At 43.8% G+C, this 115,343-nt stretch carries 110 protein-coding genes, 1 tRNA gene and 1 pseudogene (2 of these 112 running past the window's edge); 34 read left to right on the top strand and 78 right to left on the bottom strand.

Features of this window, described 5'->3' with window-relative positions; genetic code table 11:
• The 6 genes and pseudogenes from ACFP56_RS13115 to ACFP56_RS13090 all read right to left on the bottom strand — a co-directional run.
• Positions 1–636: pseudogene (locus tag ACFP56_RS13115) on the bottom strand (Na/Pi cotransporter family protein); it reaches 974 nt to the left of the window's first position.
• Between the two features lie 249 nt (positions 637–885).
• On the bottom strand, positions 886–1,227 hold the full coding sequence (locus ACFP56_RS13110) for a DUF1801 domain-containing protein (protein WP_379235162.1): 342 nt from the start codon (positions 1,225–1,227) through the stop codon (positions 886–888).
• Positions 1,227–1,664, bottom strand: a complete 438-nt coding sequence (locus tag ACFP56_RS13105) for a YciI family protein (protein ID WP_379235160.1) — start codon at positions 1,662–1,664, stop codon at positions 1,227–1,229. The genes ACFP56_RS13110 and ACFP56_RS13105 overlap by 1 nt, the downstream gene beginning before the upstream one ends.
• Positions 1,633–2,940, bottom strand: a complete 1,308-nt coding sequence (locus ACFP56_RS13100; protein WP_379235158.1) for an RNA polymerase sigma factor — start codon at positions 2,938–2,940, stop codon at positions 1,633–1,635. The genes ACFP56_RS13105 and ACFP56_RS13100 overlap by 32 nt, the downstream gene beginning before the upstream one ends.
• On the bottom strand, positions 2,937–3,371 hold the full coding sequence (locus tag ACFP56_RS13095) for a YciI family protein (RefSeq protein WP_379235156.1): 435 nt from the start codon (positions 3,369–3,371) through the stop codon (positions 2,937–2,939). The genes ACFP56_RS13100 and ACFP56_RS13095 overlap by 4 nt, the downstream gene beginning before the upstream one ends.
• Before the next feature lie 113 nt (positions 3,372–3,484).
• Complete coding sequence (locus ACFP56_RS13090) at positions 3,485–4,291, bottom strand: alpha/beta fold hydrolase (RefSeq protein WP_379235153.1); 807 nt, start codon at positions 4,289–4,291, stop codon at positions 3,485–3,487.
• A 215-nt stretch (positions 4,292–4,506) separates the two neighbouring features.
• On the opposite strand from ACFP56_RS13090, the gene ACFP56_RS13085 reads away from it, so the two are divergent.
• Complete coding sequence (locus ACFP56_RS13085; protein ID WP_379235151.1) at positions 4,507–4,770, top strand: hypothetical protein; 264 nt, start codon at positions 4,507–4,509, stop codon at positions 4,768–4,770.
• Between the two features lie 90 nt (positions 4,771–4,860).
• Here ACFP56_RS13085 and ACFP56_RS13080 read toward each other — a convergent pair whose 3' ends face one another.
• The 5 genes from ACFP56_RS13080 to ACFP56_RS13060 form a co-directional block, all read right to left on the bottom strand.
• Complete coding sequence (locus ACFP56_RS13080) at positions 4,861–5,325, bottom strand: small multi-drug export protein (RefSeq protein ID WP_379235149.1); 465 nt, start codon at positions 5,323–5,325, stop codon at positions 4,861–4,863.
• Positions 5,326–5,453: 128 nt separating this feature from the next.
• A complete protein-coding gene (locus ACFP56_RS13075) occupies positions 5,454–6,755 on the bottom strand; it encodes a sensor histidine kinase (RefSeq protein ID WP_379235147.1) in 1,302 nt (433 codons plus the stop codon).
• On the bottom strand, positions 6,748–7,422 hold the full coding sequence (locus ACFP56_RS13070) for a response regulator transcription factor (protein WP_379235145.1): 675 nt from the start codon (positions 7,420–7,422) through the stop codon (positions 6,748–6,750). The genes ACFP56_RS13075 and ACFP56_RS13070 overlap by 8 nt, the downstream gene beginning before the upstream one ends.
• 145 nt (positions 7,423–7,567) lie before the next feature.
• Complete coding sequence (locus ACFP56_RS13065) at positions 7,568–8,965, bottom strand: alpha/beta hydrolase family protein (protein WP_379235143.1); 1,398 nt, start codon at positions 8,963–8,965, stop codon at positions 7,568–7,570.
• 121 nt (positions 8,966–9,086) lie between these two features.
• Positions 9,087–9,869 (bottom strand): helix-turn-helix transcriptional regulator, encoded by a 783-nt coding sequence (locus tag ACFP56_RS13060; RefSeq protein WP_379235141.1) that lies wholly within the window; start codon positions 9,867–9,869, stop codon positions 9,087–9,089.
• A gap of 111 nt (positions 9,870–9,980) precedes the next feature.
• On the opposite strand from ACFP56_RS13060, the gene ACFP56_RS13055 reads away from it, so the two are divergent.
• On the top strand, positions 9,981–10,454 hold the full coding sequence (locus tag ACFP56_RS13055; RefSeq protein ID WP_379235139.1) for an SRPBCC domain-containing protein: 474 nt from the start codon (positions 9,981–9,983) through the stop codon (positions 10,452–10,454).
• 13 nt (positions 10,455–10,467) lie between these two features.
• Positions 10,468–10,896: an SRPBCC family protein gene (locus ACFP56_RS13050; RefSeq protein WP_379235137.1), complete on the top strand. Its 429-nt coding sequence runs from the start codon at positions 10,468–10,470 to the stop codon at positions 10,894–10,896.
• Between the two features lie 93 nt (positions 10,897–10,989).
• Here the strand turns inward: ACFP56_RS13050 and ACFP56_RS13045 are convergent, their stop codons facing one another.
• The 13 genes from ACFP56_RS13045 to ACFP56_RS12985 all read right to left on the bottom strand — a co-directional run bounded on the left by ACFP56_RS13045 (position 10,990) and on the right by ACFP56_RS12985 (position 21,432).
• Positions 10,990–11,187 (bottom strand): hypothetical protein, encoded by a 198-nt coding sequence (locus ACFP56_RS13045; RefSeq protein WP_379235135.1) that lies wholly within the window; start codon positions 11,185–11,187, stop codon positions 10,990–10,992.
• Positions 11,188–11,367: 180 nt separating this feature from the next.
• A complete protein-coding gene (locus ACFP56_RS13040; protein WP_379235133.1) occupies positions 11,368–11,715 on the bottom strand; it encodes a DUF1048 domain-containing protein in 348 nt (115 codons plus the stop codon).
• An 11-nt stretch (positions 11,716–11,726) separates the two neighbouring features.
• The gene (locus tag ACFP56_RS13035) at positions 11,727–12,074 is read right to left on the bottom strand and encodes a DUF1048 domain-containing protein (RefSeq protein WP_379235131.1); all 348 of its coding nucleotides are present in this window, start codon (positions 12,072–12,074) and stop codon (positions 11,727–11,729) included.
• A 1-nt stretch (position 12,075) separates the two neighbouring features.
• Positions 12,076–12,399: a PadR family transcriptional regulator gene (locus ACFP56_RS13030; protein ID WP_379235129.1), complete on the bottom strand. Its 324-nt coding sequence runs from the start codon at positions 12,397–12,399 to the stop codon at positions 12,076–12,078.
• A 256-nt stretch (positions 12,400–12,655) separates the two neighbouring features.
• On the bottom strand, positions 12,656–13,192 hold the full coding sequence (locus tag ACFP56_RS13025) for a GyrI-like domain-containing protein (RefSeq protein WP_379235126.1): 537 nt from the start codon (positions 13,190–13,192) through the stop codon (positions 12,656–12,658).
• A gap of 65 nt (positions 13,193–13,257) precedes the next feature.
• Positions 13,258–14,205 (bottom strand): helix-turn-helix transcriptional regulator, encoded by a 948-nt coding sequence (locus tag ACFP56_RS13020; protein ID WP_379235124.1) that lies wholly within the window; start codon positions 14,203–14,205, stop codon positions 13,258–13,260.
• Positions 14,206–14,395: 190 nt separating this feature from the next.
• A complete protein-coding gene (locus ACFP56_RS13015; protein WP_379235122.1) occupies positions 14,396–15,133 on the bottom strand; it encodes a MerR family transcriptional regulator in 738 nt (245 codons plus the stop codon).
• Positions 15,134–15,147: 14 nt separating this feature from the next.
• Positions 15,148–16,131, bottom strand: a complete 984-nt coding sequence (locus tag ACFP56_RS13010) for an alpha/beta fold hydrolase (protein WP_379235120.1) — start codon at positions 16,129–16,131, stop codon at positions 15,148–15,150.
• A gap of 458 nt (positions 16,132–16,589) precedes the next feature.
• Positions 16,590–17,021 (bottom strand): hypothetical protein, encoded by a 432-nt coding sequence (locus ACFP56_RS13005; RefSeq protein WP_379235118.1) that lies wholly within the window; start codon positions 17,019–17,021, stop codon positions 16,590–16,592.
• Between the two features lie 5 nt (positions 17,022–17,026).
• Positions 17,027–18,478, bottom strand: a complete 1,452-nt coding sequence (locus ACFP56_RS13000; RefSeq protein WP_379235115.1) for an MDR family MFS transporter — start codon at positions 18,476–18,478, stop codon at positions 17,027–17,029.
• Between the two features lie 112 nt (positions 18,479–18,590).
• The gene (locus ACFP56_RS12995; RefSeq protein ID WP_379235113.1) at positions 18,591–19,034 is read right to left on the bottom strand and encodes an RrF2 family transcriptional regulator; all 444 of its coding nucleotides are present in this window, start codon (positions 19,032–19,034) and stop codon (positions 18,591–18,593) included.
• Positions 19,035–19,137: 103 nt separating this feature from the next.
• Positions 19,138–19,213 (bottom strand) — tRNA-Ala (locus ACFP56_RS12990).
• A 149-nt stretch (positions 19,214–19,362) separates the two neighbouring features.
• The gene (locus ACFP56_RS12985) at positions 19,363–21,432 is read right to left on the bottom strand and encodes a LuxR C-terminal-related transcriptional regulator (protein ID WP_379235111.1); all 2,070 of its coding nucleotides are present in this window, start codon (positions 21,430–21,432) and stop codon (positions 19,363–19,365) included.
• A 199-nt stretch (positions 21,433–21,631) separates the two neighbouring features.
• Here ACFP56_RS12985 and ACFP56_RS12980 point away from each other — a divergent pair, with 199 nt between their 5' ends.
• Together ACFP56_RS12980 and ACFP56_RS12975 are read left to right on the top strand one after the other, a co-directional pair.
• Complete coding sequence (locus ACFP56_RS12980; protein ID WP_379235109.1) at positions 21,632–22,564, top strand: HD-GYP domain-containing protein; 933 nt, start codon at positions 21,632–21,634, stop codon at positions 22,562–22,564.
• An 87-nt stretch (positions 22,565–22,651) separates the two neighbouring features.
• Complete coding sequence (locus ACFP56_RS12975) at positions 22,652–23,239, top strand: HD-GYP domain-containing protein (RefSeq protein ID WP_379235107.1); 588 nt, start codon at positions 22,652–22,654, stop codon at positions 23,237–23,239.
• A gap of 66 nt (positions 23,240–23,305) precedes the next feature.
• Here ACFP56_RS12975 and ACFP56_RS12970 read toward each other — a convergent pair whose 3' ends face one another.
• From ACFP56_RS12970 to ACFP56_RS12955, 4 genes are all read right to left on the bottom strand, one after another.
• Positions 23,306–24,415 carry a nitric oxide synthase oxygenase gene (locus tag ACFP56_RS12970; RefSeq protein WP_379235105.1) on the bottom strand — a complete coding sequence of 370 codons (1,110 nt, stop codon included), beginning with the start codon at positions 24,413–24,415 and terminating at the stop codon, positions 23,306–23,308.
• A 205-nt stretch (positions 24,416–24,620) separates the two neighbouring features.
• A complete protein-coding gene (locus ACFP56_RS12965; protein WP_379235103.1) occupies positions 24,621–25,379 on the bottom strand; it encodes an ABC transporter ATP-binding protein in 759 nt (252 codons plus the stop codon).
• Between the two features lie 3 nt (positions 25,380–25,382).
• Positions 25,383–27,701 carry an ABC transporter permease gene (locus ACFP56_RS12960; RefSeq protein WP_379235101.1) on the bottom strand — a complete coding sequence of 773 codons (2,319 nt, stop codon included), beginning with the start codon at positions 27,699–27,701 and terminating at the stop codon, positions 25,383–25,385.
• A 30-nt stretch (positions 27,702–27,731) separates the two neighbouring features.
• Entirely contained in the window at positions 27,732–28,373 is a 642-nt protein-coding gene (locus ACFP56_RS12955; protein ID WP_379235099.1) for a TetR/AcrR family transcriptional regulator, read from the bottom strand.
• 277 nt (positions 28,374–28,650) lie between these two features.
• Between ACFP56_RS12955 and ACFP56_RS12950 the strand changes: the two genes are divergently transcribed.
• Positions 28,651–29,325 carry an HAD family hydrolase gene (locus ACFP56_RS12950; RefSeq protein ID WP_379235097.1) on the top strand — a complete coding sequence of 225 codons (675 nt, stop codon included), beginning with the start codon at positions 28,651–28,653 and terminating at the stop codon, positions 29,323–29,325.
• Between the two features lie 149 nt (positions 29,326–29,474).
• On the opposite strand, the gene ACFP56_RS12945 is transcribed toward ACFP56_RS12950, so the two are convergent.
• The 8 genes from ACFP56_RS12945 to ACFP56_RS12910 form a co-directional block, all read right to left on the bottom strand.
• Positions 29,475–30,227, bottom strand: a complete 753-nt coding sequence (locus ACFP56_RS12945) for an ABC transporter permease (RefSeq protein WP_379235095.1) — start codon at positions 30,225–30,227, stop codon at positions 29,475–29,477.
• A gap of 12 nt (positions 30,228–30,239) precedes the next feature.
• On the bottom strand, positions 30,240–31,169 hold the full coding sequence (locus tag ACFP56_RS12940) for an ABC transporter ATP-binding protein (RefSeq protein WP_379235093.1): 930 nt from the start codon (positions 31,167–31,169) through the stop codon (positions 30,240–30,242).
• Positions 31,170–31,192: 23 nt separating this feature from the next.
• Positions 31,193–31,609 (bottom strand): DUF3021 domain-containing protein, encoded by a 417-nt coding sequence (locus ACFP56_RS12935; protein WP_379235091.1) that lies wholly within the window; start codon positions 31,607–31,609, stop codon positions 31,193–31,195.
• Positions 31,599–32,063: a LytTR family DNA-binding domain-containing protein gene (locus ACFP56_RS12930; protein WP_379235088.1), complete on the bottom strand. Its 465-nt coding sequence runs from the start codon at positions 32,061–32,063 to the stop codon at positions 31,599–31,601. Before ACFP56_RS12930 ends, ACFP56_RS12935 begins: the two co-directional genes overlap by 11 nt.
• A 244-nt stretch (positions 32,064–32,307) precedes the next feature.
• Positions 32,308–32,979, bottom strand: coding sequence for a histidine phosphatase family protein (locus ACFP56_RS12925; RefSeq protein ID WP_379235086.1), 672 nt, complete (start codon positions 32,977–32,979; stop codon positions 32,308–32,310).
• Between the two features lie 80 nt (positions 32,980–33,059).
• Positions 33,060–33,917 carry a putative RNA methyltransferase gene (locus tag ACFP56_RS12920; RefSeq protein ID WP_379235084.1) on the bottom strand — a complete coding sequence of 286 codons (858 nt, stop codon included), beginning with the start codon at positions 33,915–33,917 and terminating at the stop codon, positions 33,060–33,062.
• 380 nt (positions 33,918–34,297) lie between these two features.
• Positions 34,298–34,642: an ArsR/SmtB family transcription factor gene (locus tag ACFP56_RS12915; RefSeq protein WP_379235082.1), complete on the bottom strand. Its 345-nt coding sequence runs from the start codon at positions 34,640–34,642 to the stop codon at positions 34,298–34,300.
• A gap of 1 nt (position 34,643) precedes the next feature.
• Positions 34,644–35,063 carry an SRPBCC family protein gene (locus tag ACFP56_RS12910; RefSeq protein WP_379235080.1) on the bottom strand — a complete coding sequence of 140 codons (420 nt, stop codon included), beginning with the start codon at positions 35,061–35,063 and terminating at the stop codon, positions 34,644–34,646.
• 275 nt (positions 35,064–35,338) lie between these two features.
• Between ACFP56_RS12910 and ACFP56_RS12905 the strand changes: the two genes are divergently transcribed.
• On the top strand, positions 35,339–36,493 hold the full coding sequence (locus tag ACFP56_RS12905) for a glycoside hydrolase family 27 protein (protein ID WP_379235078.1): 1,155 nt from the start codon (positions 35,339–35,341) through the stop codon (positions 36,491–36,493).
• A 192-nt stretch (positions 36,494–36,685) separates the two neighbouring features.
• On the opposite strand, the gene ACFP56_RS12900 is transcribed toward ACFP56_RS12905, so the two are convergent.
• From ACFP56_RS12900 to ACFP56_RS12860, 9 genes are all read right to left on the bottom strand, one after another.
• Positions 36,686–37,513 (bottom strand): AraC family transcriptional regulator, encoded by an 828-nt coding sequence (locus tag ACFP56_RS12900; protein WP_379235897.1) that lies wholly within the window; start codon positions 37,511–37,513, stop codon positions 36,686–36,688.
• 221 nt (positions 37,514–37,734) lie between these two features.
• On the bottom strand, positions 37,735–38,034 hold the full coding sequence (locus tag ACFP56_RS12895) for a hypothetical protein (RefSeq protein ID WP_379235076.1): 300 nt from the start codon (positions 38,032–38,034) through the stop codon (positions 37,735–37,737).
• A 153-nt stretch (positions 38,035–38,187) separates the two neighbouring features.
• Positions 38,188–39,048: a formylglycine-generating enzyme family protein gene (locus tag ACFP56_RS12890; RefSeq protein ID WP_379235073.1), complete on the bottom strand. Its 861-nt coding sequence runs from the start codon at positions 39,046–39,048 to the stop codon at positions 38,188–38,190.
• A gap of 240 nt (positions 39,049–39,288) precedes the next feature.
• Positions 39,289–39,921, bottom strand: coding sequence for a glycoside hydrolase family 11 protein (locus ACFP56_RS12885; RefSeq protein WP_379235071.1), 633 nt, complete (start codon positions 39,919–39,921; stop codon positions 39,289–39,291).
• 334 nt (positions 39,922–40,255) lie between these two features.
• Entirely contained in the window at positions 40,256–41,398 is a 1,143-nt protein-coding gene (locus ACFP56_RS12880; protein WP_379235069.1) for a DUF2974 domain-containing protein, read from the bottom strand.
• A gap of 310 nt (positions 41,399–41,708) precedes the next feature.
• On the bottom strand, positions 41,709–43,121 hold the full coding sequence (locus tag ACFP56_RS12875; RefSeq protein WP_379235067.1) for a SulP family inorganic anion transporter: 1,413 nt from the start codon (positions 43,119–43,121) through the stop codon (positions 41,709–41,711).
• A gap of 141 nt (positions 43,122–43,262) precedes the next feature.
• Entirely contained in the window at positions 43,263–43,970 is a 708-nt protein-coding gene (locus ACFP56_RS12870; protein ID WP_379235065.1) for a DNA alkylation repair protein, read from the bottom strand.
• 203 nt (positions 43,971–44,173) lie between these two features.
• On the bottom strand, positions 44,174–47,179 hold the full coding sequence (locus ACFP56_RS12865; protein WP_379235063.1) for an S-layer homology domain-containing protein: 3,006 nt from the start codon (positions 47,177–47,179) through the stop codon (positions 44,174–44,176).
• Between the two features lie 52 nt (positions 47,180–47,231).
• Complete coding sequence (locus tag ACFP56_RS12860) at positions 47,232–48,098, bottom strand: hypothetical protein (RefSeq protein WP_379235061.1); 867 nt, start codon at positions 48,096–48,098, stop codon at positions 47,232–47,234.
• Between the two features lie 355 nt (positions 48,099–48,453).
• Here ACFP56_RS12860 and ACFP56_RS12855 point away from each other — a divergent pair, with 355 nt between their 5' ends.
• Positions 48,454–49,812, top strand: coding sequence for a dicarboxylate/amino acid:cation symporter (locus ACFP56_RS12855; protein WP_379235895.1), 1,359 nt, complete (start codon positions 48,454–48,456; stop codon positions 49,810–49,812).
• A gap of 94 nt (positions 49,813–49,906) precedes the next feature.
• Here ACFP56_RS12855 and ACFP56_RS12850 read toward each other — a convergent pair whose 3' ends face one another.
• The 6 genes from ACFP56_RS12850 to ACFP56_RS12825 form a co-directional block, all read right to left on the bottom strand.
• The gene (locus ACFP56_RS12850) at positions 49,907–50,380 is read right to left on the bottom strand and encodes a hypothetical protein (RefSeq protein ID WP_379235059.1); all 474 of its coding nucleotides are present in this window, start codon (positions 50,378–50,380) and stop codon (positions 49,907–49,909) included.
• A 2-nt stretch (positions 50,381–50,382) separates the two neighbouring features.
• The gene (locus ACFP56_RS12845) at positions 50,383–50,562 is read right to left on the bottom strand and encodes a helix-turn-helix transcriptional regulator (protein ID WP_449290045.1); all 180 of its coding nucleotides are present in this window, start codon (positions 50,560–50,562) and stop codon (positions 50,383–50,385) included.
• Between the two features lie 246 nt (positions 50,563–50,808).
• Complete coding sequence (locus ACFP56_RS12840; protein ID WP_379235055.1) at positions 50,809–51,375, bottom strand: SF0329 family protein; 567 nt, start codon at positions 51,373–51,375, stop codon at positions 50,809–50,811.
• A 363-nt stretch (positions 51,376–51,738) separates the two neighbouring features.
• On the bottom strand, positions 51,739–55,377 hold the full coding sequence (locus ACFP56_RS12835) for an S-layer homology domain-containing protein (RefSeq protein ID WP_379235053.1): 3,639 nt from the start codon (positions 55,375–55,377) through the stop codon (positions 51,739–51,741).
• A 556-nt stretch (positions 55,378–55,933) separates the two neighbouring features.
• Positions 55,934–57,664, bottom strand: coding sequence for a carbohydrate-binding module family 20 domain-containing protein (locus ACFP56_RS12830; RefSeq protein ID WP_379235051.1), 1,731 nt, complete (start codon positions 57,662–57,664; stop codon positions 55,934–55,936).
• A gap of 310 nt (positions 57,665–57,974) precedes the next feature.
• Entirely contained in the window at positions 57,975–61,724 is a 3,750-nt protein-coding gene (locus ACFP56_RS12825) for an S-layer homology domain-containing protein (RefSeq protein ID WP_379235048.1), read from the bottom strand.
• 167 nt (positions 61,725–61,891) lie between these two features.
• On the opposite strand from ACFP56_RS12825, the gene ACFP56_RS12820 reads away from it, so the two are divergent.
• Together ACFP56_RS12820 and ACFP56_RS12815 are read left to right on the top strand one after the other, a co-directional pair.
• A complete protein-coding gene (locus ACFP56_RS12820) occupies positions 61,892–62,755 on the top strand; it encodes a LysR family transcriptional regulator (RefSeq protein WP_379235046.1) in 864 nt (287 codons plus the stop codon).
• A 178-nt stretch (positions 62,756–62,933) separates the two neighbouring features.
• The gene (locus ACFP56_RS12815) at positions 62,934–63,686 is read left to right on the top strand and encodes a class I SAM-dependent methyltransferase (protein ID WP_379235044.1); all 753 of its coding nucleotides are present in this window, start codon (positions 62,934–62,936) and stop codon (positions 63,684–63,686) included.
• Positions 63,687–63,902: 216 nt separating this feature from the next.
• On the opposite strand, the gene ACFP56_RS12810 is transcribed toward ACFP56_RS12815, so the two are convergent.
• On the bottom strand, positions 63,903–64,472 hold the full coding sequence (locus ACFP56_RS12810; RefSeq protein ID WP_379235042.1) for a TetR/AcrR family transcriptional regulator: 570 nt from the start codon (positions 64,470–64,472) through the stop codon (positions 63,903–63,905).
• A 149-nt stretch (positions 64,473–64,621) separates the two neighbouring features.
• On the opposite strand from ACFP56_RS12810, the gene ACFP56_RS12805 reads away from it, so the two are divergent.
• A complete protein-coding gene (locus ACFP56_RS12805) occupies positions 64,622–65,566 on the top strand; it encodes a ketopantoate reductase family protein (protein ID WP_379235040.1) in 945 nt (314 codons plus the stop codon).
• A 221-nt stretch (positions 65,567–65,787) separates the two neighbouring features.
• Here ACFP56_RS12805 and ACFP56_RS12800 read toward each other — a convergent pair whose 3' ends face one another.
• A complete protein-coding gene (locus tag ACFP56_RS12800) occupies positions 65,788–66,702 on the bottom strand; it encodes an ornithine carbamoyltransferase (protein ID WP_379235038.1) in 915 nt (304 codons plus the stop codon).
• Between the two features lie 290 nt (positions 66,703–66,992).
• Here ACFP56_RS12800 and ACFP56_RS12795 point away from each other — a divergent pair, with 290 nt between their 5' ends.
• The gene (locus ACFP56_RS12795) at positions 66,993–67,772 is read left to right on the top strand and encodes a class I SAM-dependent methyltransferase (protein WP_379235036.1); all 780 of its coding nucleotides are present in this window, start codon (positions 66,993–66,995) and stop codon (positions 67,770–67,772) included.
• 222 nt (positions 67,773–67,994) lie between these two features.
• Complete coding sequence (locus tag ACFP56_RS12790) at positions 67,995–68,972, top strand: phosphotransferase enzyme family protein (protein WP_379235034.1); 978 nt, start codon at positions 67,995–67,997, stop codon at positions 68,970–68,972.
• 201 nt (positions 68,973–69,173) lie between these two features.
• Here ACFP56_RS12790 and ACFP56_RS12785 read toward each other — a convergent pair whose 3' ends face one another.
• Entirely contained in the window at positions 69,174–69,362 is a 189-nt protein-coding gene (locus ACFP56_RS12785) for a hypothetical protein (RefSeq protein ID WP_379235893.1), read from the bottom strand.
• A gap of 82 nt (positions 69,363–69,444) precedes the next feature.
• The gene (locus ACFP56_RS12780) at positions 69,445–69,945 is read right to left on the bottom strand and encodes an alpha-L-fucosidase (RefSeq protein WP_379235032.1); all 501 of its coding nucleotides are present in this window, start codon (positions 69,943–69,945) and stop codon (positions 69,445–69,447) included.
• Positions 69,946–70,182: 237 nt separating this feature from the next.
• Here ACFP56_RS12780 and ACFP56_RS12775 point away from each other — a divergent pair, with 237 nt between their 5' ends.
• On the top strand, positions 70,183–70,968 hold the full coding sequence (locus ACFP56_RS12775; RefSeq protein WP_379235030.1) for a class I SAM-dependent methyltransferase: 786 nt from the start codon (positions 70,183–70,185) through the stop codon (positions 70,966–70,968).
• Between the two features lie 135 nt (positions 70,969–71,103).
• On the opposite strand, the gene ACFP56_RS12770 is transcribed toward ACFP56_RS12775, so the two are convergent.
• Positions 71,104–71,847 carry a class I SAM-dependent methyltransferase gene (locus tag ACFP56_RS12770; protein ID WP_379235028.1) on the bottom strand — a complete coding sequence of 248 codons (744 nt, stop codon included), beginning with the start codon at positions 71,845–71,847 and terminating at the stop codon, positions 71,104–71,106.
• Between the two features lie 708 nt (positions 71,848–72,555).
• Complete coding sequence (locus ACFP56_RS12765) at positions 72,556–73,134, bottom strand: NAD(P)H oxidoreductase (protein WP_379235026.1); 579 nt, start codon at positions 73,132–73,134, stop codon at positions 72,556–72,558.
• A 352-nt stretch (positions 73,135–73,486) separates the two neighbouring features.
• Between ACFP56_RS12765 and ACFP56_RS12760 the strand changes: the two genes are divergently transcribed.
• The gene (locus ACFP56_RS12760) at positions 73,487–73,810 is read left to right on the top strand and encodes a winged helix-turn-helix transcriptional regulator (RefSeq protein WP_379235891.1); all 324 of its coding nucleotides are present in this window, start codon (positions 73,487–73,489) and stop codon (positions 73,808–73,810) included.
• Positions 73,811–74,055: 245 nt separating this feature from the next.
• Here ACFP56_RS12760 and ACFP56_RS12755 read toward each other — a convergent pair whose 3' ends face one another.
• The 8 genes from ACFP56_RS12755 to pepV all read right to left on the bottom strand — a co-directional run bounded on the left by ACFP56_RS12755 (position 74,056) and on the right by pepV (position 84,789).
• Positions 74,056–75,033 (bottom strand): tRNA dihydrouridine synthase, encoded by a 978-nt coding sequence (locus ACFP56_RS12755; RefSeq protein WP_379235024.1) that lies wholly within the window; start codon positions 75,031–75,033, stop codon positions 74,056–74,058.
• A 140-nt stretch (positions 75,034–75,173) separates the two neighbouring features.
• A complete protein-coding gene (locus ACFP56_RS12750) occupies positions 75,174–76,358 on the bottom strand; it encodes a copper amine oxidase N-terminal domain-containing protein (protein WP_379235022.1) in 1,185 nt (394 codons plus the stop codon).
• Positions 76,359–76,528: 170 nt separating this feature from the next.
• On the bottom strand, positions 76,529–77,329 hold the full coding sequence (locus ACFP56_RS12745; RefSeq protein ID WP_379235020.1) for a rhodanese-like domain-containing protein: 801 nt from the start codon (positions 77,327–77,329) through the stop codon (positions 76,529–76,531).
• A gap of 33 nt (positions 77,330–77,362) precedes the next feature.
• Positions 77,363–79,207, bottom strand: coding sequence for an alpha-galactosidase (locus ACFP56_RS12740; protein ID WP_379235018.1), 1,845 nt, complete (start codon positions 79,205–79,207; stop codon positions 77,363–77,365).
• Between the two features lie 432 nt (positions 79,208–79,639).
• On the bottom strand, positions 79,640–81,265 hold the full coding sequence (rlmD, locus tag ACFP56_RS12735; RefSeq protein WP_379235016.1) for a 23S rRNA (uracil(1939)-C(5))-methyltransferase RlmD: 1,626 nt from the start codon (positions 81,263–81,265) through the stop codon (positions 79,640–79,642).
• Between the two features lie 64 nt (positions 81,266–81,329).
• A complete protein-coding gene (locus ACFP56_RS12730) occupies positions 81,330–82,688 on the bottom strand; it encodes an MFS transporter (protein WP_379235014.1) in 1,359 nt (452 codons plus the stop codon).
• A gap of 52 nt (positions 82,689–82,740) precedes the next feature.
• The gene (locus tag ACFP56_RS12725; protein WP_379235012.1) at positions 82,741–83,184 is read right to left on the bottom strand and encodes a MarR family winged helix-turn-helix transcriptional regulator; all 444 of its coding nucleotides are present in this window, start codon (positions 83,182–83,184) and stop codon (positions 82,741–82,743) included.
• A 192-nt stretch (positions 83,185–83,376) separates the two neighbouring features.
• Entirely contained in the window at positions 83,377–84,789 is a 1,413-nt protein-coding gene (gene pepV, locus ACFP56_RS12720; RefSeq protein ID WP_379235010.1) for a dipeptidase PepV, read from the bottom strand.
• Between the two features lie 125 nt (positions 84,790–84,914).
• Between pepV and ACFP56_RS12715 the strand changes: the two genes are divergently transcribed.
• The gene (locus tag ACFP56_RS12715) at positions 84,915–85,208 is read left to right on the top strand and encodes a hypothetical protein (RefSeq protein ID WP_379235008.1); all 294 of its coding nucleotides are present in this window, start codon (positions 84,915–84,917) and stop codon (positions 85,206–85,208) included.
• Positions 85,209–85,430: 222 nt separating this feature from the next.
• On the opposite strand, the gene ACFP56_RS12710 is transcribed toward ACFP56_RS12715, so the two are convergent.
• The 7 genes from ACFP56_RS12710 to ACFP56_RS12680 form a co-directional block, all read right to left on the bottom strand.
• Positions 85,431–85,649, bottom strand: a complete 219-nt coding sequence (locus ACFP56_RS12710) for a hypothetical protein (protein WP_379235007.1) — start codon at positions 85,647–85,649, stop codon at positions 85,431–85,433.
• 36 nt (positions 85,650–85,685) lie between these two features.
• Entirely contained in the window at positions 85,686–88,334 is a 2,649-nt protein-coding gene (locus ACFP56_RS12705; protein WP_379235005.1) for an ABC transporter permease, read from the bottom strand.
• Positions 88,331–89,014 (bottom strand): ABC transporter ATP-binding protein, encoded by a 684-nt coding sequence (locus ACFP56_RS12700; protein ID WP_379235003.1) that lies wholly within the window; start codon positions 89,012–89,014, stop codon positions 88,331–88,333. Before ACFP56_RS12700 ends, ACFP56_RS12705 begins: the two co-directional genes overlap by 4 nt.
• An 82-nt stretch (positions 89,015–89,096) precedes the next feature.
• Positions 89,097–90,101 carry a sensor histidine kinase gene (locus ACFP56_RS12695; RefSeq protein WP_379235001.1) on the bottom strand — a complete coding sequence of 335 codons (1,005 nt, stop codon included), beginning with the start codon at positions 90,099–90,101 and terminating at the stop codon, positions 89,097–89,099.
• A gap of 4 nt (positions 90,102–90,105) precedes the next feature.
• On the bottom strand, positions 90,106–90,789 hold the full coding sequence (locus ACFP56_RS12690) for a response regulator transcription factor (protein ID WP_379234999.1): 684 nt from the start codon (positions 90,787–90,789) through the stop codon (positions 90,106–90,108).
• 428 nt (positions 90,790–91,217) lie between these two features.
• Entirely contained in the window at positions 91,218–92,468 is a 1,251-nt protein-coding gene (locus tag ACFP56_RS12685) for an ABC transporter permease (protein WP_379234996.1), read from the bottom strand.
• A 10-nt stretch (positions 92,469–92,478) separates the two neighbouring features.
• A complete protein-coding gene (locus ACFP56_RS12680) occupies positions 92,479–92,721 on the bottom strand; it encodes a hypothetical protein (RefSeq protein WP_379234994.1) in 243 nt (80 codons plus the stop codon).
• A 142-nt stretch (positions 92,722–92,863) separates the two neighbouring features.
• Here ACFP56_RS12680 and ACFP56_RS12675 point away from each other — a divergent pair, with 142 nt between their 5' ends.
• Entirely contained in the window at positions 92,864–93,610 is a 747-nt protein-coding gene (locus ACFP56_RS12675) for a MerR family transcriptional regulator (protein ID WP_379234992.1), read from the top strand.
• A gap of 319 nt (positions 93,611–93,929) precedes the next feature.
• On the opposite strand, the gene ACFP56_RS12670 is transcribed toward ACFP56_RS12675, so the two are convergent.
• Positions 93,930–94,349 carry an Rrf2 family transcriptional regulator gene (locus tag ACFP56_RS12670; protein WP_379234990.1) on the bottom strand — a complete coding sequence of 140 codons (420 nt, stop codon included), beginning with the start codon at positions 94,347–94,349 and terminating at the stop codon, positions 93,930–93,932.
• A 1,051-nt stretch (positions 94,350–95,400) separates the two neighbouring features.
• On the opposite strand from ACFP56_RS12670, the gene ACFP56_RS12665 reads away from it, so the two are divergent.
• The 5 genes from ACFP56_RS12665 (at position 95,401) to map (ending at position 98,112) form a co-directional block, all read left to right on the top strand.
• Positions 95,401–95,748: a hypothetical protein gene (locus tag ACFP56_RS12665; protein ID WP_379234988.1), complete on the top strand. Its 348-nt coding sequence runs from the start codon at positions 95,401–95,403 to the stop codon at positions 95,746–95,748.
• Positions 95,749–95,926: 178 nt separating this feature from the next.
• Positions 95,927–96,229 carry an N-acetylmuramoyl-L-alanine amidase gene (locus tag ACFP56_RS12660; RefSeq protein ID WP_379234986.1) on the top strand — a complete coding sequence of 101 codons (303 nt, stop codon included), beginning with the start codon at positions 95,927–95,929 and terminating at the stop codon, positions 96,227–96,229.
• A 35-nt stretch (positions 96,230–96,264) separates the two neighbouring features.
• A complete protein-coding gene (locus tag ACFP56_RS12655) occupies positions 96,265–96,966 on the top strand; it encodes an AzlC family ABC transporter permease (protein ID WP_379234984.1) in 702 nt (233 codons plus the stop codon).
• The gene (locus tag ACFP56_RS12650) at positions 96,963–97,289 is read left to right on the top strand and encodes an AzlD domain-containing protein (RefSeq protein ID WP_379234982.1); all 327 of its coding nucleotides are present in this window, start codon (positions 96,963–96,965) and stop codon (positions 97,287–97,289) included. The genes ACFP56_RS12655 and ACFP56_RS12650 overlap by 4 nt, the downstream gene beginning before the upstream one ends.
• Positions 97,290–97,365: 76 nt before the next feature.
• Entirely contained in the window at positions 97,366–98,112 is a 747-nt protein-coding gene (map, locus tag ACFP56_RS12645; protein WP_379234980.1) for a type I methionyl aminopeptidase, read from the top strand.
• Between the two features lie 101 nt (positions 98,113–98,213).
• Here the strand turns inward: map and ACFP56_RS12640 are convergent, their stop codons facing one another.
• From ACFP56_RS12640 to ACFP56_RS12630, 3 genes are all read right to left on the bottom strand, one after another.
• Positions 98,214–99,128 (bottom strand): HAD family hydrolase, encoded by a 915-nt coding sequence (locus ACFP56_RS12640; protein WP_379234978.1) that lies wholly within the window; start codon positions 99,126–99,128, stop codon positions 98,214–98,216.
• A 365-nt stretch (positions 99,129–99,493) separates the two neighbouring features.
• Complete coding sequence (gene def, locus ACFP56_RS12635) at positions 99,494–100,009, bottom strand: peptide deformylase (protein ID WP_379234976.1); 516 nt, start codon at positions 100,007–100,009, stop codon at positions 99,494–99,496.
• A gap of 17 nt (positions 100,010–100,026) precedes the next feature.
• Complete coding sequence (locus ACFP56_RS12630) at positions 100,027–100,932, bottom strand: LysR family transcriptional regulator (protein ID WP_379234974.1); 906 nt, start codon at positions 100,930–100,932, stop codon at positions 100,027–100,029.
• A gap of 171 nt (positions 100,933–101,103) precedes the next feature.
• Here ACFP56_RS12630 and ACFP56_RS12625 point away from each other — a divergent pair, with 171 nt between their 5' ends.
• The 8 genes from ACFP56_RS12625 to ACFP56_RS12590 all read left to right on the top strand — a co-directional run bounded on the left by ACFP56_RS12625 (position 101,104) and on the right by ACFP56_RS12590 (position 110,174).
• The gene (locus tag ACFP56_RS12625; protein WP_379234972.1) at positions 101,104–102,219 is read left to right on the top strand and encodes an extracellular solute-binding protein; all 1,116 of its coding nucleotides are present in this window, start codon (positions 101,104–101,106) and stop codon (positions 102,217–102,219) included.
• A gap of 13 nt (positions 102,220–102,232) precedes the next feature.
• The gene (locus tag ACFP56_RS12620; protein WP_379234970.1) at positions 102,233–103,960 is read left to right on the top strand and encodes an ABC transporter permease; all 1,728 of its coding nucleotides are present in this window, start codon (positions 102,233–102,235) and stop codon (positions 103,958–103,960) included.
• Positions 103,957–105,123: an ABC transporter ATP-binding protein gene (locus tag ACFP56_RS12615; RefSeq protein WP_379234968.1), complete on the top strand. Its 1,167-nt coding sequence runs from the start codon at positions 103,957–103,959 to the stop codon at positions 105,121–105,123. The genes ACFP56_RS12620 and ACFP56_RS12615 overlap by 4 nt, the downstream gene beginning before the upstream one ends.
• A gap of 17 nt (positions 105,124–105,140) precedes the next feature.
• Positions 105,141–105,767 carry a metallophosphoesterase family protein gene (locus ACFP56_RS12610; protein WP_379234966.1) on the top strand — a complete coding sequence of 209 codons (627 nt, stop codon included), beginning with the start codon at positions 105,141–105,143 and terminating at the stop codon, positions 105,765–105,767.
• A gap of 714 nt (positions 105,768–106,481) precedes the next feature.
• Positions 106,482–106,904, top strand: coding sequence for a DUF1641 domain-containing protein (locus ACFP56_RS12605; protein WP_379234964.1), 423 nt, complete (start codon positions 106,482–106,484; stop codon positions 106,902–106,904).
• A gap of 35 nt (positions 106,905–106,939) precedes the next feature.
• Positions 106,940–108,130 (top strand): NAD(P)/FAD-dependent oxidoreductase, encoded by a 1,191-nt coding sequence (locus ACFP56_RS12600; RefSeq protein WP_379234962.1) that lies wholly within the window; start codon positions 106,940–106,942, stop codon positions 108,128–108,130.
• Between the two features lie 95 nt (positions 108,131–108,225).
• Positions 108,226–109,389, top strand: coding sequence for a benzoate/H(+) symporter BenE family transporter (locus ACFP56_RS12595; RefSeq protein ID WP_379234960.1), 1,164 nt, complete (start codon positions 108,226–108,228; stop codon positions 109,387–109,389).
• 44 nt (positions 109,390–109,433) lie between these two features.
• Positions 109,434–110,174 (top strand): NAD-dependent protein deacylase, encoded by a 741-nt coding sequence (locus tag ACFP56_RS12590; RefSeq protein ID WP_379234958.1) that lies wholly within the window; start codon positions 109,434–109,436, stop codon positions 110,172–110,174.
• Between the two features lie 130 nt (positions 110,175–110,304).
• On the opposite strand, the gene ACFP56_RS12585 is transcribed toward ACFP56_RS12590, so the two are convergent.
• The gene (locus ACFP56_RS12585; RefSeq protein ID WP_379234956.1) at positions 110,305–110,922 is read right to left on the bottom strand and encodes a hypothetical protein; all 618 of its coding nucleotides are present in this window, start codon (positions 110,920–110,922) and stop codon (positions 110,305–110,307) included.
• A 247-nt stretch (positions 110,923–111,169) separates the two neighbouring features.
• Here ACFP56_RS12585 and ACFP56_RS12580 point away from each other — a divergent pair, with 247 nt between their 5' ends.
• The 4 genes from ACFP56_RS12580 (at position 111,170) to ACFP56_RS12565 (ending at position 114,341) form a co-directional block, all read left to right on the top strand.
• A complete protein-coding gene (locus ACFP56_RS12580) occupies positions 111,170–111,391 on the top strand; it encodes a PspC domain-containing protein (RefSeq protein ID WP_379234954.1) in 222 nt (73 codons plus the stop codon).
• A gap of 26 nt (positions 111,392–111,417) precedes the next feature.
• Positions 111,418–112,104 carry a PspA/IM30 family protein gene (locus ACFP56_RS12575; RefSeq protein WP_379234952.1) on the top strand — a complete coding sequence of 229 codons (687 nt, stop codon included), beginning with the start codon at positions 111,418–111,420 and terminating at the stop codon, positions 112,102–112,104.
• A gap of 242 nt (positions 112,105–112,346) precedes the next feature.
• Positions 112,347–113,336 carry a biotin synthase BioB gene (gene bioB / locus ACFP56_RS12570; protein ID WP_379234950.1) on the top strand — a complete coding sequence of 330 codons (990 nt, stop codon included), beginning with the start codon at positions 112,347–112,349 and terminating at the stop codon, positions 113,334–113,336.
• Between the two features lie 81 nt (positions 113,337–113,417).
• Positions 113,418–114,341 (top strand): MBL fold metallo-hydrolase, encoded by a 924-nt coding sequence (locus ACFP56_RS12565; RefSeq protein WP_379234948.1) that lies wholly within the window; start codon positions 113,418–113,420, stop codon positions 114,339–114,341.
• Positions 114,342–114,848: 507 nt separating this feature from the next.
• Here ACFP56_RS12565 and ACFP56_RS12560 read toward each other — a convergent pair.
• Positions 114,849–115,343 carry the end of a beta-galactosidase gene (locus ACFP56_RS12560; protein WP_379234946.1) on the bottom strand. Its footprint extends 1,521 nt past the window's final position, so the window shows 495 of its 2,016 coding nt (coding positions 1,522–2,016); its start codon lies off the right edge, out of view; the stop codon is at positions 114,849–114,851.

Here is a 115,343-nt window from a genome sequence, read left to right as displayed (position 1 = left end):
GTGCCCCCAATAGACTGACCATGCCCTCATCGGCAATCGTCTGCAAAATCCCGATCGTCGCACTGGAGCTCTGCACGATCATCGTAAATACGGTACCAACGATTAGTCCAAGAACAGGCTGGTGCGAAAGATCTACCATAAAGTCGGTAAACGCCTGAAGCTCACGCAGCGGCTTCAAGCCGCCGCCCATCGTACCTAGGCCGAGGAATAACGTACCGAAGCCGAATATGATTTGCCCAATGTACTGATAGCGTTTTTTACTTAGGAAGAACAAGAAGAATGCACCTACTGCAATAATAGGCAGCGCATAATCTTCAATTTTAATCCCGACGATAAAAGCAGTCATGGTTGTCCCGATGTTGGCACCCATCACGACTCCTATCGCTTGTCTTAGTGTCATAAGACCCGCGTTAACAAGCCCTATCGCCATTACAGTCGTACCTGTTGATGATTGAATCAAAACGGTGACAACAATACCGACAAGCACACCTAGTATCGGGTTAGACGTATATTTTCCAATATACCTCTCATTTTGTCTCCGGCTGTTTTTTGAAGCCCGTCCGACATGTACTTAATACCGAACAGGAAGATCCCGAGACCCCCTACAAATTTGAATAACAAATCCTGCCAGTCCAATATATAAATCCCCCTCTAGTTGTATGTAATCACACCTTAATTAATTTAGCACATTCGGCGAGGAAGATAAATTCATTTAAAAAAATTTTCTATCATGAAGCGACAAAGTTTTTATGCAATGCCTAAACAATCCGCTATTCTGGAAAAAATTAAACAATCATCCCTCATGAAATCAGCATTTCCCTTTCCTACATGACCTTATACTTCAATCGTTTTAAGTAAGCAGCTATTCTTAGTTAGACAGCAGGTTTAAAGTGTACTTGAAGCTTGTTTCACCCAAGCTTCAAGTACTCCAGCATCCAACGTGCTTCCCTTTTTAAATTTCGCTGTTTTACGTTCAGGCGGCCCGTCGAACATTTCTTCGGGAAGCTCCAAACCAGCGGTATGGAAGATCGTAAAACTAACAGCCTCTTTAGATATCGAGATGACAGCGGCATACTTTCCATGTTTCAAAAAATGGGGCTTTTTGTACTGAATACGCTCCTGCACATCCGGAATGGCACGATGAACAGCCTCACGCAGTTGAACAGCCAGTTCCTTTTGCCATAGCTCGTTAATTTCATCCATGTAATTCGTTACATCTTGATTCATCATCTACTCTCCCTTAGCATCGTTAATTGATCAGCCAAATCCGCTTCCATAGCCCTTAGCCTAGAACTCTTTTTTGAATTGAACATTTCTTCTATCCTCCGCATTTCAATTGTCACTTCGCCAAATTCTTTCTGAATTGGCATCCGTAACGCCCAATTGAGCGCCTCCGTCTCCGACTCAGCTTCAATTAAGAAGTACTTCGAGATAAGCGCTTGCTCCACTGGGAAAGGACCTGCTCGTAGCTCCGGTTCCTTACCACAAGATAAATGCGTAATTTTAATTCCGGTAGAGCTTGGTTGAATCTCTTCAGCAGCGAGGAGCACCCCAGCTTCAGTTAGCACCTTCTTGTAAGCAATCATTTCTCTTATAAAATCGTTACTGTGATATACGCCGGCCTCTGAATATTCAGTCGCGTTGACCATCAAAATAAAGCGCACGGTCGTCCCCTCCCTTCACGATGTAAGCTTTGCATTCAGTCGCACGATGCTTTAGCAGCGCTCGCTCCTGCTCATTGCGGGTAAGAGACGCTGCTCGTTCAAATTCTTCACAGGCCTCTTCATACCGTTTGAGCTTTACCAAAAGATCCCCGCGCACACTGGGCAACAAGTGATAGCTTTGCAATGAAGGCTGTGAAACTAACGCATCGACGATGATTAGTCCGAGAGCTGGACCGAATGCCATCGATACTGCCACAGCACGATTTAGTTCAACGATAGGCGACGGAGATATCCGCGACAACGCTTCATACAGCGCTGCAATTCTCGGCCATTCCGTCTCTTCCGCAGTCGGGGCTTGTGCATGACAAGCCGCTATCGCAGCCTGAAGGGCATATGGCCCTAACGTTCTTCCCAGCTTACGGCTCCGTTCCAATGCCGCTAATCCGCGTCGAATCAGCAGCTGATCCCATTGCGCACGGTTCTGATTCATAAGCAAAACAGGTTCATGCTTAGCGTTCATTCGAGCTTTCAGCCGTGATGATTGAATTTCCATGAGCGCAACCAGTCCATGCACCTCAGGTTCACTCGGAGCTATTTCTGCTAGCATTCGCCCGAGTCTCAGCGCTTCTTGACATAACAGCGGACGTATCCAATGCTTGCCAGAGGTCGGAGAATATCCTTCATTGAACATCAAATAGATCACTTCAAGTACGCTGGACATTCGTTCCTGGAGCTCCACTCCAGCAGGCACTTCAAATGGAATCTTCTTCGCGCTGAGCGTTTTCTTGGCTCTAACAATCCTCTGAGCAATCGTAGACTCTGCACTAACAAACGATCGCGCAATCTCATCTGTTGTAAGTCCGCATAACAGGCGAAGCGTTAAAGCTACTCTCGCTTCCTGTGACAACACCGGGTGGCAGGTCATAAAGATCAAGCGAAGCAAGTCGTCTTCAATCTCTCCGTCTACAGCGGATTCGATCTCCTTCTCTGTATATACATGATCGCTGCGGGCTACCTCCGCATACTTCTGATCACGAACCTTATTCCGACGCAGGAGATCAATTGCACGTCGTTTCGCAGTTGTCATCAGCCATGCGCCTGGGTTGTCCGGAATGCCGTTCTCTTGCCATTTTTCCAGCGCAATCACCAGAGCGTCTTGAGCTAGGTCCTCTGCTAGACTGACATCTCTCACCATTCTTGTTAATGCTGCGATCAGCTTCGCCGATTCCAATCTCCAGATCGCATCAATGGCTCGATGTGCTTGAGATCTATTCACGCCTTTTGCTGCTCCATGATTTGATTGCGCAGCGCTTCTTCTTTTGCCAGTGTTTCTGGATTGTCCATTAAGTCCGCTATATCCCATACCTGTCGAAGCTCAATTTCTCCTTGTCCATTTCCGTGCGGATCGGGCATACGCATCGCCCATTCCAATGCTTCTTCCCTCGACTTCACCTCAATCAAGGTATAGCCCGCTATAATTTCTTTCGCTTCAGTGAACGGGCCATCCGTGATTTTAGGCTTGCCACCAGGCTCTGGATACGAAATGCGAATCCCGTTTGCGCTTGGCATTAATCCATCAGCTGCGAGCAGCACTCCAGCTTTCACCAGTTCCTCATTATACTTTTGCATGGCCTCAATTAACTCAGCACTTGGAGCAGCCCCTGCCTCTGAATCAGCTGTAGCTTTCACAATCAACATAAATCTCATCATAATCCCTCCTAATTATGGTAACTATGCTACTTATTTCGAGTTACGTTCATATCGTTCCTGCTGATCTGCAATGTCCATCATCATGCCTATCCACACTATCATTATGAATGTCAGTCACCAAAGAACGAAGTCAGCTCAGCTGCAATCATTTTCGTATTTAGCTGTTTTGTATGCCCGAGTCCTTTCTTGCTTATCAACTGTGCATTGGGCAGCACATTTGTTAACGCCTGAGCCCCTCTGCGAAGCGAGATCGGACTTTCAGAGCCTTCGATGACAATGGTAGGGATTATCACCTTACTCCACTCGTTTTTAGGGAGCGGTTTGCCATCCATATAACCATCAAGCAACGTTGCATCATAAGGTAATGTATGAGCAACGGACATCAGATTTTTCCAAACTCCCGGCATGAAACGCATCATCCTCACCACAAAGGAAGGAGCCCCCATCCCCTTTGTCATAAAGAAATGAATCGTTTCTGCTCGTTGGCCCTTGGCAATGAGCTCATTTACATGGTTAAGGAAATTCCTTGGAGGCTTGCGATCCCCAGCGTCCACCACAAACGGCGGCTCATGAAGCGCCATTTTCGTAATGTTCAAACCGCTTGCAGCTGCCAGCAGAGCAAGGACTGCACCTGATGACAAGCCCCATACATATGCCGAGCCTCCTGCTTCATCTATGATAGCTTGAACGTCTTCAATTTCTCTTTCAATCGCATAGGTCTTGGCATCTCCGCTATCCCCTCGACCACGCCGATCATAGTTGTATACCGTGTAATGATCCGATAAAAGACTTGCCAATTGAACTTGTCCGGGAAACTTCCTATAACTGAATGCCCCTCCTATTAAAATAAGCGCCGGACCTTGCCCGGATTTGTCATATGCAAGCTTCGTACCATCTTTCGAAATTACTGAATGCATAACATGACGTCCTTCCCTATTGTTTTAATTTACGATTCTATATGTACAACGAACAAACTTCCACTAAATCGACAGTACTTATCATTTTTTTTTAGAATTTGAAAAATGAACCTTTAAACGTGATTAAAGCAAGTGTCACAGCTGTCCACACCTCTTCCTGTTCAACGCATAACATACATGGAGAGCTCTTTAATTTGGCATTGAGGGGTAGATAGATGAGTAGAAAACTGGGAAGAGTTGAAAATCAAGTATATTCCAATCGGGTGCTGCGGTCTGAGTTTGATAAAAAGTGGCGGACATCACTTTCCCGAAGCGGCTATGTCATTTATACTGCTACTGCAAATCACGCAAAGGTTGAGGTGTTGCTTGCTGACAATTCGAGAAAGCTCCTCGTCTTTAACAAGGGTGGAAAGGTGCTTGTTGGCGGGGGAGGAACAAGTCACTACAGCAAGCCGCACCGGGCAATCACGCTCCGTTAGGTTAACAAAAAAGTCCCGAATGCTTTAAAATTAAAGCTTCGGGACTTTTTTACTTTCTTGACGACTAAGATAGGTTCACCGTGCGTTCTACTAACCTCTAAGCTGAACAAGAAAATCAATACCGTAGTACGACAGAATTGTAATAACCAACGTCCATAAGACTAGGCTGATTGTCATCCAAAAAAGTGTCGTTTGTTTTTTTGCTCCAAATAGCAGTCCGATGAATACCGCGACATGCGAGCCAATTAACAGCGGACCTAGCAGAGACAGGCCTGGCAAGCCGTATTTGTTCCAAATCCCTACCGCTCTAGCTTGTCGCTTGGACTTGGGCTGATCTTCACCCTTTTTACGCTTGCGCCATTCTCTAAATTTTTCAAAAAAGATTATAAGCAAATAAACTGTAGATAAATTCCCGAGAAAAGCGATTAGACCTACCAATATAGGATTCAACCCTGCGATAATGCTTAAAGGAATAACGGCAGCAATTTCCACCCACGGTGTCGCACCTAATAGAAATACTAATATATACTCCCATATTTCCAATAGAATGTTCATGATGATTCCTCCTCTATGTCAGCTTTTTGACTTCCATTGATTGTATAATTAAGGCAAGAGGATGTAAAGGCTAGAAAAAAAGAGTGTCCTTGTCACTACCCTATGACCGGTTGCGCCCTAATACTTAATTATCCGATGCTTTGCCGGGATTGCGGCAGCGAAACGATAAACGCCTTGCCATCCTTCTTCTCCTCAATATCAATCGTTCCTTTGTGGATCGCAACTATTTTTTGCACAATAAATAATCCCAAGCCATTCCCGTCTATGCTGCGATCTCTAGCGCGGTCTACTTTAAAGAAGCGTTCAAATATTTTTTCTCGGTCCTCCGTAGAGATCGATGTGCCATTATCAAAAAACTGCACGTTAATCCTGCCTGCTTCTATCAGCACATCAATGATGATCCTTCCACCATTCGGAGTAAACTTGATCGCATTAGACATAAGATTGTACCAGACCTGATTCAGCAGCTCTCGATCTGCGCATATCGTAATCGGCTTTGCATTCATCTCCACGTCCAGCTGCTTACCTGACCACAGCGGCTCAAAAGAAAGGACGGTGCGCCTAATTTGTTCTGATAGATCGTAGCTGCTTGGTGATAAGACTACGCTATCTGATTCAAGCGATGCAAGACGCAGCAGATTATCGCTTAGCTTAGATAAGCGTTCGCTTTCTTTCATAATAATCTGTGCAGAGCGCTTCCGCTGTGATTCATCAAGCTCCCCTTCAAGCAATACAGCGGAAAAGCCTTTTATGACGGTTAGCGGCGACTGAAACTCATGTGACACATTCGCAACAAATTCCTGTCTCTCACGCTCCAGCTTAGCTAAATCATCAGCCATTTCATTCAAGGTTTTGGATAATACACCGATCTCGTCCGGCCCATTTTCCGGTATCTTTACGTTAAAATCTCCACCAGCCCACTGTTTCGCTGCACTAGTCACCTGATGAATCGGCTTAACCAGCAATCTTGCAAAAAGCAGTACAATAAGACTGCCAATAGCTAGAACGATTAGCAGTACCAGCGCAATTTCATATCGTCCACTGGACGCATCTGTCCTCGATTCTATTAATTCAATGGTGTACGTCTCTCCGTTGAATTCCCATTGCTGCTGGATCGTTATATCGCAGTTACATCTTTCTTCATCATCAGGCCAATTCATGTACAGCGTTTCCTGTGAGCTCTCTTTTTTCAATTGGATTCCGACAGAAGCCAGCCGCGCTGCATGCTCTAAGAGCATATTCGCATTCTCCGGATTCGCCTGCCGATATAGCTGGAGCATATGATCGGCTTTAGCGGTAAGCTCAGCGGACACTGCTTGTTCAGCAGATTCCTTGAAGATATAAAGGGCAGATAGCCAAGCAACGACGACACCGATCAGAACGGCAGCCATGTAATAAACGATAATTCGAATATAAAGAGTTTTAATCATGCTTAACCTGCAATCTGTAACCTAATCCTCTGACGGTTACAATTTCGATTTGGTCTGTCAAAACGGAGAAGCGCTCCCGCAGACGCTTCACATGAACATCTATCGTTCGTTCATCTCCCTCAAATTCGTCTCCCCATACATGTTCGATAATCTGGTCACGCGTATAGGTTCTGTTGGGCTGTGAGGCAAGCAGATACAGAAGCTCAAATTCCTTTGGCGGCAATGGGATGAGCTTCCCGCTAACATAAGCTTGTCGCTCGGCATTCATATATAGATCTCCCGCTTGTATAGCAAACCCAGCATCATAGCGATATCTGCGCAGCAGAGCCTTGACACGGTAGGTCAGTTCAGCTAGATCGAACGGCTTCACCAAATAATCGTCGGTTCCGGCTTGGAAGCCTGCAACTTTATCTACACTCGCTCCTTTGGCCGTCAGCAGCAGCACGGGGATGTCGTAGTATCGCTTGATTTCTCGGCACACTTCAAATCCGTCCTTACCCGGCATCATAATGTCCAGAATAGCCAGATCTATCCGCTCAGCATGAATCTGGGCTATCGCATCGCTTCCATTCTCTGCTTCTACCGTTGCATAATTATCCGTTCGCAATGCATGTCTGATAAGCTCACGAATATAAGGATCATCGTCAGCTATTAGTATTTTTATCAATCGAATTCACCTCTCCGACCCTATATGATCTCCTTCTATTGTAAGAGAAGTTTATTAGACGAATATGAACGTTAGATGAATAAAACGGAGTTGAGGCCGACATGTTTGGCATGCAGGCCTCAATCTCATTTAAATGTAAACGATATTACTTTCTTACGTGCTCATTAAAAAACGTAAGCAGCTTTTCTGTTATTTCTCTGTGCAGCTTGACATCGAAGCTGCCGAGCAGCGGAGAATACATCCCAACATCTGAAAAGCTCATATGATCAGTCCCTTGCACGACCCATTCAGAGCCGCCATTACGCAGCATCCCATGTTTTCGCAGCATAAATTCTCCAGCGAGCTGCTCGTAAGCTTCTCTAGAGTCAAGGTCATATTCCCTCCACTCCTTTTCCTCGAGCTCTGAGCGAGCAAATTTGTCTGTGTCGGGGGAGAGTATGAACAAGAAAGGATTAATGAGCCCTTGATCAAGCTTTTCTCCATAAGGAAATCCATCCATATTGATTCCTGCCAGCACACGCGGGTCGTAATGCATGACCTGTGCAGCAGTGGCCCCGCCAAAGGAGTGACCAAGCATCCCGATCTGATTTGTATCCAGTTTGCCCGTCAATATGTGGTGAGGATCGTCCTGATTGATATGCTCTAAACGATCCAGCACAAATCGTACATCATCCTTCCATAGCTGTGTATGCTCATTCATTGACTCCCAATCGTTTGCTTCTGCGTGAAATTCTACTTTCCCTTCTGTTATCCGTCCATCTGGAAATAATGTTGGAATTTCTGTGTAGTACGAATGCTCAATTACTGCAACGACATAGCCATGGCTAGCCAATTGCTCTGTGAAGCTCGTATACATGAAGTTACTCGCACCTAATCCCGGAGAAAGGACAAGAACAGGGTATTCGTCTTGAGCCTGTGATATTGGCAGCAATGAATAGGAATGGGTTTCTACTCGTTTGATAGCAGCCAAGATCGCTTTAATATAAAGTGGCTGCCCTTTAATCAATGTATGGATATGCTCCGCATCATACGCATAAGAAGCAGGCGTCATCTTAGAGCTCAGTTCCCCTGGATACCATACACGCACGATAACCTCTCTATGATCATCTGTTTCCAAAGTAAAAGGCTCCATTCTCGTTTCGTCCACCCAGTGGTACATCGTAGTACCAATAGCATAAGGACCAGTAGGAGATGGAAGTACGACCTTCGGCAAAACATAAGCTGGAACCGCCAACGCGATCAGAAGCAATAAGCCCCATATCGTGCCAATCACCAATCGTTTTTGAATAGAAGCTTTCGTTGTCTGGTGTAGTTTTTTTCTTCGATATGCTGTTAAAATTGTACCGAATGTACTGATGATTAACATGAAATAGAGCAATAGCATCGGCATCCGATAGCCTTCGAAAACAAGATGCAAGCCTAGCAATATCAAGCCCGCACAATGCCATAATACCCTTCGTTTACCAATCATGTTTGCTCCGACAATATATCCAACTAACGTTATAAGTAAATATAAAGCCAGACCTATCTCTAACCAACTCACTTCATCCACTCCTTTCAGATGTAAGAAGCGTAACAAACTATTATGAACATGAAATGAATGAGCTGGCAATTGTTTTGAGATTGGTGCATCGAAGCATCGCAACGACATACGACCTTGCTCATCACTGCTGCATGCGAGATAAGAACTGCTTCATCAGTATTTGCAGCGATATAAGGATTGGAGGATCATCTATACGAGGTGGATAAAGATGCACCTGCTCTGTTATGACACTGCCTGCTTCGACCTTGATCGGTTTCCTAGAACGCGTACGCAAAGTCTGAGCCGGTAGTAAGAGATCGGTAGCTTGCATTCCCCAAGTTACCGTTGTCGCCATTAGGTAATAAATTCCAGGTTTAACGTTAGGTAAACAGTAATATGCTTGTCCTGTAAGTAATGTACCGTATAGAGGAATCCCTTCGGGGATCGGCTTAGGGAAAAGCCCAATAAAGACCACTCCTTCAAAAGGAATTACCGAGTTAACTCTTCCTTTAACTCTTGCTTGATTTCTATGTAGGAATGAGGGGTTAGAGTTCCTTTCATTTGCATTTCTTAAAGCTTCTAGGTGACTATATGCTTGTGGAGTAGAATGTCTAAAGGCAGAAGGGGCTATTCCTACTTTTTCGCTGAAACGTGTTGTAAAAGTTCCAAGACTTTGCTGTCCAATCTCCTCACAAATATCTCGCACGCTTAAATTCGTATGCAACAGTAAATGCTTGGCCTTTTGGAGTTTAACTGAGGAGACATAATACAACGGCGAAATCCCCATTCTCTCTTTAAATATTCTCGAAAAATGATACGGACTATAAGAAACATGCTTGGCTAATGCCTCGAGAGATAACGGGTCATAGATATGGTTATGAATATATGTAATTGCTTTGTCAATTTCAGGATAATGAACGTTCAACGTATAGCCTCCTTGTGATCACTTATCAAAAAGGTTAGCAATCTATAAGAAATATCACGATGAAAACATGCTATGATAAAATTATCCAATTGCATACGAGGAGGATATGAAATGAACAGCAAAAGGATAGATTCTGCTTCAAGAGTTATTGAGGCGCCACCCACAAACATTTATCATGCTTTTATAGACCCAAAGGCATTTGTTTCGTGGCTCCCCCCTCAAGGGATGGTAGGCGAGCTAGAACAATTTCAACCTTTCGAGGGTGGCCAATATCGGATGACGCTATACTACGTCGATACTGATAACTCCTCTGGAAAAACAACTCAAAACTCAGACGTGGTTCAAGCAACATTTTTGGAATTAATCAAGGACGAAAAAATCGTCCATCAGATTGAATTTGAATCCGATGACCCTGCATACGCTGGCAAGATGAACATGAGTTGGTCGTTTCACATTGTCCCGGAAGGTACCAAGGTTACCATTATATGTGAAGATGTGCCTCAAGGAATTTCGCAGAAGGATCATGAAGAAGGACTAAATTCCACCTTAGCCAATTTAGCTAATTATCTCAAAAAACTGTCCTAATAAGGAGAATATTATGGCGAATATCGAGCAGCTGCAAACAGTCCGTGCGCCTACGGCACAGGTGTACAAAGCCCTAACGACAGCAGAAGGTCTCTCCGAGGTCTGGACTCGTGAACTAACGGTATATAATCAAGTTGGAGAAACAAATGAATTTAACTTTGGTGAAAATGATTTGACCAAGATGAAAATTATTGATCTAAGCTCTCCTAGTAAAATTGAATGGTTATGTACCGAATCTGATCCCGAATGGGTAGGCACCACAATCTCCTTCGAATTGAGCGAGAAAAATGGCAAAACGGATATTATCCTCAAACATATGAACTGGAAGGAAGTAACGAACTTTTATCGTTTCTGCAACTATAACTGGGCTATGTTCTTATACAGTCTAAAAAGTTATTGCGAGGATGACACTGGACACCCTTACCAAGACCGAACGTTCTAACTTGCGCACTTCGCATGCAATCATGAAACGAAAAACTCGCTTTCACTTATGTGTCAGGTGAGTTTTTCGTTAAGAAGTTTATATCAAGGACATTTAAATCGTTGACTTTACAAAGTCAACGGTCATCTCAGCCATCCGCTTATTTCCTGCCTCTGAATATCCACGTCCTTCTCCTGGAAACACTTCAAAGGTTGCGTTTAAATATAGCTCTGAAGCCTTCTTCGCATAATGAATGGACACGATATCATCTTGATCCCCGTGAAAGATAAACTTGTTTATCGAATTTTCCAATATGACCAAACACTTCATACCCATGAATGCTCTCGAAAAACGTTTTTCCTAAGGTCATCCCCCACAGCTCGTGCGTATCTGGAATACTCTCTAATGTAGGATATCGTGTAGTCCAATTTTCTGGAATGCCTAATGCTGGCAAGACTTGAATGGATGCTTCCCTCCCGATCCCTCCTTTCCTTATTTGTCGTCCGTAACTTTTTTCATTACCTTGTGCATTGCTTGTTGGGTAGATTCCTGATAGAGATCAGCGTACGTATTGGAATCCTTAATTAGATCTTCGCAGAAAGCAGCTACGTCACTACCTGTCACTTCAAGCACGCCTTTCCCCATCGCTGCACCCTCTTCAAAAAGATCGACGATCCCCGAGAACAACCCAGTCCCTTCGCTTAGTTCAACAGGCCCGACCTTAAAGAGATATTTTTGAAGCTCTTTGTACACAATCTGATAATCCTTTGGAAGCGCTTTGACACGTGAAACGTGTGCGCGCCACTCTTTTTTGCCATTAATAATATCTTGTAAGCTCATTGGTTCCCCTCCTATTTATCAAGTTTTTTTGCAATCGTATGGTTAAGCTGCTTTCGCCACTTATCGCGATAATTCTTCGCGCCTTCTTCGCCAGCCAGGGCTGAGCAGAAGGCTTTAATATCATCACCTAAAGCTTCTTGGACACTTAATCCATCCGCTGCCGTTTCTTCAAGCAAGCCAAGCACACCATCAAGTATTGGCATGAGGTCGCGGCCGGTAAAATCAGAGTGCGGCCAAAGATAGCCCTTAATTGTTTCCCATGCCGCCTGATAATCAGACGGCAGCTCTTTGGCTCGCGCTTCGAATTTCTTCATTTCCTTCGTCATATCACTGCCGGTGATCTTTTCCCAAAAATTCATCTTAATTCTCCTTTAACTCGTTTATTTTTGATGATACGAATTGCCATTTCTCCCAGAACCTCTGCAGCTCCTCACGGCCTGCCTCATTAAGCTCGAAAAATTTTCGAGGAGGCCCCATATCGGAAGGTTTTTTGGTGACATTGACCAGCTTGTTTTTTTCAATACGGATCAGAATCGTGTAGACCGTTCCCTCCACTACATCTGTAAAACCAAGGGCGTTCAGTTCCCTTGTAATTTCGTAACCATAGGTTTCTTTTCGACTTATAATTTCAAGTACACAGCCTTCGAGCACGCCTTTGAGCATTTCTGTTAGGTTCTCCAGCATAATCACCTCTTAATATTTTGCTTCGACCAGTAGTTAGTATGACTTACTACCGCTACATAGTAATACAAAGTAGCGAGAGTGTCAATAGCGATTGCATGAATTAGGTTCTGAGAATTTGCAACAAGCAGATTAAGATGTCTTTTCACAGGTTTGTCCTTATTGGGCCTACCTTCGCAAACAAAAACGCAGCCGAATCGGCTGCGTTTTTGTTTGCGAAGGCGGTAATCTACCAAAATAATTTCATAAAGAGTCTCAACTAGCGTATCGCAATATATATGATGGCTTGACCATTATTCGGGTCGATATTCGGAGCATAATATTCAAAATCACCCGTATACGCCCGTTCAACCCCCGATTGCTTCGACCATGCCCATATTCGTGTCCATGCTTGCTGGACTACTTCTATTATCGGTCCGCTTTCTGTTACAAAAACCGCATATTGGGCAGCAGGAACGATAAACATATTTATTTCTTCTGGGAGCTTATGTTGCGAGGTTGTTTCCTTAACCTTTATCCCAACCATTATCTCATACTGTCCAGCATCGTTACTTTCATAGTTATAGTAACAGCTATAAAGGCCAGATTGTTGTTCATATTCTTTCAGTTGATCCCCAACTCTATGTGAGTAAAACTGTTCATATAGTGCTCCAATTTTCCCATTACCGCTTAACTCAGCAGCATTTGTCGTGACGGTGCTAACGCCAGCTAACAAGAAAGCGGGAAGTTCTTCGATACGCGTGGGCTCGATGCGTGTACTCTCTTCATTGGCAGTGGTTTCGTTTTGTTTCATCATAAATCACTCTCCTCGTTTGAATGAATTCAGTATAAAACAAATAACCTGACAGCTATCTGTCAGGTTCAACGATTATTTCTATATAATTTCATAACTTGCTCAGCCCTAGCCGCGAGGATTTCCCGCAAATGAGGAGGCTCAAGCACCTCTACATGGTGACCTAAACCAAGAAGAAAACGATACAACCACTCATCTTCCGGATAAGCCTTCTTCACTAACCAGCTGCCGTCACCCATTGGCCAAAGCGCCTCAATGCCAAACCAATCCTCTGCCAAATGACGTGTATGATCCTGAAAGCGCAGGACAATCTCTGTTACTTGAGACATTTCCGATAGATTCCGCTCTGAGCTTTGCGCTTGTGTCGGAATGTCACGTCGAATAAACGTCTTCCCAGATACAGCTTCCAATTCCTTCATTCGCGTTAGCTTGAATAAACGGAATTGTTCTTTATTCAAGCAGTAAGCTTGAAGGTACCATTGCCTACCTTTCAAAATAAGCCTATGCGGTTCGACGATGCGATGTGACATATCTCCCTCAGCGTTAGAATAGTCGAATTCCATACATAGGCAGTCATCAACCGCTTTCTCCAGCAGTTGCACCTTAGAGCGAAGCTGCTCATGGCCATCCCAAGGTGAGTAGTCGATCAATACTTGACTAGACTTGTGCTGGAACACTTCGATTTCTGCTGGCGAAACAACGCTATGAAGTTTCTCCATAAGCTCCTGATGCTTCTTATTTTCGTATGAGGTAGAAATACTACGAAGTGCAGTGACGATTGATGCAAGCTCATCACTTGTCAGCACATTGCGATCCAAGCGGTAACCTTCCACCAGTCCAATTCCGCCATTGGTACCCTGATAGGTGATGATTGGAATTCCTGCCGCATTAATCGTTTCAATATCTCGATAAATTGTTCGTACGGAAACCTCAAACCGCTCCGCAAGTTCCTTGGCCTGTACCATTCGCCTATTCAGTAGCACGATAATGATGGACAAAAGCCTTTCTAACTTCATCGTCTCTCCTCCAGCGTGAATCAAATCATAATTCTTCCAAAATAGTAGAGGAGTATTGACCTATTTGTCAATTTGATACGAAATACTTTTAATCCAGCTATTCGAGTACCTTAGCGGAGTTGTACCCCTGACCTCTACAGACTAAGCGCTCCGCAATCATGCATCAAAGAAGAGGCATTGAATGGAATATTCACGACAAGTACCTATCGACGATCTTGGCCAAATAAGGCTCTCCTTCGTCAATCAAGTTCCTCTCCCCTTCGCTCCATTTCTTGCGATTGTTGTCTACCCTTAAGAAGGCGTCCATCACCCGAGGGTTCTTCGATGTTACACCGCTTACCATCGCATTCCACTCCTGACCAAGCTCTTTGGCCAACTCTGATTCCACGGGCACTTGTGCAGCATGATACGCCGCAGCGTACAACACCAGTCGTCTGAATTCGTTATAGAAATCGAGCAGCTCTTCTTTTGTTCTGAATACATCCTGGAATATACTTAAATCCTCTTGCGGGAAATCATAGTCGCTCCAGTGATCAATTTGAACCGTATCTAGTGCGTTCATTAAATAAGCCAGAAGTTCCCAAGGTATCTCAAAGCCCGCTGACTTCAGCTTATTGGACACCTCTATACCGTGTATTTTCGCTTTGATCCCTTCAAGCTGCCGGTGAAGATGAATGCTTTGTGCTTCCAGCAGCTCTCCGATATCGTCCGATGCTTGCTTCATCTTATGGCGAATTTGTTCTAAAGAGAACCCGACACTCTTGTAGAAGTTAATTTGCATGAGCTGTCTCAGATGGTGCTCATCATACATTCGATGTCCATTCGCATTTTTGTCAGCTATCAAAATTCCTTCATTATCATAATATTGAAGGGTTCTTCTAGAAACCCCGCTTAAGTTTGCGAGCTCTTTAACGGAATAAGTTTTCATGCATATGCTCCTAACTAGTCCATAGGCGTAATGAATTGTCGGATGGCGTCCGCGAGTTCCTCCGGGTATTCCCCATTAATCGCATGCGAGGCTTCTTCAAAAACAACTACTTTACTGTTTTCATGCGACAGCGATTCTTCTGCAACGGCAGTAGCCTTTTCAGGATGATGCATCGTCGATTTGCCTGCTATAATGGCAAGCACGGGAATATTGATTTCATCCAGCTGGCTCTCCTTGATTTGCTGCGGCATTGGAAGCTTGCTTTTAAACGACCTCATGCCTGTTTCAATCAATTTGGCTGTAGGCTCATTCTCGTCAATTTCTGCCTCACCCGAGATATAACTCAGCATTCGATCTCTTATGGATTTCGGAACGATCGGAACCGAAGCAGGAATGGAAAGCAAAACCATCTTTAACGGAATGGCGTCAAAAACATAAACCGGATCGACCAGTATGAGTGATGCAATCTGCGGCACTTCCTCATGAACTACCAGATTCACGGCACTCCATCCCCCAAAAGACAACCCTAACACATGAATTTGAGGCTCGTCCAATGCCACGATCAATTCCTTGAGCCAAACCGCCTGATCCTGCACATTTTCAATTCTTGCCGTCTCCACACTCATACCTGGTTCTCCAAGCAGATCAATGGTGTACACGGGACGGTCGTTAATCAGGCTATCCAGATTCGATTCCCACATTGGCGTGGAAGCTGATTTCCCTGGTAAAAGTAATAGAGGCGCACGCCCCGCCATCGATTCACCCTCAAATTTGTAAACCTTAACCTCACCGAATGTTGTGGAAATCTGTCTTTCTTCCGTAGGCTCAGGCAAGTGTGACATTGCTTCGTTATAAGCTTCGATAAATTCCGCCTTACTCTTCTGATTCACGAATGAAGAAACAGATCCGTCATCATAAAATAAAGCAAAGCCTGCCGCACCAACAAGTATGATAAATACGAACAGCCACCATCTTTTCTTTTTCAGCATCTTCTTCATCATATCGTCCTCCCCAGCTCAAAGTAAACTCAGTCTAATCTATTACGTAACGTAATACGCAAGGGGGATTGTTAGAGACAACAACAAAACGCCCTGACTCTCTACGCTGTGCTGGAGGCTCTCACTCACTGAAAACGACGAAAAGAGGAGCCAGTAAATACGGCCCCTACAAGATGATTGGCTTATGATTCCATGAAAATTGTTGTGGGTAAAATAAAAAAGGCATCTCTGCTGCTTTATCTTAGTGATGTTGTCAAAACGATTTCGGCAAGAAACCGCACGTTTCTCATCGGAACAGACAGGACACAAAAGACGCGCAACCTCTATGAGTTTGCGCGTCTTTAACCTTGTGAGGGAGTCAAAACTAACCCGCTCGTGCTGATCTTTACCGTCCAATGGACAAGTATCAAGAGTTGTTCTGAATGAGGTTTTTTTTCGGTCTTCGCACGGCCCGGCTGTTAACCTTTTTTCGACGCGGCCGCAGCAGCACGCTGCATGAATTTCGGGATTAACACTAACGATAATAACGCGACTGCAAAATGAAGTGGATTCGCCACAGCTCCAATATGAGGCTCCATCGGATTTGAGACCGTGTTGAAGGTCATCAATACAGCCATTACCAAACTCAAGATTGCATAGTATATCACTGCCCGGGACGATCTTTTTTGCAAAACACGATAAATGAATGCCCCTATTACATTAGCAAAAAATGCGGAAAGTGTAATCGAAAACCCGTTTAACATTTCGAATGCAAAGTCATTGGCCGCGATTATTCCCCAGGCCAGCAGATTAGATACAATAGCTGAAATAACGCCTGCCGCAGAACCCGCTATTAATGTTCTGCCTATCGTAACGGACCTGGCTATCTGTTGTTGTGTCATTGTTTGCATGACAATCAACTCCTCTCTTTTGTCCACTTATAGGTATCATCTACTTGCGTCGGAACTGCTGAATCAAGAAGCTGTGGCTTACGTAATGTAAGACTGAGAATGATACCTGCGGCTGCCAATATAGCAGTCAATAAAAACGTATCACTGTAAGCTGCGGCAATATTTTGCGACTCCACATTCATCGTCGTCTCATTCATTCGATAGGCAAGAAATCCCGTAAGAGCCGCTACAGCGAAAGATGTTACTACATGCTGCGCTGCGGTAGTGAGTGCAGTGACTCTTCCGACGAGAGAGCGTGGAGCGGAATTGAGAACGTGAGTATTTAGCGCCATCATAATAAGACCCATACCTGAGCCAATCATAAACAAGGGCAGCAAGAGCATCGACAGACCGGCCTCCGGTGAAACTTGCGATAGCCAAAAAAGCGCAGCCGATACGGCGGTTAAACCAATCAGCGCCAGCGGACGGGCACCCACCTTGTCAAACATACGTCCCCCAACAGGCGTGAAAAGGATCGAACCAACCGCTTGAGCGAGCATTATTAATCCCGTATCAAGCGACGAATAGCCCCGAACAGTCTGGAGATATACCGGAAACAAGACCATAACGCCAAACAATGCGATTTGTACAAGCCATAAAAGCAGAATACCACGTGTAAAATCAGAAGATTTGAACACACGCAATTCAAGCAAAGGCTGCCTGTGCCGCAGTTCTGTTACAATTAATCCGAACAATGCCGCCGCTCCGACAGTAAGAGCAATCATAGTACGGGCGGACGTCCAGTCTGTTGTCCCTTCAGCTACTCCAAAGGCTAGCATGGAGAAAGCAACAGGAGCCAGTATCATCCCAAGCGTATCCAGCTTTGGCACTTCAACCTGCGGAAAGACTGGCAAGTATTTCATCCCTACCGCAATGGCTATCATGCCAATCGGCAGATTAATGAGAAAGATCCATTGCCAAGATACATAATCTAGAAGCCAACCCGATAATACAGGACCGAACGCAGGAGCAATCAGGATAGGAATGCCTAGCACACCCATGACTGTCCCTATCTTATGAGACGGTGTCAACCGGTAAATCACTGCCATGCCAATCGGAGCTACCATGCCTCCGCCAAGTCCTTGCACAATTCGGAAAATAATCAATTGCTCAATGGTTTGTGCCATACCACATAGTACGGATCCCACGGTAAAGAGCGCAACGGTTGTCACAAAAATTCGCTTAGCTCCAAATTTGTCCGTCATCCAGCCTGCAAGGGGAATGACAGCAGACAATGCCAGGGTATAGCCGGTGAACGTCCACTGAACGACAGCCAACGTACTCCCAAACTCCTGTTGAAACTTAGGAAAAGCAACATTAACAATGGTGCTATCCAGTATGACCATCACCATGCCAACGACAACGGCAATTAATGGAGCGATGATCGTTCGTATGGAAAATGGTTGAATGTCGGTCAAACGAATCCTCCCTTCATTTACTGTGATTTTCAAAATCATAGTTAAAACCAAAAAAACATGAGATATCTCGAGCTAAATTATACTCTTGAACTATGATTTTGTCAATCACAGTTTATTCCTCATTGATTTTCTTGATCAAGTCCGCAATCGTATGTCGCTCTAAAACCTCAATTAACTGTTTTTCCGACTCATTAATCACGATAGTGAACATTTCCCGTGTTTCTTGGGCAAAAGGCCCGTTGGTGGTTGTATCAAGCAAACCCGCATAAAGCGGCTCGACCATCTGAATCGCCCGGTATACATCAGCAAAAGAGATATCCTCCGGTTTTCTGCGAAGGGCATATCCACCCTCTCGTCCTTCTCTTGCCTCAACGATTCCCGCCTTGACCAATCGGGATAGGACGCGGCGTGTTAACGTAGCTTCACTGCAAACATGTTCAGCAATTTCATTGCTGGCACAATGCGACTTTTGCTGGCCGGACATGAACACGAGTGACTGAAGGGCATAGCCCAACCATTTTGGCGTTGCTGTTGGTGTAAATTTTTCAGTTGGCATTATACGTCACCTCATTACATTCTATTGCTTGTCCATATGGTTAATTATATAATTCTGCTTGCTTTTATATAAAACGGCATCTCTTCCGTTTCGTGTTAGGTGTTGGTGGACCTTAGGGGGCTCGAACCCCTGACCTCTACACTGCCAGTGTAGCGCTCTCCCAGCTGAGCTAAAGGCCCTCGTTACATATACGATTACATAATACCATCTTCTGACGTAATATTGTTGGTTTTTTTGAATTTTATTTTGGCTGCCCGATTCAGCAAACTCGATGGTTCGAAATACGATTAGACCGAGAACGAACATACAATCTCGGTCTGTAGGCCCATTACTGTTTCATTAGCTTCTTCAGCAGCTGCGTACGATTGGCAGCACCCGTCTTTTGAAGCATCGACTTCATATGTTTTTTCACTGTTGCCTCACTTACAAAAAGCCTTGAAGCAATCTCAAGATTGGTAAGACCTTCTTCAAGCAGGCTGGCCACCTCTTTCTCTCGTGCGGTAAGGAGCGCATGCAGGCTCTCGCCTTGCATGGTCTGTTTTACCTCTTGAGCTAAGTGTGGAGGAGAAGAAGCTTGATATATCTCCGCATTTACTAGATCGGCCAGCTGCTGATTCGTCTGAAGCATCTTCTGGGCTTTACGCAGCAGCCTATTTTTATCCAAGCTTTGGACAAAGGTCGGCGTTGAAGTAACACCGTCGTAATTCGTATGCGTGCCATGAGGTACGATTTCAAACCCCAAACTAAGATGTGTATCGATATAATATTGCAAAGGCGCAGGGGATTCGACGACGAGTTCTCCTGACAACAATACCGAATAGAGCAGGTTACCGACAGCCGTTTGCTGCGACTTGTCCGTGTAATCCAATGTATCGATCGTCTCGATAAACCAGCCTGCTCGCTCATTTTCCGGAACCGCTAAGCGACATAATTGTTCTTCAGACAGCCCAGTGAAGTAGGCCTTCCCTCTTGGAGATTCGCTCAAGTACGGCAATGTTTTCCGGTTGATCGGAATAACTGTTGCAAGTCCGATGATACTGCCGTCCGAATCCCTCATCACACGGATGACATCATAGCCAAGCGCAAAAAGTGTACGGAAATCAAGCCACTTTAATGTATAGCACGCCTGTTCCTTCGTAATGCGATAGTGAAAAGACTGATTCGAGTTCAGATCGTAAAGCTCTATCTGTGAATCCTTCACCTCTCTGTAGCGACGCTGCACATAATGCTCGAGCTCTTCCAAACTATGCTCTCCAATAGGCTCGAATCGTCGTGGCTCCACCTCAAACCAGCTCAAAAAAGCTCTGATCAGCGCATCACCAATAAAGCTTTGCAGCTCATACATTTCCTTGGTATCATCTGAACCGAGTGAATGACTCTCTAGCAAACGCTGATATAAGTACCGCAGCGCATGGTTCCTAATTTGCTCATAATGCTTTGGTGCTCTAGCGCAAAGCTCCTTTTTGATGCTATCTCTCATCAGGGGATGAATGGTCCAGCCGCGATCCACTTTTTTCACAAATGAGAAGCGAATGAGACGATGAAAATCCTCGATCTTCATTTCTTCGTTCATCACGAAAGACAAGCTCTCCTGGTTGAAATAACTTAATACAGAAGCCGCTTCGATAATCGGCCTCATTTCTATCCCTGATACCTCTCGAAGCCATCGCTCGATAATGTAGTGCAATGGTTCGTGGTCACTGAATTTCATAACAGCTCCAGCCTTGCCGCTTTCCTGCAAAAAGAACGCATACAGCGACATCGTTAAAGGATGTCCCTGCGAATAACGCCACAACCTTCGAATGTCGTCTTTGTTGATTCCGTTACTGGCTGCATAGCGTTCTACTGCTTCGTATGACAGCTCGGATAGTTGTCTACGCAGAATAATCGGTCTCCATACAGGAGAAAAAAGCCATGGCTCCGATAACGGGCTTCTCCCTGCAATTACGATTAGAATGTTCGGGTGAATCTGCTTAAGAAAATAGTCTCGAAGCCAATGATCCACTCCCTCCATTCCCTCATAGGCATCCAAAAATAGTACAATACGCTGCTTCTCCGCTATTTTAGACAATTCCATCAGGCTTCTATCAAACCACGATATCGATTCATCCTCTTCAACAGCGATGTTGCCCATTTGTGTCCATAATTGCTGACAAAATGTTGTTGGACTTACCGCAAAGCTTTCACCTTGCAGCAATAAAACGAACGAGCCCCTAAAACGTGCTTGACGGATTAATTCTTCTACAAGAAAGCTTTTTCCAATCCCCGCTGTTCCATAAAAGTTGATTAATCTTTTACCGCTTGACTTCGTTAATTCGTTGACGAATTCCCTGACTTCATCCTCTCTCCCAAATAGTAAAGAATGATCGGCGTGACCTGTATCTATTTTTTCATCCATTTCGGATCACCTGCTTGCTATAAACTGGAAACATTCATATTTTACACCATCCTGATTAATTCGACAATTTCAAGAAGAGTATCCTTCTGGATACCTATTTGTATCCGATGTGAGAATATATAATCTACGCTCGCGATGATATTCTGTGAACAGTGAATCGTACGATGCATATGAGGCGCAGGAAAAGGGAGGATATCGAATGAACAAAGCTAGCGTTCATAGCCTAAAGGAAGGCGACAAGCTCGCTAAATCGGTTATCACACAAAATGGAACTGTCATACTGAGCAGCGGAACAGTACTGACAAAACACTATATAAAGCGTCTGATCGAACGGGGAATTGCCGATGTATATATCGATCGCGAGCCGGAAATTAAAGCAATCAAGAAGGAAACACCTGTAAAACCGTCACGCCATTCAAAAGAAAATATCACCAATATTTTGTTTCATAAGCTTGATCAACCATCGATTCCTATTTTCCAGTTTAACGCTCGAAAGGAATCCGCATTCAAACGTATGTACCGCAAAACTGTGCTAGATATTACACATGAACCAATGATTGTTGAATTGCTCAATCAACTGCACGAAAGCGAGCCGTCGCTGCTGGAGCATTGCGTAAATGTATCGATATTGTCCGGGATGATCGGGACAGAATACGGCTACGACAATGCTGGGATGCTGGAGCTGATCATCGGTTCACTGCTGTACGACATCGGCATGCTCAAGCTTCCCGCTTCTATCATGCGAAGCAACAGAAGTTTGACAGGCAAGCAGCGTGATCTGCTAAAGAATCACACAGTCGACGGTTACCAGCTGCTGCGGAGCATCAACGGCATGCCTGAACGTTCTGCATTATGCGCTCTGCTTCATCATGAAAAATTCGATGGCTCAGGGTATCCTTATCAGTTGACTGGTAAGGTCATCCCTAGTTACGCCCAGATTGTCGGCATGGCTGATTTATATGACGCACTTATTTCGCCTAAACCATATCGAAGTCCTTACAAAGCGGTCGATGCTATTGAGCTGTTTTATGCTGCAGGAAACCATTATTTTCGTGCCGATCTCGTCAATATTTTTCTTAAGCTGATCCATGTTAGTCCTATAACGAGCGAGCTTAGGCTAAGCAACGGGTAAATGAACTAAATTGCTGAAAGATGAGATTAGATGTGAATAGGAAGGAAACAAAACTGATTTGTAATGAACATTAGGAGATGATCGACCATGCTGACTGCAAAAGAAGAGAAGCATAAACAAAGCTCGGCAACCCAAGCCAGTGTATATATGGAGAAACTACAAAGAAAGAGCAGCTGCACGTTCAAGCACTGTACTCGATTGGCACAGCTCGCGGATACATTCGCAGCAGCATTAGGTTTAAGCGCCAAAGAACGTGACCAGCTGATCCAAGGATGCTACCTGCATGATATAGGCAAGCTGTCCACGCCAAGTTCAGTGCTGAATAAGGAACAAGCATTAAGCGATCAGGAATGGAACTCGATGAAGAAGCACCCTGTTCAAGGTGCTCGCCTCGCCATGTCCTTCTATGAAGAGATAGACAACCGTGTTCTTGAAACGATCTTATTCCATCATGAGCGCTGGGATGGGCAAGGATATCCTAATGGCTTATCCGGAGAAAACATCCCCTATTTTGCGAGAATATGTGCAGTGCTCGATGCGTACGACAGTATGGTCTCCGATCGATGCTACCGAAAGGGATTATCTAGTAGTCACGCTATTGATGAGCTTATGCGTAATAGCGGTACGCAATTCGATCCAATTCTCGTACGTTGCTTTATTAAATCCTGCATCTAGATATGGAGCAGTCTCTCCTGCTACTCTCTCCCTTCGAGGGGCGTGTGAATCCCAACGATTAGGGCATCACACTTCATATCGCCTTGGCTGAGCAAAAAAATTTGGCAGCAGCACTTGGTCCTCGTAGCTGCTGTGAAAAATATGAGTCGTTGCAGGCGACATCGGCGGTATAAGCCAAGACCAGCGTCCTGTCAGCTCGCGCCCTTCCTTATGCTCATTGCGTTGAAAGGCAGCAAATTGCTGTGCTGCGGTATGATGATCGACCATGCTTACCTTATGCTCGCGAAACGAATGCAGAACGGCAACGTTAAGCTCCACTAGCGCCCGATCCTTCCACAGCGAGGCTTGAGACGATGTATTCAGACCTAGACTCTCCGCTACAATAGGCAGCAAATTATATCGAAATGTATCCGCCAGATTACGCGCTCCGATCTCTGTACCCATATACCAGCCATTAAATGGAGCCGCAGAATACGTAATGCCGCCTATCTCCAGCTTCATATCTGAAATAATCGGGACAGCGTACCACTTCACATCCATTCCAGAAAACAGATCATACTCAGGATGTTGAATCGAAACCTCCAGCACAAGCTCTTTCGGCAGCTCGAACAGCTTCGGCTTATGATCTCCGCACTGAATAACAAGCGGCAACAGATCGAATGGCGTCCCTTCTCCCTTCCAGCCAAGTGCTTCACAAGCCTTCGTAAAGGTTACAGAAGCCGGATCACCGATCACTTCACCGTTCTCTTGCTCATATCCAGCATAACGAAGCAGCTGATGATTCCAAATGAGTACAGCGTTGCCCTGCTGCCGAGCCTGTTCAAACATCGTAATCGTTGGACGAATCTCCCCTTGATTGGTAGCGTATTGGATATGATGAAGCAGTGCTTCGAACACTTCTTCCTCCGTATGAAGCTGACGCGCATCTATAACATGCAGTCGATTCCAGAACAAACGCCCGATGCACCGATTGGAATTGCGCCAGGCCATTCGTGCGCCATGCTCCAGCTCTTCAAAGGTATGCGCGTAGCTTCCATGCTGCTCGATATCCAGTTGAATATCCTCTAGACGCTTTTCGATCTCATCGTTTGATTTTCCAAGCTCCGCATAGCATTGGCGGATAAACTGTGCTGCCTCCTGCATAAGATTTGCCTGCATGGCCCGATTACTGCTCATCGTGTTTGCCCCATTTCAAGTCGTGTTTTTATCAGCCTAACGAAACCTGATTCTAGCGTCAATGGTAGGCACAAAGCTGTAACATTTTAGCAGGAAGACCTCTCTTATTGTTTATTTTTTCACAATTGAGAAGCGAACTAGTTGATAGAATTGCTGATGACGATACACTCCTCCTTGCCGCAAGTATCACTTCTTTAAACAGTGTCTATATACCGCTCTCTCTCATTTTCATCGTTACCTTTTCAACTCTCTTCTCCATATCTGAATGGTCTTCGTTCGAAAGGTTTAACTCGCTTACGATCTTCCCGTCTCGCATAAACATAATGCGCTGTGATCGAGCAGCTACCTTCGCATCGTGGGTAACGAGCATAATTGAAGTTCCCGCTGCATGTATCTCAGCAAAAACCTCCAAAACCTCTTCCGCCGACTTAGAGTTTAGCGCCCCAGTAGGCTCATCACCGAATATGATTTTAGGGTTGTTCATTAACGCACGACAGATGCCTGCACGTTGGAGCTGTCCTCCCGACACCTGGGTGATCGATCGCTGCTCAAGCTCTGCTATACCCATTCTTTTCATCAGCGATCTAGCCTTCTCCGTAATGCGAGCGACATTTTTTCTGTTGTCACGCATAGACGGAAGTATAATATTGTCCAGTATATTCAAATGCTTCAACATAGTCGGCTGCTGAAAAACAAATCCCATTTTCGTTCTGCGAATATCTGAAAGCTCATTCTCCTTGATCAACGATAAGTCCTTTCCGTTAAAGTAGACCTTTCCAGCATCAACGGAATCCATTCCGCTCAATACATACATCAGCGTTGATTTTCCCGAGCCAGATGGGCCCATTACGGTAACGAATTCTCCTTCATCTACTTCGACAGAAACGGTATCTAGCACGTTGCGTTGTTCTTTTCCTTCATTAAAAGACTTGATCAACTGGTCCGCTTTCAATATTTTTGTCATGAGCTACTCCTTTATATGTTCGGATATTTGGATATGCCGTACGCCCGATATGCCGATCACCGTTGCAATCAGTACTGACAGCACCATCATCAATGGATTTAGTAGAAATGCCCATAGCCCATTTATCGAGAAATGAAAGGTCGATGCGCCGAATGAAGCAATAACTGCACCTGCCAGCTTTTCTCCGAGTGTGTTTGCCAGAAGCGTACCGAGCAGCAAGCCTAGCAATAGCACGATGAATGACCGCGAAACGAACTGAGCTTTAATATCCTTGTTCGTAAAGCCGAGCACTTTCAGTAATGCTATGGAATACCGATCCTTAGCTACAAGCATCTTCATAAACAATATCGTGATCATAAAGGTAATGAGCAACGCAACACCAAGCGCGGTATGAAATACCTGTTTAATGGAATGAATCGTTGAGCCGAATAACTGTGATACAAACTGTTCGACCCTTGATACTTTAGCAAATTCAAATCTTTCGGCATATGCTGATACCGTTGTATCAATTAGAGAAGGATCGAATAATGCAACACTGACTATACTCCACATCGTGTCTGTAGATTGGTCTGCGAAGGCAGCCTTTGCTGTTTTTCCACCATTGGTAATGTCGGAATATATTCCGCTAACCGTTAGATGCTTTACCTCCTCCGAAATCACAAGCGTCAACGCATCTCCGATCTTTTTGCCCATCTCTTCTGCGTGAATCGCTGATAGCGCAATCTCGTTCTCTTCTATTGGAGCACTGCCTTTAGAATATATAATTGGAAAAATAGTATGATCTCCAAGTTCTACCTTAATATTTTCCTCCGTTCCTTCTTCCGTTATCGTCTTGAACGTTTTAGTCGTAAAGACAGCCGCTTTTTCAATGACAGTGTCCTGCTTCAAGGCCGATAGGATCTCTTCAGTTTTTGTTGCAATATGATCCGTTTGCTGGATATCCATTCGAATATCATACATGCCTACTCCCATGTATTGAATGAAGCTTCTTGAGGAAATCGTGTTGTATAGGTTATGTGGCACAATGACTATAAACGATGAGATCACCAATACGATAAGCATGGTGGCGTAAAGTCTTTTTCTTGAGAAAACATCTTTGAGCCCAAGAAATATATTTGTGTGGAGCACTCTGTTTGTTCTTAAATGAAAACGATTAGCACTGGCCCCTTTTTCTTGCGTGGTTCCAAAGCGAATCGCTTCAGCAGCTGAAATTTTCCTGAAGCGTCTTAGCGTGCCATGTACAAATGCGATAATAACGATAAAAATTAGCAATATCCCTACAAGTCCAAAAAGAAATGCATAGATTGACGTTTCGCTTTCTCCCATGTAAAGCCGAATATTTTCGAGCAGCCTCCCCTTAAATAAACTAGAAAGCGCAAATCCAATAAGGCTTCCTGCAGCAGCTATTGCCGCATATTTCATCAGATAAATCTTTTTGACATCGGAAACACGCATGCCCAATGCTCTCATCACACCTATTTCTCGGTAATCGTCCTCGATTCTAGCAAGTAATGTAAACCGTATGCACATCAGTGAGACTGCAACGACTAGTGCACTTACAAGTAGAATCACAGCGATCATCATTCCGTCGGATATGGAATTGATCAGCTTGAAAAGCGGATAGGTAACCGTAGGTCCATTAGCTTCCAGGCCAGCAGCGACATATGCAGATTCAAATTCGCCTAGTGCTGAACCATCCTTCAATCGAAATTCAATTAAGTATTCAATTGTCCCTAAGCTTCTGATTGCTGCAAAATCCTGTTCACTAACAAGAAACCGCTTGGATGCGGACAGCGTCGAATTCATTTGCGAATCTCGTAGAGCTCCCGCGATCGTAAACTCTTTCCCGCTAATAATCGCTTTTTCGCCGATTTTTATCGCGTTGTTCTTCATGTAGCTTATAGGAACATAAAGCTCGCCATTGGAGACGGTTATGACCTCTCCGTCCAGATTCAATAAAAAATCAAACTGCTTACTCTGGACGGCAAATCCATTGTCCTGAACGCTATCGCTAAGTGAGCGGTCACCGATTACAATCTGAGTACCATCCATATTCAGAAACTCAATGATCTGATAATTCTCTACATTATGGTGCTGCTCCGCGAAAGCGGCAAGTCTCTGCACATCAATATCTCCAGCATGCATTTGCATAAAATGGGGAGTTTTTGCTTTCGTCATTAAGGTGTCTATCGCACCCGTAAGATGTACTGCGAGTATGGCTGCAAGCGAAACAAGCATAGCTGCAGCAGCGACAAAAACCGTCGTGATCAGTGTAATTACCTTGCTTTGACCTATATCGTTACGAATGAACCTCACATACATATGCTCTCTGCTCCCATGCTTGTTTCTTTATTAATCATTGACACCATCCGGTTGATGGCCAAACATCTGTATAATGTGCATAAGGCTGCCGCTTTTTACACCAAGCATTCTTTCTGCATTAAAGATAAACGCTTGCATTCTAACGTCGCGTTCCTCATTCGTCATGTCTACCAAATCATCATCAAAGACGATATTGGCATACGTTACAAGCATTTCTGTACATTGATAGGGGTAAGGGGTCTCAAAAAGCCCCTGTTCTACGCCCTCTATAATGATTCCAGCCATTATTGGCGTGAGGCCGTTAATGATAAGCTTTTGTATTTTTTGATGCATGAGCGCATTTTGCGGTTTATGAATATGCTCCATAATTTCTTGGCTGCTTCCCCCGCTTATTTTCATCGACATAACGGTTCGGATGATGCGTTCATCAACAGGCAGCCTCTTATCTGCAGCAATCGCTTTTGCTGCGCCTAATAAGCGCAAACCATACCGTTCAATTAACGCGTCCATAATGTTTTCCTTCGACTTGAAGTGATGATACAGCGTGCCCCTTGCAATACCGACCTTCTCCAGTATGTCGCTAGTACTTGTGCCATCATAGCCTTTTATACTGAAGAGCTCATCTGCTGCATCAAGGATTTCATTTCTGCGTTCCACTGGATCTTTTCTCATATTTCTTATCCTTCCTGATTTACTGTTGTCTTTACTGGAATGTGCTTAAAGAGTAATCTTCTCCAAGAATACAGACCGACTGTCTGTCTGTATAATACTGCCATATATTACAAGCAATTGTCAATAGCTTCACTTTGCTCTATCGTACATTCAATGCAGCCATTTCTGTAAGGCATTACTAAATCCTGCTATTGCTGATGTTAAAAAGCTATGTTACGGTTGAGTCATCACTTCTTTCTGTACATTCAAAAAAACCGTAAGATCGGAGGAAAACATCATGTTGAAAGCAATCATTTTTGATTTGGACGGTACGATTATTGATACGGAATCATCCTGGTTTAACGCTTTTTGCGACATTTATAAGCAATACGATGTAGACTTCACACTGGAGCTATATTCCACTTGTATCGGTACCGGGCTAGATGCCTTTAACCCTTATGACTACCTCATCCAAAACAGTACTCAACCTATAGAGCTTGCCGAGCTAAAACAAGCAGTTGCAAAACGCTTTAATGAGCTTATGCTGCAGGAAGCAGTCCGCCCGGGCGTAACCGACTACTTAGATCAGGCAAAAGCGGCTGGATTAAAGCTCGCTGTGGCATCCAGCTCCTCTAGGGACTGGGTAGAGCGTTATCTGAACCAGCTTGGTTTGCTTCATTACTTTGATGCAATCTGTACAGCAAGTGAGGTCAAACAAGTAAAACCAGACCCTGAGCTTTATGAGCTTGCACTACAAAAATTGCAGGTACAAGCAAGCGAGGCTGTTGCAATCGAGGATTCGCCTAACGGTGCACGAGGCGCTGTTGCAGCTGGCATTCACTGCATCGTCGTGCCTAATCCCATTACAAAAACGTTGAATTTTGATATTCCTCATCAACGGTTAAGCAGCTTAAGCGAACTAGAATTTCAAGAGCTTCTAACGAAGCCGCTTCAACCAACGCATAATGGCTAACTAAATGTGAAGCTGTCTATACGCCAACAAGCCGACAAGGATTGCCCTGTCGGCTTGTTCGCTCGTATGCATCTGCAAGTACCCGCCTTCATATAGCTGCAGCACCAGCGTCTCTTGCTAGTGAAACCCTCTTAATCCTTAACCCTCCGTTATGCATGTTTTCCTGTTCGTGAATAGCGGCCATAAAGCACAATCGAAGCAGCAATCGCAATCGCGCCAATACCTAACAAAAGCAGTACAGCCTTCCATACCGCATCCACCAACAACCCAGAACCGTCCAGCATCGCAGACTGCAAGCCTTGCAGCGCCCAATATTGCGGTGTAAACTTTCCAATCGCTTGTACACCTGTCGGCAAGTTTTCAAATGGAAACCACAGTCCCCCTAGCACTGCCCCGCCCATCGCAATAATTTGAACAATCGCAATCGCAGCATTCAAGCTGCCGATGATCATCGACAATGCCAAACCGATCCCAGTCGCACATATAGCTAGTGATAGAACAATAACAAGTACAGCGGCTGCATTGCCAAGCTCTAGACCATAGACAAAGTAACCAAAGCCCAGCAGCGTAGCAGATTGAATAAGCAGGACCAGTACATGCGGCATCCACATTCCAAACAAGAAATGAAGCGGCGGCATCAGAGTTGCCTGAAGCCTTGCCAGCATGCCAGAATCACGGTCACGCAAAAAGCATTGCACCATTGAAATCATAATGAAAAAGACGAACATCACCGTATAGCCAGGTACAATTTGAGCAATCGCTGCCCCTCTATCCGTTGACGCATTACTGAAAATAGCCGCAAAGATAACGATAAACAATATAGGAAGTGCAAACAGCCAGAAAAAAGTACTTTTATCTTTCAGAATCAGTCGGATTTCTTTAGTGAAGATTGATCCTATCATTATTCATTCCCCCTATCCATCTCGTAATGCCGTTCCCGTTAATTTCATAAATACGCTATCCAGCGTCGGCTGCTGGAGCTGCAGGGCTCTAACTCGATGACCCTGTTGGATAAGCGAGCTGGACACATCATGAATGAGCTGCAACGCATTCGCTCCTTCAATAAGCCAGCCCTTGCCTTGCGGTTGTATGCGATGTGCTGAAGTGAGCTGGTCTGCCGCCGCGCTCCACCCCTCTGCTTCAACATAGACAGCGGGCATAGCATGACTTTCCAGCAACTGGCTCAGCTCTCCTGCGGCAATAATTTTGCCATGATCGATAATAGCCAGCTCATCACACAGCGCTTCGGCTTCTTCAAGATAGTGAGTGGAGTATATAATCGTTTTACCGTCCCGCTTCATATCATGAATCAATTCAAAAATATGATTGCGCGACTGAGGATCGATCCCCACCGTTGGTTCATCCAGCACAACGAGCTTCGGTTCATGAAGCAATGCAGCGGCTATGTTGATTCTTCGCTTCATCCCGCCCGAATACTTGGAAACAGCTTCATCTGCTCGATCGGAAAGTCCGACCTGGTCAAGTACAATGGAAGTTCGCTCCTTTAGCTTGCTGCCGCGTAAACCGTACATTTTCCCGAAGAAATATAGGTTCTGCCGGCCACTTAACTCACCATACAGTGTAATCTCTTGTGGTACGTATCCAACATGCTTGCCGATTATTGCTCTGTCAGTCCCGAGCTTCTGATTCAACAACGTGATGCTGCCTTGATCCGCTTGAATAATGCCTGCCATCATTTTCATTAGTGTGGATTTACCCGCTCCATTTGGTCCCAACAAGCCGAAACAGATGCCTTCCTTCACCTGAAATTGAATACCGTCCACCGCTTTCCTTTCTGCTCCATATGCCTTCACGACATGATCAACCGTAAGCACTGCACTCATCTCAATCAACTCCTTTACATTACCTATTTTTTATGAATAGAATCGTTCATTTCCTTCGTTAAACGCCAATAGTAGTACGAATAGGCGCACCAAAACAGACTATACATGACCGCAAATAGGACAAGACCAATCAACAGCGGCTTCCATTCAAACGGCAACCATCCTGTCCACAGCCCAATTGGCAAAAACAGAAGCACTGATAAGCTGAAATGAATCACAACCTGCTTAAGCGGGCTCCAGCTTACAATCTGAAACAGATACGAGGCTGCACCGTAAAAAGCGCCCATTATCATACTCCCCAGCATACTTTTCCATATTTCGTTCAACGGCGGATCAACTTTATTGACCAGCAGAATCGTTAACGCGATCAACGTAAATATAGCGGCAAAGCCGAAGCCGTTCATGATGCGAGCAATTACATCTCTTGCTTTAATCTCCATCCTTGTCACCTCCCAGCACCAGACGTTTCTTCAATTCCGCAACATAAGCACGGGAAACATATTCCTTATTGCCCGACTTAAAGTGAACACACAAGTTGCCATTAAACATCAGCTCGAATCGTTCAATTCGATCAATATTGCCAATGACAGACTTGGAAAACCGCATAAAGCCGTGCGGCGCCAGCAGCGTCTCCACCTCATACAGCTTCATGCGCACTTCTACTCTATTGCTGCCAAGTGCAGCAAGCACTCTCCGTTTTTCCGCATATACATAATCAATTTCCATAGGATCAAGCAGTACTGTTCGATCTTGCTCCACTCCCATAAGGCGACCAGTCGAGATCGGCTGCTGCAGCTTGCTGACCAGTGCAGCCAATTCCTCCGTCCATTCCTTCGCCTGGATCGTGATGATCGTTTCTTCGTGCTTAGCATCTATATCGATACGTACTTTCAACGTCTTCATCCCTCCCGCTATAGATTAATTATGCAGCAACCTTTATACCTACGCTACATGTTTGGCTTAACTAGTCGAATTTATGGTATAACCTGCAGGAAATGCTGCATGAAGGCATCTAAAAAGAAATAGACCACACATGGAGGTCTATGCTCTATTGCTATTCGTACGTCTATACACCGTGAATCTTTCTCACTAGATAAGCATTAAGTAGCTTATACGAATCTTCGAGACTACTTACCTGCTAGTCCAGAGCCTCTGACAAGCTATTAAACATGACAACACTTGCCTCTCCGTCCTTAAACTCAAGCACACTTACGCTTGCATTTTTCACTTCACCCTGATGGTCGGGATGATCGGAATAGGTATCGATAATATGACGGATTACAATGCCATGCGTAACGAGCAGCACGACAGCATCCTGATCAATCAGATCAGACATCATCTGCTTCATTCCCAGTTCGATTCGAGCCTGCAGCTCATCCGCATCCTCGGCATCTGACAACGGATCAGCCTGCTTAATGAAGGAGAGGATTTCACTCATCGAATGATTGGCAAACACCTCTTGTCCTGTTTCGTAGTGGAAGCCTTGTTCAGCAGCAATCTGAAGCACTACTCGATCTATGCGTTCCCCTTCATAGCTGCCGAAAAACACCTCTCTGAATTCCTTCAATCGGCGCAATTCAATGGACTGAGCGTGCTTGTTCTGCTTCAGAATCAGCTCCGCTGTCTCAATCGTTCTCCCCAAGTCACTTGTGTAAACACGATCAAATGCGATATCCGATAAGCGCTCGCCTGTCCGTATCGCCACCTCTTTTCCTTCTTCCGTTAACGGGCTATCCGCCCAGCCCTGCAATTTATGATATCGATTCAAGTACGTCTCGCCATGTCTGACCACATACAGCTTTTTATTCATGCAATCCTCTCTTTCCCATCACGTTGTGTACTTTAAACTTCGTCATGATATGCTAGCAAACCTGCTTCGCACCTTCAGCTTTATGATTTATTCAATCCAATTAATATGTCCAAATCTACCGTTATCTCCGCATCATCTTGATTCATATAATCTGCCAGTCGCTCGCTGCTTGAGTTCCACGCCAGCGGAGTCATCTGCTTCAGATGAATTAGTTCAGCATGACTGAGCTTCTTCGAAACATGAAACCTAACTGTACCTAGCATATGAAAATGCTCGCTAAAAAGAGACACCGTGTCCGCATTGTTATCGTTTCTCTTGCCGCTGTTCCCATGTACAGCTGCGCGCAGCTCTTTCAAATAATGAGGCCGTGGAACAACCTTCACGACCAGTCCACCTGGTGTTAACATTCGTTTGAATTCCTCATAATTGGCTGGTGATAACATATTCAATATCACGTGACACGATTGATCCGCTAATGGGGAGCTTGCCAGATCAGCCACTAACCAGGCTGACTGCTTGTATCGTTTAGCCGCCATCATTATACCATCTTTGGATATATCCAGCCCTATGCCTAATATAGCATCATGACCGCATTTTTCTTTCAATAGCTGTAAATGGGAGCCCTCGCCACAGCCTGCATCCAGCATGACGATCGAGGATTCGACGGTATCCACATGCTTGGTGATCTTTTCAGCAATGATGTCATGCAATCCTTCATATAATCGACTTTCGTTAATTACGCTGTGTCTCGCTTCAAATAAAGACTTATCGTAACGGCTCTTGGATGGTCTGGGCATCATATTGACATATCCTTGCTTGGCAATATCAAATGTGTGGTTTCGTAAGCAGGTTAAGCTTTTCGTTGGCACAGCCTGCATTGGACCTTTGCATAACGGACATCTTAAAAGCTCACTTATCGTTTCTACGTTGTTTGTCATCCATTCTCTTCCTTTCTTCAATAAAAAAATCACAAGCAGCCGCCTGTGATTTTAGAGCAAAGGGAAAGAGACCTATCCTTATTCATTTAAAAAATGAAACAAAAAAGAAAGGCAGAGCAAGCCGCCTTTCTACGCATGACACATTAACAATAGACCATTCTCGCATGACCTATCGTTACATATGAAATGAAGATTATTAAAAAAGGACAGACTAATCCCGTTACTCTGTTTTTCACAAAACAGAGACTTTGACCATATTCAATTACTGGTTCAAAGTAGGGAAGCGTAGTCTAATCCACTGTACCATTTTCATAATCTCCTTTTGTTAAGTAGTCGTTCATTAATCATGATAAGCCGTTTTTAAGGAGCTGTCAAACGACTCACTCGCCTTCGCCGCCGCTATTGTGATCAGCTTCTACAAGCTCTTTTAGAGCAAATAGTCTTTCGTCCCAATATTGCTCAAAAAACGCGAGCCATCGCTTCAATTCTATTAGCGGCTCTGCCTGAAGTGTGTAGCGTGTTTCTCTGCCTACTTTGCGCCTGCTTACAAGACCGGCATCAGACAGCACATGAAGATGCTTGTTTACAGCAGTACGCGTAATAGGGAAGCAGGAAGATATTTCAGTGATCGGCATTTCCTTGTCAGCAAGCAAGGTTAATAGCTTTCTGCGAGTCGGATCTGCAATAGCCTGGTACACATCATGTTTCAAAGCAGGGGCAGCCATCTTAACTCTCGATTGAAGCAGGAAGCTTTTCGTTAACAATTTTCTCCCAGCCGCCATCCATAATCCCACGAATAACAGTGTGGGGCTGACCGAACTCTGTAACTTTTGCAGGGTCCCAACCCGAATGAACAAGTGTAAATTCTGTTTTTCCTTCTTCAAGCTCTTTCAGCTCAAAAGTGATATGCCAATCCTTTCCCCAGTCAAAGCCTAAACGATAAGGCGGCTCTAATTCTGTAACTTTACAAGGCGAATCTCCGAATTGACCCGCATGCAGAACAAACTCGCGACCTAGTGCAGGCTCAAATGTGCTTGGCATCCACCATGCTGCAATGCCTTCTGCGGTTGCGACAAACTTCCATACTTTTTCAATCGACGCGTTAAGAACAATTACTTTACGAATTTCTGTTAGCTGTGATTCCATAAACGTTGCTATCCTCCCTATCTTCATATAACACCAAAAGGTGTCATTATTATAACACCTTTTGGTGTTATGTCAACATCTGCTTCTACTCATGATGTCCGAAACGATCAAAAACGATTCGGGGACATTGAGCCAATCGACAGATTGTCAACCCGATCATTATGAATTGCGAACAACATTTATCCATAAAAAAGCAACTTCACGCTATAGTCATAAAACCGTTACCCTGCTTTAATTTGATTAGCAAGTCTAGAATGAATGAGAGGATGAATAACATGGCGAAACAACTTGGACTGACTCCCCCATTGGGATGGAATTCATGGAATACGTTTACGTGGGACATTAATGAACAGCTCGTGAAAGACGTTGCAGATGTGTTTGTTTCGGAAGGTTATAAGGATGCAGGTTACGAATACATCGTAATTGATGATTGCTGGAGCTTGAAGGAACGCGATCAGGACGGCAATTTAGTGGCAGATCCTGAAAAATTCCCGAGCGGAATGAAAGCGCTCGCAGATTATGTGCACGACAAAGGCTTGAAGTTTGGCATTTATTCCTGTGTAGGAACCCACACATGTGCGGGCTATCCTGGCAGCTTTGAGCATGAATTTCAAGACGCTAAGCTTTTCGCTGAGTGGGGCGTTGATTTCCTAAAATACGACTACTGCTTCAAGCCTCGTCATATATCCGGAGAATTGTTGTATAAACGGATGAGCCTCGCCTTAAAAAACTGTGGGCGTGACATCTTGTTTTCTGCTTGCAACTGGGGAGAAGACAATGTATATCATTGGATTCGCGAATCGGGCGCTCATATGTATCGTTCTACGCATGATATACGTGACAACTGGGATTCCATTAAGGGGCTAGCACTCTCACAGCTGGATAAAGCAAGCTTCACTGGCTCCTTCTGTCATAACGATATGGATATGCTCGTTGTGGGGATGTACGGCGGCAGCAATAATGATTTTATCGGAAGAATCGGCGGCTGCACGGATACGCAGTACAAAACTCATTTTGCCCTATGGAGCATTATGGGCTCTCCGCTCATGATTGGCTGTGATATTCGCAGTGCTAATGAGTTCACGAAAAAGACGTTGCTAAACCGTGATCTCATCGCCATCAATCAGGATACGGAGGGACGCGGCGCCTATCGCATTAAGCCTGAACCGCAATGGTTCCATAACGATGATGTATTTATGCTGGTGAAGGTGCTGTCCGACGGCGATCTAGCGATAGGCTTTTTTAATCTTAGTGATGGCCAGCGAGAAATTTCATTGCAGTTCTGGGATCTTGGACTGCCTTATGCATCCGGTTTCTCCTTGTCACTGTATGATTGCTGGGAGCATAAGGAGCTGGGCGTATTTAGAGAACGATTCGCTCCTACGGTCCCTGCGCATGACTGTTTAGTTGTACGGGCAAAACTGGTGTAATCCATGAGCAGCAATCGCACGTGCACCACTTGTCGAGTTCCTCTTGTGACCGACGATGTAGCCATCTACTTAAAGCTTGTATCTCGAACAGCCCAGCAGTTTTTATGTATTGATTGTCTAGGCATAAAGCTGAATTGCGGCCGCGAGCCTATTGAAAAGCTCATTAAATATTACCGAGACTCGGGGAAGTGTTCATTGTTTCGTTAACATTTCTGTGGCATGCAGCATCATATATTCCGTAGGGGTATATGATGTTGCCTTTTTAAATACTTTTGCAAAATACATTTGGTCTTTATAGCCGACTGAAAAGGCAATCGTTTTAATAGACAGCTGTGTTGTCTTTAACAGCTCACATCCACGCTCTACCCGATAGGCGGTCAAATAGCTTAAAACAGACATCCCCATCTCTTCCTTAAACAAGCGAAACAAATAGCTTCTTTCGATCTTCACGATGCTCACAATATCTGACACGGTTAAAGAAGCTTTCCAGTAGTTATTGTGAATGGTCTCCTTTGCTATGCGAACATAAGGAATAGGCTCAACCACCATTTCCTTAGGATAATGCTCCATATAATAGGAAAGAAGCAGACGCAGCTTAGCTTCCGTCCGTATATGTTCATAGGGTTTAGATGCCATGTTCTGACTAATGTGAAATAACGGCTCCATATTAACCGGAGCATCGGTTACGATTGGATGTTGCAGATTCAGCTCAGTCATCGATAACAATAAGGATGCTTCTTCTCCCTTGAATTCGGTCCATACATATTCCCAGGGGTCCTGATGGTCAGGGTAATAAAACACTTCTGTTTGCGGAAAGATTATGAAGCTGTCGCCAGCCTTCAGCGTATAGGTAGCATTCCTCGTCTCTAGTATGCCTTTCCCACTTACGATATAATGAAGCGCATATATATCTCGAACACCTGGTCCCCATTTATGCAAATTAGGAGGCTTGTAGCCGCTGCAAATCCAAGTTAAACGATCGCCGTTAGCTGAGTGATAGGTAGGCCTCATCGCTTGCATCACAATCCTTTCCCCTGCTCAAAATTAGAAACGCTGCTTCTAGCTTATCGAATGATCACGATATAACATATTGTAGCAGATAATGCGCCTCTTCTGAGTATGTTACAGCATATGTTCCCTTCCCATTAGGAATACAAAGCGGCGTGCCGGGAATGGGATTGACGTACAGAAAATGTTAAAAAAATGGCGCTGTATACGTAGACTCGTATACAACGCCACTTTTATTCAACGCCATCGGAATAGTTCCTTGTATAATTTTTATCGCCTTTATGCTCTAAGTCACTTAATGTTTTTTCAAGCGTTACGACAATCAGCTCTTTCGCTTCAGAAATTGTATTGTAAAATAACTGCTCTTCGCTTCCTACAATTTTCACCCCACTAATCGCCTGTATGGAAGTGAATTTTCGATGCTGTTCAATCAAATCATCCAGCGCCTTCAGCGTGTGCTTCGTTTGTAAGAACAGATCCTTGTGATGCTGCTCAATCAATCTCTGCTCTAGTTGGTTCATTCTCTCATTCATGGTTCACCGTCTCCTTTTCGTTCTCAGGTGGAGTATTCCTAAAATTAGTATACTCCCCCATTGTATGCCTGATACATGAAAACAAGCTTAAACGGTGATCTCTTGGTTAACTTCACCTATGTTCAATCATGACGATCTTACAGTATGTTGTTGTCAGTTACTGCTCCGACTTATACGAAAGCCCTGGTCGGGACCAAAGCCGCTTGCCTCGAATTTCCCACGGAAAGCAACCTCATTATTGCTAATATCGCCGATCCAGCCACCACCCTTAACGATGCGATAGATGCCGCTCTCAATATCTACGTCCTCATACCAATCCCATACCCATTCCCTTACATTACCAGACATATCATAGAGCCCCAATTCATTTGGCAGCTTGCTTCCAACTTCATGCGTTCGATTTTTGTTAGTTTCTATAAGTGGCCAGTTCCAATCACCGGATAAAAATTGATCTCCTGCGTTTCTCCAAAACCATGCAACCTCGTCCCCATTGTTGCTTCCACTGTACTTGTAGCTTTTACTCATTTGGCCGCCACTAGCAGCGTACTCCCACTCTGCTTCAGTTGGCAGTCGATAACCATTTGCTCCCTCGTTTATCGTTACAATCCATTTGACAGGATCATATTCGCTTTTATTGTTAGGATCAGGTTTCGTTGTATCTATATTGTAATAAGGGGTTAACCCCTCTAGTTTGCTCAGCTTATTACAAAACTCGATGACGTCATACCAGCTCACCATTTCTACTGGCAGATTTTCTCCTTGAAATGCGGATGGATTGCTGCCCATTACATCGAACCACTCTTTTTGAGTAACTTCATGCTTACCAATATAAAAATCCGAAATCGTTACATCCTCACCATAATAATTAGACGTTGTATTGACAAATGTACCGCCAGTTACGAGTACAAGACTATCACTAACAGCAGACTTTCCATTTTCTACAGGCTTTTCTTGTGAACAAGCGCTAGTAACAACTATAATGGCTGTAAGAAGGAATAGGAATAGTTTTCTCATTAATTTCTCTCCTTTATAGTGATGGATAAGTTATGAGTCCTGACGGCCTGCGCCTATTGCTCGGTACAACACGACTGTCTGACCGCGCTCTTCACTTTACTACTTCACGATATATCATGCTTGATACTAAAATGCTTGAAACACATAAGGCCGCCGGCTATGATGCCGGCAGGCCTTAGCAATCATTTTTCAATCAAAAACGAGTTAATGGATCTTGTTACCCTGCAAGCAGGTAACCGCTTACCATACTGTTACGTTCGAACTTCCGCTGCTTTGATATCCTTCTGTAGCTAGCACCTGATAAGACCAGCTGCTACCCAGATTCATACCTGCATTTCTCCAAGCATTAACATGGTTGCTGAACGTAATTGAAACGTTGTTTCCAGTCGGTCTTTTGGATTGACGCACACTCCAGAACTGTTGGAACGTCTGTGTGCCATCAATGGACGGTGCATTGTAGCGCATCGTCGTATATATATCATATGTGCCACCATCACTGTTTACCGAGCCTCTATACGTTCCAGTCGGTCTGTAAGTACCCCAGCTGTCCACGACATAATATTCGATTAGTGAGTTTCTTGTCCATCCATATAGCGTCAGATACGCATTGCCAGATGGTGCCCAAACACCAGCATTGTAGTTAATCGTTCTGTTTGGAGAGCCAGTAGCCCAGCCTTTGCCGACAACAAAATTCCCAGTATTGTACCAATTCACGCTGTAATTACCACCAGAACCGTTCGTCGCATTTACAGTCCCGCCACCATCTGTCCAATTTTGCCAATACGTGTTCGCACTAGCAGTAGTTGCAAGTAAACAAAAGATCATTGTAGCTGAAACCAATAACTTCAAACTTTTCTTATTAAACATAAGCATAACTAACCTCCTAGAAATTTTTTTTGTCACGGCTGACTTGAAACTACCTTCGGGTTAATCTCGCTGTTGCACATCATTTTTTCACATCATGATTCCCCTTCTCTTGCGCTAAGCCTCACCTCCTTTGTAGGTAAAATTATAGTTTGGAAGCGCATTCATAAACACTTAAAAAATTAAAGAAAAAACTCTAAAAATTTAACTTAGTTTGAAATTTATGGAACTCTTTTGGGCATTTAAACAAAAAACCGCATACAGTTACCTTTTTCGACAGGCACCTGCATACGGTCTTGTTCATAGTTTATTAGGCATATTATACAAGACAGCTCCTTGTAATTTATTCCAATAGCTGAACATCTTGAGACTTTCCTTGTGTTTTCTTCTTTCCAGCAGACATAATTGTTTTTCTGCCTTCCCTCAGCAGCAGTTTCAACGTCTTAATTAAGACTTCCTTATATTCTCTTGATTGATTCAAGGCACGAATCATCTCATTAATTTTTTGCCATTTGGCTTTTCCCAAATCATCGAAGGTGCGAATATCTCCCGCTTCGAATACATGGAACAAGGCCGCCACGAATTGCTGTCGCTGTGTTTTATCCATTTGACCGAGCCATGATTTCAGCGTCATATCCAGCAGCTCGCTTTTTTTCTCCACGCTCTCTCCTTTAACAAAGCTGTTCCCCAGCACCTCCCAGGAAAAAGCCTCATGCTGCATTAACAGCGAGACATAGCTTTGCACCACAATGTACTCCTCTTCATGCTCCAGCAGCATGCCAACAATAGATGATTGCGGGACAATCGTTCGAATTCGTCCTAAAATTTGTTGATAAGCATCACTTTTAATAATTCTGGTTTCGAAGCCCGGACCATCGTTGTTATATACGTCAACAATACGCTCCTTAATATCCGGTCGGCACATCATCGCCGCATACACAGCAAGATTCCCGCCTTTGGAATGCCCGCCGAGACGCAGTGGCGCATCTCCTTCTTCTGTCGTATCCTCCAAGTACCGCAGCGCCTCATACTGCGCGGCTACCGGCATGCTAACGGTCATATTGAAGTTTTCTTTCCAGCCTACGATGGTATTGTCCGTCCCTCGATATGCAACGTAGATCGAGCCATCGTCCAACTCAATTTGCATAGCGGCAAACTGTTTTGTTCGGTCAAGATCGATTACTTTTTCAAATTTTGATAGCTTTGCATTCGCAAAGCGAGGACTTTTCGCCATCTTGTGCATGAGAGGTATAGAGCTCCGGATCATATACGTAAACTGCTGGATATGATCCTCATCATATAGAGCAGTGTAACGCTCCGCCGCTTCACATACCGTAATGGAAGAACCGCTCCATCTCGCAGGGACGATATAATCAAAATTCACATACACCAGCTGAGACAATATAAGATTATCCACTTCATTAAACGGTGAATGCTCCAATCTAATGTCCCCTCGCCAATCCAAATAATCCATAATGTTGCCCATATTCGCACTCCACCTCTTCCCTTGCCCGTTCATGATTGCTCTTATAGCTTCATTATAGCAACCCTATTCACAATCTCCACACCTTAAATATATGATGAATCTCTTTCTCTTATTTTTTACATTCGCTTCGCTATATTTACTCCATTAAATATTTACAGCAGAATATATTTATGATCCATATCATTTATGCCATCAATGATATTTGCAATGCAAATGAATTATGATACAAAAAGAGAACCACCGTAACAGAGTGGTTCTCTCATTTTACTCAAAAGGCTCGATTACAAGCAAACGATCTCATGATAGTGAGTTAAGCGCTTTGTCTGCTTGGACTCACCACTTCAACTTCCTTGCCTTTTTCCGATAATCTTGCAACGATTTTATCTAGCGTTTGCCTTGCGGTATGGTCCCATACATGAGCGGCACTTAGATCAAGACGAACCTTTTCAGCGCTATCCGCAAAATCAATCCGGTCGAGCAACGTATTGCTCGATACGAAAAAAAGCTGTCCCTTTACCTTATATATAGAAAGGTTATTGTTCGATTCTTTCTGTACATCTAGTTGAGATGCTGAGCGATAGGCGTATACGAGCACACTCATCACAACACCAACAACAACACCCAGCGCCAAATTATGAGTAGCAACCATCACAATCGTTGTTACGACCATTATAAAGGTATGAGCAAACGGCTTGCTTTTAATATGACGGATATAGCTCCAATCGAAAATCTCGATACAAACCATCATCATAACACCGACTAGCGCAGCGATTGGAATGATATTCAAGATATCGTCTAATACGAACACAAGCAAGAGGAGCACCAACGCCGCAACTAATGTAGATAATCTGCCTCTACCGCCTACTTTAACGTTAATCGCAGACTCAGCAATCAAGGCGCAGCCAGCCATGCCACCAACAAAGCCAGTAACGGTATTTGCAATGCCTTGTCCACGCATTTCTTTATCCTTATCAGATTTCGTATCCGTCATTTCATCAATAATCGTTTGCGTCAGCAACGTTTCCGAATAACCGACAACCGCAAGAGAAAGCGCAACCGGCAGTATAATCCATAACGTTTCTAAATTCAAAGGTACAACTGGGATATGAAACCAACTAACCGCTGATGTATCAATTGCCGCTATATCGCCAACCGTTTGCCATGAGCCCGGTACGAAAAACACGAGAAGCGTCATAGCCGCTACCGCCAGCAATGGCGATGGGATCGCTTTGAAAAACTTGGGGATGATGTAGATCATAAGCAGCGTAATCGCAACCATCACATACATTCCCCACGATTGATTTTCAAAGTATCTCAACTGAGAAATAAAAATAAGAATGGCTAATGAATTAATGAAGCCTGTAATGACCGAATGTGGAACAAAGCTCATCCAGCGCCCCATCTTAAACACACCCATTAAATATTGTATGATACCTGTCAGAATTGTAGCCGCAAACAAATACTCTACGCCGTGAGTCGCGACCATTGCTGTCATAAGTACAGCCATCGAGCCAGCCGTCGTAGATACCATTGCGGATCTACCGCCAAAAAACGAAATTAGAATCAAGATCGAAATTGAGGATAAAATGCTAATCATCGGATTCACGCCTGCTATAAATGCAAATGCTAGTGAATCGGGAATTAGCGCGAGCACCGTTGTAATACCTGCAAGAACGTCTGCTCTTATATTGGAAAACCAGTTTTGTTGTATTCTCTGTATCATACTCTAGTACGTGAACTCCTTTTACTGTATTGAATTTTTCACACCTAACTACTTTACCACCTCAATCGTTACTTGTGTATGACTTTTTCATCCAAAAAAAAGAATGCCGCTTCCGCACAGCATCCTTTTGAATAAGAACGATTAACATCTAACATATTTGCGTTTGAAACCGAGCTGATTCCTCGCCATAGCTTTTTCAATGTTCTCAGAAGCATGCAAGACACTGTTTTTCTTCTTATCACGCTTAATCTCAATCGGACCAACTGCTCTTGCAGTCTCAACCGCTTTATCATGCAGCGGCATATAGGAGACAGCTACTGTATACATAAAATTGTTCATGGAGGATTTAACACGATCTGGTACATCTCCAATTGCTTCTTTTACTTGCTCCAGCATGCTCGAGATTTTGCCTTCATTAAACTCAACGTCCGAACGACTACCCAACAGCCAGCAATAGCAGCTCCAGCCCGCCGACATTTTCAGCTCATCCCCGCTTGCAATCCATTTGTCAGCGACTTGCTGCGCAATATCGGCTTCTGCCAAGGTGACAGCTACTACATAATCGGACAGCATATAAAAATATGCAGCATCGATCCAACGATCAAAATCAGCCTCAGTCATCGCTTCTGGATCTGCAATAATGCCTGCAAAATACATCGCATCATAATTGCCTGTAGCATATAACTCCTCAGCTAAAGACTGATTAATTTTAATTTTTTTCGCGATAGGCTTCATAGCGCCTGTTGCTACACCAAAAAGCGGCTCACGGGCCCCGTTGGACATGTACATCTTCTTAAGTCGTTCCTTGCCGAGCGCTTCAAGCTCCTGCATAACCGATTCAAAATTCATAATCGCCCCTTCTTTCTTCATATATTTTTTTCGTTTCTATCTATTTAAAAAGCTAGCTGCTTCCATGTCTTCTATTGTGAATCATATGATAATTTCAATGGATAATCAAATGGATTCGACTTCATCAATCGAAAAGGAGCTGCCAGAAATCAGATGCACTGATTCTGACAGCTCCTTATTCATGGGGTTAATCTCTATCAACCTTATTTGATTGACAGCAGCCTATAAAGTACCTGGGCTAATTCCGCTCTAGTGGCATTTCCTTTCGGGTTCAACTGGTTGTTATGGCCCTGGAGAGTTCCGCTTTCTACAAATACTTGAAGTGCCTCTTGTGCATATGGCGCTACTTGATCAGCATCTGCATAAGTCGACAAACCGCTCGTTGACGACGTGCTTGGCAGCTCTCCTAGTACATCAAGCGCACGATGCAGCAGCGTGAACAAATCCTGACGAGAAATGTGCTTGTTAGGCTCGAATTTATTGTCGCCTGTGCCTGTAGCAATTCCTAGCTTCTTCGCCGTTGCCAGATATGGCGTATAGTAAGTCGTGCCTCCGTCAACAAAGTTGTTCGCTGTATTAACATCAACTTCAATACCGTATGCTTTAAGCAACAGAACAATAAATTGACCTCTCGTAACCTCAGTATGAGGACTATACTGATCAGCCGTCGTACCAGTCGTAATTTCTCTTGCTGCTAAGTAGGTAACTGCATCCTTATACCATGCACCTACAGGAACATCAGCAAACGTTACATAGTTGTAGCCAATAATGTAATCTGAAAAATGCGAGGTACTAAATTGAACGCTTTTGCTTGCAGCATCATAATTGCCGCGAACCGTTACGATTTCCCCCCTATCCGTTATATGATAAACGATAATGGCACGAGGGTCTTCATTTGCCTGCAAGCTGTATGGCAAGCTAACATGTGCCTTCCCCCCTCCAAAGCTCGATATCGCATCTGTTCCTGCAAATACCGATAAGGAGTATACAGGACGATCTCCAAGCACCTGCTTCCCTTCCTCTGTCAGTGAGGACTTCGCGATAATAATACTGATATCTCCCTCGTAGCTAGAGGCTTGAATGGAAGCAATCGATTGTGCATCAAAGCTTATAGAGCCATAGCCAGCATGAATTTGAACAATAGCATCGGTAGCTGCCAGATTTTTAAAGGCTGTACGCGGCAAAGTCAGCTGAGTCGAGCTAGAGCTTGCATTTCCTTCTATAGTAAATACAACGGTTGCTTCCCTACCTGATTTTTCAACCTTGATGGCATGATCAACGAGCTCCTGCAGTTTATTTTCAGTTACAACTGCTACCGCTTCTCCAGTGGCTGCATCAACCTCTGATGAAACGATCAATTCCGCCTTAGGATTAAGCGGCTGCTCAACAGGTTCAGTTGGCTCAGCTGTCGGTGTTGGAGCAACAGGTGTCGTTGGTGTCGTTGGTGTCGTGCCTTGATATGCAGGGACAACGACATCAATCGCAGGTCCTGCCTCATACAACACTGCCGTCGGCTCAATTGGCTCGCCTGTTCTTGTAACTGGTCCCTGATAGCCGTATTTTGCTCGGTATCTAACGGTATACGTACCCGCTGCAAGATTTTCAATTGCGTCCCCATTAACAGCGATATACGTAGAATCATCGGCACCTGCTCGCTTATATTCCAGCGCTTTATTCGCTGTTCCTGTAATTTTGCCGTTCGTATTGCTTGAAGAAGTCGGAGCAACCCCTGTTAAATGAGTAGGAATCGCTTCTAATCTTGAATAAAGAGATTGAAGTGCAATAACAAGCTGCTTGTTGTTAAAGCCAGCTTCAATGCCATTTCCAAAATCGTAGTCAGGTGCAACATTCGATGCCGCGCTGGTCAACGAATACATCAACTCTACGTGACCAAGAATAGGGGCACTTGCCTCATTTGTCCCGTTAATATTTGCTTTGTTATAGGCAAACAAGAATGGAACCTGAAGACGAGCAGCTGTTGCTGTATTGCCTTGATCATCCGCATAGGTGATGACACGCGGTGGGTTAGTCGAGCTATTTTGCGTCGTAATATTAGTCAAATATTGCGTTACTACATTACCGTAAAGCTTGGCGTAGTCATGGTGATCCGCTCTAACCTGAAGCTCCTCATTATTGTGAGGATGGATGCTGCTTGCAATATCAACCCCTGCTGTCAGCTTTGTATCCCATAGGTAGATACGATCGATGCTGTGCTCTTTTGCATATTGGCCAATGTAATTAATGTTCGCCTGTGTGTTAGGGCACCATGATCCGCCAAACAGGATGACATAGTTGCCGTCGCTTGCGAGTATTTGCGTGAGCTCATGATAGGTGACATGCTCGAATACACTATAGTTTCCTTCCGCTCGATCAAAGATCGTAATGCCCTTTCCATCTTCTGCATTTGCCGGATTAAGAGCAGGTCTTTCACTCCAAAACGTTTGGTTAAATGCGTTTCCGATAAATTCCCAGCATGTAAGAGTTGTGTAATCAGCAGCATTTACCTTGCTGAACACATCCAAAACCTGAGCTTTATAAGCATCAACCTTCTCCTGATCCAATCCGCCTTCTGCAGAATTGAAGTAGTTGCGATCATAGCTTTCATCAACATTATGCTTTTCCAGAGAAGCTACGATCGGTGCAGAAGCCCCCTCCACTTGATGATTTTTGTTGTAAATAAACAGGAACGGAGCTTGCAGCTTACTTGCTGCGATTTCTGCTCCGCCATTCTGCACATAACTAACGTTTTCAACAGCCGGATCAAGAAGCGTCTCAATATTCGTTAAATACTCGTTGACCAAATCAACATAGTAATGCGCGTATTTGCTACTACTGTCGGAAATGTCAAGCTCATTGCCGTCCAATCGGATGTCAAAGTTATATAGCGTGTGTATGCCGTATTCCTTAGCAACCTCGTTAATATAGCGAATATCGGCCTGCGTTTCCTCACTCCAAGCACCGCCGAACAAGATTGCGAAGTTCCCTTCACTTTCGAATATCGTCACCAAATCCTCATAGGTAATGGTCTTCAAAATATGATTTTCATCATTCAACTGAGGGTACACTGCGCTAAAATAATCAAACGACGTAAGCGGGCTGTCAGCTGGGACTGCTGCCGCCTTCACAGCGCTAGTGCCAATACTAGGAAAAATAAGAGCAACAGCTATTAATAGTGCAGCGATTTTTTGCAGAGCGTTTGGCTTCTTCATCTGTATCATCACTCTCTCTCATGGTTTGGTAGATTCATTAATTCCATTGTGCCTAGCAATCTTCATCGTCCCCTGCGGATGGAGCTGCAGGAGCAGGCGCTGCTGGTGCTGCTGGAGTTGGCGTTGATGGTGTTGGCGTTGATGGTGTTGGCGCTGCTGGCGTTGGCGCTGCTGAAGAAGGTGCTGTTGAACCTGCGCTAGAACCTGAGGTTGAGCCTGATGCTGAAGATGAAACTGCAGCTGTTTCAGCCGTTGCTACGACCTTAGGCTGTGACGCTGACTTATTTGTTAACGCAACTCCTGCCGTTTTAGATGTGTTTGAAGCAGGAGCCGTTGCTGCTTCAGGCTTGCTTTCTTCTTGAACTACAGGTGCAGTTGTAGCCTCCGGCTTGCTGCTTTCCTTCTTCACTGTAGGTTCAATAGCAGCTGCTTCAGACGATGTTAATGGAGATGATGCTTTTGGGCTTGCTGCTGGTTGCTGTTTCGTTTCACCTTCCTGAGTGGATGCAGCTGAAGCAGTGGAAACGTGCGATACTGCTGGCTTAGGCTCCTTTACTGTTGTCTGGTTAGCGGACTGCTGCTTGTTCGCGGACAACGCGGCGTCAGGTTTTGAAGCAGCTTCCTTTACGTTCTCAGATTGATCGGCATCAACTTCCTGATTAAAGTCAGATGCTGAAATAATGGCAGCAGGCTCTATTACTTCTTGCACCACATCAGCCGATACCACCTCCGTATCTGCAGCTTCACTAGCAACCTCAACTTCTACTTCCTGTACAACAACCTCGCTGAGCGTTTCAAGGCTGCTATTAGCCGATGACGCTGCCGCTTCCTCCGTGTGCTTGTTAGCAGATACCGCTACATAAGTCAAAATACCAAAAGCAAGTGAAGCTGCAATAATGGATACCGTAAATTTTTTCATGTTCTCTCTTCCTTTCGCTCTAGGAGCAGATAGTAAACGAACAGTTAAGCATTTTGGGCATAAAAAAAGAGATTTAACGAAATGTTGACGTACACATTCGCTAAATCTCTGGTCGACCAGTAGATAGATTATATTTGCCCAAGCAACTTAAATTGCTCTCGTTTGTAATCCCATTATATTTAGTCGGAATTAAAGTGTCAATGACTATTTTAATTATTCCTATATATTTTATCGGATTTACTCCGTATATGAATACCTAACAAAAAATGATTGACTTTTCCAATTCGACTAATGTACATTAAACAATATTATTCATATTAAACAACTTGGTTTAGGGGGAATTATTGTGAACGGTATAGATAATAACTTTTTAGCAGCCATTCAAACCAACTGGTATGGCTTTGTTACCTCGATTTTTGTATTTGCCATTTTATTCTGGTTGGCGAAAAAACGTGTCAGCTTTGGCAAACGTGTATTAATTGGTCTTGGGATAGGCTTAATCGTAGGGATACTGTTTCAAAGCTTGGGGGCGCTTGAGTACAAAGCAATCAGCACATTTGGCAGCATATACGTAAGCTTGATTCGCATGCTCGTTATCCCTCTCGTATTTATTCTTGTATTAAACAGCATTTCATCCTTAACGAATTTAGACTTCTTAAGAAAAATTGGCCTAAAGACATTTGCCTGGTTTTTAGGAACGACTGGAATTGCTTCGATTATCGGTTTAACGATTGCATTAATCATGAACCCGGGGAAAGGCATTCAAGAGGCAACACCTGAGAACTTTACGGCTCGCGAGATTCCGACATTTTCACAGGTCATCCTGGATCTTGTCCCGTCCAACCCCTTTAATGAAGCTGCCAACGGCAAGGTTGTCCCGCTGCTTATCTTTGCGATTTTCTTGGCGGTAGCGATTATCAAAGTTGGCTCGAAAAACGAAGAATCGGTTAAACCGATTCGCGACTTTCTGCAATCTGCAACTCTCGTCTTGCATCAAGTCGTTAAGTTCGTCATTCGTTTAACGCCATATGGTGTGTTTGCACTTATTGCTTCTATGACGGCTCGCTATGGGTGGGAAACGATTCAGGAGCTCGGAAGCGTTATTCTAACCTCCTATGTCGCAATGATTATTCACTTCGTGCTTATTTTCGGTGGACTTGTTTTACTCGTTGCGAAGGTTAATCCGATTAAGTTTTTCAAAAAGATCTATCCTACAATCGCTGTAGCCTTTACTACGCGAAGCAGCTATGCGACACTGCCTGTTAATTTGGAGGTAATTACAAAGCGTCTGCATGTTTCGCCGAAGATTGCAAGCTTCGTTGCACCGCTAGGCGCCTCTGTCAACTTTAATGCATGCGGTGGCATCTGGCCAGCGATTGTCGCTGTATTCACTGCACAGGTATATGGCATTACGCTATCTGGAACGGACTATATCATTCTAGTTCTTGTAAGTATAATTTCTTCCATTGGTGTCGCTGGTGTGCCAGGACCTGCCGTTATTTCAACCACTGTTGTTCTAACTGCACTTGGTCTACCGCTCGAAGGAATTGGTATTGTCGCTGGTGTTGAAGCATTGATCGATATGGGACGTACAGCAGTCAATGCAACCGGAACGACGGTTACTTCACTGCTAGTAGCTAATTCTGAGGGCGAATTTGACCGTGAAAAATTCAATACGAGCAAGGATGAGGAGATTGAACTGCAGGCTGTGTAGTAAGTCAGCCTGGAATCCATTGAGGTAAATTAAAGAGGGGCTCCACAGCCCCTCTTTGTTATATTTATAGTGACTGTAACTGATCGGAGGTTCGTTACTCTTTCATACCATCATTTGAATTGCTTTTACATATCCGATGTCGAAATATTCCTTGCAGGAGCATAGATCCTAATAGGAGTATGAGTAAAGTCCACCATCCGACCGACTTAAAAATTTCCTGCGGCAACATAAACGTGTAACTAAAATAAGCTAAAAACATTATTCCTTGAAGGATTTTAAATGTTTTCGCATCAGCTTCATTATTTAACGCTACAAGTCTTTCATCGTTCTCTTTAATAATGATGCTACGCATCTTCTGTGGCGATTTCTTTATTCTTAATAACTTCAAGTAAGAAACAAATGCAAGACTTAACGGTAAAATTGACAATGCGAACAATGCCTTGTTGTTTGAAAGTAAAGCAATATCCCATTGTCTAAATACAAGACCGACTGTCATGAGGAAAAAACCAATAATCAATGATACAATCATAACTGTTTTAGCCTCTTTTACTGTCTTCTCACCATTCATGCTTATTCCTCCCAAAATAAATCATTCAACGTTTTGTTGAGTGCTTTGCATATTTCAATACATAACTTAAGGCTTGGATTGTAGCTGCCCGACTCGATTAAATTGATAGTTTGCCTTGTAACACCAACAATCTCGGCCAACCTCTCCTGAGATAAGTCAGCTTCTATTCTGGCAATCTTCATTTTTTTATTTTTCAAGATGCCTCCTCCTCTCACTAACACAATACCACTTCACATTACTAAATGTCAATTATATATTACATTATGTAATGTATAATTGTACTCAACCTTTACATGTTAGCATTCGAGAACGATAGCATTTCGAAAAGCAACACTTCATCTGCATTTTTATATGCAAAAAAGTCCAAGCACCTGTCTGCCTGGACTCACTACAAACTTCACTTGTGTGAAATAAAGATTCGACAACTATTACATACTGCGCCGCAATTCATAAAAATACTGCACCGCGGGATGCTTGGCCTTCATCTGCTCGGCCATGTTCAATAGTCGTTTTTTACCTACCCGTCTGTCTACCAAGGCAAAAATATTCAACAATATATCCTTGCTCTCTAGGCTTTCCTCAATAGAGGCAGATAGAAACTTGTTGGCAACAACGACAAAATTGGATTTACTCAATACGGACTGGGCCAACATAAGCTCCTTGGCAAGTAGCGAACTTTTACGGCTTCGTGCAATTACCTCCAGACGGTCCTCCGGTACGTTCCCCTTCATCTCTTTTCGGATCGCTTCTATTTCTTCCTCACCGACAGGGATCTGAATAGCGGGATCATTCTTTATGTCCTGCTCCGTCTGATACCATCTGATTGAAAGAGAGGGATCATTAATTTGAAGCAGGTTCTTTTTATCGACAGTAATATAGCATATACCGGACTTATCAGGTAAATAACGATAACCGGTTGCTCGGTACTCAACTGTTCCATGCAACGCAGGACAGAGGAAACTCTCCAGCTGTTGCTTTAATTTACTCCAGGACATGTAACCTCCTAAATGTAGCTTAGTCGCTTTATTGGGATGCGGTCTAATACTGCTCTTAACTTATGATTTATTCGAACCTAATTTAATAAGATGTGCGATATTCAACCTTACGAACCTCATAATTGGTGAACGTTAGTTAATTTATTCGGTACGCTAGTATAAACCTCCTGCCTTGAGCCTGCTATAAATATATATCGAAAATTGAAGATAATCTAATGTAACGCATGTGGGGAGCATAATTGTGGTGCACGACATTATATATATACACTCTAGTGTCAGTTCTACAGGGCGTTCTTTACAAAGAAAAGCCTATCAACCCACACTAGCGGATTGATAGGCTCTTAATCGTCGTTCTATTTCATCTTATCGCTTATTGATCAGGTTCAAGATGGCTTGCGCCGTTTCTGCACGGTTGGCGTCGGAAGCAGGATCAAAGATTCCGTTTCCTTTTCCTTGCAGAAGTCCCGCAGAAACAGCTTTATTCACTTCTTCTACTGCCCATGAAGAGATGCTTGAGCTATCCATGAAATCTGCTGAACCCGTCGCAGTAATTACGCTGTTTTGATACTCATAAGCACGAACGAGCAGTGCTGCCATTTCTTCACGAGTGATTTTCGCGTTAGGATCGAACTTAGTCTCCGATACGCCCGTGATCAGCCCCGCTTCATAAGCAATCGCTACTTCCTCCGCAAACCATTGACCCGCTTGAACATCTTCAAACGGAACGACGCTTGCTGCATTCGTCAAGCCTAATGCGCGCACCAGCAACGATGTGAACTCAGCACGAGTTGTAGGACCATCTGGCGAGAAGCGTGTATCGCTTGTGCCGTTAATAATATGCTTCGCTGCTAATACCTCTAGTGTGCGAGCAGCCCAGTGGGTTGAAGGAACATCCGTGAATGCCTTCGTGTATGCCAGCACCGCGTATGTGCTCAGATGCTCAAGCGCCACCGTTACGGTATGGCTCGCAGCATCTACGTTGCCTCCTACATATTCCCACTCTTTGCTTGCTTCATTGTAGTAATATACGCCTAGCAGGTCTTTATCAGCCGCTTGGTTATAAGGCAAGGTGATTTCCACGCCGCCGTCAACATTGCTGATGTTGATCACTTGGTCGTTGTACTTCAGCTTAAGCGTGATATCATAGATCGCGCCTGCCACTTCCACACGCGCATGACCACCTTTAGCTGAAGCGTTCGCGAGTTCACTCGAAGTTACTGGTGCAATAGTTACTTCAACACTTGCTTCGGACGGATTGCCCGTTGCAGTCAGCCATTGCTTCAGTGCATCCGCTTGTAGGGTTACAACCGCATTTGCAGCTTTCACCTGCAGAGCTAATCCACCGATATCCTGTACAGGAATAGAAATCGATGTGATGCTGCTGCCAAGCTCAACAATGGCTTTGTCTCCATCCTTCACGACATCAGGCTGAGCTGGTGCCGATGGTTCAGGATTGCTAGAAGGAGGACTAATCGGCCCTGGATTAACTGGAGGATTAGTTGGCCCTGGGTTGCTTGTCTCCTGAGTCCATCCAGCATAGAGAGTCAACGCATAGATATGATCGTCACCGAGTGTGTTGACAACAGGAGTACTGAAGTCATACTCATTCTGGAAGTCAGCATCGGTATACCATTTTCCATCAAAAATATAACCATCGCGAGTCGGGTCAGTTGTCGGACGAGTCGCTTTTCCGCCTTCGCGAACATATTGCGTGTCGATCGGACTGCCACCCGACGTGTTGAAAATCACGCCGTTGCGTCCCGGAGGGAATACATTGCTGTCTGCAAAGCCGATATTGTCTCCTGCAGCAAAAGCCGTATCCCAGTTAGCGCCATTGTTGATAGCAAACCCTGAGTTTCCAGTGCCATAGAAATACAATTGCTCATTATTGAGCATTGTTGCAGTAATTGGCGGTTGACCAGTTTGACTTCCAGCGTTGTTATTAAATATAATCCCGCCAACAGCAGCCCGCGGCATTACAATCTTATACCAATGAGTGTCGTTGCCATTGTATTTCATTCTCGTCATAGGAGTATTGCCAGGCCACCCACCGAACAGCTCAGGATTGAATGTGTAGGTATAGATGTTAGAACCAGCCAGAGCTTGGAAATCCTCATTACGGTTAATGGATAAATACACATTGACGTGCGTTGACTCTTCAACCGGAGGAGCATCATCAAACTCAGCCCACGTGTAAGTAAATTGCTTGGTAATCGACTCTCCGTTTACCTGACCTGCCAACGTGACGATAATTGGCTCATCATAGTTGGTAACAGGCACGGTGATAATCTCATCATGCTCAAAGTTCACAGCATCGCCGTTGTTAATGGAATACGTGGCATTGCTCACATTGATCGCTGACATTCTGAGCTCAAGCTCATCGCCACTAAAGCTGTTGCCGGCTCTCACATCGTCATTGTTAGGAAAAGCAGCCAAAATGATAGGATTGGCGTCTTCTCTGTCCATCAATACGACAAGTCCTTCGTTTGCATTCATGTCGGTACTATTAGTATTTTCAGAGTTGCCAGGAATCGTTCCACTGATTCTGCCATTTGATACTGTAAAGACGTTAGTCTCATCTAGTGCATTAACATAGATGCCATCCTTCAGAAATTCCACTGGTACACTGCCCAGAACGCGGTCAGTTGTACTAGTATTGATTAGCACCGCACCTCCGCCGTCAGCGATTGTACCGCGCTCGATCATAACAGCATTGATACCAAGACTAACCAGATTCTCGTCTCGTCCGGCCATAGCGTTATGGAATTTATTGATCGCCACGACTTCGGGATGACTCCACTGTGGCTTGCTGTTTTCTACGTTATCTGCAGTCCGTACGCTCGCTGTACGGTTCCCGTTAGCATTAATATTACGGGCAAAGAAAAGAGGAGAAGCGTCCTTGCGGGCAGCAATCATCGCCCAGCCTTGTCTAATCTGCTTCGGACTAAAGCCCAAGGACTCGCCTTCGTTGTTGTAAGTATCATGGGATTCCACCCAAGGTACCAGACGTTCACCCGTCAGACCTTCGGCAGCATAATCCTCCCATTTATTGAGACGACCGATGTCTCCTACCTCGATAACACTACGTACATGGTGCCCATACATGGATGCAGTCAAGTCGATATACTTGGCGTAACCTGCCATTCTATCGTTGTTGGGGTCTCCCCCTTGCAGCACCTCGCCGTACTGGAAGTTTTCCTTGCCGCTTGCCTCAAAGTAAGCTTTGACAGCGTCAGTCACATTTTTTACATAATCGCTTCTGAACTCCCCGTCAGCATATCTCTCATTCGTTGCGCCAGCCGCAATACTTGCCGGTGTAGGCTCGTCATCGTCTAGCTCGATGTGCTTGATTGCGTCATAGCGGAACCCGCTAGCGCCAGCGTCGATCATGTCCTGCAAGTATGCGATGAAGGATTGTTGAACAAACGTGGAGTGCGTGTCCAAATCCCTCAGTCCACTGATCATTTCCGGCTGAGTAAGAAGAAAACGGTCATTATAACCTACACCGCTGCTCACATTGTGGAAATGTGTGTTGTCAATCCACGGTTCATCTGAGTTGTTCGGGTTGCCTATATGGTTCGGCACCACGTCCACAATGATTTTAATGCCAAGTGCTTCGGCTGCAGTGGTTAAGCTGACAAATGCGTCTCTGTCGCCATATCTGTTGCCGTTGCCTCCAGCTTCCATGTTTCTAGGCTGATAAGCCATAAACCAGGCTTCCCCAGGTGCGACGCCCATAATTGGCGAAGTTTGAATCGCCGTATATCCAGCGTCAGCGATAGCCTGAAGATTAGCTTCAATAACCTCTAAATTCCAGTCAAAGGCGTGCAGTATAACGCCATCGCGTATGCGTTCCGGAATTTCGTTGCTCTCCGCCTTTACCGACACATCGGTTAAAGATTCGGCCTGTGCCATCGGCACGGTAAAGACCGAGGCCATCAGCACTAAAGTGAGAAGCATACTAAGAAAACGCTTTCGGTTTAGTTGTTTTGTTGATTTCATGAAAATGTTCACTCTCCTAATTGATAGAATGATAACGATAAAAATAGAGATGTTTTGCCAAGTCACAGCGGTCTATCGATGTCAAATTCATTGCAATCTCTTCCTTTATAATCAGCGGATCAAAAATACTGCAATTAGAAATAAGTTGCGACTTCGTTGCGAACTCCTCTTCCATTTCATCATGATCATCTCTTCATCCTAATTGCTTTAATAAACCAATCAGCAAGCACTAATGCCGCTAATGCCAATCAAATTTTCTGCCCCCTCTTTCTTCCCCCTTATTAATAAAATAGTATAGAGATGATTAAACAATCGGGTGTTACCGCATTCAAAGGACGCTGTTCGATAATTTCTACGTTATCTAACAGCCCCCATTTCTTCACCGACATTTACATACATCCCGTAGCTTTCTTCTTAAATATACCATTGCAAAATTGATTACAAGTTAGAGATCGGTTGCGAGTGTAGACGATTATTATTCAAAAATAATTTCTCGTTGCGAAATATATCTATCTTATTTTTGTCTAAATACCTAACTCAACCTGTGCAGCCACTTCTAATTTCTAAAATCAAATGAGACTTGATTATTGCTGGCGCTGACCGTATATGTCCGATTAGCCCCAGTCTCCCAAACGACATTGGCGCCATCCCTTTTTATCGCTTTATACTCAAACGTTGTGCCAATCGGCAAATTGACGGTAAAGCCCCAATGCGGATAATTAGTCGTGCTGCCTGGACCAAACGCTTGACTGACATTCCAATTGCCCAGCGCAGGGATATTGCCGACCAAATATACATTTTGCCCCATGTACGTCGTTGCATTTCTTACGGTAAACGTCACATTAACGGTCTGTGTCGAAGAATCGTTATAAAGCACTGCAATCGTGCCATTAGCGATATTGCCAGTAATTCTGCCGTTGGCTACCGTAAATGTGCCGCCGCCCGTTGCTTTATTGGTGTACACACCGTTAGCCAGATTCGTTGGCTGATTAATCGCTGCATTGCCACCCAAATTAACAATAACCATTCCTTTATTGCCACGCTCAATTAGCATGATCTCATTGCCTTGATATCGCAAATACTCATTTTCACCTGCCATAGCATTGTGGAATTTGTTAACAGCCACTACATCCGGATCTTTCCACATATTATCGCCCGCTGTTCCCAAAGTCGCAGCAAATTTGCCGTTTCCTGCCGGACGATTAAAAAACAATGGAACCGTATGCGCTCTTGACGCTATAATGGCCCAACCCATTTTAATTTGCCAATCGTTCATATTCGTTGATTCATCGCCATGATTCGCATACGTATCATGCGATTCCACCCATGTCACTAGCTTGGAAGGCGCTACGTTAGCTGCATTAAAATTATGGGCCAATTGTACATTTTTGGCGCTATTAAAACCAACTGCGTGACGCACACTGTCGCCGTAATAAGAAGCCGTTACATTCATATAATTGGCATACTGCGCAAATGCATCTGCGCCACCTTGCAGCACTTCGCCATAAATGTACAGGTTGGATCGATTGTTCAAAGAACCTAACACGCGTGTCCAGAAATTTGAAGCTCCATATTGATCAGTTGGCAGTTCAATGTGTTTGGCCGCATCAAATCGGAATCCATCTGCGCCAAGTGAAATCGCATCGTTCAAAAATGCGATGATTTTATCTTGCAGTTCTTGATTGCTTGTGTTTAAGTCCGGTAAGCCAATACCGAGCTGGGTAACTTGCCAACGATCATTCCAGTTCGTAATTCCTCTTAGTTCATGCCAAAAATAAGGGTTGTTGCGAATCGAAGGATCAAGATTGTATGCCGGTACATATTGCAGTGATCCATCTATACCGGCGTTGCCTGTATGATTGGCAACGACATCGACGATAATGTTGATGCCATAATTCACTGCTTCTTCGCATAGCAGTCTAAACTGCTCTCTCGTCCCCAACTGTGCGTTTCCAACATTAAAATTTATTGGTTGATACAGGATCCACCAATTGCTTCCTGCCATCGTGTTTTCTTTACTTCCTTGAATTGGCGAGGTTTGAATTGTTTTGTAGCCTGCCGCAGCAATTTCTGGCAAGCGACTGCGAATGGTGTTAAACGACCAGTTCCACGCATGAAGAATGACTCCTTCTTTCGATGCTGCTGGCAAGTCGTTGCCCGCTGCTTCTGCCACTTCCACACTTACAAGTCTGAAATTGTTTGCGCTTTCAAAACTAAGCGCAAACGGCTGCATGAATAACGCGAAAAACAGAAACCCACTTAAAATCCTCTTTACCATTTTGTTCATTTTCAACTCTCCTTCTTTAATTTTGATTGAGTTAACGATGAATAATTGGTGTCTTCAGTCTGACTTCCTTAATATACCATCTCTATAATTAATGCAAGTTAGAAAGCGTTTTCAAGAATAGACGATTATTATGTAAAGTGAAATTTCTTTGCGATAATGATCTACCTTCTTTTCGTACGAATACCTAACTAATCTCCATTCATAAGTCTCGATGTATCTGAATACTTACATTGTTGTTCATTACAAAAAAAGAACCTATCAACCCGCACAGAGCGGATGGATAGGTTCTAAATCGTCATTCTATTTTATCTTATCGCTTATTGATCAAGTTCAAGATCGCTTGTGCCGTTTCTGCACGGTTGGCGTTGGAAGCAGGATCAAAAATTCCGTTTCCTTTTCCTTGCAGAAGCCCCGCAGAAACAGCTTTATTCACTTCTTCTACTGCCCATGAAGAGATGTTGGAGCTATCCTTGAAATCTGCTGAACCCGTCGCAGTAATTACGCTGTTCTTATACTCATACGCACGAACGAGCAGTGCTGCTATTTCTTCACGAGTGATTTTCGCGTTAGGATCGAATTTGGTCTCCGATACGCCCGTAATCAGCCCCGCTTCATAAGCAATCGCTACTTCCTCCGCAAACCATTGACCCGCTTGCACATCTTCGAACGGAACGATGCTTGCCGCATTTGTCAAGCCTAATGCGCGCACCAGCAACGATGTGAACTCCGCACGAGTTGTAGGACCATCTGGTGTGAAGCGTGTATCGCTTGTGCCGTTAATAATATGCTTCGCTGCTAATACCTCTAGTGTGCGAGCAGCCCAGTGAGTTGAAGGAACATCCGTGAATGCCTTCGTGTATGCCAGCACCGCGTATGTGCTCAGATGCTCAAGCGCAACCGTTACGGTATGGCTCGCAGCATCTACGTTGCCTCCTACATATTCCCACTCTTTGCTTGCTTCATTGTAGTAATATACGCCTAGCAGGTCCTTATCAGCCGCTTGGTTATAAGGCAAGGTGATTTCCACGCCGCCGTCAACATTGCTGATGTTGATCACTTGGTCGTTGTACTTCAGCTTAAGCGTGATATCATAGATCGCGCCTGCCACTTCCACACGCGCATGACCACCTTTAGCTGGAGCGTTCGCGAGTTCACTCGAAGTTACTGGTGCAATAGTTACTTCAACATTTGCCTCAGACGGATTGCCCGCCGCAGTCAGCCATTGCTTCAGCGCATCCGCTTGTAGGGTTACAACCGCATTTGCAGCTTTCACCTGCAGAGCTAATCCACCGATATCCTGTACAGGAATAGAAATCGATGTGATGCTGCCGCCAAGCTCAACAATGGCTTTGTCTCCATCCTTCACGACATCAGGCTGAGCTGGTGCCAATGGTTCTGGATTGCTAGAAGGAGGACTAATTGGCCCTGGATTAACTGGAGGATTAGTTGGCCCTGGGTTGCTTGTTGTCTGGCCGCTAATTGCGATCGTTTTTGTACCCGCTATGCCTGAACCGTCTGCTGCCGTCGCCGTCACCGTTACATTGCCGTTGCTAACAGCCGTTATTAAACCTGACTCATTGATCGTTGCGCTGCCCGTTCCATTCTCGACAGACCAGATAACCGTTTTGTTTGTTGCATTTTCTGGCAGCACCTCTGCTGTTAACTGAAGTGTACCGCCTTTTGTTGTGATCGCATCATTACCATTAACATTGATCATTTCAACAGGTACAGCCTCGTTCTCCACCGAGAAGTCCTCAGCATTATCCACGGTATTGAGCATGACATAGTCAGTTTCATTTACACGATAATGAAAGGTTACAGCAGTGTCCTTATCCACTGTAAAGCTGCCACTTAACGTTCCGTTATGATCATCAATTTTATCAGCCCATGTGTAGGTACCCGGTTCAACAAATGCTGTAACCATATAGGCATCTTTTCGTGTCTGTACCATCGTATATACGTTCTCGATTCCATCTTTACTCAAAGAAAGCTCAACTTTAGCAGTACCAATTGCCTTAACATATTCATCATTACCTTCAATCTTAAATGTAGTGCTTCCATCGTTGATTGAGTCAAACAGATCTCCTTTTATCGAATCCACCCATAGCACAAATGCATCTGTTTCCTTTTCAGATGCTGGGAAAACAACATTCCGATTAGCAGAAGGAACCTCGCCATTATTCCATGTACGATCAAAGTTGATCTTATATTCATACGAGACAGATGCTTCTGGCACGGTGTAGGTAAATTCTCTTGCAAAAATTCCACCGCCAATATAATGAAGAGTAGATAACGGGCTCGCTTGATCCCAACCGCCAAACGCTTTAAATTGTTCGATACCATTTCGATTAAAGAAATTTCCTGTCCAGTTCGCCACTTTTTTGATGCCCTGTACTGGGTTACCGTTGGCATCCTCATGCACATCTTGACCTGTCACCACTTTGTTATCTGCTGCAAATAAACGGATAACAATAATGTGAGCAGTATTACTGTCTGTAATTGTGCCTCTATAGATGGATTCCCCATTGCTTGTAATCCTATAGTCTTTCACTCCTTGAGGAAATGCTACCTCTGCTTCATACAAGCCCTGTTCATATAGACTCATGTTCGTAAGGCTGTCGCCAACCTGAACCTGTAAATAATCGCCAACCTTTACCACAATGTCTGTATTGGGGTCGTCGTCATTGCCATCTTGAGCAGGCAAATTATAAACTTCCAGTTCATACAAGCTTACATATGCACCACTTTTTTCTGTTACATGGACACGGACATATTGATATTCAACACTAGGGAAACGAATCTCCTGTTTATTGGTACTTGTACTTTCGCCTGTCCTAATGACCTCATATCCCGCATTAGGATCATTCGTTCCTTCAATCGTAAACTTTGCTTTGTAGGAATCTGCATATTCACCAGTGCCGCCCCAATAAAGCGTAATCTGATTAAATGCTTTTTGTGCACCTAAGTCCACGGCAAACCATGGATCCGGATCTTCTTCATGTAATACGATAAAGGAAGTATAGCTTCCGTCTGTAAGATTTCCTACATTACGCGCTCCAATCCCACGAGTAGCGCCTCTTGCATTGGAGGATGCACTACCCTGTGTCTGTTTTGCAAGATTAACCGTTTCATCAAGTCCGCGTCCTGTCAAATCCGGCACATGATCAAGATTTCGATAGATATTTGCAAATTCATAAGCCTTTCGTTCTATTAAATTTACGAGATCGCGATCATAATTAACAGGATAATTTCTGTAGTCGGAGCTTTCCACTAGCGCCTTTACCACGGACTGGTCCTCTTCTCTAATTTGGAGAACTGGCTGTTCTTGTCCAGATAGTGTGTAAAAAAGTGTACTCGCGGATACTAGGGAAGCAAGATCATTGCCATGAACATTATCACCGTTGCGATACCAGTGCTTTCCTTCGTTAAAATACAGGTCATAATAGGCCTCCCCGCTAGGTGCCAATAATGCTCCATACTCTTTTGCAACTGCAACGTATGCATTAGTAAAAGTGGTTTGCATGGATTTGAACACATCTTCATTGGACCATGGCATATACAAAACGAGCTGTGGACTTGACTCTGCCTCTTGAATCCATGGATCAAACGCACTAACTCCCTGCCTTAATAAGGATTCCGTGAATCCGGATGACTTTTCCTGCAGCACGATATAATCATAATCACCATACACGATAGCCTCGCGTGTACTAGTCGCAAGAATTTCTGCCTGATCAATCAACGATGCACCCATCTGAGTTCGTGTATCTACAGAGGCTTGTTTCCCTGCATACGCAAACAGCTGTTCCAACTTGTCTGCAACACTGTTATATCTAGTCAGACTGTTTCCCACCATTAAAATTTTGATGGTATCGTCTTGAAGATCTGCGGCATTCTCAACCGCATTCGTGATCACCAGTTCATTTTTCACTTCTGCTGCAACTGCATCCGTGATTTCCGGTTCATGGTTCACTTCGGCTGCAACCGCTTCCAGAGAACTCATGCCTAAAAGCACAACTAACAATATGGCAATCATTTTCCGCGCAACTTTATTCTTCATCATATTCATCCCTCTTCTTTCATTCGCCCAAGGTACAAACCGCACCCCGAGTTTTCTTTTTCGCTTTAAATCGCGACTGGGACGATTATAGTTCAAGAAAAGAGTTGCTGAGAATAATCAGATTATATATATTCATATATATTAGAGGATATATGGGGGGGACATATTACATGGAATTGTTACAACTTCGCTACTTTCGAACAGCTGCGCAACTGGAAAACTTCTCAAAAACAGCTGAACAGTATATGATTCCCCAATCTGCAGTAAGCACGACCATCCGCAAGCTAGAAAAAGAGTTAGGTTGCGAGTTATTTGACCGATATGGAAAGAAAGTAACGTTAAATGAACAAGGAAAATTGTTTTTAAAGAAGGTCGATATAGCCCTAACCCATATCGATGCTGCTGTTGATGAGTTGAAATATCCGGTGTTAAAGACCATTGGTATCCATGTTCAAAGTGGGATTCATTTCATGTCAGATTTGGTTTCTGCGTTTGAAAAGGCCTATCCAGACCGTAAAGTTGTCTATTATCAAGGAGAGCCCGTTCTCGATCATGAAGGTGATTTCACCTTTTTTCAGCTTCCCATTGATGAAACTATCTATAGCTACCGCATCTTAATGGAAGATGAGATTGTGCTTGCAGCCCCACGCAATAGTAAGTGGGCACAGCTAAAAGAAATTGACCTAGCTGCTCTTCAACATGAAAAATTCATTTCCTATGATAGTAGAAACCAGCTTCGCATGTTGACAGAGCTTATTTGTGAAGAACATGGGTTTCGTCCGAATATTATATTTGAAGCAAATACGGTATCCGCCCTCCGTTCCATGGTAGAAGCAAATATGGGGCTCTCTCTTGTTCCCCGCATCTCCTGGATGTTAGAAGTATCTAAGCATGTTCAGTTAATTCCGTTCACTACACGTCCAAAACGCCATTTGGTACTTGCTTGGAAACTGCCCCTTTCACCTGACAAGCAGTTATTTTTAGATTTTGCTAGCAATTGGTTTGCACAAATGTCGGGGCCAAGTTCAAAGTAGCTTTTAATTAAATCAATCTTTCAAATGAGGTGAACTGGATGTCTTTCCGTATCGTTCGAGATATGTAGTTTTCGGGCTGGAAAAAACGCGTGCCAGCCATCAAAGGGGTAGTCTGCCCTTTTGGTCACATGAAAATGGTATCGGTCAAAAGTTTATCCTCATTGGAAGGTGGAATAACATGAATCCATCAGAATACAAATCGTTTTATGATAAAGTCGGCAAAATCAATGGCTGGGATTTCAGTAATGTAAAATGCGCTACTGAAGGAACAAGCTGGGATTTTTATCGTGAAGTAACGAAAGTCTGCAAGAAATCAGATCTATTACTAGACATTGGTACTGGCGGCGGGGAAGCGATATTATCAATAGCTGAATCTGCATTGCTTCTCGTTGGAATCGACCAATCAACCGGAATGATCGAAACCGCAGCTAGAAATTGTGCTGAATCAGGTGTACCTAATGTACGCTTTCTAAAGATGGAAGCTGACAATTTGGATTTTCCTAGTGAATTTTTTAATATCGTTTCTTGCAGACATTCGGAATTTTGCGTTGAAGAGGTCAAAAGAGTATTAACTAAGGACGGTACATTCCTAACTCAGCAGGTAAGCGAAAATGATAAATCCAATATTAAAGAAGCATTTGGAAGAGGACAGGCATGGGGAACAAAGACAGGCACATTAAAGCACCAATATATGACTCAATTAAGCACAGCAGGCTTCAGCGACATTAAGGCATTTGATTTTCATGTGAATGAATATTACCAAACGGCAGAAGACCTGATTTTCTTACTAAAACATACCCCAATTATTCCTGACTTTGGACGGACTGATGCAGATTTTCACATACTTCAACAATTTATTAAGGAAAATCAAACTCCGAGAGGGATTAAAACAAATTCAGAGCGCTTTATCGTAATTGCCACAACAAGGTAATTTGAAGGACGGCCTTGCTCTGTTGAAACGATGTTGGTATGACGATCAACGAGCGCAGCAAGCTCTTTTTGCAAAGTAGTTAATTTAAATGTCATAAGATCGTCTCAAAAAATATCAAGTTGGCATCGTGTACGCAGCCTATTAAAAAACTTGGCATAATATACCCCCCACCTTTGATGCCACATGTGTACCGAATACTACCATTTTGATCCGCCTTTACCCTTCATTGACTGAGCCAAAACTATAATACGGTTTTATCCCATTTGCAAATAGGCTATCGATCAACTTGACCAATTCTTCCGACGACAGATCTTTGCCGTTGCGTATCCAAAGACGAAACATAGATATTAATGTTGATATGTAAAACTCCATTATGTAAGGTGCCAAGACATCATTTGTTGGAAAGTCTTCAATCAATCTCTCAAAGGGAATTTCTCTTTTCAGGCGTTCAACAAAATGAGCAGAACCATAGTCGCCCAAGAGAGCTTTAATAATTGAAATTTCCTCTGCATTTTCCAAGCATTGAAGCGCATCCTGGAAAGTATGTGAAGAAAACTCTCTGCTAGCCATTTCCTCTTTAATGGATTTCATGACACGCTCTTCGACGTAGTCCAACAACTCATAGATATCTGTAAAGTATTGATAAAATGTACTGCGATTATATCCTGATTGGTTAGCAATCTCTTGAATGGTTATTTTTTGAATTGGTTTTTGGCTATATAAATCACAGAATACATTTATAAAAGTTTGCCTTGTTTTGTCCGTAATTTCAGGCTGCTTGTTCATTCGTTGCCTCCATGTTCTGTTCGATCGATCATACGACAGATATTAAAAATCTGATGGTTGATGACCATATAGTGACTATATACAATAACATTATACAACACGTTGTTTGATCATCAACAAGGATTAATGTATTTTTTTAGGAGGCTACTATGCGAATTTTATTCTTCGGTCGAGGTGTAATATCGACCCAATATGCTTGGGCTTTTGAAAAGGCAGGGCATACAGTTGAGTTTTACGTTAGAAAAGGGAGAAAAGAAACCTTCGGAAGCGATATAGAGCTTGAACTGTGGGACGGCCGAAAAGGGAAACAGGTAATAAAAGAAAGCTGGAACGTCAAACTGCATGAGGAGCTGAGCCCGAATTATGATCTCATTATTGTGAGTGTCAACACGGAACAACTTCCTGAAGCAGCACAATTACTATCGACTGCTGCCGGCAACACCCCTGTCCTAATATTCAATAACGTTTGGCAAGATTTGAAATCATCGATCTCACCATTGCCTATAAACAATGTTGTCTTTGGATTCCCAGCAGGAGGGGGCGGCATCGCGGACAATAAGTTTAGAGGTGGTTTTTTGAAAATGGTATTTCTGGAAAAACCACGGGCAGGCACTGAACATATTAACAACAAGATCAAAGCATTATTTGAAAGTGCCCATTTTAAAATTAGTTGGATAAAGGATATGCAAAACTGGCTGTGGAATCACTTTGCCATGAATGCGGCTATGGAGACCGAGGTGTTAAAGCGGGGAAGCTTTCCAGCACTCATGAATCATAATGACTCATTCGCAAATGTTGGTAGGAATATGAGGGAAATTATCCCTGTGCTTAAAGCAAGAGGTGCAAAGATTGATATGATTTCCCAACTGATAACTAAGATTCCACCGGCGCTTTTAGACACGCTTTTTAACAAGATTATTTTAGCAAAGGGCAGCTTGCCACGATTTTTCATCGAATACAACAATAGTAAACCAGGCTTTGCGATATTTGAAGTTGTGAAGGAAGCAAAAAAGCTGGGCATACCTTTACCACGTCTTACTGTCGCGTATGATAAAACTGAATATCACAAAGCTATTGAAAATTCCACATCATAGAAATCAGCAGGACTCTCTGTCATCATGAGAATAATTTTGGCCTTGGATTCTATTTTGTTCCAGGCCTTTTCTTCATCGAACGTTCTCCAACTCGTCTACGATATCTTAAATTTATTTGCGGAATCCGATTGTTCTTCCACATGTGACAAGTAGACAGTGACAACAAACATGTATGTGTCTGAAAGAATAGTGTTTGCTCTAACCCACCTGTTTAAATGTTTTTATTTATTAAGCAAGTTTAGTAGCAGTGACTTTTGAACATGCATCCTGTTTTCAGCTTGTTGATATATAATCGACCTGTCAGATTCGATAAGCTCTTCTTCAATCTCGTACCCGGGATGAATCGGCATGTCATGCATAATATATGGTGAGTACCCTCTAAGGTTTTCCCTATTTAGCTGAAATGGCAGCATTTGTTCAATTCTGCGATTCTTTTCTTCTTGATAGTGACTCTCGTGAAAAAATTCCATATCGACCCACGTATCCGTATAAACAAAATTAGATCTAGAGACAGCATCGGAAAGATTATTTAAGGTTTCCACATAACCACTTTGGACTGCAGTCTGCATTAGCTCCTCATCCCATGAAGGAGTATTAATTATAGGAGTTACTAGCAGAAGCTTGATTCCTAATGAAACACATCCTGCTACTAATGAATTAGCTACGTTATTATGTATACCGACATAAGTAATGGTGATTCCGGAAAAAGACCCTGTTACCTCATAAACTGTCATCAAGTCTGCTAATGCTTGACATGGGTGATATTTTTCGCAGCATCCGTTGATTACTGGAACTTTGGAGTGCTTAGCCAATTCAAGTATATCTGAATGTTTCTTTAATCTCGCCATAATTACATCACAATTTCTTGATGCATACTGAGCCTCATATTTTATTGGAGAGATACTGAAATTACTTGATTCCCAATCCATCGTTACAGAGTATCCACCCAACTGATTAATTCCAGATTGAAAAGATAAGTTAGTTCTAGTCGATGTCTTTTGAAATAGCATGAGGAGACCTTTTCTTTCGCAAGCATGATAATACTTTTCGGGGTTCTTTTTTATCTCAATCCCTAATTGGATGATGGACTGAAGGGATTCTTTATCCAATTCTTTTAACGATAACAAGTGATTCATAGAGTCAGCTCCAATGTATTTTTATTCATAATAATGAATATATATGCAATTTTATTGTATTAGGTATTCTATGTCAACTTTTTATTTTCAACCTAATCAGTACGGAAAAAAGATGACGGATCGCTTTAACATTTAAGCTTAACTCCATTAATGACCATCGTTGTTTAAATTAATCTAGGAACTTAACACCATAGGTGTAGCGCATAATGGAGTTATTTAGTACAATAGATATAAATGAAACTAAGTTTCATACGATGAAACTTTTTTTTTGGTGAAAGGGGAGCTAGAAAATGCCAATTAACTTTCACGAAGAACAAAACAGGCAAACGTATACAACAAGACACGCTGATGAATCGTGGATATCTTTAATAAAAGATACAGTAGATGTATCGAATAAGCAGATTGCTGATATTGGGTGCGGAGGTGGCATTTATACAAAGGCTCTTATTAAGATGGGGGCATCTCATGTAGTTGGTATAGATTTCTCTGATGAGATGTTAAAAGGAGCGGCTACTAACTGTAAGAACATTCAAAACGCTACATTTCTAAAGGGAGACGCTTATCAATCAAACCTACCTGCAAACGAGGTTGACATTGTATTAGAAAGAGCATTAATCCACCATCTGAATGACTTAGATGCTTGTTTCAAGGAAGCATATCGTATCATTAAAGATGGCGGTGTTCTCATCGTTCAGGATAGAACCCCTAAAGATTGTTTACTGCCCGGGGATGACAAGCACATTAGAGGATATTTTTTTGAAAGGTTTCCTCAGTTAATGGATAAAGAGTTATCTCGTAGGTACGACTCAGATCACGTACAGCAAGCAATAGAATCGAATGGATTTCGATTAGCTAGAACTGTCTCACTTTGGGAAACAAGGCGTATTTATAATGATTATGAAGAATTAAAGGAAGACTTGCTGCTAAGAACTGGACGTTCTATACTTCATGACTTGACGGATGTGGAACTACTAGAATTAATTTCTTTCATAGGAGATAAACTTAAAGATAGTCAACCACCACTCATTGAGAAGGATTCGTGGACGGTATGGTTCGCTATTAAAGCGTAATCGATATGTTCATATCTCTCATTTAATTGTCTTTCCGCACTAACAGTGCTACACACTCCACATGTGACGAGTGCTCACGGTAGAATAAACTAAGATGTGGCTGTATTCCCCTTTGAACAAGAACTAAGTAGTTAAAAACAAATATAATCAACTGTTACAAGTTCTTCAATAGATAGATGTGTTATTATAATTTTATAATTGTAACAAGGAGAGATTTGTCAATTGAATGAAAATTTGAGTATCGCAAAAGAAGCATTAAATAATTACTCAATAACATGTAAATCGATTGATTTTATTGGACAAAGTGCAAATACTATTTATAAAATCACTGACCTTGAAAACAACAGCTATAGCCTCCGCTTACATACATCAAAAAGCGAAACCCTTGAAAGTTTTTGGACTGAACAGGAAGTTATTCATTCAGAAATGGTTTGGCTTCACTCCTTAGCCTCAGATACAGATTTAACCCTACCTTCACCTTTTAAGAATACTCACGGAGAATTCATTACAAACGTGAACAATATAAGTTGCACTTTGGTAAAATGGGTGGAAGGTGTGCAGAAACCCTTTATTACTACATTAGATGACGCTGGATACGTAGGTGAAATGATAGGTAAATTACATAGGCAATCATCTAATTGGAAAATCCCAAATTTATTTGAACGTCCTGCTTTTGATGGCTCTCGCATATTGCAATCACTTGAAAAACTTAAAGAGCAATCTAATGCAGGTTTGCTTAATGCAGATGATACAGAACTTCTTCAGAATGCAGGTCAACGAGTAATTAAAATGATGAACTCTATTGAAAGAACACCCCGCAATTGGGGAATGATTCATGCCGATTTGATTCCAAGTAATTTAGTGTTTCATGGAAAAGAAGCGAGCCCCATCGATTTTGGTGCTTGTGGTTTTGGTTTTTATTTATTTGATCTTGGCTGGACGTTTTCATATATACATCCTTCATTCAGAGACCAGCTACTTACATCATATTCTAAGTATCATCCGTTACCAGATGACTATATTGAGCTATTAGAAGGTTTTTTTATTGCAGGACAACTTGAAACCATGAATTTCTGGCTAGGTCTACCAGACTCGCAGGAATGGTTACCAGACCATATCGCTAAATTAGCCAATAGAGAAATTAATTCCTATGTAAAAAATGAATCGTTTCTTTTCAACGGTATACCATATTGGGAATAAAGATTTTTAATACATAAAACGCTATTAATCTAAGTTTAATAAGAACACAAGAGGCTGGGACAAACCCACCTCAAAAAAATAACCAGAAATGAAAAAAGATGAAAACCATCGTGGGTTCTCATCTTTTTCATTGTTAGAAGCTAGTTTTAGTCCCAGCCCCTCTCAATTTTTCTATGGTGAAATATGTCATTAGCTTTAGGATCAAGAATTGAGTTCAATCGCCAGACAATTGACGTATGGCGTCGGACGTTTGTCCGACAACGAAACGATCAGAGCGCCATAGGATTGTTCGAATGGAACTTCACCCACTCCAAGCAATCGGACGGACTTCACTTGATCTGCTGGAGTTAACGTGCGAATAAAAGCACGATGATCCTCAGGCCAGCGCATCTGGAAGGCGTACAGCGTATTGCCCTTTTGCGTGAAACGGAAGTCGCTGGCGTTCCAGTCTACCCTGTTCTCCTTGAAATAGTCAATAACGACGCGAGAGAGACCTTCGCCAGACACGCGGAACGGCCTTGTGCCGTATACACCTTCCCCGCATACCTGAATCCATCCATCCATCTCCAGCGATATCGACCAGAATTTCGATGACGTGTCCCGGTTTCTTGTATTCGGTTTTGACATGGTAGAACCAATCTCCGAGACAAGTATCAGTCTGCCAAGGCTCAGGCTTGATATTAGGCTCTTGGCTGCGCTCAATATCGAGAATCCCAATGCGGTACACCTCCTGTCTGCGGTCTTTCTGGTTGTAAACCGCGCGATTCACCCCGCCATTTGCCGCCGCGCTGCTATTGTACAAATGCGCGACAGCTTGCAGCCCGGCTGCGAAAAGAGGGTCATCAAAGGAGGCGTCTGCTTTATCCCACGCGCTAGCGAACGACAATCCGCCATCTGAGTACAGCAGGTCTGGCTGGTACAAGTCGATCACTTCCTTAATTACATCTAACCAGCGCTGATTCCACCCACGCATTCTCCGTATACCAAGGCGTTGGCTCAGATGACAAGTTTTGCGGATCGTCTTATTTGGATATGAGGTTGTCGAAATCAGAGTTTACGTCCGTCTGACGTGCCTGAAATTTTTTTGAATATTTGATTGATGTAAATAACCACTATAAAGTTAAGAGTACTCAAAGCCATCATAAGCTTTTGATATTAACTAATGTATAGTATGATGAAGTTGCGTCGGAAATATTTTGGAGGGATTCTTGTGGAGACTTTTCAACAGAACAAAAATGCATGGAACACTGGAGCCTACCAAGCTTGGATAAATCGGTTTGGAACTCCGGTCGAAGCCGCTATTAAGATAAAAGAACACCCTGAAAAAAGAATAGGTAATGTATTGGAGTATATGGGGGATGTCAAAGGAAAAAAAATAATCAATTTACTTGGTTCGAATGGAAACAAAGCAGTTGCCTTAGCTTTATTAGGTGCCGATGTGACAATCGTCGATTTTTCTTCGGAGAATGAGCGGTATGCTAAAGAATTAGCTAATGAAGCCAATGTTAAAATTAAGTACGTTGTATCCGATGTATTACATTTACCAACAGAAGTTTTATCCGGTGAATACGATATCGTTTTTATGGAGTTTGGTATTCTTCATTACTTCTTAGATTTAGCAAAGTTATTTCATGTGGTAAATGCACTCCTTCAAAAAGGCGGATTGCTTGTACTTCAAGATTTCCATCCAGTTTCTACAAAACTAATATCATCAAGAGGAACCACGGCAAATATTAGAAAACATAAAGTGACAGGGGACTACTTTGACTCTTCCATCGAGGAAAAGGAAGTTTCTTTTTCTAAATTTATTTCAGAAGGCAGTAATGAAAACATTCAAAAAGTTCATTTGCGAAATTGGACACTAGGAGAAATTGTCACGGCTGTTGCAAGCAAAGGATTATACATAAAGATACTTGAGGAACTACCAAATCTTTCTTCAGAAGTATTTGATAAAGGTATCCCGAAAACATTTACAATTGTTGCTGAAAAATTTTAACAACATCGTCTCAGCATCAAAAAAAGGGACTAGTAACACTCTACATGTGACGAGTGTTAGAAGGAAGAATGTTTGCTCTGAATCATGAACCATACATAAAGGGATTGCCTTAAAACAGCAATCCCTTTTCAAGACTTATACTTTTGTAGCTACAACCATTATTTCAATCTCATCTAAATTTATGCTTTGACGCTTCGCCCACTTCCCCAACGTGCCGCTCCACATGTTTTCCACCTGCAGCCCTACCTGAGAAAACATTTGTGTCAACTCAAACGGGAGGTATCTTCGCTCCTTCACCTCAACCTGCGTCTTACCTTCAGGCAAATCCCATTCATCGATATATTGTTCTATCATCGTTACAGGGTTAAACCTGCCAGAATCAACGTCCTCCTGAGTAAGGTTGCGAATTTTCGAGTAGGCATTCAAGGTTGTAAGTATAAATCGACCCTTTGGCTTCAATGCGTCAGAGATATTTTTAAGAATCGCCAAATCATGTTCGACCGGCTCCTCATCTCTGCCAACTAAACCAAATGCACCCTCACAAAGGCAGATAACCGCATCAAATGTCTTTATTGGAGTGTATTTCACCGCATCGCAATGAATCCATTCAATTTTCACATTCGCTTCTGTTGCCAGCTTATTAGCTTCCAAAAGCATACCTGACGATATATCGACTCCTGTGACCTTGTAACCACGCTTAGCTAGTTCGATGGAATGCCTTCCTGTTCCACACCCTACATCAAGAATGGTGCTTCCATCCGAAAGTTTCAATTCTTCAATTACAAAATCAACTTCCGAAATGGTGTTTCTAGTAAAACCATTATTCATATAGTAAGGTGCATGTGCATCAAAAAAAGATTCCCAATTACTTTTTTGCAACTTGTTATACCTCCATGTTATGTGAACCACGGAAACATCAATATATCATCTAAATACATGTTGATCCCGTAGATTACATTTGTTTTTTACCCTTTTGAAGATAGTTGAGTAGACTTTTCATACTGCATCTCTCCTTTAATATAAGATATTAAAATTGTACGTTAACTTCCAATTTTTTCACAAGGTGGAATATAGTTATACATATAATTTACCATTGCTTGCTTAAATATTTAAATCCATCCCTTTAAGCCCTAATCTATGGATCGATCGACTTTATTATGAAAGAAATTTATTTAAAAAGCCCATCCGTATAAGATGGGCTTCAATCTCAAGCTATACCTTCAATCATACCGTGTTGCTTTAAAGCTTTCAAAGCGTCCATTGTCCAAATGCTTTTCCAGATCCGTTCGCTTTCACCTGTTTCAGGCCAGTTTAATATAAAATTCCCCTCACTTGATTGAGTTTCTTATTCTTGCTTTATCAATTGATACAGGCATATTAACCTCCCAATAAATGAACGATTTATTCATTTATTCTATATAGTGGTATAAAGCTCCTGCAAATTCTACTAATTGACTTGAAAACCGAATATTTCAAGTATACGTTAATAGCCTGCGACACACTGTATTTATTAGAATAAAAAAGACACGGAGGAGCAATTCCGTGCTTTTGGAAAAAAGAGTGCGTTGGTTGTACTCTGCTTGAAGCTTACGCTTCCTTAGCATAGTTCAAGCCTAAGCGATAAGCGTGATCCAGCAGCATTTTGTAATGCTCGGGATGTGAATCCAGCGTTTCATACAAAAATTCAACTCTTGAGTTAGGAATACCGCAATAATCGGCTATACCAACATTGAGTAAATGAGTAATTGTTTTGTCGTAGCTGCGCTTTTGCATCTGCTCTTTCGAAACTCCCGCCAAACTCAGCCATAACACATGCTGATGATGCAGATGATTCGCACCATAGGCAAACCCATTGTTCCATACACGGTCAATATACCCCTTGAGCATTGCCGGCAAATGCCACCACCATAGCGGAAAAATAAACGTCAAAGCATCGTGCTCCTTCATCCGTTTTATTTCCACTTCAACCTCAGGGGAAAAGGTTTGCTCCTCCACTGACCAATCAGGCTCATCTGTCCCTTGCAAAACAGGATTAAAACCAATCTCGTGCAGGTCCAAGATCTCATAGTCATGGCCGGCCTCCGTAAGGCCTTGCACGAATCGATCGACTACCTTAAAGGTCAAGGAATCTTTTCTTGGGTGTGAAACAACGACCAGTACTTTCATTTGTATCCTCACTCCTATCCTAACCAGCTCGTAACTAGCCATGATGTATGGCTGATGCTATTATAAACAGGAAGAAAACGATCTGGAAGTACGCACTTTGAAGTGCTATGGGATGATACAGGTTCCATAGGAACGTGAAAGTACCCTAGTATACCTTGATATATATTTCTTATAAATGAATCTGAGTATTAAATGACAGGTTGCTCTAAACAAGTGCGACTCGAATTGGGTTTGTTTTGATTACGAGAAAACAGAGCATCGTAAGGAGGAGATAGAGTTGACGGAGCAGAGAAATGGTGAGCCTAGCGTGCCAAAGAAATACCGAGTAGGTGTGGAAGTAGCATTAGAAGTAATGGGTGGAAAATGGAAGCCTTTAATTATTTACCATTTGATGACTGGTCGGAAACGAACCTCTGAGCTTCGTCGATTAATACCCGACATTACGCAAAAAATGCTGACCACTCAGCTAAGAGGTCTTGAAAAAGACGAGATCATTACACGCAAGGTTTTTAATGAAATCCCTCCCAGGGTGGAATATGAATTAACATCCTATGGATGGGGACTGAAGCCCGCGCTTGACCATTTATGCTATTGGGGAGAAGATCATCTGGATAAAATCTATGGAGATAAATCGAAGGTTCTAGAAGAATTTCAAAGCGATACTGATACTGATTAAAAGTCCGAATCATGCAGAGAAAAAAGCCGCGGGATCCATGGAGTGATACCTGATTACTCGCGGCTCTCAAGCAACCTTTTTATACTTAGGCGGACTATTTAAGCTTTGGGTGAACTATGTGCTAGTTACACCTTCATCAACATTACAATTGAGTGAGCCTGTCACATCTCATTTTCTGACCAGTAACACCACACACTCCACATGTGTTGAGTACTGGTCGCTATGACGTACACCCTTACCTTAGTTTATTTATCTAAATCATTATAAAAATCTTGTAACACTTTGCGAACCTCAGCTGTAGATTTTGTTTGCATGAGCTTATCCTTCAACTCATCTGCCTGGTCAAATCCGTTAATATAGATCTTGAAAAATCGAAGCAGATGAACAAACGGTCTCGGTTCCAATTCTGTTGAATACTTATCATATAAATCTATATGAAGGTTTAACAATTCAATTTTTTCATCTCTGCTATGATGTCTAGGGTTTTCCTCAAAAGCAAATGGATTATTAAATATCCCCCTACCAATCATAATTCCATCTATTCCATATTGCTCAGCAAGCATTAAGCCTGTTTCCCGATCAGCAATATCTCCATTAATCGTTAATAATGTGTGCGGTGCAATTTGATCTCGAAGCTGTTTAATTTCAGGAATCAACTCCCAATGAGCTGCTACCTTACTCATTTCTTTCTTCGTCCGCAGATGAATAGACAGATTGGCAATATCTTGCTGTAAAACATGTGATAACCACTCGCGCCATTCATCAACATGTGTATAACCAAGTCTTGTTTTTACACTTACAGGCAATCCACCTGTCTTAGCAGCCTGTATAAGATCTGCAGCAAGCTCAGGCTGTAGAATAAGTCCACTACCTTTAGCCTTAGCTGCGACATTATGAGCAGGACAGCCCATATTAATATCTATACCTTTAAAGCCAAGCTTAGCCAAGCCTATACTCATTTCTTTATAGTATTCAGGGTTGTTTCCCCAAATATGTGCAACCATGGGCTGTTCATCTTCTGTAAAGTATAATCTGCCACGCTCACTATATATTCCATCTGGATTACAGTAACTTTCCGTATTGGTAAACTCAGTAAAAAACACATCCGGTCTACCCGCTTTAGCCACAACGTGACGAAACACGACATTGGTTACGTCTTCCATAGGAGCAAGTACAAAAAAAGGCTTGGGTAACTTTTGCCAAAAATTATCTAACAATTTCATTCCATTCCTCTCATTTCATACGTTAACCGTTAAATCAATATTATATCACATTCCACTGAAACATTAATAAACCCTCATCTTATGAGAAGATGAGGGCTAAAATTGCTATGATTCACACTCTATTCATCGAGTTAAACCAACTATTTTGCTCCGCGGAATACATCAATCCTTTTCAGATCCTCGCGATTTAACAAGATCGTATTATCGGTATCTAGCTTATATCTGACACCGTCGCTTTCATAAACAGTGCCTACCTTTAAGCTGCTCGGAACATTTTCAATAACATAAATGGTTGCATCATCAATCAGATCGTATATTACAATGCTGTTAGGAAGTTTACGCAGCGCCATCATCATACTTTCCATTTCCGGCTCGCTAACATATTCCTCCTCTACATAAGTTGATTCATTATCAGTGTTGTTGTTAACTTTATCTCGGTAGGTTTCTCCAAAGCCCTCACTAATCGGAGCTGTTGGAGTGTCAAATTGAGCAAAATACTGTTCAACTAATCTAGATGCGTCATTGTCCATTGCGAATCCATACAACCACTCATCATAAACATCTCCGAATGTATTCTGGTACCATTCCACTGTAAAGGTATAATTAGTAGCTCCCAAATAGTTTTTAAGCTGTGATGTATCCAAAAAGAAGCCATAAAGCTGCTGCTTTGTAGACTTATAGGTTTTTCCACCGTATTTCCACGTTACCTTTTCATTCATATTAATATTTCGTTTGTCCACCGTTTTCGTGTGGAAATAGTCTCTGTCACCTTGGAAATAGATCAAATATTTGTCGTCTCCAGGATAACCCATCAATCGTTTATATCCAGCATATTGTCCAGATGCATTTACTGCATACAGCTCATCTTGTTCATCTACTGCAAAATCCTTGGCATACACATAGCTGCCTGTTGAAATAAGGACGCTGTTAATCGACGAGCGCCATTCCACCTTACTTCCCAAGGCTTCCGTCACAAATCTTAGCGGAACCATCGTGTTGCCTTTTACCACTTTAGCCGGAACAGCAAGCGTTACCTTCTTACCATTCACATAAGCAGCAGTTTTGCCGATCGTCAACTTGATCTCTTTATCGCCTTGCTTGGCTGATACAGTTTGGGTATTTTTATCCCAATTCAGCGGCACACCAAGCGCTTCAAAAATGCTGCGCATTGGCACAAGCGTAGTACCTTTCTCTACGATAGGCGCAACAGACACCTTCAAGGCAGTACCGTCAATATAAATTTTGATCTTTCCTTGAGCAAATACAGAGGCGGAGCTAAAAAGCATCATTACTGTAAGCAAGCTAATTAAACCTTTTTTCAACATTTACTACCTCCCATTTTTTTCTACAAACACCTTAGATTACGAATCCTGGTTATTTTCGTTTCATATTTAAGAAAACAGCGTAACAAAAAAACCTAGAATAAAAGTGATGAGGCTAAGGACGGATTATCCTTAGCCTCATCTTATGTTTTAATTAAACATTCACGTTAGTATTACTTTTTTAAATGATATAGATGCTGCTCTATACCTGGAATTGTATAGATTTTGCTGTAGCCTGCATCTATAAGTGCTTGTGCTGCTAAAGAACTTTTATACCCCTTTTGACAGTAAAGTATTATCGGAGTATCCTTTTTAACACATACCGAGAACGGATTATTTGATATGTCGTGTAGGGGTATACAAATGCTTCCATCAATATGTCCTTGCTTGTATTCCTCATTTGTTCGTACATCGACAAGCATTGTCCTACTATTCAGTAACATCAATTCCCATGCTTCATCGGGTTGCAGTAATTTACTTCTAAACGCTTTGTCCTCAGTCTGAGGAATACGCTTCCCTCTATCAAGCATTCTTACAACAATTTCTTCCACTTCCGAAACAGTCATGTTACCCTTGACATCAAATACGTTATTTTCACGCCCTAACATGATACCTTTCACATATACCTGTGCTATATGCATAACGCAGGTACGACAGCTGTAAAGGTCAATAAGCTTTTCTGCTGCTGACCATTTCACCTCGTCTCTTTCTGATAATTCCGTCAAAAGAGCTTCATGAACGATTCTGGCAGCAGATCGACGCTCAATAGGTTTGCTTAAACTGGTCATATCATAGTCTTCTATTAAACCCTTATACAAAGCATAATCTAAATATCCCGATGTTGAATCGTCTCGCGTTGGCTCTATATTGCCCTTAATACTTCTAACAATCATTTTTACAAACTGTTCAGTAGTAACCTTATCTTCCACATCTGCATTGGCGACGCCTGCATCAGTATGTAGTAAATTCTTCATATTATATAGTTCCTTTTTGATGTACTATATCTGTTAAATAGGAGTAACTCTTAAGGTTACATTGTCATAGGCGTCAATGTCTGTAACAGAGAAGATCCCCGACGTGTTTTTTGTAACCTCACCTGACCATAAATCCGTTAAGCTATAGCTTGATGCATGAATAAATTTATCAGGATCAACCATTTTATGCCCAATATAACTGATAATGCGGCTTACATCAATGGAGTACTCGTTAGTATCTTTTGTGTCGCTCAAATTTATAAAGGACAATGCAATATCTCCATTCGCAAGAGATTTTACAAGAATATCAACTCGATTGTTATTAGCTACATATGCCGTATCGGGATTATCACTTTCGATAGAGCAGTAAATTCTCTTTGCCTGAATACCTAGCGCATCCTGATTTAATGCAATCAAGTCTTTGTTTGCTATTATATTCCAAAGCTCATCACCTTTTGTAACACGTCTTAAATCCATTCCAAGCATAAGCGGGGAATTCATCATACACCACATAGTCATATGAGTTTTACTCATCGTATTCGTTATTCCATCCATACCGATTACAAACATATCAGGGTCGTTCCAACCCTTGTCAAGTCCGGAAAACTCGTCCATAATAACTGCCTTATTGTACTGAGAGGTTATACTATTGGTATAGTTCGAACTCCATGTACATGATCCCGGATTTCCATCAGAACCTACGCTGAAGGTAATATCATTTAGAATACGCCATGAGTCTCCAACCTTATATCCCCAGTTTTGCGGCTGTGTTTTACCCCATTCACAGATTGAGAGTACAATGTCATGGTCCTGTTTAGCCTTGTTCAAGCCTTCAAGAAAAACGGCATATGAATTAAGGGTGTTTTCCTGTCTTCTGTGATTCATCAGACGTATGATATTATCTCCTTCATTTAGAGACACCTTTATTTCTTCAGAATCTATAAAGGTTGTCGTACTATCGGTAAGAGGAAGTAAATTATCAAAATACCTAGTTTCATTATTTACGTTTCCTACTGCAAGCTGAAGCCAGCGTCCTACTCCAACCTCTTCGCCGCTTGCATAATTAACAGTTATAGAATATTCTCCCGCAACAGAAGCGTTCACAGTGAATGCAATTTCACACCAACGGTCGCCGATTGGTGTTACACCTCCATGTGTTCCGTCTAAAGTACCAATATTTGACACAAAGTCGTTACTGTCAATTATTGCACCCTCACCTAAAAGAACACCGTCCTTAACGGCATTTAAAGTTACATTTAATCCTTCTCCGGAGACTGTAATGCTTCTAATATTCGGAGCATAGGTATATTGTGCGTTTTTTTCATCTGAAAATGTTGCATTATCCCAAAGATAGTAGCAATTGTCCACTTTTATGAAGTCAACGCCCCAGTCAATATAAGACTTTGCATCGACATCCTCAAACCCACAAGTACCTACAGCGGAGCCGGCACAAAGATTTGTACCTATATCATTATACATACCGAATTTAAGTCCCTTATCATGTATATAATCAGACAATGCCTTAAAGCCGCTTGGAAATTTTATCGTTTCATTTGAAAGTAATCCGTCTACGCGCTCGGACTTATAGCATCCGTCATCAAGTACTATATACTTGTATCCCAAGTTAGCCAGATCCAAATCTATTAATGCGTCAGCCATTGACTTTGTAAGCTCCTCGTTGTTCTTACTGCCAAACGCATTCCAGCTGTTCCATCCCATCGCAGGGAGGCGTCCTATCTTTTTATTCAACAGCACCTCTCCGTTTGAGAATGCCGGAAACATATATTTTGGGTCAGTGAGCACATCAGGTGCTGTTCTTGAAGTAGTTTTTGCCGATATCGGCTTATTGGCTTCATTTAAATCCTCAATTATGCTCATAAAATATCCTCCTAGTATATATGCTCATAACTCTATTAAATATTAAATAAATTGTTTAATAGATTCATAATATACTAAAGTTTAACACAAAAACCATATACATCAAACACTATTTTGAAAACGCTTTATATGAAGATTTTATGGTTGCGTACGTTATGAAAATTGTATACATCCCGATAGCCTAGTTGTCCATAATAACCATTCCTCTAGAAAGAAGAAGATCAATTTGCTGTTGGTAAGTTGTCGGTCTTTTTAGCGACTTTGTTTCCTTGTCTCCGTTCATGGACAAATACCCCTATATAAAAAATGCCCTACCCTGGGACACATTGTTAAGAGGTGCGGGTAGGAACAGTTACTTCAAACTTACATCGTAAGGCGTGTGATATAAAGGTAAACGGTGCATTGGCAGTATATTTTCACTAAGCGTTTAAGTCAAAGCTGAGTATCACCTGTATAAACTAACAGTGAACAGCACTCCACATGCGCCGTCTGCGGGAACATATCAACGGGCTGCGCCCATTGCAGCTCATAGCCACCGGCAAGCAGCTCCTTGCAATCCTTCGCCAGAGTAGACGGATTACAAGACACATAGACGAATCGCTTCGGCTTTGCTTGAAGCACCGCTTGAATAAGCGCTGCATCCAATCCTGTCCGCGGCGGATCGACTACGATCACATCCGGCTTCACGCCCTGCGCCACCCATTGCGGCAGCAGTCGCTCTGCGTGTCCTTCATAAAACAACGCATTGTCGATTCCGCTGTACTGCGCATTGCTTCGCGCATCCTGAACAGCTTCCCCAATGACCTCAATCCCGCGAACCTCGCGCGCTTCGGAAGCCAACCATAAGCTAATCGTACCTGTTCCGCAATACGCATCCACGACCAGCTCGTTGCCGCTTAGCTCTGCTGCTTCTTTAACCGTATCATACAGCTTGATCGTCTGATCGGGATTCAACTGGAAGAACGCTCTAGGCGACAATGCAAATTGAATCGTGCCTAACGTCTCAGGAAGTCGTTCCTCTCCCCATAGAATCGTCGTTTTCGGCCCGAAAATGAGCGAGCTTCGTTCCTTATGGATGTTATGAGCAACCGAGATTACGTCAGGCAGCTCCTTGCGAATCCGCTCGATCAACCTGCGCTGCTCCGGCAGACGATCGGTTGCCGTAACAAATGTAACCTGCAGCTTGCCGCTTGCTCTCGCTACGCGAACGACAATCGTCTTAATAACACCTTCACGCGTTCTTTCTTCATAGGGTGAAAGATTAAGCTCCTTAATAATATGCTTTAACGATTTATAAACGTGGTTAATGGTTGTATCTTGGATCGTACACTCGCTAATATCGATAAGCTTATGTGTGCCCTGTGCATAGAGACCTGCTACAAGCTGATCCTGCTGCATGCCAAGCTGAAGCTGCGCTTTGTTGCGATAATGCCACGGCTCTTCCATACCAATAATCGGACGCATTGGCAAATCAGTTATGCCCGCATAACGATTAAAGGCTTCCTTCACGATCTCTTCCTTAGCCGTCAACTGCGCCTCGTAAGTCATATGCTGCATCTGGCAGCCGCCGCACTGCTCATACACAGGACATGGCGCTTCCTGACGATGCGGTGAGCGCTTCTCAATTTCCACTAGCCTCGCCTGCATATAGGAACGCTCTACCTTCGTTACGTCAGCCTTTACAACCTCGTCTGTTAATGCACCTTCTATGAAAACCGCTTTGCGCTTGTAATAGCCTACCCCTTCGCCGTTAATGCCGATTCGCTTAATCGTCACCACGATGCGGTCGCCTGCTGCGACATCTTCAGCAGATGAGACTCTACCACCTGCTTGCTGCTTATTGACGTATGGCTTGTTGTAGCGCTTTGTCTTAGAGAACTGCTCTTGTCTGGCAGGTGTACGCTTATTGCCTTGTGCTGCCGTCCGAGCTTCACCCTGTACCTTATGCTTGCCCTTATCGCTACCATTCTGCTGTCGCTTCGGTTTTTGGTTCTGCTGCTCGTTTGGCTGCTGATTGGTCTTCTTATTGTTGGAAGCCTTGCTTGAGTGCTGAGTCATCGTTACTCCTCTTTCATCCGTCTTGCTCACTTATGAAGCGTATAATTACCTATTATAGCCTATTCTATCCTTCGAGCCTACTTAATCGAGCCTTTCTTTGCTTCCAGACCAAGCCTACAATGGCGAGCAAAAAGATTACCATACAGATCGAAGACAGCCGATACATCATGTCATATGAGGTAAAGGTAACCAACATGCCAAGCAGCAGCGCGCCAAACGAGATCCCGACATCAGTGCTGTTGTAAAACATCCCATTTACCGCGCCATACTCCTCCTTGCTTGCTGAGCGCAGCATCCATGCCTGCAGGGTAGGCTGAATCGCTCCAAAGCCAAGCCCGTACAACAAAGCCGATACAATTAGCAGCTTCATATTCGTTGTAAAGGACAAAACAAGCAAGCTTGAGATGACAAAAAGTGCTGCGGGTATTAGCACCAGCATCGGACCCTTGCGATCAAACAGCTTTCCGGCAATCGGTCGCACGAGCAGCACCGTCAGCGCATTGAACATAAAGAAAAGTCCAACCTGCGACAATCTGAGCTCCTCCCCATAAACGGCAATAAAGCTTAAAATACCGCTGTACGTAATTGATATCAGCACATTCATAACAGCAGGAAACACGAATTGAAATCTCCATAGGGAACGCTGCTCATGAAGCTGCTTTTGATGCGCTTTTTCCGATATAGAAACACCCGCAGCTTTAGCATTGCTGCTGGTTGAGGCTCTTGCTGAAAACTGCTTCGATTGTGCGCTGATTTGAGCTTTTTCAGCTCTTTCAGCTTGTTCAGCTTGCTCAGCCTGACCAGAGACCGTTACGTTTCGAGTACGTCTGAATCGATACGCACCTGCCAAGAACAGCATCGGGAACATACACAATACTGCACCCGCGCCGAAAATAGCCAAAGTCGTAAAGCCGAACTCCTTCATAATGCTCATCCCTGTTGCTGGCCCAATACTCATAGCCAAGCTAGTAGAAAGTCCAAAATATCCGATCCCTTCCCCCATTCGCTTTGGCGGAATAATTTGCGAAACTAATGTTGGAATAATGGTACTGCCTATCCCGAAGCCGAGCCCATAGATGGCTCTTGTCAGCAGCAATGGCTCGACCGTATTCGGCAGAGATGCCAATAATGTCGAGGCTGACGCAACTACTAGTCCAATTGTAAGCACCTTTTCCTTCGACCATCGTCTTATCCATTTGCTTGTCAGCAGTCTGGCGACAATCGCAGTTATCGCAAATGCGCTCGTAGCCAGGCTAACATGCATGTCTCCACCATATAAATTGCTTTTAATATGCATGGAAAACGAGGATAGCAGCATTTGCAAATTCAAAAATAAAAGAAACGAAGCCAACGTTAATGCAATAAACGGCTTCGTCCAAAGAGCGGGCTTTTGCAGCCCTTGTTCTTGTTCTGATACATTCATGCTTGTTCCACTCCTGTTGTTCTATTGATTCATGAGAAACGATAGTGCACGACTACGACTCCATGTCCTGCCCGAAATAATCATTGAGCTTAAGCAGCATTTGCTTCAAATGCTCATGCTCCTTTTCACCGAGGCAATGCATCACCTCATCGGTGATGCTCTCCTCAATCGCTGTCGTCTGTGCGATAAGCTTGCGTCCTTGCTCCGTGCTGTATATGCGATAGGAGCGCCGGTCAACGGCATCTGCTTGTCTAACAATCCAGCCCTTATGCTCCAGCTGATGCAAGATACGCGTTACAGTTGGCTTATCCTTATACGTTTGCTCAGCAATACTTTTCTGGATCATCCCTTCCTCATGAATGACATGATACAGGACAGACCACTGCTCAGGCGTAATGTCATAAGCTTTCAGTCGATGATGAAGCGACGCAGCCAGTTTCCGATGCGTAACGCCTAATAAAAATCCTATGGACATTAGTCTGTCTTGCTCACTCATAAGGTTCACCGCTCTCTAATTAGTTGTCATGACAATTATATACCTGTAAAGGATAATGTCAATATCTCTTCCACAAATCTACTTACACTTTTGCATAAAAAAAGAGCATCCCGGTGTCAGTCAGCTTTAACTGACTTCCTGGATACTCCTTTTTACGCCGACTATTTATGCATCTACTTATATAGCATTACTTTATGATTGTGTCCCGCACAGCTCCACAATAACCTGCGCATAAATTTGCGATGCCTTCAGCATATCGTCAATGATAATGAACTCATCATTGCTGTGCATCCGTGTATCGATGCCCGGCATCGTAGGGCCAAACGCGACTCCGCCTTCAATATCGTGAACATACGTACCGCCACCAATAGCAATACATTCACCTTTCAATCCCGTATACTCCTCATAAACCCGAAGCAGCGTCTGTACAAATGGAGAATCGCCAGGCGTATGATGCGGCTTCTCGAAGCCTCCACGGACAAGTCGAATCCCATACTGAGCCAGCTTCGGCTCCAATACATCAAAGGTGTTCGCTTCAGTTGCGCAAATGGGTACGCGACTGTCAAATTGACCTTCTAGATGACCTTCCGCGTTATAGCTAAAAATAGAAAAATTCATCGTCAGCTTGCCTGACTCCTTGTCTTCCAGATCTAGTCCAGCAGCTTTACCGTAATAGTCATTGTGAGGGAAGATATCAGATAGTCCTTGCAGCATGCGATGTCCCTCAGATGGTTGCAGCGGCAATGCATTTACTAGTGTCAGCAAGCCTGTAATCGCATTGATCGCGGTTTCTGGAATTGACGCGTGTCCGCCTACGCCGATGGCTTTGATATGTACGAGTTGCTGACCCATATCACGCAGTTCAAAATTAACGCCTGTCTCAACTGTGATCCTATGGGCAATCTCACTAATATCAGGAAGCAGCATCCCTACAATCTCTGCTTCCGCCTCTGGTGGCACAACGTTAACCTTATAACCGCCACGAATGGAGCGAACACGAGGCAGCTCTTCCGAAGGCGTAAAGCTGGCATCGAAGGACGTTCGAATTGCACCTTTTTCTATATTAATGACGGGAAATTCCGCATCTGGTGTGAAGACGTAAGGCGGTGTTTTCTCCTTCGTTAAGTAGTAGTCGAGATCCGCCATGCCAGATTCCTCGTCCGTTCCAACAATCAGCTTAGTGTTGTAGGAAAGAGGAATGCCCAGATCCTTAACCGCTGCAAGTGCGTACATTGCCGCAATGACAGGACCTTTATCATCACTTGTTCCGCGACCATACATTTTGCCGTCAACGATTACGCCTTCATATGGATCATACGTCCAGTTTTTTCCTTCGCCAACTACATCGACATGCCCTAAGATGCCAAGCTTCGATTCCTGCTCATTTATGCTGATCGTGCCAACATAGTTGTCAAAATTTTTAGTTAGCAAGCCAAGCTCTTCTGCAATGTCCAACGTTTCCTTCAATGCCGCGGCAGGCCCCTCACCGAAAGGCATTCCTTCTTTTGGCTCTCCCTTAACGCTTCGAACACGAACCAAGCGGCGAATATGTTCGATAAATGATTCCCTATGCTCAAAAAAGTATTGTTCCAGTTTTTCCTTCATCATTCAGCCCTCATTTTATTAATTTCCTTATTATCGTACCATATTTGCAGGAAAATGATGCGCATTCTCTGGTAAATGATGTATATTAAAATAATAGATGCATGAATAAGGAGGAGTATTCCGCTATGGAGCATTGGCAAACGGTATTAATCGTTAAAGGTGCAGCAGGAAAAATGACCTTGTATGCGCGCAAGCAGGATCAGCAGTGGGAGTTTTATCGTTCAAGTGATGGACCATCCCCACCGAATGAGCTGACCATCGTACATAGTTTTCCCGAAGCATTAGCTTTGTTAGGACAGTCATGGAAATACTTAACCCCCCAATATATTCATCCCGAATTCAAACAGCAATGCTGGTCGCATCTATCTAAACAAAGCGGGATGTTCGACCGTATCAATTGGCGAAAAGCCTGTATGTAATAATGTTTTTGATTATAGGTGAATGAAACAGTGATATAAAGCAAGGCTCGTCCATTTCATTCATGCGCAAAAAAGGGTACAAGCTTGCTGGAGAGATATTCCCTCTAGCCGAGCCGTACCCTTTGCTTTTCTTATTGTCTTCGCTTTACATGCTAAGCTTTGGATTGCTACACGCATGTTTCCTGCAAAGCATATATAGCAGCAAGTCTTCTGGCAACTGTGCTATGCCTTTCTCGCACTGGCTTGACTCACAAGCCAGATGAGTCGGCTGCGCTGCTTGCTTGCCTCCAAGTCGAAAAATTCTTCCTCACGCCATAGCTCACACAGCACCTGCTTCGTGATCTCAATCGCAATCGAATCGCGTTGATGCAGCAGCATCGCCATCTGATACACGATAAGCTCATATTGAACCAGTCTCTCCTTGCATCTAGCATTTGCCAATCTGCATCCCCCCAATCGAACGCGCCTAAAACCGCGTTATAAATTTTCCTGCTTAATCGCTTCCACAATACTTCCCTTCTTGACCTTAGAACCTGAATACAGCATAGACAAACCGACGATTAAGAACAATGCGACCAGCATAATTCCAACACTTAACCAAGGGATTTGGAATACATAATAGGAAGTATTCAGCATAGAGTTGTAAATAAGCAGCATAATCGCTAAGCTGATCGGCAGCCCATAGAGCAGCGCCTTCAGACCATACAAAATGCTCTCGTAATTAATCATGCGATAGAAGCCTTTTTCCGTCATTCCAATTGATCGCAGCATTGCAAATTCCCGCTTGCGGAGCTGAATACTCGTTGAAATCGTATTTAGAATATTTGCAATTGAAATGAGCGTGATCAACGATATAAACCCGTAAGAGAAAACCGAGATTATAAGCATCATCACATCTTCTTCCTTCTTATAACGGAACACATTGCTGATATAAATATTCTCAAACTGAGCACTTTTGCGTATTTCTTCCTCTAATCCAATTGGATTATCACTTGTAATGTATAGTGCTGGATTATTAAGCGTAGCCCCTCTATCGACCAGCTCCTGCATAACTGTTTGGCTGACATAGAGAATAAGCATGGACGGACTGTTTTGCTGTCCTCTCGCAATCCCTAGAGGTGCTGCTTCAGTCGTGCCAATCAGCCCTAGCGTTCCAATACTTTTCTCTCGATAAACATACTCCTCATTACCTTGCTCATCCGTTACTCTTTCTGAATAAGAGTGATAGATATCAAGCACAAGACCTTGCGGATCCAGTAACGACTTATCGGTTACATATCGATTCTCAGTCAAATTGTAATAGCTATTGACGTTATACACGATTGCTTGAGGATGTTCTTTGTCAAAAAGCTGTTCTGCATCTATACCTGCTTCGGCAGCAATAGATGTTAGCTCATCATCCTCAAGGCCACGAATGTAGAGCGAATAATCAAATTCATCCAGCTGCTCTCCATAGCTTTCAACCAATGTTCTCATCACAGAATCTGGGATATATTCAGAGGCAACCTTCGTATCAATATAGCTGCTTTGAATGAAATGGTGATCCTTAATGCCATCAAAGCTCTCTGTTAGCAGCTTGGCATCAACATTGTCCCGCTCCTGAAACGTTATTTCTATATCGTAGTTAACCCCAGTGTTGGAGCTGAATAGCGCCTGCTTCATTGACTCTGTCAAATATGATACCGTTAAAAATAAAATAATACTTATAACAAGTGAGAACACGGTAATCTGATATCTGCGTTTATTGCGTTTAATATTTTTTAACGCAATATCTGCCTCAATGCCAAACAGCTTGCGTACCACCTTCGTCGTCTTCACTTGCTTCGTAGACAGCTTTACATCCTGGGTTTGACGAATAGCGTCGATGGCAGATACCTTTGATGCGCGCTTCGCAGGCCACCATACAGATAGGAAGATCGTTACAAGACTAATAACTGTGGAAATCAGAATGGTCCACCCATTCATTTTAACGACTAAACCAGTTGATGCGCCTGTAACATCCTGAAAGGCAGGATTTATTGCAGCAAATGTAATCGCCAGTCCCGCCAAGGCGCTCGCAAAACCAATTGGAATGCTGATAACGCTAATCAATAGCCCTTCGAAGAAAACAGAATTACGTTTCTGGCGACGTGTCGCACCAACACTTGCGAGCATGCCTAGATAACGCGAGCGATCTGCGACCGATATGCCGAATGCATTATAAATGAGCGAGATTGAACCGACCATAATGACACCCATAATAATTGCCACCAATGAGTACAACGTCGTCATAAATCCATCATGCGAGCTGACAAACTGGTAACGGAGCAATTCACTGTTGGTCGAATACGTCCCTAACCTGATCTCATCTACGAGCCTACTGCCTTCCTCCAAGATCCCTTGGTTCGGCTTCTCGCTGAACAGTCTTGCCGTTATGAGCGCATCTTGTGCTAAAGCGTTCTGATCCAAATAAGCTAAAAAGCTATACCCTGGCGATATCCCGTATTCCCAGTTAAGCCTTTCTATAATCCCAACAACCGTATAGGTCATCTGCTTGCTCGGAATAAGCGATTCTTCTGTAATGTCATCTGACATAAGAGAAATCGTTTGATCCAAGCGATTAATATATTCGTTTTCAAGCAGGTTTGGATGATAGCGTTCACCCAAATTCAACGTCATTGTACTGCCAATCATTTGCCCGTCTTGACTGAATTGCTGCAAATAATGCTCAGGTACAACAATTTCATTGGCTTTTTCCGGTAGACGTCCATCTAACAGCTTTAATGGAAGCTTATCGAATGCAGCCTCGTTATACTCCATAACGTGAATATATGGCTTGTTCCCATTGCCCGTTAAGCCTTGCTCTGACAATAAGGCATAGCCTGCATCGTGCTCGATAAGCAGCTCATCTGCATATGGACTTCCTTCTAACGTTTCGAGCTTATCAGGAGTAATATTTCCGTACTTTAAGTGCCAATTTCCACTGTTAGCAATCGATTCCCGCTTCATCAGGTCAAGAAAGGATAGCCCGAGCGTCGTAACTGCCGATATCATGGCGACTGAGACAATAACCCCGATCATCGTAACAAGCGTCCGGCGCTTGTTTTGCAGCATATGGCGCAGCGTCAGTTTGTTTACGATATTCACGGCCGGATCACCTCTACCTTAGCAAGCGAGCCATCCTCAATCGTAATGATGCGATCAGCCTGTAGCGCAATTCGTTCATCATGCGTAATAACGATCAGCGTTTGGTTAAAGCGCTTGTTGAACATCACAAGCATATCCATAATTTCTTTACTGTTTTTACTGTCCAGGTTACCTGTTGGCTCATCCGCCAAAATAATCGCAGGATGATTAATGAGCGCTCGTCCAATCGAGACACGCTGCTGCTGTCCGCCCGACAGCTGGTTAGGAAGATGGCTCAATCGCTCCTCAAGCCCCAGCGTATGAACAATATCCATCAGCTCTTGTCGATTTACTTTATGACCATCCAGCAGCAGCGGCAGCGTAATATTCTCTTCCACTGTTAACACTGGGATTAGATTGTAAAATTGATAAATAAGGCCGATTTGTCTGCGGCGAAAAACGGCTAGCTGCGTCTCGCCCAGAGCATACATATCCGTTTGGTCCACATAGACCTTGCCAGTACTAGGTGAATCAACCCCACCAAGCAAATGCAGCAGCGTCGATTTTCCTGAGCCTGACGGTCCAATAATCGCGACAAACTCTCCTTTTTTCACATTAAACGAAATATCCTTTAAGGCATGAACTTGATTCTCGCCCTTGCCATACACTTTAGACAGGTTTTCAACCTTCAAAATATCCATCATATGTCCTCCATCTCTTTATCAATAAACCCAGTATAGCGATGGCATATGACGTTCCAGTGACTGTAAAGTGACAAAATCGTCACTTATTGTACCACTTCATCGTAAACACTGCTCCCTGTCCTTGTTCAGTGCTGTTCTCGACCTCAATGACGCCATTTTGTGCCTGCAAAATGTGATAGGACATCGCTAAACCAATGCCCACACTTGCATCGCTAGCTGATTTTCCACGGTAAAAGCGCTTGAATAGATGAGGAAGATCCTCGCGGTCTATCCCCGCTCCCGAATCGGTTACCTTCAGCTCCGTGTAAAGCGTATTTTGCGACATTGAGATCGTGATCATTCCACCTTGCGGTGTATGCTCTACTGCATTTTTAATCACATTAAGAATCGCTTCAATTGTCCATTTCTGATCAACCTGCAGCGTTGTCTCTTCATTCCCTTGCATCAGCAGATGAATTTCCTTAACTTCGATTGGAATCTCAATCGGCGCAATTGCCTGCTGCACAAGCGTGCTTAATTTCACCTGCTCAGGATGAAACAGCACGGTTCCAGCCTCTAGCTTCGACAGCTTCAATAGTGACGTAATCAGCCACTCCATTCGTTCAAGCTGCTGCTGTAAATATCTTAAAAACTGCTGCTGCTTTTCAAGCGGCAAATCTGGCTTTTTCAGCAAATCCATCATCACGCCCATCGAAGTCAGCGGTGTTTTCAGCTGGTGCGAAATATCAGAGATTGCCTCACTCATACGCTCCTTGTCAGACAGCAAGTATTCACTTTGCTCTGACAAACGCATCGTCACCTTGAAGATTTCGTTTTTCAGGATGCTCAGCTCGCCTTCCCGATTGTCTCGGATATTTAAGGTGTAATCACCACTTGCAATTTGCCGCAAGTAGTGCGAAAGGCTTTCAAGCTGTCTATAGCGCCAGCGCGTAAAACGGTAAAAGTTCAGATATGTAAGTACAATTACGACTAAAACGAGCCCAAACGCTGTCCAGCCTATCCATAGAGCGGCTGCACCGAGTGCAAGGACAGCAATCAAAAGCTGCACGGCAAAGTAAAGTCGAAATTCATCGTTTCGCAGCATGACTCTATTCTCCTATCTTATAACCCATCCCGCGTACCGTATGAATGAGCTTCGGTTGTGTCGGGTCGTCCTCCAGCTTCTCACGCAAACGCTTAATGTAGACCGTCAATGTATTATCATTGACAAAATCACCCGCAACATCCCATATGCGTTCCAGAAGCTGATTACGTGACAAAACTTGCCCTGGATGATTGGCGAAGATCAGCAACAGGCGATATTCAAGGGCAGTTAGAACAACTTCCTGGTTGCCCTTGAATACCTTTGCCTCGACGGTATGAATTTGCAAGTCTCCTATTCTAATAATCGTTCGATTAGAAGGTGTACGCTGATAGCGTCGCAGCACAGACTTCATCCGCGACATCAGCTCGCGCACGCGAAAAGGCTTCGTAATATAATCGTCTGCTCCCATATCAAGCCCCATTACAATATTAACTTCCTCATCGATAGCGGATAGAAAAATAACAGGCGCCTCCTGAAGCGACTTCACAAGCTTGCACAGCTCGTAGCCGGTACCATCAGGCAAATTTAGATCAAAGATATATAAGCAGAACTCATTGTAGCGTTCACGAATGATTGCTTCCGCTTCCTTCACACTATGAGCGAGCAGAACGTGATACTGTTCTTGCTCTAACGAATATTCCAGTCCAGCCGCAATTGTGCGATCATCCTCTACAATGAAAACATACATGTATTATTACTCCTTAGATAGTTTGCGAATCGCTATCGTTAAAAATAGTATACTATAAACTGACAAAATTATCCATGGTTTCCACTTAATCGACCAATTCCGCTCGTCTATCATGACAAATTCCATGCCTTGCATTATCCAATATTGCGTGATGACAACCGCAATGCTCTTCATGAAATCAGGCACGACCTCTAAAGGCCAGTATACACCACCTAGCATACATGTGCTTACGATTATGATAGAGCTCAGCGCATCAGCTGCTTTTGCGATTTGAATACGGTAGCCATCATTAAGCTGAATGCGACTATTATCAAAACGTAAGGCTGCTGAAAATTAAGCTGAATGTCATTGGCATAACAAGCAGCAGTACAATTGTTGCTGGCGATTTTAATAGCTGCTTTAAGCGAAACGCTATTATATGCAGCACCTTATATATGGTCAGCACCTCTCTTGTGGGAAAGGCGAATCCATGCAATTGTCATTAGCACCAAGCCTACCACCGTTACTGTTAACGCCTCCTGCCATATGTCAGCACTAGTACCTCCTGTCATAAGCTCGATAAACATTTGCAGGGCGAGCGCATTAGGGATAACCTTAGTGAGCATAATCATCCAATCCGGGAACAAGAAAAACGGAACAAAGCTTCCACCAAGCGCAGCAAGCAGCTGCGTGCCAATCATGCCCACATGGGAAAAAATGGCCTCCGTTTTAATTAGTGAACCTACGAATACAACCAGCCCCGAGGTGCTGATCGTGAAGCTGATCATCGTTAGCAGCAAGCCCGCTAACGAGTCGCCCCAATCCACACCAAACAATAGTGCGGTTCCTCCAACGATTACAGTAAGCTGCAGCATGCTAATGACAACCATGCCAAAAAACTTGCCATGCAAATACTGCCATGTCTGAAGCAGCGTAATTAGTTGCCTGTCAAAAACCATATCATTTTTTTCTCGAATCATCGTTCTGACTAAGCTAACGACGGTCATCAATAAAAACATTACGCCCATCGCTACAGCGTAGTACTGGAAGGAATCGACAGTACGCCCTTCTCCCTTCACATTTTCCTTGATGATTGATGCAGCCTGCTGAGGCACCTCTCTCGGATCTTGCCATAACGTAATATGTCGAGTCCCTCCCTCCGCTCCAAACCTCAGCTTCTGATCATTCAGGAGCTCCTCATAATATTCAAGCAAGACCTCAGTCACGCCTTCAGTTCCTGCTTGAGCCAAATTGTACTGCTGAAAGCGGCTCCTCAATATTGAAAGCAGAATTGAAGAATCTCCTTTCGTAATGAGCTGGACAGTAGCCTGCTTGCTGCTCTTAGCCGCTTGCTCAAATCCTCTTGGAATCAGCAGCAGCTGCTCGATCGCATGATTGTCGAGTGCTTGGTCAGCCTCCTCTCTAGACATCACCGTTGGCTCTATATAGTCCTGTAAGTAAAGGAGCAAAAACTCATCGACAATTTTTCGGCTGCTTTCCGTCCGATCCAGATCAACGACAGCAAGCGGATAGCTGATTATAGCCTGATCGAGCGATTCATTCTCTACACGAAACAAATTACTAGAGGCAGTCCCTAAAATAGCAATTAGCACAAGCGGCATGACGATTAATGTAAGCAAGGCGCGTTTATCACGCAGCATCAGAGAAACATCCTTTAAAAATATCCATATGCTCAGCATGTTGTGCCTCCTAATCGCGAAGCGAGCGTCCAGTCAAATGCAGGAACACCGTTTCCAAATTAGGCTGAACCAATTCGATCTTGCTTACTGTCAGCTGCTGCTGCTCTACAATATCCTCAAGCTGTATATGTATGGTTGTAGACTTTCCTACAAGCTCCTGAAGCTCGCCAAGCGTTCCTTCAGCCAGCAGTTGAAGATCCTGTACGATCACTTTGCTAGCATAGCTTTTACCTAACTGCTCTACCTGTAACAATCAATCACCCTCTTCTTATATACCTTCATTATAGGAAACGTCTGCCAATTCAACAATGAATTCATAAATATAAAAAATCTCAAAATTTGATTGACTCTCACGTAACGTGATACTTTATGCTATAGCTATCGGAGGTGCAAGCATGAATATTAAACAAGTTGCCGATCTCGCAAAAATAAGCGTGCGCACGCTGCATCACTATGATGAGATCGGTCTGCTTATCCCAGATCACGTAACAGAGTCTGGCTATAGACAGTACTCTGAAAACAATCTGCAAACCCTACAGCACATTTTATTTTTCAAGGAGCTGGGCTTTAGCTTAAAAGAAATTCGCCGCATTCTGCACAGTCCAGACTTCGACACCTTCGAGGCGCTTCACTTACAGCGACGCTCGCTGCTCGCGAAGCGAGAGCAGCTGGATAAGATGATTGCGACCATTGATCGAACAATCGCTAATGTTAAAGGAGAGAATCAAATGAGCATAGAAGAGAAATTCGACGGCCTGCAGTGGGATCACAACCCGTATGAACAGGAAGCAAGAGAAAAATGGGGAGATCAAGCTGTAGATGACAGCAATCAGCGCATCGGCAAGCTGTCCAAGGAACAGAAAACAGAAATTGAACAGCAATGGCAAGAAATCTATACCTCATTTGCCGCACGCATCGGCACACCTGTGGATAGCGAGGAAACGATGGCACTGACCAAGCGCTGGTACGAGCTGCTTAACCAATTCGGCAGCTACAGCTATGACGCATTTATCGGACTCGGACAAATGTATGTGCTTGATGAACGCTTTACGAAAAATATTGATCGCTACGGCGAGGGACTTGCGCAGTATTTAAGTGAAGCGATGGCATATTGGGGAGAACTTCAGAAGAAAAATGCTTAGCGCAACGTTGTCAGCTAGGAATAGGTCTAGTCTCACTCAACGTGTAGGAGCGTGTTAGCTGCGATCAGCTTAACAGCAAAGCAAAAAGCCAGCCTGAACGAATACTGCGGTGCAGCTATTCGTTCAGGCTGGCGCTAATTTAAGCAACATACGTCATACTATAGCCACCTTCGCGTAGACATATCCACATTAAAGCTGAATCTGTTGCATCGTACACATGTGGATATCTCTCACCAAATTTATTATCCATTGTGTGTATGTTAGCAAGCTGTGTACATGGTGGATAAGCATCTATTCGACCTCTTTTCGACTACACATATTATCGTTCTAGGCAGCTTTGATCTACAACCATGCTTAACGTAATTTGTGCAAGCTCATGCTCCATTTTGTTCTGAAGCGTGTCATATACTTCGCGAAGATTGCCCTTCAGGTTGCGTCCAATCTGACAGCTCGTATGATGCTCCTCATAGATGGAAAACAACTCATGATCAGGTGAAACCGCTCTATAAACTTCAAGCAGTGTAATCTGATCGGTCTCCTTCGTTAAAGTAAGTCCTTTCAGACCGCGCCCTGCTTTTACTAATCCTGCTTTATTCAGACTGGCAATCAATCTGCGGATAACGACCGGATTCGTGTTGACACGCGCTGCAATCCAATCCGAGGTTAGCTGTTCCTTCTGCTCTGTTAATGCAATCAGGCTTAAAATATGAAGTGCAACCGACATACGATGATTGACCATGTTCTTCACCTCGATCTCAAAGTTCAAGCAACTTGTATACTATCAGGCTATGCATTGTTTATTGATTCATTCGCCCTCTTTCTGTTACAGGACGCATCAGGTGCATATGTGTTCAGCCACGAACATACTAGAATAGAATTATGAGATTAACCTTAAAATGAAAAGCGACCCTAGCTGCGGAAGTCGTCGCGATGAAGCCGGATATGATGCAGATGCATTCACGAAGCAGCTTGTGCAACAATTATTGAATTGGATACCACTTGAAACAAATTTCTTAAAATTGGTGAGGATTAATTCTCATGAACGAAAAGAAACTCGTAGAGCATACAGGTCGGTATCAAACTTATTTGCCACTATCAAAAAGGACATTCAATGAAAACGAAGAAATATGTTGTTGTACCGATAGAGAATGTTTTTAGGTATCTGAAGGATTCCATGCTGAATTTGCAGCAATAGAGGACTTTACACACTTATTCGTTCAAATCAATCGCAAGAAAATCCTGTATAAAATTAAATTAAGCAACAATTATTACGGACATACCGTTTCAACTTATATAGAAATCTAAAAACTCTAAATAAGAGGTCAAAACATGAACATGAAATTTACATCCTTTATTTCTTATGTTTTACATCCTTTTTTAAGTCTTTTATGTTTATCCGTTTTATTCATGGCTGCTGCTATGCAGCTAGATGATAGTGCAGAGTCGTTACTTTCATTTTCATCTGAAGATTCCAAATTAATTTTTTTATTCGGCACATTATTTATACTGTATCCGATACTTGTTTTCGCTTTTGCACTTCCTTCACTAGTAATGGATTATTTCCAAGTTAATTATTGGATTCGCACTTTAATCTTCTTTATATTGAGTGTGGTATGCATGTTGCTAAATACTATACTTAGTGATTACAGTTTTCTTTATGTAGGCATAGCCATTACTTTTTCGATTATAGACTTTTTCTTTATTAAATATCGTTCTAAAAAATAGTTTGGTTGTTTTCCACTTCTTTTTTTTCCTAAATAGTTGAACAAATAAAAAAGAGGAGTGGTAAAATGGATAATTTCGAACATTACACATGGAAGCACATTCCAGCGGCGTTATCTGAATTCCATATCTTTAAGACGACACCATTGAGTAATATTACAACACAAACATTTTTACATTACTATGGAGATTTTCCCAACTCCTATTGTGCCTTCTTTTACGCTGATAACAAAATTTTCCTTAAAGGCTGTTTCCATCAATTGAAGTCTCCTGTCGGAGTAACTGTATTGAGAGAAATATTTTTAAATGAAAAAAGAGAAAAAGATGTTGCAGAAGAATTGAAAATTTATCAACATGCGGTGAATAAATGGAAGAAAAAGATAATTCAAGAAGTATATCAAATGAACAATTTTTAAGCTTATTAACTCAAGTACAACAAAACAACGACAAAGAGGCTCTTGAAATATTAATTTCATTTTTCGAAGATGATTTTACAGCTAAGTAAATTTATTAAATGGCAAATGGAAGATACTATGCAATCTTTGAAATTAGAACTTATAGAGATTTTAAAACAAAACAATGTGGAAGCAATCTATGAAAATAAAACATAAAATTTTTGTCTATCCTGGTCACGGTGGAAAAGATCCTGGTGCTACATTTGAAACATACAAGGAGGCCGATATTGTACTTGAAATAAGTTTTTTAAGACACTTTTTAGAAAAATTCAATCATAGCGTCTTATTAAGCAGGGTAGATAATAATTATATAGAGCTAAAATCTAGATCACAAAAGTCAAATGCATTAACGTTTGCCTATTTTACCTTTCAGCTCATCAAGCTTACAATTAAAGCAAAGGGAGCCAGCCTGTTGACTAACGGGTTTGTCAGACTTAATTAATTAGCGATTCATAGGAAAGGATACTGGAAATTAATATGAACACCACTGAACGAGGACACTTTGTTCAAGGCATACGAGATTGTCTTCCTACACTGCTCGGCTATATCGGCATTGGAGGCGCCTTCGGCATCGTTGGAGCCTCATCGCATCTGAGCCTGCTTGAGATTGCGTTGCTTTCCTTGCTTGTGTATGCGGGTTCCGCGCAATTCATTATTTGTGCATTATTTGTTGTCCATACACCGATATCTATCATAATTACAACAACCTTTATCGTAAATTTGAGGCATTTTCTAATGGGACTTGCGATTGCGCCAGCCTTTACGTCACATTCCTTGCGTCACAATATCGCAATCGGCACTCTGCTTACAGATGAAACCTTCGGCGTAGCAGCGACAAAGCTCACCAGGGTAGACAAGCTGAATGCAAGCTGGATGCACGGTCTCAATCTGACCGCCTATCTATGCTGGCTGCTTTCGAGCATAGCAGGCGCCATGCTTGGACAATGGATCAAGGATCCTTACGCATTAGGGATCGATTTCGCGCTTCCAGCAATGTTTATTGCGCTTCTTATTATTCAGCTGCATCAGCAAGCAAGAAGCAGACTTATTCATATGCTCGCGGTCGTTGGCTATACGATCATCTTTATGCTCGTATATAGCTATATCATGCCTTCTCATTTGGCTGTATTGTTATCGACCATCACTGCGGCAACGATTGGGGTGCTGACTTCACGATGACACTATCAACTGCAATGCTGCTTACAATTATAGGATGCTGTCTGGTTACACTACTTCCAAGAATCGCACCATTTATACTTGTTAAAAAAGTCGAGCTTCCGCAATCGGTAAAAAAATGGCTGGGCTATATCCCGATTTGCATCCTTACTGCACTTGTTGTGCAGGGCATGTGGAGCGTTGAGCAAGGCTTTAAGCTAACGCTGCACTGGCACTATTTGCTTGCCTTGCTGCCCACTGTTGCAGCTGCCATCTGGACGCGAAGCCTTGCGATCACCGTCATTACTGGCGTTATTGCAGCTGCACTCATTCGTTTATGGCTGTAATATTGCTACTAAGCAGGATTACGATTAGTAATAAGGGAATAATACAGAAAACAAAGCCTGACAGAGGAGGAGCTTTATGACAATAGGGTCGCAAAACGATATTGATGGGTTGAAGGAAATTGGCAAAATCGTGGCTTTGACGATTAAGGAAATGAAAAGTCGCGCACGCGTTGGCATTACGACAAAGGAATTAGATGAGATCGGTGGCCTTTTCTTGAAAAAGCACGGGGCTGTATCTGCACCCAAGTCAACATACAATTTCCCTGGGAACACATGTATTAGCATTAATCAGGAGATTGCCCATGGAATACCGGGTAATCGTGTCATTCAACCGGGAGACTTGATAAACATCGATGTTTCGGCAGAATTGGGAGGCTATTATGCGGATACGGGACATTCCTTTTTGATTCCTCCGTACAACCCATCGTTAATGCATTTGTGCCAATACACTCATGATACGATGATGAAAGTGATCTCATCCCTTAAGCATGGAGTAAAGCTGAACGAAATCGGGAGAATCATGGAAAGCGAGGCTAAAAAGGGCGGCTTTCAAGTTATTCGAAATCTGTGCAGCCACGGTATCGGAAAGTCTCTGCATGAGACCCCGCAAGAGATTTTACCCTTTTATAACAAGCACGATAAGCGGGTATTGAAGGACGGAATGGTTATTACAATTGAGCCCTTCTTATCTACAGGTGCACGATATGCTGACGAGCAAGCAGACGGGTGGACGTTGCGTGTACCTGATAACAGCTTTGTGGCGCAACATGAGCATACGATTATTATTACAAAGGACCAGCCTATAATCTTAACCGCAGTCTAGCATTCAACTTGTATCGGTACTAATTAAATACGCATTGCACAAAAAACAGCGACTGTCGGTCGCTGTCTTTTACTTTGTGAGTCTATTCTTATATGCTTTCGTTATCTTTCAACGGACGAAGCAATCTCGCTTGCTGCCGATAGACCTTTCTCCTCTAGTAGCTGACGAATCGCATAAGCAACACCATGCTCCGTATTGCGCTTCGTGCGGTTAGCAATAAGTGCTTTTAACGAATCTGGCGCATTGTCCATCACGATGCCTCTTCCAGCCATTTTCAACATCGACAGGTCATTAAAACCATCGCCCATCGCCATAATGTCAGAGGGTTCAAGGCCAAGCGATGCAGCATACTGCTGAACGGCATAACCCTTGTTGCCGTTTTGCGCATTTACTTCCAAATTACCATGCGCAGATGACGATACTGCCAGCCCTGTAAGCTGACGAACACGTTCATCACAGCGGTTGAAGCACTCTTCATCTGTCGTCAACGCAAAAATCTTCAATATATCAAGCTGATCATCGTTCAAGTATCGCTCGAACGAATCAACAAATTGGCAGCGTTCATTGCGAATTCGCTCCTCGCACATACGAAGCACCGTTTCGTGGCGCTCCACTTCAGGCAAATGCGACAGCTCCATAGCTCCATAGTACTGTGCAATTTCCACGTAACGATCATGACTCAAGCTGATTGCACCTTGCTCAGTCATCAGCTCAAAGTACATGCCCTCTTCTAGTAAAATATCATGAACGGCACGAACCTGCTGCTTGCTTAACGGCTGACTAGCAATAAGCTTGCCGCTGGCATCATGTGTCTGTGCTCCATTGAGGCTAATAACGGGACATGAAATCCCCGCTTCCTCAATAATGACGTTCACATTTGTATAGGGTCTGCCCGTAGCTATAACAAAATGAATGCCTGCTGCCTGCGCCTCGAGCACTGCTGCACGATTTTCATCGCTAATTCTCCAGTATTTGTTCAGTAGCGTTCCATCCATATCCGATGCGATCAATTTCATGCGGCATACCTCCTCAAACTTTTCATTGCGCTTCCTGATCTACTATCTTCAAATGAAAAGTACATCGGAAGCTTAAGCTCAAACTTTTCATATACTTCCCGATCTACCCTCTTCAAATGAAAAGTACATCGGAAGCTAAAACTATAACTACCATTATAGCTTACTTTAGGGCGTGTCTGGGAACTCTGAAGACAGCAAATTTTGCCGAATATTCGTACCATGCAAGGCGCGCTTGTGAAGGCGTACCGGGGGTACGTCAAGTAAACGAAAGCGATGCAGGGGGCGAATAGGCGGTGAAAGGTGCAACTGTCAGACACGCCCTACAAGCAGATTAGGCTCTTTACACAAATTTACTAGTTTGTCTGCTAGCCTCGATTCGTTAATGCAATAACCTGCAGCACATCGACTTTTTGCTTCGTCTCCTCGTGGTACAGCCATTTGTCACGTACATGATCGACAAACAGCACGCCGTTCAGATGATCGATTTCATGCTGCATGCAGCGTGCCAGATAGCCCTCTGCGGACAACGTCACCGTTTCACCTGTTCTCGTCAACGTTGTAACCTTGACGAACTGTGCTCGTTTCACAAAGCCAATATACCCCGGAAAGGACAGGCACGCTTCCGCCCCGATCTGCTCGCCGCTTGCCTCAATAATTTCGGGATTAATCAGCTCGATCAACCCATCTCCGCAGTCCATAACGACAAGTCTGCGAAGCAAGCCGATCTGCGGCGCTGCCAAGCCCGCACGTCCCTCTTGCGCATAAAGCGTTTCAGCCATATCGTCGAGAATCTTGAATGTTTTTGAGTTCAGCTCTGAAACAGGCCTAGCTTTTTTTCTTAGAATCGAGTCTCCAAAGGGTAAAATTTGTTTCACTGTCATCTATTCAACCTCACCTTCTATTCTGATAGGAGGAACGAGCGCTGCAGCCGTTCCCAAAACAAACGCATAGCTGGCGTTACTAGTCTTTTCTTATGACGAATTGCAAATATATGACGTTCGGATGACCATTCAGGAATAGGACGCATCATCAGCGTGCCTTGCTGCACATCGCCTTTAATTGCCGTTTCGGATAAGATGCCGTAGCCTAGACGCTGCTGAATCGCAGACTTTAATGCTTCAGAGCCTGACACTTCAATCGCAATATCCAGCTTCACCTGATGACGCTCGCACCACTGGTCAATAAGCTGACGACTGATCGAGCCTGATTCATGCGAAACAATCGGCACTTCGGACAGACACGCAGGCTTCCACTGCGCTTCCGTTAAACTGGCGAATGGATGCTCTGGATAAAACACGACAACAAGATCATCCTTCGTAAGCGGAAGCGACACCAGTTCCTCATCGTTAATAGCCGTCTCCGAGATAATGCCGATATCAAGCTCATATTGCTTAATCTTGTCTACAATAAATGGAGCAGGCTTGACTTCAAGCATCATCGCGAGCTGCGGGTGCTGCTGCTTAAGCTCTGCAATGTACTTGGGCAGCATATAAGTAGCTGGTGTATGCGTACTGCCAATTAGCAAGCGCGCTCGCTTGTTCTGCCGATGCTCATCCATCAGCACATCAATCTCATCAGCCATGACAGCTATATGCTTGGCATAATGGTATAAGTCCTCTCCCGCCTCCGACAGCTTCAAAACGTGATACGATTTGCTCTGGAACAAGGATACACCCAGTTCCTGTTGCAGCTTATTCAAATGAAATGTAACCGTCGGCTGCGTAATCCCAAGCCGTTCTGCAACCAGATACAGCTTCTGCAACTGCACCGTTAGTACAAACACCTTTAATTGCTGCAAATTCATCGGTTGCCTTCCTTCCTTCTACCCAACATTCATACTATCAATTATATCATCTATATCATTAATAATATTTAACTTTATGTTAACGCTCCATTGATATAAGCATAAAGCTAGCACCGTACAATGATTCCAGTTACATACTTAATCCTTACAGGATAAATTCAGGAGGGAATCATGAAAACAATTAAAATAAGAATGCTTATAATGCTCGTGCTCGTAAGCATCATTGCAGCAGGCTGTGGCAGCAACGCTTCACCTGCTCAAACAGGCAGCTCTCAGCCTCCAGCTTCAAATGGCGCTCCAAGCAGCAATGAACAAGCCGGCAATGCAGGAAGCAATAACGAGCAAGCATCCGAGGACACAGGTGAAAAAATATATTTGTACGGCAATGATTTCGTCGATGTCATCGGACCGCTTTTCACAGAGCAAACGGGCTATGAGCTGGAAGCTGTTCATTACGGCGGTGGAGAAGCACTTGCCAAAATCGAAGCCGAGCGCGGCAATCCACAATGGGATGTGCTGCTTATGGATGGACACGGCTCGATTCGCAGCCTTGCTGATCGCGACTTTTTACTGACGGGCTGGCAGCCGCCAGAAATAGAGTTGCTATCTGACTATGGCCAATCTGTACTTCCAGACGATTATGCTTACTTTCCAGTCGGCATCCATGCAGCAGCCGTTATTGCATACAACAAGGGGTTAGTAAGTGCTGAAGCTGCACCAAAAACGTGGGAGCAGTTTTTCTCCTTCGACGGTCCGGTTGGACATGCTGATCCTGCTGTAGCTGCACCTGCCTACCCTCTTGTTTCTGCCTTCTTCCATAAATGGGGCGTAGATGAAGCAAAAGAGTTGTATGCAAAGCGTATGAAGGACGGACTACATGTTTATCCGAAAAATGGACCTGTTGGACAAGCGCTCGTTAGTGGAGAAATTCATGTTGCTGCGCTGCAGGAGCATAATGCCTACAGCTTAAAGGAAGCTGGCGAGCCAATCGAGGTGATATGGCCGGATGAAGGCGCACCAGGCAGCCTGCGTGTTGCAGCAATTAGCAAGCATACGAAGAATCCAGCTGCGGCAAAAGCGTTCGTATCATTTATTATGCAGCCAGAAACACAGCAGCTGCTAACAACGCTGGAATCGAACGACAGCTTCTTTACGCCGATGGCAGAAGGAGTATCAACGCGAGAAGAGCGTCGCGAGGACGGAACCTTCATGTTGCCTGATGCACAATGGGCTGCAGAGCATGAGTTGGAAATCAAAACGTGGTTCGCTGACCAAAACGTGAAATAGGAGCAGCTTAGCTATGACTAGAAACGCAAGTGAGGCACGTTGGGGAGGGGGAGTAACCCTCCTCCTTGCTATTTTTATATTTTTACCGTTGCTCGCAGTGCTGCTGAATGCACTGCTGCCTGGCTTATTTTTTGGAGATTTGCAGTTTAATAAGATTACGATTCTCGGTGAGCTGTTTCAACGGCCACTATGGCGTCAGTCGCTGCTTAATTCCGTTACGCTTGCCGGAGGTGCTGCAACACTTGGCACAGTTATAGGTGGCGTGCTTGCGTGGCTGCGTTCCCAGTGGGACTTTGCAACAGGACGCTTGCTGGATGCCGCAGTGTGGGTACTGCTAATCGTGCCATCCTTTATGATCGCTCAAGGCTGGGTTTTGTTTGCAGGGGCTGGCGGCATGGCCAATCAATCGCTTGGGATGCCATGGATTACATCCTTTATTTTTACGCCGGTAGGGCTGACCTTTGTGATGGCCCTCAGCAAATTCCCGCTCGCTTATTTGACCATATTGGCAGCAACCGAGTGGAATGTTCGCCAGTTTGGTCAGGCGGCTCGACTATGTGGCGCTAAGCCATTTACCGTATGGCGCACTATCTACCTGCCCTTATCAGCTCCGTCTATTATTGCAGGCTGGACATTGGTGTTTATGGATACGGTAGGCGACTTTGGACTACCTGCTGCATTATCGACTGTCTATAAGTTTCCGACATTGCCTTATTCCATCTATAGCGCTCTCTATCAATCACCTGTTCGTTTTGATATGGCTGGTGTGCTGGCGCTTTACCTTGTTGCGATATTGGCCATTGCGATGGCGATCTTAATTACTGCGTTGCGCCGCTCACGCTTCGACTTTTTGAATGCACGCGCGGTGCATACGGTTAAAAAGCGTCCTCGCAGAGCATGGGCCATCAACAGCGGAGTAGTTGCTTTTCTACTGCTTTGTGCAGGCATTCCGCTGCTTACCAGTGTTGCGGTTTCATTTATGGAGCGCATGGGCGATGGTTTTGTCTGGAGCAATCTTTCTCTGCGGCACTATAAGGAGGTACTGTTTGGCATGGACGGTGATCATCGCCTGCTTAGCTTCTGGCATGGTCTGCTGCACTCGCTCACGATTGCTGTTATCGCCGCTGTGATCAGTATGGTGATTGGTTTTATTGTAGCGTATGTCATTACATTTACAGAGTCGCGTTTTAGATCCTATCTGCAGCTTTTCTCGATCCTGTCGCTGGCAGTTCCAGGCGTTGTGCTTGGAATCGGTTATATCTTCATCTGGAATCAAAAGTGGCTGGAGCCGCTTGGTCTTCATTTGTACGGCAAGCCAGCGCTATTAGTGATCGCGGCTGTTGCAGGAGCTATTCCTTATGCGGTCAGGGTGCAGCTAGGCTCATTTGCAAATTTGTCTCATACGATGCTGAAGGCTGCTGCTGTGCAAGGCGCGGGAATTGGAGCAAGAATGCGAGAAATCGTGCTGCCGCTGGCGCGTCAATCGATCCTTATCGCAAGTTTGGCAGCAATGGGTACAAGCGTATTTGACCTAGCTCTGTCCTCTATGCTCCAGCCGCCTAATTTTGTGCTAATGCCGCTAGTTATTGATCGCGCATTTGAATTTGCCAGATATGGCTACGCAACAGCGGCTACCGTCATTAGCGGTCTTGTCGTCATTATTTTAATCTTGTCGGTTCAGGCGGCGGGCAAGACACTGTTCGGCAAACTAGATCGTCCACAGGGAGGAACTAAACGATGAACCCTATACTATCACTGGAGCAGGTGAGCAAATCATTTGGCGAAACGTCCGTGCTGCACCCGATTTCATTCGACCTGCAGCGCGGTGAACGCATCTGCATTCTAGGTCCCTCGGGCTGCGGCAAATCTACGCTGCTGCAAATGGTTGCTGGCTTGACGCAAGCGAGCAGCGGCTCTCTCTTCATTGACGGTCAGCCCGTTGAACAAGGCTCGCATTATGTACCGCCGGAAAAGCGTCCGATCAATATGGTTTTCCAGGATTATGCCTTGTGGCCGCATATGACGGTTCGGCAAAATATGGCCTACGGCTTAAAACGCCAGAAGGTGAGCAAGCAGGAATTGGATGCACGTCTTGAGCGCTTGCAGAAGCTGCTGAGACTGGAGGGCCTGCTCGATCGTCGTCCATCCGAGCTGTCTGGCGGACAGCAGCAGCGTGTTGGCATTGCGCGTGCATTGGCGACTGAGCCATCTATTCTACTAATGGATGAACCATTGTCCAATCTCGATATTAAGCTTCGTACCGACATGCGAAATGAACTGGCTTCCCTGCTTGGACAGCTGTCGATCGCTACGCTGTATGTAACTCACGATATGATGGAGGCGTTCGCTATTGCCGATCGCATCTTGGTGCTGCGTGATGGTGCAATCGATCAATTGGCGAAGCCAAATGAGCTCTTCGAACGCCCGGCCTCTCCTTGGGTGGCGCAGCTTATGGGCTACCATAATCGGTTGGATGCGGTCGTATGGCCTAAGGAACAACAGAACACGGGCGCTGCGGTGCAATTATCTGAAGCTACCATCGTCGGTGTAGTTAGCAGCATAACTGGCTCGCCATCTGACAAGCAAGGCACGATCATGCTTCATCCTGAATCAATTACGGTGCTGGATGAAGGCGAACCGCTGACATTAGCTTCTGGCATCTACCCCGCTGATCAGGCGGCTTGCTATGTTGGTGCGGATGCTATGAAGCGAGGTGAACGTTATAATCTGCTTGCTGCCCAAGTACAGCAAGCGATTTATGAAGGGGTTCGCTGGCGCTTGATTGTAAGGCTTAAGGATGGACAGCTTGTCCATACACTTCATGAGCGAGCTTGCCCTGCTGGACAGCAGGTGCGCTTGCTGTTTCCTGCTGAGCGAACGATGATTTATATACTTGAACATTAAGGGGATTAACAGAATTAATGGGAAGAATATTAGCAGTATCTGATGTGCACGGCTATGGACCGCTGCTCATGCGGCTGCTGCAGGAAGCCCGCTACGATGCTGGCTGCGACAGACTTTATCTATTAGGTGATTGGGTGAACAAAGGACCAGACTCGCTAGGAACGCTGCAGCTTGTGAAGCAATTAATTGCTGAGGGTGCAATCGGTATTCAAGGCAATAATGAACGTAAATGGCTACAGCATATTCCTCCTGAGCTGGGCCTGACCGTGCAAGAGCAGGCAGAGATTCAAAGCTGGCTTGCTGCTCTGCCGCTATGGGCAACGGATGAACAGTATGTATTTGTTCATGCAGGGCTTCGGCCTGGTGTACCGCTAGCCGAGCAGTCGCCATCAGACTTAACGGAAATAAGAGAAAAATTCTTCTCCTCACCTCCACTGGATGCACATACCATCGTATTCGGACATACGCCTACCTTTCGCTTGGGGTCCTCGGTAGGGCGACTGTGGCTAGATACAGGGAAAATTGGAGTAGATACTGGAGCAGGACACGGCTGCAGCTTGAGCCTCGTAGACCTGACCAATCGCTGCCAATACGCAATAGACGTAACTGCGCCTATGCACGTAAACCTTATAACAGACTGGTAGCATAGGTGTTATTAATAGATGCTGTTGGGAGCCGATTGCTATTGAAACATCCGTTCAGCTTGATTGCTCTGCGGTTGCTGCATAAGGCTGTTGGCGCATATGCCAGCAGCCTTTTGCTTTTTATCAAATTTTTCTTAATTGCTCTGCCCTCCCCTCGTCTCTTGTGGCCTCTTCGCATTTTTTCGCGTCTGCATGTTACCGGGGTATGCTTAAAGGCTTGCTGCTGTAATTTTACGAATTTTCATAAATAAGTTTGCGGCAAACAACATATCCTATACATAGGCAACCCCTATAGAAGAAGCTCACAACAAGCAGTTTTTTGACACATATAGTCATGATCATGCCTCCAAATTTGAGGATTCTGCGAAATTATTTTATTAATTTGCCACAATATCGAGAAATTTGGCACAAGAATAGAGACGATTTCAACATATTAGGCTATAATAGAGGTAACAGCTTAGGCTAGTTATGAATGCTCGCCAACTGTTTCCTCGCCAAGCAAATGAAATTCATTTGCTGGTTTTGTTGTGAGTAGGTTTTGATCGTACTCTTGCTCATTCATTTTTTGGAAGCAGGATGACCGTTTCATTTCAAAAAAGTGAAATTTATCACAATGCATAGAACTATTCTGTGATATGGTGAACATAATCATTCATAATTAGCTTTGACGATTAAAAATCGGCTAAAGTAGTTTTATTTAAAGGAGACCTGGATATGTCAGAAACAAACACACAAACGCAATCTGCAGTAACTCCGAGTCAGCAAGCTCTTCTTGAGAAGCTGTCTAACCCGGAAGTACAGGCGTCATTGAACACGCTAGTGGATCAATTGCCACAGCTAACTGAACTTGTGGACACTCTAACAAAATCCTATGCATTCACTAAGCAGCTAGCGAATGACGAAGTGTTCAAAAACGACATCGTGAGTGCAACGACTGAAATTGTTGGTCCAGTTATTGAAGGCGCAAGAGGTATTGCCCTTAATGCTGTTGAAGCAAAAGATCGCGCTGAGAAAAGCGACGAAGTAATCGGTGTTTTCGGACTAATGAAAATGATGAAGGATCCGCAAGCTCAAAAGCTTTTCCGCTTCATCAATGCTTACTTGCAAGTTGCTAACGAGCGTTCTAATCAAAAATAATCGAAACCATTTATCGTATGGACGGAGGACTAGCTATGTCTAAACATATTGTCATCTTGGGTGCAGGTTATGGCGGCATTCTTGCAGCGCAATCTGTTCGCAAATATATGGACAAAACTCAAGCAAAGGTTACAGTTGTTAACCAATTCCCTACTCACCAAATTATTACGGAGCTTCATCGTCTTGCTGGCGGTACAATCAATGAGGAAGCTGTTGCTATCCCACTGAAAACTTTGCTAAAAGACTATGATGTTAACCTTAAAATTGCGAAAGTTAATTCTTTCTCTGTAGACAGCAAGGAAGTTTCGCTTTCTGACGGTTCTACACTTTCTTATGATGCACTTGTTGTTTCTCTAGGCAGCCAAACAGGATACTTCGGCATCCCAGGTCTTGAAGAAAACAGCATGGTACTTAAATCTGTTGATGATGCGAACAAAATCAACAAGCATATCGAAGATCGCATCAAAGCTTATGCACAAACGAAAAATGAAGCTGATGCAACAATCGTTATCGGCGGCGGAGGTCTAACAGGTGTTGAGCTTGTTGGTGAAATCGTGGATAACTTCCCGAACATCGCTAAAAAATACGGTGTTCAGTTCCATGAATTAAAAATCAAGCTGATCGAGGCTGGACCGAAAATTCTTCCAGTGCTTCCAGATCATTTGATCGAGCGTGCAACTGAAAGCCTTGCGAAACGCGGCGTAGAATTTATTACAGGCGTTCCGGTAACGGGCGTTGTTGGCAACAAAATCGAGCTTAAAACAGGTGAAACGATTGAATCGAACACATTCGTATGGACAGGCGGCGTTGCTGCACTTCCGATCGTTGCTGAATCTGGTCTTGAATGCGACCGTGGTAAAGCAGCAGTAAACGAGTTCCTTCAATCCAAGTCTCATAACGACGTATTCGTAGTTGGTGATGCTGCACTTGCATTCCCTGAGGACGGCGGACGTCCTTATGCTCCAACTGCACAAAATGCTTGGCAAATGGGCGAGCTTGCAGGCTACAACCTGTTCGCATATTTCAACGGCAAGGCAATGGAGAAATTCAATCCAGTTAACTCTGGTACCCTTGCTTCTCTAGGCCGTAAAGATGCTGTTGCTACCGTTGGTGCAAGCAATACATCGCTAAAAGGTCTATCTGCTACGCTAATGAAGGAAGCAAGTAATATCCGTTACTTGTCTCATATTCATTCCATGCGTACAGTGCTTCATACTAAACTGTAAGAATCAGCAATGAATTTATCTATGCAGCCATCCTGTCAGCTTCGACAAGATGGCTGCTTTTATTTGCAACCATAGCGCAATAGGAGAAATGCTTCATGAATCAAAAACAATGGTCTTCGGGCCTGATGTCTGCCCTAATGGCATGTACAGGTGGCGCCATTCTGGTCGTACATAGTGCGAATCATTTTGGATATAGCGAGCGCCAGCTGCTCACCTGGCTGTTTGTATGCTATACGGTGGCAGGACTTTTTAATTTGCTGATCGCCTGGCGCTATAGGATGCCGTTCGCAGGTGCTCACTCAATCACATCCATTGCATTTCTAAGCACAGCCTCTGTTCAGCTTACGCTGCCGCAGCTCGCTGGCAGTTTCGTCATGTCGGGTATTATCGTACTGCTGCTCGGTGTAACCGGCATATTTAACGTGTTGTTTAAGCATATTCCAAGACCTGTAATTGATGCGATGCTTGCAGGCATTATCGCGCATTTTGTTATCGAGCTCGTACCTGCCTTTCAAGCCAACCCGATTGTTGGATTGCTTGCTGTAATCGGATTTTTTGTAACACCTCGATTATTCAAGGTACTGCCCGCTATCGTCGGTGTCATCGTGCTCGGGTTGATTGGGCTGCTTATCACCTATTCCTTCCCTGCTGCCCAGAAGCTAAGCTTTCAGCTGCCGCAGCTCATTGCGCCTGAATTTACATGGCAAGGCTTGATCTCTATTGCGATTCCAATTAGTGTACTGGTGCTGAGCAACGATATTGCCGTGGCGATGGCCGCCTTAAATAAGCAGGATTATCAGCCTCCTGTCAATCGCATTATTTCGCTGTCAGGCATTGCCTCCAGCCTGTCTGGTTTTATGCTTGGCCACTCTATTAATGTTGGCGGAATGATGACAACAGTTTGCAGCAGTGACGATACGGGAGAAAAAACGCTCCGTTACCGTGCGGGTATGCTATCGAGCTTCATCTGTATACTGTTTGGATTATTCGCCTGGCTGTTTATTCCATATATCACGCTGCTGCCGGATTATTTTATTGCGATCATTATCGGTTTTTCCTTGCTAGGCATCTTCTTGAACAGCATGGGCGCAGCGTTTAGCAATCCACACTATCGCTATTCTGTCCTTGTCGCATTTGTAATCTCGATATCGGGCATCGCTATTTTCGGCATATCAGCAGCACTATGGGCGCTTGTATTGGGGACACTCGCCAGCAAACTGCTAGGCGAGCATAAACTCGTTCAGCAACGTGAACAATGAGAACACGTATTAGGTTATGAGAATCGAAGAAGGGTGGGCTTGCATTGCATAACAAGCTGGAGCAATTGGCAGCGATTATTACGAAGGCAAGGCATATTGCGGTACTATCTGGCGCAGGCATTAGTACGGCAAGCGGCATTCCAGATTTCCGCTCTGAAAACGGCATCTATACGAAGGTTGAACGTGTCGAATATTTACTATCGGAAACGTATTATTATCAACACCCTAAGCAGTTTTGGATCAGCTTTAAGGAAATCTTCCAGCTTGATCAGATGGACAGCTACAAGCCCAATGCTGCGCATGAGCTGCTCGCAGAGCTGGAGCACAAGCTGGGGAAACAAGTCACAATCATTACGCAAAATGTGGACGGTCTTCATCGCAAGGCAGGCAGCACGCATATTCTTGAAGCGCATGGCACAATCGCAAGTGCGCATTGTCCAACATGCAAGCGCAGCTATTCGCTTGCTCATGTGCTTGAGAAAGATGTGCCGCGCTGTACTATAGACAACTTTATCTTGAAGCCGGATGTTGTATTGTTCGAGGGTCGTGTTCAGCATCTGGAGGAGGCCTATGAGGCTGCTCAGAACTGTGATCTCTTTCTGACATTGGGCTCATCGCTAGAGGTGTACCCGGTTAAGGAGCTTCCTTATTACGCCTCACGGGCGGAGCGTCCAGCAACCGCCATCATCAACTTATCACCGACCTCACAGGATGAATTATTCAATATCGTCATCCACGATGAGCTCGTTGCGACATTCAGCAGGCTGCGTGAGTTGATTAAGTAGGCGCTGGATTGTGTAGATGCTGACTTAAGCTGACTGCAATAACGGACACAAGACCTTTCCTGGAAGTCATATGTTAGGCGAGCACGATTTTAAGGAAAGGTCTATGCATTGTAATGTTACTTCAATATCTCTATTGCTTCGCAAAGGTAAGCAGCGCAATTGCAGCCCGCTCTCTTCTATCCGCATCCTCGCTGCGCAGCGCCTGCTTCAACACTTCAATTGATTCCCTGATCGTTTCCTCGTCTATGAATATCGATGCTGCATGTGGATGATCCGGAGCTTGACCAGCAAGCATGCGCTCCACTTCTTCTAATGTAACAGCACTCTCATACTTCACAACCCCTTCTTCTGTCTGCATCATAGGCCGCAGCTGCTCGGATATCACTTCAAGCGAGAACGATTTAAGCCAGGTCACGCCTCTTCTATGTTGATGATGCGACAGCTCTGGGTCCTCTTTTTGTAGATCGGCACCAGCATCAGCTCCCGCTTCGACAAAGTAATAGTCGCCCAAATCACCCAAGTACGCCTTGATGCCATCGGTTGCAATGATGAGATCACTGTCCTGCATCTCGTATACAAACAGCCGCAGCCCCTTGCAATTCACAGCCTGCTCATAGGCAGCACATAGCTGTTCCCATTGCACAAACTCCACATCCTCCTCAAGCCATGGAACATCAATACTGATGTAATTTTCCCGAACATATTCAATTAGCAGCTCTGATGAAGTATGTAAACAAAATAACTGCATACCGTTTCCTCCTATATGAATTCCCTTTTGCTTCATTATAGCAAATGGCCTTTGCCAGCCCTACCTCCGTCTTAAGTCCAGTTCTCCCCTGTCAAAAGACTAGGTTCATTTACCGCCCAGGGACTGTTACGGCCACACTTATTCTCTTATACAATTAATTCATAAAGAACGCGAGCGCATGCTTCCAATGCACGTTTCAGTTACAAGGGAGCCAAGGCTTACTCGTAACCTATAGGAGGAATGAATAATGAAGAAATTATATCGTTCAACAACGAACAGCTATATGAGCGGTCTATGCGGTGGAATCGGTGAAATGCTTAATATTGATCCAACTATTATTCGAATTTTGTTTGTTGTATTGGCCTTTTGCAGCTTCGGAACTATGCTGCTTATTTACATCGTAGCCTCGATGATTGTACCAAAATCACCTTACAGCAACATTCATCACAATAATCATTTTCACTATTAATATTAAATTAGAGGAGTGACTGATCCATGGGAATTTTAAGACGAATCGTAAGTATGACGAAGGCAGCAGCTAATGAGGTATTAGACAAAATTGAAAATCCAACGATGATGATGAATCATTACTTGAGAGACATGGAAGAGCAAATTTCACAGACTGAGCAGGCTATTGCTCAGCAACAAACGCAAGAGCGCATTCTACAATCGAAGCTTGATGATTGCAACGCACAAATCGCTCACTATGAGCAAAAAGCAGAGCAAGCAATTGCAGACGGACGAGAACTTGATGCACGTATGGCGCTTGAAGCGAAGCTGCTATATACCGAGCAATACGAGCAGAACGCCAAGCTTCAGCAATTAGCAGCTCATGCTGTGGTTGAATTGAAGCAGCGCGTAGAAGATTTGAAGCAAGAGCATGAGCATTTGAAAAACAAGCGCACGGAGCTAATGACTCGTATGCAGCAATCCGGTGCAAGCAACAGCTATCCTTTTGCGAGCCAATTGCATGATCAATCGGCAACACAGGGCTTCAACCGCATCGAACAAAAAATAATGGAATGGGAAGCTCAGCAAGAAATTTCTCAGACCCATTATAGCTATGCTGCTTCTGCCAGCAACACAGAGCAGCAGCAACAATTGCGTGCGGCTCACGTAGATCAAGAGCTTCAAAGATTACTGCAAAAGCAAGAGTCCAAAAACGAAGCTCAACAATCCTAAAAGCAACTTCAACATAGTGTATAAAAAAGATGACTTCTTCTTCATGAGGAAGTCATCTTTTTGCTCCTAGCTTCTAGATGCATTATTACTGTGCTATGAGGTGCTTTACAAATGATTTTTGATTTGCTAGAATAGCACCAGTTAATTGTTAACCAATTTATATCAATTTTAGGTTAACAATTAACGATTTGTGAATACGAATATTCGATTATCTTTTCGATATCATGTGTAGGGGGGCTATGATGATCATTACAGGTTCATGGCAGGAGCTTGCTGATAAAGCAATACGCGGCGATCAGTTAACGATGGAGGAAGGTTTATCGGTTTTAACGGCTGACAACGACGAGTTGCTGCCGCTTATGCAGGCAACGTTTCATGTAAGAAAGCATTATTTCGGCAAAAAGGTAAAGCTGAACATGATCATTAATGCGAAAAGCGGCTTATGTCCCGAGGATTGCGGGTATTGCTCGCAATCGATCGTGTCGACTGCGCCTATCCCAAAGTACAGCATGCTGGATAAAGAAACGCTGCTTGCGGGAGCTCGTGAGGCATTAGCGCGTCAAGCCGGTACATATTGCATCGTGGCATCAGGCAAAGGACCAACTGAACGCGAGCTGGATCAGGTAGTCGAGGCCGTGAAGGAAATTCGCCAAACGATGCCGCTTAAAATTTGTGCTTGTCTCGGTATTTTGAGAAAAGGTCAAGCCGAGCGGTTGGCTGAGGCTGGTGTGCATCGCTACAATCATAATCTGAATACAAGCAAATCGAATTATCCATCCATTACATCAACTCATACCTATGACCAGCGTGTTGAAACAGTCAAGAAAGCTAAAGCCGTTGGGTTGTCGCCTTGCTCGGGCATCATTGTCGGCATGGGTGAAACCTATGAAGAAATTGTCCAGATGGCGCTCGCTCTGCGTGAGCTCGACGCAGACTCTATTCCAATTAATTTCCTGAACGCCATCCCTGGAACACCGATGGAAACCGCAGGACGAACCAAGCCTATGAAAGCACTCAAAGTGCTCGCTTTATTCCGATTCATCTGCCCTTCCAAGGAAATTCGAGTTGCCGGCGGTCGCGAGATAAACCTGCGATCATTGCAACCGCTTGCGCTGTATGCCGCAAATTCTATTTTTGTTGGAGACTATTTAACGACAAAAGGACAGGACGTGACAACCGATCATCACATCATCGAGGATTTAGGCTTTGAGATTGAGTTATGTGCGCTGTAATAAATTGAATCTGCGATTAAAAACGTTCATAATAGTAATCATCGTTCAACCTACAATGTGAAAGGAGAACATGAATACACTATGCCGAAAAGATTCGCCAATTTAGACGGCTCCACAAACGCTAAGTCCTTCTCCCAGCTTCGTCAGTGGCAAAAGGAGCGGCGCTCGAAGAAAAAGGATTTTACATTCGTAGTACCTCGCGTCTCGCCAAGCACTGAGCTGCTAGCTAATAACAGCGGGCAATCATCTGTAACATTTATTGGGCATTCTACTTTTATGGTGCAGCTTGGCGGGTTGAACATCGTAACCGATCCTGTATGGGCTACGCGAATGGGATTAGGAGCAAGACTAACAGCGCCCGGTGTGCCTCTTGAGCAAATGCCTCCGATTGATGTCGTGGTGCTGTCGCATGCTCACTATGATCATCTGCATCTAGGCAGCCTGCGCCGATTGTCAGGTGATTTTGTCATGCTCGTTCCGGAAGGTCTGGGGGCGTGGATGAAACGAAAAGGCTTTTCGCGTGTAGAGGAATTTTCGTGGTGGCAGACGAAGCAAATTGGCGAGGTAGACTTTTCCTTTGTGCCAGCCAAGCATTGGACGAGACGCACACCTTGGGATATGAATACATCGCACTGGGGAGGCTGGATCATGCAGCATGAGCAGAATTGTCTCTACTTTGCTGGTGACAGCGGCTACGATGAAGGTCTATTCAAGGAAATAGGAAGTCGCTTCGATTCCATCGATGTTGCCTTGATGCCGATTGGCGCATATGAACCGGAGTGGTTTATGCGTGATTCGCATATGTCGCCAGAGGAAGCGGTGCAATCCTTCCTCGATGTTCGTGCAAGCATATTTGTGCCGATGCATTATGACGCCTTTCACCTTGCTGATGATACGCCTAAGGAAGCATTGGATCGACTCCTTGCGGAATGGAAACGTCGCGAACTTTCACCTGAGAGTCTATGGACGATGGAGCTTGGCAGGACGCAGCTCTGGAAAGATTAAATAGGAATAGCAAATGAATTGGGCTATACAAATACATGATTACACCTAGTCAAACTTTACATAAATCAATACGTTAAAAGACCTCAATCTGAGGTCTTTTAACGTATCATTCCGGTCAATCAGTGAGGATTTGAAATAACGTCAAAGGCTTGTTCGCGTCTAATTTAATGTATTTACTTTCATCTCTAATAACAAGCTCTACTTTATCTTTATTCGGGCTTAGCCACAGTTCATAAAGGTATAGTCAGGAGGACGTATCATTTCTATTTCGGCTATCTCCCAACGGATATGGTCTACTATTTCTCTCACCTTTTGAACCTGTTCTGCATCATAAATTTCCTTAAATGATTCGTACTTAGGTTCATCACCAATTCTTTTGTGAACTTTAATATGTTGTTGTGTTTCCGTGCACACACATTAAAAAGATCCTTTTTCCAAACACACATACTTGGTGATGGATAAAAGGATCTTCTTGTCTATATTCATGTATTACGTTTACAGCTTCGCTTAAGCTTCCTTCACGATACAGAAACCCCAGCCCTTCAGAACGATTTGCTCGCCGGAGCCTATTGTACGTTTATCCAACAACTCCAGACCATCCTTGCCCGCATAAGCGACCCTTTGCGTCTCAGCGGTGTAATTCAAGTAGAAACGCACCTTCTGCCCTGCCTCATTATACGAGGTTTTTAAAGTCACCCCTTGTGGCAGCCTTTGCTCTGCGCTAATTTTACCAGCCTGTTCAAGCACCTGCTCAAGCACGAGCTGCAGCTTGTCGCCTGCTATTTTCGCGCCGATATAGGTTGCTGTCCCTTTTCCGTAGCGATTGCGGGTAATAGCCGCATAGTTGCCCCATTGCGGATGCTGATACGTGGCAAGCACCTCGACATCAGCACTTATCGGAGTAAGCAGCTCCATCCATGTCGATACAGACTGTTCACAGCTAAGTACCTCATAGCCCTGCTTACCGCGCAGCCCCACATCCTTCGGTTGAATGAACATTTG

This window comes from Paenibacillus septentrionalis, assembly GCF_042659865.1.
GTDB classification, from domain to species: domain Bacteria; phylum Bacillota; class Bacilli; order Paenibacillales; family Paenibacillaceae; genus Pristimantibacillus; species Pristimantibacillus septentrionalis.
Note: the sequence above shows the minus strand (reverse complement) of the source record. Positions and strands in the feature narration are given on the sequence as shown.

Coding starts and splice junctions, on each gene's coding strand:
- ACFP56_RS12585 (WP_379234956.1), bottom strand. CDS start 110,922: ATGCAGTTATTTTGTTTACATACTTCATCAGAGCTGCTAATTGAATAT.
- pepV (WP_379235010.1), bottom strand. CDS start 84,789: ATGAAGGAAAAACTGGAACAATACTTTTTTGAGCATAGGGAATCATTT.
- ACFP56_RS12750 (WP_379235022.1), bottom strand. CDS start 76,358: ATGTTGAAAAAAGGTTTAATTAGCTTGCTTACAGTAATGATGCTTTTT.
- ACFP56_RS12765 (WP_379235026.1), bottom strand. CDS start 73,134: ATGAAAGTACTGGTCGTTGTTTCACACCCAAGAAAAGATTCCTTGACC.
- ACFP56_RS12800 (WP_379235038.1), bottom strand. CDS start 66,702: ATGAATCACTTGTTATCGTTAAAAGAATTGGATAAAGAATCCCTTCAG.
- ACFP56_RS12600 (WP_379234962.1), top strand. CDS start 106,940: ATGTCTAAACATATTGTCATCTTGGGTGCAGGTTATGGCGGCATTCTT.
- ACFP56_RS12725 (WP_379235012.1), bottom strand. CDS start 83,184: ATGAGTGAGCAAGACAGACTAATGTCCATAGGATTTTTATTAGGCGTT.
- ACFP56_RS13090 (WP_379235153.1), bottom strand. CDS start 4,291: ATGCATTCAGTAATTTCGAAAGATGGTACGAAGCTTGCATATGACAAA.
- ACFP56_RS12670 (WP_379234990.1), bottom strand. CDS start 94,349: ATGGTCAATCATCGTATGTCGGTTGCACTTCATATTTTAAGCCTGATT.
- ACFP56_RS12640 (WP_379234978.1), bottom strand. CDS start 99,128: ATGAAATTGATCGCATCGGATATGGATGGAACGCTACTGAACAAATAC.
- ACFP56_RS12810 (WP_379235042.1), bottom strand. CDS start 64,472: ATGAACAAGCAGCCTGAAATTACGGACAAAACAAGGCAAACTTTTATA.
- ACFP56_RS12840 (WP_379235055.1), bottom strand. CDS start 51,375: ATGTCCTGGAGTAAATTAAAGCAACAGCTGGAGAGTTTCCTCTGTCCT.
- ACFP56_RS12780 (WP_379235032.1), bottom strand. CDS start 69,945: ATGCGTGGGTGGAATCAGCGCTGGTTAGATGTAATTAAGGAAGTGATC.
- ACFP56_RS12580 (WP_379234954.1), top strand. CDS start 111,170: ATGAAGAAATTATATCGTTCAACAACGAACAGCTATATGAGCGGTCTA.
- ACFP56_RS12910 (WP_379235080.1), bottom strand. CDS start 35,063: ATGGAATCACAGCTAACAGAAATTCGTAAAGTAATTGTTCTTAACGCG.
- ACFP56_RS12615 (WP_379234968.1), top strand. CDS start 103,957: ATGAACCCTATACTATCACTGGAGCAGGTGAGCAAATCATTTGGCGAA.
- ACFP56_RS13010 (WP_379235120.1), bottom strand. CDS start 16,131: ATGAAGAAGATGCTGAAAAAGAAAAGATGGTGGCTGTTCGTATTTATC.
- ACFP56_RS13025 (WP_379235126.1), bottom strand. CDS start 13,192: ATGATGAAACAAAACGAAACCACTGCCAATGAAGAGAGTACACGCATC.
- def (WP_379234976.1), bottom strand. CDS start 100,009: ATGACAGTGAAACAAATTTTACCCTTTGGAGACTCGATTCTAAGAAAA.
- ACFP56_RS12845 (WP_449290045.1), bottom strand. CDS start 50,562: ATGAAGATTGCCAGAATAGAAGCTGACTTATCTCAGGAGAGGTTGGCC.
- ACFP56_RS13035 (WP_379235131.1), bottom strand. CDS start 12,074: ATGAATTTTTGGGAAAAGATCACCGGCAGTGATATGACGAAGGAAATG.
- ACFP56_RS12730 (WP_379235014.1), bottom strand. CDS start 82,688: ATGAATGTATCAGAACAAGAACAAGGGCTGCAAAAGCCCGCTCTTTGG.
- ACFP56_RS12610 (WP_379234966.1), top strand. CDS start 105,141: ATGGGAAGAATATTAGCAGTATCTGATGTGCACGGCTATGGACCGCTG.
- ACFP56_RS12940 (WP_379235093.1), bottom strand. CDS start 31,169: ATGAGTGCAGTGCTTACGGTTGATCATGTCGTGAAGGCATATGGAGCA.
- ACFP56_RS12700 (WP_379235003.1), bottom strand. CDS start 89,014: ATGGATATTTTGAAGGTTGAAAACCTGTCTAAAGTGTATGGCAAGGGC.
- ACFP56_RS12950 (WP_379235097.1), top strand. CDS start 28,651: ATGTTGAAAGCAATCATTTTTGATTTGGACGGTACGATTATTGATACG.
- ACFP56_RS12880 (WP_379235069.1), bottom strand. CDS start 41,398: ATGGGCAACATTATGGATTATTTGGATTGGCGAGGGGACATTAGATTG.
- ACFP56_RS12945 (WP_379235095.1), bottom strand. CDS start 30,227: ATGATAGGATCAATCTTCACTAAAGAAATCCGACTGATTCTGAAAGAT.
- ACFP56_RS12925 (WP_379235086.1), bottom strand. CDS start 32,979: ATGAATAAAAAGCTGTATGTGGTCAGACATGGCGAGACGTACTTGAAT.
- ACFP56_RS13055 (WP_379235139.1), top strand. CDS start 9,981: ATGAACAGCAAAAGGATAGATTCTGCTTCAAGAGTTATTGAGGCGCCA.
- ACFP56_RS13050 (WP_379235137.1), top strand. CDS start 10,468: ATGGCGAATATCGAGCAGCTGCAAACAGTCCGTGCGCCTACGGCACAG.
- ACFP56_RS13080 (WP_379235149.1), bottom strand. CDS start 5,325: ATGAACATTCTATTGGAAATATGGGAGTATATATTAGTATTTCTATTA.
- ACFP56_RS13015 (WP_379235122.1), bottom strand. CDS start 15,133: ATGAAAACTTATTCCGTTAAAGAGCTCGCAAACTTAAGCGGGGTTTCT.
- ACFP56_RS12870 (WP_379235065.1), bottom strand. CDS start 43,970: ATGAATTTTGAATCGGTTATGCAGGAGCTTGAAGCGCTCGGCAAGGAA.
- ACFP56_RS12985 (WP_379235111.1), bottom strand. CDS start 21,432: ATGGATGAAAAAATAGATACAGGTCACGCCGATCATTCTTTACTATTT.
- ACFP56_RS12785 (WP_379235893.1), bottom strand. CDS start 69,362: ATGCGCTGGCCTGAGGATCATCGTGCTTTTATTCGCACGTTAACTCCA.
- ACFP56_RS12955 (WP_379235099.1), bottom strand. CDS start 28,373: ATGAGAAAAGATCCAGTGGAACGCAGAAATGAAATCCTTGATGCAGCA.
- ACFP56_RS12575 (WP_379234952.1), top strand. CDS start 111,418: ATGGGAATTTTAAGACGAATCGTAAGTATGACGAAGGCAGCAGCTAAT.
- ACFP56_RS12805 (WP_379235040.1), top strand. CDS start 64,622: ATGCGAATTTTATTCTTCGGTCGAGGTGTAATATCGACCCAATATGCT.
- ACFP56_RS12740 (WP_379235018.1), bottom strand. CDS start 79,207: ATGAGCATAATTGAGGATTTAAATGAAGCCAATAAGCCGATATCGGCA.
- ACFP56_RS12795 (WP_379235036.1), top strand. CDS start 66,993: ATGCCAATTAACTTTCACGAAGAACAAAACAGGCAAACGTATACAACA.
- ACFP56_RS12825 (WP_379235048.1), bottom strand. CDS start 61,724: ATGATGAAGAATAAAGTTGCGCGGAAAATGATTGCCATATTGTTAGTT.
- ACFP56_RS12875 (WP_379235067.1), bottom strand. CDS start 43,121: ATGATACAGAGAATACAACAAAACTGGTTTTCCAATATAAGAGCAGAC.
- ACFP56_RS13095 (WP_379235156.1), bottom strand. CDS start 3,371: ATGAGATTTATGTTGATTGTGAAAGCTACAGCTGATTCAGAGGCAGGG.
- ACFP56_RS13030 (WP_379235129.1), bottom strand. CDS start 12,399: ATGCTGGAGAACCTAACAGAAATGCTCAAAGGCGTGCTCGAAGGCTGT.
- ACFP56_RS12830 (WP_379235051.1), bottom strand. CDS start 57,664: ATGAACAAAATGGTAAAGAGGATTTTAAGTGGGTTTCTGTTTTTCGCG.
- ACFP56_RS13085 (WP_379235151.1), top strand. CDS start 4,507: ATGAGTAGAAAACTGGGAAGAGTTGAAAATCAAGTATATTCCAATCGG.
- ACFP56_RS12975 (WP_379235107.1), top strand. CDS start 22,652: ATGCTGACTGCAAAAGAAGAGAAGCATAAACAAAGCTCGGCAACCCAA.
- ACFP56_RS12895 (WP_379235076.1), bottom strand. CDS start 38,034: ATGAATGAGAGAATGAACCAACTAGAGCAGAGATTGATTGAGCAGCAT.
- ACFP56_RS12815 (WP_379235044.1), top strand. CDS start 62,934: ATGAATCCATCAGAATACAAATCGTTTTATGATAAAGTCGGCAAAATC.
- ACFP56_RS13005 (WP_379235118.1), bottom strand. CDS start 17,021: ATGCAAACAATGACACAACAACAGATAGCCAGGTCCGTTACGATAGGC.
- ACFP56_RS12835 (WP_379235053.1), bottom strand. CDS start 55,377: ATGAAATCAACAAAACAACTAAACCGAAAGCGTTTTCTTAGTATGCTT.
- ACFP56_RS12865 (WP_379235063.1), bottom strand. CDS start 47,179: ATGAAGAAGCCAAACGCTCTGCAAAAAATCGCTGCACTATTAATAGCT.
- ACFP56_RS12630 (WP_379234974.1), bottom strand. CDS start 100,932: ATGAATTTGCAGCAATTAAAGGTGTTTGTACTAACGGTGCAGTTGCAG.
- ACFP56_RS13020 (WP_379235124.1), bottom strand. CDS start 14,205: ATGAAGTTAGAAAGGCTTTTGTCCATCATTATCGTGCTACTGAATAGG.
- ACFP56_RS12595 (WP_379234960.1), top strand. CDS start 108,226: ATGAATCAAAAACAATGGTCTTCGGGCCTGATGTCTGCCCTAATGGCA.
- ACFP56_RS12690 (WP_379234999.1), bottom strand. CDS start 90,789: ATGTATGTTTTCATTGTAGAGGATGATCGCACAATTGCGGCTGGACTG.
- ACFP56_RS12755 (WP_379235024.1), bottom strand. CDS start 75,033: ATGAAATTGTTAGATAATTTTTGGCAAAAGTTACCCAAGCCTTTTTTT.
- rlmD (WP_379235016.1), bottom strand. CDS start 81,265: ATGACTCAGCACTCAAGCAAGGCTTCCAACAATAAGAAGACCAATCAG.
- ACFP56_RS12745 (WP_379235020.1), bottom strand. CDS start 77,329: ATGAAGAATTTACTACATACTGATGCAGGCGTCGCCAATGCAGATGTG.
- ACFP56_RS12660 (WP_379234986.1), top strand. CDS start 95,927: ATGAAAATAAAACATAAAATTTTTGTCTATCCTGGTCACGGTGGAAAA.
- ACFP56_RS12860 (WP_379235061.1), bottom strand. CDS start 48,098: ATGAAAAAATTTACGGTATCCATTATTGCAGCTTCACTTGCTTTTGGT.
- ACFP56_RS13040 (WP_379235133.1), bottom strand. CDS start 11,715: ATGAGCTTACAAGATATTATTAATGGCAAAAAAGAGTGGCGCGCACAC.
- ACFP56_RS12655 (WP_379234984.1), top strand. CDS start 96,265: ATGAACACCACTGAACGAGGACACTTTGTTCAAGGCATACGAGATTGT.
- ACFP56_RS12605 (WP_379234964.1), top strand. CDS start 106,482: ATGTCAGAAACAAACACACAAACGCAATCTGCAGTAACTCCGAGTCAG.
- ACFP56_RS12760 (WP_379235891.1), top strand. CDS start 73,487: ATGGGTGGAAAATGGAAGCCTTTAATTATTTACCATTTGATGACTGGT.
- ACFP56_RS12905 (WP_379235078.1), top strand. CDS start 35,339: ATGGCGAAACAACTTGGACTGACTCCCCCATTGGGATGGAATTCATGG.
- ACFP56_RS12960 (WP_379235101.1), bottom strand. CDS start 27,701: ATGTATGTGAGGTTCATTCGTAACGATATAGGTCAAAGCAAGGTAATT.
- ACFP56_RS13110 (WP_379235162.1), bottom strand. CDS start 1,227: ATGAATCAAGATGTAACGAATTACATGGATGAAATTAACGAGCTATGG.
- ACFP56_RS12685 (WP_379234996.1), bottom strand. CDS start 92,468: ATGCTGAGCATATGGATATTTTTAAAGGATGTTTCTCTGATGCTGCGT.
- bioB (WP_379234950.1), top strand. CDS start 112,347: ATGATCATTACAGGTTCATGGCAGGAGCTTGCTGATAAAGCAATACGC.
- ACFP56_RS12995 (WP_379235113.1), bottom strand. CDS start 19,034: ATGCCAACTGAAAAATTTACACCAACAGCAACGCCAAAATGGTTGGGC.
- map (WP_379234980.1), top strand. CDS start 97,366: ATGACAATAGGGTCGCAAAACGATATTGATGGGTTGAAGGAAATTGGC.
- ACFP56_RS12625 (WP_379234972.1), top strand. CDS start 101,104: ATGAAAACAATTAAAATAAGAATGCTTATAATGCTCGTGCTCGTAAGC.
- ACFP56_RS12695 (WP_379235001.1), bottom strand. CDS start 90,101: ATGCTGCGAAACGATGAATTTCGACTTTACTTTGCCGTGCAGCTTTTG.
- ACFP56_RS12890 (WP_379235073.1), bottom strand. CDS start 39,048: ATGAGAAAACTATTCCTATTCCTTCTTACAGCCATTATAGTTGTTACT.
- ACFP56_RS12665 (WP_379234988.1), top strand. CDS start 95,401: ATGGATAATTTCGAACATTACACATGGAAGCACATTCCAGCGGCGTTA.
- ACFP56_RS12920 (WP_379235084.1), bottom strand. CDS start 33,917: ATGACAAACAACGTAGAAACGATAAGTGAGCTTTTAAGATGTCCGTTA.
- ACFP56_RS12620 (WP_379234970.1), top strand. CDS start 102,233: ATGACTAGAAACGCAAGTGAGGCACGTTGGGGAGGGGGAGTAACCCTC.
- ACFP56_RS12970 (WP_379235105.1), bottom strand. CDS start 24,415: ATGAGCAGTAATCGGGCCATGCAGGCAAATCTTATGCAGGAGGCAGCA.
- ACFP56_RS12900 (WP_379235897.1), bottom strand. CDS start 37,513: ATGCAAGCGATGAGGCCTACCTATCACTCAGCTAACGGCGATCGTTTA.
- ACFP56_RS12565 (WP_379234948.1), top strand. CDS start 113,418: ATGCCGAAAAGATTCGCCAATTTAGACGGCTCCACAAACGCTAAGTCC.
- ACFP56_RS12885 (WP_379235071.1), bottom strand. CDS start 39,921: ATGCTTATGTTTAATAAGAAAAGTTTGAAGTTATTGGTTTCAGCTACA.
- ACFP56_RS12965 (WP_379235103.1), bottom strand. CDS start 25,379: ATGACAAAAATATTGAAAGCGGACCAGTTGATCAAGTCTTTTAATGAA.
- ACFP56_RS12915 (WP_379235082.1), bottom strand. CDS start 34,642: ATGGCTGCCCCTGCTTTGAAACATGATGTGTACCAGGCTATTGCAGAT.
- ACFP56_RS12980 (WP_379235109.1), top strand. CDS start 21,632: ATGAACAAAGCTAGCGTTCATAGCCTAAAGGAAGGCGACAAGCTCGCT.
- ACFP56_RS12675 (WP_379234992.1), top strand. CDS start 92,864: ATGAATATTAAACAAGTTGCCGATCTCGCAAAAATAAGCGTGCGCACG.
- ACFP56_RS13075 (WP_379235147.1), bottom strand. CDS start 6,755: ATGATTAAAACTCTTTATATTCGAATTATCGTTTATTACATGGCTGCC.
- ACFP56_RS12650 (WP_379234982.1), top strand. CDS start 96,963: ATGACACTATCAACTGCAATGCTGCTTACAATTATAGGATGCTGTCTG.
- ACFP56_RS12820 (WP_379235046.1), top strand. CDS start 61,892: ATGGAATTGTTACAACTTCGCTACTTTCGAACAGCTGCGCAACTGGAA.
- ACFP56_RS12715 (WP_379235008.1), top strand. CDS start 84,915: ATGGAGCATTGGCAAACGGTATTAATCGTTAAAGGTGCAGCAGGAAAA.
- ACFP56_RS12850 (WP_379235059.1), bottom strand. CDS start 50,380: ATGAATGGTGAGAAGACAGTAAAAGAGGCTAAAACAGTTATGATTGTA.
- ACFP56_RS12935 (WP_379235091.1), bottom strand. CDS start 31,609: ATGGAGATTAAAGCAAGAGATGTAATTGCTCGCATCATGAACGGCTTC.